97 protein-coding genes are annotated in these 109,027 nt (G+C 64.7%); 50 read left to right on the forward strand and 47 right to left on the reverse strand.

What is annotated here, in order from left to right; translation table 11 throughout:
• The 5 genes from GQB00_RS21190 to GQB00_RS21210 all read left to right on the forward strand — a co-directional run.
• Positions 1-803: type VI secretion system Vgr family protein (locus tag GQB00_RS21190; protein ID WP_416234175.1), on the forward strand; the 803-nt coding region annotated here is incomplete at its 5' end.
• Between the two features lie 13 nt (positions 804-816).
• A complete protein-coding gene (locus tag GQB00_RS21195; RefSeq protein WP_165857712.1) occupies positions 817-1,641 on the forward strand; it encodes a DUF4123 domain-containing protein in 825 nt (274 codons plus the stop codon).
• Positions 1,641-3,773 (forward strand): LysM peptidoglycan-binding domain-containing protein, encoded by a 2,133-nt coding sequence (locus GQB00_RS21200; protein ID WP_111498483.1) that lies wholly within the window; start codon positions 1,641-1,643, stop codon positions 3,771-3,773. The genes GQB00_RS21195 and GQB00_RS21200 overlap by 1 nt, the downstream gene beginning before the upstream one ends.
• A gap of 14 nt (positions 3,774-3,787) precedes the next feature.
• Positions 3,788-4,759: a formylglycine-generating enzyme family protein gene (locus GQB00_RS21205; protein WP_165857713.1), complete on the forward strand. Its 972-nt coding sequence runs from the start codon at positions 3,788-3,790 to the stop codon at positions 4,757-4,759.
• A gap of 190 nt (positions 4,760-4,949) precedes the next feature.
• Complete coding sequence (locus GQB00_RS21210; RefSeq protein ID WP_165857714.1) at positions 4,950-5,390, forward strand: DUF4087 domain-containing protein; 441 nt, start codon at positions 4,950-4,952, stop codon at positions 5,388-5,390.
• Positions 5,391-5,501: 111 nt separating this feature from the next.
• On the opposite strand, the gene GQB00_RS21215 is transcribed toward GQB00_RS21210, so the two are convergent.
• Positions 5,502-6,650, reverse strand: coding sequence for an alpha/beta fold hydrolase (locus GQB00_RS21215; protein ID WP_323127313.1), 1,149 nt, complete (start codon positions 6,648-6,650; stop codon positions 5,502-5,504).
• A 157-nt stretch (positions 6,651-6,807) separates the two neighbouring features.
• Here GQB00_RS21215 and GQB00_RS21220 point away from each other — a divergent pair, with 157 nt between their 5' ends.
• Positions 6,808-7,698 carry an acyltransferase gene (locus GQB00_RS21220; RefSeq protein ID WP_111498486.1) on the forward strand — a complete coding sequence of 297 codons (891 nt, stop codon included), beginning with the start codon at positions 6,808-6,810 and terminating at the stop codon, positions 7,696-7,698.
• A gap of 130 nt (positions 7,699-7,828) precedes the next feature.
• Here the strand turns inward: GQB00_RS21220 and GQB00_RS21225 are convergent, their stop codons facing one another.
• From GQB00_RS21225 to GQB00_RS21235, 3 genes are all read right to left on the reverse strand, one after another.
• Positions 7,829-9,241 (reverse strand): putative bifunctional diguanylate cyclase/phosphodiesterase, encoded by a 1,413-nt coding sequence (locus tag GQB00_RS21225; protein ID WP_165857715.1) that lies wholly within the window; start codon positions 9,239-9,241, stop codon positions 7,829-7,831.
• A 146-nt stretch (positions 9,242-9,387) separates the two neighbouring features.
• Positions 9,388-9,609, reverse strand: coding sequence for a hypothetical protein (locus GQB00_RS21230; RefSeq protein ID WP_165857716.1), 222 nt, complete (start codon positions 9,607-9,609; stop codon positions 9,388-9,390).
• 103 nt (positions 9,610-9,712) lie between these two features.
• Positions 9,713-11,686, reverse strand: coding sequence for a ribonuclease R family protein (locus GQB00_RS21235; RefSeq protein ID WP_165857717.1), 1,974 nt, complete (start codon positions 11,684-11,686; stop codon positions 9,713-9,715).
• 201 nt (positions 11,687-11,887) lie between these two features.
• Here GQB00_RS21235 and GQB00_RS21240 point away from each other — a divergent pair, with 201 nt between their 5' ends.
• Positions 11,888-12,250: an EF-hand domain-containing protein gene (locus GQB00_RS21240; RefSeq protein WP_165857718.1), complete on the forward strand. Its 363-nt coding sequence runs from the start codon at positions 11,888-11,890 to the stop codon at positions 12,248-12,250.
• A 12-nt stretch (positions 12,251-12,262) separates the two neighbouring features.
• On the opposite strand, the gene GQB00_RS21245 is transcribed toward GQB00_RS21240, so the two are convergent.
• The 7 genes from GQB00_RS21245 to GQB00_RS21275 form a co-directional block, all read right to left on the reverse strand.
• Positions 12,263-12,727, reverse strand: a complete 465-nt coding sequence (locus tag GQB00_RS21245) for a DUF411 domain-containing protein (RefSeq protein ID WP_165857719.1) — start codon at positions 12,725-12,727, stop codon at positions 12,263-12,265.
• 126 nt (positions 12,728-12,853) lie between these two features.
• The gene (locus GQB00_RS21250; protein ID WP_165857720.1) at positions 12,854-15,673 is read right to left on the reverse strand and encodes a heavy metal translocating P-type ATPase; all 2,820 of its coding nucleotides are present in this window, start codon (positions 15,671-15,673) and stop codon (positions 12,854-12,856) included.
• Positions 15,670-16,110, reverse strand: coding sequence for a MerR family transcriptional regulator (locus GQB00_RS21255; protein WP_165857721.1), 441 nt, complete (start codon positions 16,108-16,110; stop codon positions 15,670-15,672). The genes GQB00_RS21250 and GQB00_RS21255 overlap by 4 nt, the downstream gene beginning before the upstream one ends.
• 78 nt (positions 16,111-16,188) lie before the next feature.
• Positions 16,189-16,515, reverse strand: coding sequence for a hypothetical protein (locus GQB00_RS21260; RefSeq protein WP_165857722.1), 327 nt, complete (start codon positions 16,513-16,515; stop codon positions 16,189-16,191).
• Between the two features lie 67 nt (positions 16,516-16,582).
• The gene (locus GQB00_RS21265) at positions 16,583-18,847 is read right to left on the reverse strand and encodes a putative bifunctional diguanylate cyclase/phosphodiesterase (RefSeq protein ID WP_228276983.1); all 2,265 of its coding nucleotides are present in this window, start codon (positions 18,845-18,847) and stop codon (positions 16,583-16,585) included.
• Between the two features lie 185 nt (positions 18,848-19,032).
• Positions 19,033-20,022 carry an AEC family transporter gene (locus GQB00_RS21270; RefSeq protein ID WP_162628898.1) on the reverse strand — a complete coding sequence of 330 codons (990 nt, stop codon included), beginning with the start codon at positions 20,020-20,022 and terminating at the stop codon, positions 19,033-19,035.
• Between the two features lie 525 nt (positions 20,023-20,547).
• Complete coding sequence (locus GQB00_RS21275; protein ID WP_165857723.1) at positions 20,548-20,976, reverse strand: CoA-binding protein; 429 nt, start codon at positions 20,974-20,976, stop codon at positions 20,548-20,550.
• A 153-nt stretch (positions 20,977-21,129) separates the two neighbouring features.
• Between GQB00_RS21275 and GQB00_RS21280 the strand changes: the two genes are divergently transcribed.
• A complete protein-coding gene (locus GQB00_RS21280) occupies positions 21,130-21,858 on the forward strand; it encodes an MBL fold metallo-hydrolase (protein WP_165857724.1) in 729 nt (242 codons plus the stop codon).
• 70 nt (positions 21,859-21,928) lie between these two features.
• Positions 21,929-22,459 (forward strand): 2-amino-4-hydroxy-6-hydroxymethyldihydropteridine diphosphokinase, encoded by a 531-nt coding sequence (gene folK, locus GQB00_RS21285; protein ID WP_165857725.1) that lies wholly within the window; start codon positions 21,929-21,931, stop codon positions 22,457-22,459.
• Here the strand turns inward: folK and GQB00_RS21290 are convergent.
• Together GQB00_RS21290 and folE are read right to left on the reverse strand one after the other, a co-directional pair.
• A complete protein-coding gene (locus tag GQB00_RS21290; RefSeq protein ID WP_165857726.1) occupies positions 22,343-23,065 on the reverse strand; it encodes an SDR family NAD(P)-dependent oxidoreductase in 723 nt (240 codons plus the stop codon). The genes folK and GQB00_RS21290 overlap by 117 nt on opposite strands.
• A 4-nt stretch (positions 23,066-23,069) precedes the next feature.
• Positions 23,070-23,642 carry a GTP cyclohydrolase I FolE gene (gene folE, locus GQB00_RS21295; RefSeq protein WP_111498500.1) on the reverse strand — a complete coding sequence of 191 codons (573 nt, stop codon included), beginning with the start codon at positions 23,640-23,642 and terminating at the stop codon, positions 23,070-23,072.
• Between the two features lie 198 nt (positions 23,643-23,840).
• On the opposite strand from folE, the gene GQB00_RS21300 reads away from it, so the two are divergent.
• Both GQB00_RS21300 and GQB00_RS21305 read left to right on the forward strand, forming a co-directional pair.
• On the forward strand, positions 23,841-23,996 hold the full coding sequence (locus tag GQB00_RS21300) for a hypothetical protein (RefSeq protein WP_165857727.1): 156 nt from the start codon (positions 23,841-23,843) through the stop codon (positions 23,994-23,996).
• Positions 23,997-24,383: 387 nt separating this feature from the next.
• Positions 24,384-25,295 carry an alpha/beta fold hydrolase gene (locus tag GQB00_RS21305; RefSeq protein WP_165857728.1) on the forward strand — a complete coding sequence of 304 codons (912 nt, stop codon included), beginning with the start codon at positions 24,384-24,386 and terminating at the stop codon, positions 25,293-25,295.
• Between the two features lie 28 nt (positions 25,296-25,323).
• Here the strand turns inward: GQB00_RS21305 and GQB00_RS21310 are convergent, their stop codons facing one another.
• Positions 25,324-26,385 (reverse strand): GGDEF domain-containing protein, encoded by a 1,062-nt coding sequence (locus tag GQB00_RS21310; protein ID WP_165857729.1) that lies wholly within the window; start codon positions 26,383-26,385, stop codon positions 25,324-25,326.
• A 117-nt stretch (positions 26,386-26,502) separates the two neighbouring features.
• The gene (locus GQB00_RS21315; RefSeq protein ID WP_165857730.1) at positions 26,503-27,144 is read right to left on the reverse strand and encodes a TetR/AcrR family transcriptional regulator; all 642 of its coding nucleotides are present in this window, start codon (positions 27,142-27,144) and stop codon (positions 26,503-26,505) included.
• Positions 27,145-27,301: 157 nt separating this feature from the next.
• Between GQB00_RS21315 and GQB00_RS21320 the strand changes: the two genes are divergently transcribed.
• Positions 27,302-28,381, forward strand: a complete 1,080-nt coding sequence (locus tag GQB00_RS21320) for a patatin-like phospholipase family protein (RefSeq protein ID WP_111498505.1) — start codon at positions 27,302-27,304, stop codon at positions 28,379-28,381.
• A gap of 2 nt (positions 28,382-28,383) precedes the next feature.
• Here GQB00_RS21320 and arsJ read toward each other — a convergent pair whose 3' ends face one another.
• From arsJ to GQB00_RS21335, 3 genes are all read right to left on the reverse strand, one after another.
• Positions 28,384-29,598, reverse strand: coding sequence for an organoarsenical effux MFS transporter ArsJ (arsJ, locus tag GQB00_RS21325; protein ID WP_165857731.1), 1,215 nt, complete (start codon positions 29,596-29,598; stop codon positions 28,384-28,386).
• Positions 29,598-30,602: an ArsJ-associated glyceraldehyde-3-phosphate dehydrogenase gene (locus GQB00_RS21330; protein ID WP_165857732.1), complete on the reverse strand. Its 1,005-nt coding sequence runs from the start codon at positions 30,600-30,602 to the stop codon at positions 29,598-29,600. The genes arsJ and GQB00_RS21330 overlap by 1 nt, the downstream gene beginning before the upstream one ends.
• Before the next feature lie 100 nt (positions 30,603-30,702).
• Complete coding sequence (locus GQB00_RS21335) at positions 30,703-31,464, reverse strand: metalloregulator ArsR/SmtB family transcription factor (protein ID WP_165857733.1); 762 nt, start codon at positions 31,462-31,464, stop codon at positions 30,703-30,705.
• A 171-nt stretch (positions 31,465-31,635) separates the two neighbouring features.
• On the opposite strand from GQB00_RS21335, the gene GQB00_RS21340 reads away from it, so the two are divergent.
• Positions 31,636-31,884 carry a CDGSH iron-sulfur domain-containing protein gene (locus GQB00_RS21340; protein ID WP_165857734.1) on the forward strand — a complete coding sequence of 83 codons (249 nt, stop codon included), beginning with the start codon at positions 31,636-31,638 and terminating at the stop codon, positions 31,882-31,884.
• 25 nt (positions 31,885-31,909) lie between these two features.
• Here the strand turns inward: GQB00_RS21340 and GQB00_RS21345 are convergent, their stop codons facing one another.
• The 12 genes from GQB00_RS21345 to pilG form a co-directional block, all read right to left on the reverse strand.
• Positions 31,910-33,355 (reverse strand): PAS domain-containing protein, encoded by a 1,446-nt coding sequence (locus GQB00_RS21345; RefSeq protein WP_165857735.1) that lies wholly within the window; start codon positions 33,353-33,355, stop codon positions 31,910-31,912.
• A 208-nt stretch (positions 33,356-33,563) separates the two neighbouring features.
• Positions 33,564-34,379, reverse strand: a complete 816-nt coding sequence (gene znuB, locus GQB00_RS21350) for a zinc ABC transporter permease subunit ZnuB (protein ID WP_111498511.1) — start codon at positions 34,377-34,379, stop codon at positions 33,564-33,566.
• Positions 34,366-35,142 carry a zinc ABC transporter ATP-binding protein ZnuC gene (znuC, locus tag GQB00_RS21355; RefSeq protein ID WP_165857736.1) on the reverse strand — a complete coding sequence of 259 codons (777 nt, stop codon included), beginning with the start codon at positions 35,140-35,142 and terminating at the stop codon, positions 34,366-34,368. Before znuC ends, znuB begins: the two co-directional genes overlap by 14 nt.
• A complete protein-coding gene (locus GQB00_RS21360; protein ID WP_165857737.1) occupies positions 35,135-35,626 on the reverse strand; it encodes a Fur family transcriptional regulator in 492 nt (163 codons plus the stop codon). Before GQB00_RS21360 ends, znuC begins: the two co-directional genes overlap by 8 nt.
• A gap of 77 nt (positions 35,627-35,703) precedes the next feature.
• Complete coding sequence (locus GQB00_RS21365) at positions 35,704-36,168, reverse strand: chemotaxis protein CheW (protein ID WP_165857738.1); 465 nt, start codon at positions 36,166-36,168, stop codon at positions 35,704-35,706.
• A 10-nt stretch (positions 36,169-36,178) separates the two neighbouring features.
• Positions 36,179-37,228 (reverse strand): chemotaxis protein CheB, encoded by a 1,050-nt coding sequence (locus tag GQB00_RS21370; protein ID WP_165857739.1) that lies wholly within the window; start codon positions 37,226-37,228, stop codon positions 36,179-36,181.
• Entirely contained in the window at positions 37,228-45,339 is an 8,112-nt protein-coding gene (locus GQB00_RS21375) for an Hpt domain-containing protein (RefSeq protein ID WP_165857740.1), read from the reverse strand. Before GQB00_RS21375 ends, GQB00_RS21370 begins: the two co-directional genes overlap by 1 nt.
• Before the next feature lie 11 nt (positions 45,340-45,350).
• On the reverse strand, positions 45,351-46,244 hold the full coding sequence (locus tag GQB00_RS21380; RefSeq protein WP_416234176.1) for a CheR family methyltransferase: 894 nt from the start codon (positions 46,242-46,244) through the stop codon (positions 45,351-45,353).
• 46 nt (positions 46,245-46,290) lie between these two features.
• The gene (locus tag GQB00_RS21385; RefSeq protein ID WP_111498518.1) at positions 46,291-48,363 is read right to left on the reverse strand and encodes a methyl-accepting chemotaxis protein; all 2,073 of its coding nucleotides are present in this window, start codon (positions 48,361-48,363) and stop codon (positions 46,291-46,293) included.
• Positions 48,364-48,441: 78 nt separating this feature from the next.
• Positions 48,442-48,990, reverse strand: a complete 549-nt coding sequence (locus GQB00_RS21390; RefSeq protein WP_111498519.1) for a chemotaxis protein CheW — start codon at positions 48,988-48,990, stop codon at positions 48,442-48,444.
• A 19-nt stretch (positions 48,991-49,009) separates the two neighbouring features.
• Entirely contained in the window at positions 49,010-49,372 is a 363-nt protein-coding gene (gene pilH / locus GQB00_RS21395; protein ID WP_111498520.1) for a twitching motility response regulator PilH, read from the reverse strand.
• Positions 49,373-49,405: 33 nt separating this feature from the next.
• Positions 49,406-49,798: a twitching motility response regulator PilG gene (pilG, locus tag GQB00_RS21400; protein ID WP_111498521.1), complete on the reverse strand. Its 393-nt coding sequence runs from the start codon at positions 49,796-49,798 to the stop codon at positions 49,406-49,408.
• 460 nt (positions 49,799-50,258) lie between these two features.
• Between pilG and gshB the strand changes: the two genes are divergently transcribed.
• The 9 genes from gshB to GQB00_RS21445 all read left to right on the forward strand — a co-directional run bounded on the left by gshB (position 50,259) and on the right by GQB00_RS21445 (position 57,781).
• Complete coding sequence (gene gshB, locus GQB00_RS21405) at positions 50,259-51,206, forward strand: glutathione synthase (protein WP_111498522.1); 948 nt, start codon at positions 50,259-50,261, stop codon at positions 51,204-51,206.
• A 147-nt stretch (positions 51,207-51,353) separates the two neighbouring features.
• Positions 51,354-52,220 (forward strand): energy transducer TonB, encoded by an 867-nt coding sequence (locus GQB00_RS21410; RefSeq protein ID WP_111498523.1) that lies wholly within the window; start codon positions 51,354-51,356, stop codon positions 52,218-52,220.
• 84 nt (positions 52,221-52,304) lie between these two features.
• The gene (locus GQB00_RS21415; RefSeq protein ID WP_204355893.1) at positions 52,305-52,862 is read left to right on the forward strand and encodes a YqgE/AlgH family protein; all 558 of its coding nucleotides are present in this window, start codon (positions 52,305-52,307) and stop codon (positions 52,860-52,862) included.
• Positions 52,855-53,277, forward strand: coding sequence for a Holliday junction resolvase RuvX (ruvX, locus tag GQB00_RS21420; RefSeq protein WP_165857742.1), 423 nt, complete (start codon positions 52,855-52,857; stop codon positions 53,275-53,277). The genes GQB00_RS21415 and ruvX overlap by 8 nt, the downstream gene beginning before the upstream one ends.
• 60 nt (positions 53,278-53,337) lie before the next feature.
• Positions 53,338-53,874, forward strand: a complete 537-nt coding sequence (gene pyrR, locus GQB00_RS21425; protein WP_111498525.1) for a bifunctional pyr operon transcriptional regulator/uracil phosphoribosyltransferase PyrR — start codon at positions 53,338-53,340, stop codon at positions 53,872-53,874.
• Between the two features lie 4 nt (positions 53,875-53,878).
• Complete coding sequence (locus GQB00_RS21430; protein ID WP_111498526.1) at positions 53,879-54,886, forward strand: aspartate carbamoyltransferase catalytic subunit; 1,008 nt, start codon at positions 53,879-53,881, stop codon at positions 54,884-54,886.
• A complete protein-coding gene (locus tag GQB00_RS21435; RefSeq protein ID WP_165857743.1) occupies positions 54,883-56,190 on the forward strand; it encodes a dihydroorotase in 1,308 nt (435 codons plus the stop codon). The genes GQB00_RS21430 and GQB00_RS21435 overlap by 4 nt, the downstream gene beginning before the upstream one ends.
• A gap of 81 nt (positions 56,191-56,271) precedes the next feature.
• Positions 56,272-56,592 carry a hypothetical protein gene (locus GQB00_RS21440; protein ID WP_111498528.1) on the forward strand — a complete coding sequence of 107 codons (321 nt, stop codon included), beginning with the start codon at positions 56,272-56,274 and terminating at the stop codon, positions 56,590-56,592.
• A 217-nt stretch (positions 56,593-56,809) separates the two neighbouring features.
• Complete coding sequence (locus tag GQB00_RS21445) at positions 56,810-57,781, forward strand: putative solute-binding protein (protein WP_228276989.1); 972 nt, start codon at positions 56,810-56,812, stop codon at positions 57,779-57,781.
• A gap of 49 nt (positions 57,782-57,830) precedes the next feature.
• Here the strand turns inward: GQB00_RS21445 and GQB00_RS21450 are convergent, their stop codons facing one another.
• Entirely contained in the window at positions 57,831-58,106 is a 276-nt protein-coding gene (locus GQB00_RS21450) for an HU family DNA-binding protein (RefSeq protein ID WP_111498530.1), read from the reverse strand.
• Positions 58,107-58,421: 315 nt separating this feature from the next.
• Here GQB00_RS21450 and GQB00_RS21455 point away from each other — a divergent pair, with 315 nt between their 5' ends.
• Positions 58,422-59,477 (forward strand): hypothetical protein, encoded by a 1,056-nt coding sequence (locus GQB00_RS21455; protein ID WP_207950915.1) that lies wholly within the window; start codon positions 58,422-58,424, stop codon positions 59,475-59,477.
• A 49-nt stretch (positions 59,478-59,526) separates the two neighbouring features.
• Positions 59,527-61,605 carry a TRAP transporter large permease subunit gene (locus GQB00_RS21460; RefSeq protein ID WP_165857745.1) on the forward strand — a complete coding sequence of 693 codons (2,079 nt, stop codon included), beginning with the start codon at positions 59,527-59,529 and terminating at the stop codon, positions 61,603-61,605.
• Between the two features lie 330 nt (positions 61,606-61,935).
• Here the strand turns inward: GQB00_RS21460 and GQB00_RS21465 are convergent, their stop codons facing one another.
• The 6 genes from GQB00_RS21465 to mutM all read right to left on the reverse strand — a co-directional run bounded on the left by GQB00_RS21465 (position 61,936) and on the right by mutM (position 67,232).
• The gene (locus GQB00_RS21465; RefSeq protein WP_111498532.1) at positions 61,936-63,468 is read right to left on the reverse strand and encodes a phosphoenolpyruvate carboxykinase; all 1,533 of its coding nucleotides are present in this window, start codon (positions 63,466-63,468) and stop codon (positions 61,936-61,938) included.
• A 203-nt stretch (positions 63,469-63,671) separates the two neighbouring features.
• Positions 63,672-64,523, reverse strand: coding sequence for an Hsp33 family molecular chaperone HslO (gene hslO / locus GQB00_RS21470; RefSeq protein WP_165857746.1), 852 nt, complete (start codon positions 64,521-64,523; stop codon positions 63,672-63,674).
• Between the two features lie 73 nt (positions 64,524-64,596).
• Positions 64,597-65,001, reverse strand: a complete 405-nt coding sequence (hslR, locus tag GQB00_RS21475; protein ID WP_111498534.1) for a ribosome-associated heat shock protein Hsp15 — start codon at positions 64,999-65,001, stop codon at positions 64,597-64,599.
• A gap of 123 nt (positions 65,002-65,124) precedes the next feature.
• Positions 65,125-65,805: a GMP/IMP nucleotidase gene (gene yrfG / locus GQB00_RS21480; RefSeq protein ID WP_165857747.1), complete on the reverse strand. Its 681-nt coding sequence runs from the start codon at positions 65,803-65,805 to the stop codon at positions 65,125-65,127.
• 78 nt (positions 65,806-65,883) lie between these two features.
• Positions 65,884-66,213: a hypothetical protein gene (locus GQB00_RS21485; RefSeq protein ID WP_111498536.1), complete on the reverse strand. Its 330-nt coding sequence runs from the start codon at positions 66,211-66,213 to the stop codon at positions 65,884-65,886.
• Between the two features lie 203 nt (positions 66,214-66,416).
• Positions 66,417-67,232 carry a bifunctional DNA-formamidopyrimidine glycosylase/DNA-(apurinic or apyrimidinic site) lyase gene (gene mutM / locus GQB00_RS21490; RefSeq protein WP_165857748.1) on the reverse strand — a complete coding sequence of 272 codons (816 nt, stop codon included), beginning with the start codon at positions 67,230-67,232 and terminating at the stop codon, positions 66,417-66,419.
• Between the two features lie 323 nt (positions 67,233-67,555).
• On the opposite strand from mutM, the gene GQB00_RS21495 reads away from it, so the two are divergent.
• A complete protein-coding gene (locus GQB00_RS21495; protein ID WP_165857749.1) occupies positions 67,556-68,731 on the forward strand; it encodes a fatty acid desaturase in 1,176 nt (391 codons plus the stop codon).
• 79 nt (positions 68,732-68,810) lie between these two features.
• Here GQB00_RS21495 and rsmD read toward each other — a convergent pair whose 3' ends face one another.
• Positions 68,811-69,428, reverse strand: coding sequence for a 16S rRNA (guanine(966)-N(2))-methyltransferase RsmD (rsmD, locus tag GQB00_RS21500; protein WP_165857750.1), 618 nt, complete (start codon positions 69,426-69,428; stop codon positions 68,811-68,813).
• Between the two features lie 199 nt (positions 69,429-69,627).
• Between rsmD and ftsY the strand changes: the two genes are divergently transcribed.
• The 8 genes from ftsY to GQB00_RS21540 all read left to right on the forward strand — a co-directional run bounded on the left by ftsY (position 69,628) and on the right by GQB00_RS21540 (position 77,826).
• Positions 69,628-70,845 carry a signal recognition particle-docking protein FtsY gene (gene ftsY / locus GQB00_RS21505; RefSeq protein ID WP_165857751.1) on the forward strand — a complete coding sequence of 406 codons (1,218 nt, stop codon included), beginning with the start codon at positions 69,628-69,630 and terminating at the stop codon, positions 70,843-70,845.
• A gap of 38 nt (positions 70,846-70,883) precedes the next feature.
• On the forward strand, positions 70,884-71,576 hold the full coding sequence (gene ftsE / locus GQB00_RS21510) for a cell division ATP-binding protein FtsE (RefSeq protein WP_111498541.1): 693 nt from the start codon (positions 70,884-70,886) through the stop codon (positions 71,574-71,576).
• A complete protein-coding gene (ftsX, locus tag GQB00_RS21515; protein ID WP_165857752.1) occupies positions 71,566-72,558 on the forward strand; it encodes a permease-like cell division protein FtsX in 993 nt (330 codons plus the stop codon). The genes ftsE and ftsX overlap by 11 nt, the downstream gene beginning before the upstream one ends.
• A 254-nt stretch (positions 72,559-72,812) precedes the next feature.
• On the forward strand, positions 72,813-73,679 hold the full coding sequence (gene rpoH, locus GQB00_RS21520) for an RNA polymerase sigma factor RpoH (RefSeq protein WP_111498543.1): 867 nt from the start codon (positions 72,813-72,815) through the stop codon (positions 73,677-73,679).
• 156 nt (positions 73,680-73,835) lie between these two features.
• Complete coding sequence (locus GQB00_RS21525; protein ID WP_165857753.1) at positions 73,836-74,756, forward strand: NAD(P)-dependent oxidoreductase; 921 nt, start codon at positions 73,836-73,838, stop codon at positions 74,754-74,756.
• A gap of 4 nt (positions 74,757-74,760) precedes the next feature.
• On the forward strand, positions 74,761-75,540 hold the full coding sequence (gene hyi, locus GQB00_RS21530; RefSeq protein ID WP_165857754.1) for a hydroxypyruvate isomerase: 780 nt from the start codon (positions 74,761-74,763) through the stop codon (positions 75,538-75,540).
• A gap of 110 nt (positions 75,541-75,650) precedes the next feature.
• On the forward strand, positions 75,651-76,331 hold the full coding sequence (locus tag GQB00_RS21535) for a response regulator transcription factor (protein ID WP_111498546.1): 681 nt from the start codon (positions 75,651-75,653) through the stop codon (positions 76,329-76,331).
• Positions 76,318-77,826 carry a sensor histidine kinase gene (locus GQB00_RS21540; protein WP_228160730.1) on the forward strand — a complete coding sequence of 503 codons (1,509 nt, stop codon included), beginning with the start codon at positions 76,318-76,320 and terminating at the stop codon, positions 77,824-77,826. The genes GQB00_RS21535 and GQB00_RS21540 overlap by 14 nt, the downstream gene beginning before the upstream one ends.
• 38 nt (positions 77,827-77,864) lie before the next feature.
• Here the strand turns inward: GQB00_RS21540 and GQB00_RS21545 are convergent, their stop codons facing one another.
• The 7 genes from GQB00_RS21545 to GQB00_RS21575 all read right to left on the reverse strand — a co-directional run bounded on the left by GQB00_RS21545 (position 77,865) and on the right by GQB00_RS21575 (position 86,664).
• Positions 77,865-78,098 carry a hypothetical protein gene (locus GQB00_RS21545; protein WP_165857755.1) on the reverse strand — a complete coding sequence of 78 codons (234 nt, stop codon included), beginning with the start codon at positions 78,096-78,098 and terminating at the stop codon, positions 77,865-77,867.
• A gap of 392 nt (positions 78,099-78,490) precedes the next feature.
• Positions 78,491-78,973 carry a transcription elongation factor GreB gene (gene greB / locus GQB00_RS21550; protein ID WP_111498548.1) on the reverse strand — a complete coding sequence of 161 codons (483 nt, stop codon included), beginning with the start codon at positions 78,971-78,973 and terminating at the stop codon, positions 78,491-78,493.
• 62 nt (positions 78,974-79,035) lie between these two features.
• On the reverse strand, positions 79,036-80,325 hold the full coding sequence (locus GQB00_RS21555; protein WP_165857756.1) for a sensor histidine kinase: 1,290 nt from the start codon (positions 80,323-80,325) through the stop codon (positions 79,036-79,038).
• Positions 80,303-80,995 carry a response regulator transcription factor gene (locus GQB00_RS21560; RefSeq protein ID WP_165857757.1) on the reverse strand — a complete coding sequence of 231 codons (693 nt, stop codon included), beginning with the start codon at positions 80,993-80,995 and terminating at the stop codon, positions 80,303-80,305. Before GQB00_RS21560 ends, GQB00_RS21555 begins: the two co-directional genes overlap by 23 nt.
• Entirely contained in the window at positions 80,995-84,141 is a 3,147-nt protein-coding gene (locus tag GQB00_RS21565) for an efflux RND transporter permease subunit (protein ID WP_165857758.1), read from the reverse strand. Before GQB00_RS21565 ends, GQB00_RS21560 begins: the two co-directional genes overlap by 1 nt.
• Positions 84,134-85,306, reverse strand: coding sequence for an efflux RND transporter periplasmic adaptor subunit (locus tag GQB00_RS21570; protein ID WP_165857759.1), 1,173 nt, complete (start codon positions 85,304-85,306; stop codon positions 84,134-84,136). The genes GQB00_RS21565 and GQB00_RS21570 overlap by 8 nt, the downstream gene beginning before the upstream one ends.
• Entirely contained in the window at positions 85,303-86,664 is a 1,362-nt protein-coding gene (locus tag GQB00_RS21575; protein WP_323127314.1) for a TolC family protein, read from the reverse strand. Before GQB00_RS21575 ends, GQB00_RS21570 begins: the two co-directional genes overlap by 4 nt.
• Positions 86,665-86,925: 261 nt before the next feature.
• Here GQB00_RS21575 and GQB00_RS21580 point away from each other — a divergent pair, with 261 nt between their 5' ends.
• Positions 86,926-87,354, forward strand: coding sequence for a hypothetical protein (locus GQB00_RS21580; protein ID WP_111498553.1), 429 nt, complete (start codon positions 86,926-86,928; stop codon positions 87,352-87,354).
• Positions 87,355-87,359: 5 nt separating this feature from the next.
• On the opposite strand, the gene GQB00_RS21585 is transcribed toward GQB00_RS21580, so the two are convergent.
• Entirely contained in the window at positions 87,360-87,671 is a 312-nt protein-coding gene (locus GQB00_RS21585; protein ID WP_111498554.1) for a site-specific integrase, read from the reverse strand.
• 128 nt (positions 87,672-87,799) lie between these two features.
• A complete protein-coding gene (locus GQB00_RS21590; protein ID WP_111498555.1) occupies positions 87,800-88,066 on the reverse strand; it encodes an acyl-CoA-binding protein in 267 nt (88 codons plus the stop codon).
• A gap of 178 nt (positions 88,067-88,244) precedes the next feature.
• Here GQB00_RS21590 and GQB00_RS21595 point away from each other — a divergent pair, with 178 nt between their 5' ends.
• From GQB00_RS21595 to GQB00_RS21670, 16 genes are all read left to right on the forward strand, one after another.
• Positions 88,245-88,739: a DUF4442 domain-containing protein gene (locus GQB00_RS21595; protein WP_111498556.1), complete on the forward strand. Its 495-nt coding sequence runs from the start codon at positions 88,245-88,247 to the stop codon at positions 88,737-88,739.
• A gap of 234 nt (positions 88,740-88,973) precedes the next feature.
• Entirely contained in the window at positions 88,974-89,480 is a 507-nt protein-coding gene (gene tssB / locus GQB00_RS21600) for a type VI secretion system contractile sheath small subunit (protein ID WP_111498557.1), read from the forward strand.
• Between the two features lie 119 nt (positions 89,481-89,599).
• Positions 89,600-91,078: a type VI secretion system contractile sheath large subunit gene (gene tssC / locus GQB00_RS21605; protein ID WP_165857760.1), complete on the forward strand. Its 1,479-nt coding sequence runs from the start codon at positions 89,600-89,602 to the stop codon at positions 91,076-91,078.
• 3 nt (positions 91,079-91,081) lie between these two features.
• Positions 91,082-91,522, forward strand: coding sequence for a type VI secretion system baseplate subunit TssE (gene tssE / locus GQB00_RS21610; RefSeq protein WP_111498559.1), 441 nt, complete (start codon positions 91,082-91,084; stop codon positions 91,520-91,522).
• A gap of 2 nt (positions 91,523-91,524) precedes the next feature.
• Complete coding sequence (gene tssF, locus GQB00_RS21615) at positions 91,525-93,303, forward strand: type VI secretion system baseplate subunit TssF (RefSeq protein WP_111498560.1); 1,779 nt, start codon at positions 91,525-91,527, stop codon at positions 93,301-93,303.
• Positions 93,267-94,283, forward strand: coding sequence for a type VI secretion system baseplate subunit TssG (tssG, locus tag GQB00_RS21620; protein WP_111498561.1), 1,017 nt, complete (start codon positions 93,267-93,269; stop codon positions 94,281-94,283). The genes tssF and tssG overlap by 37 nt, the downstream gene beginning before the upstream one ends.
• A 3-nt stretch (positions 94,284-94,286) precedes the next feature.
• Positions 94,287-95,609 (forward strand): type VI secretion system-associated FHA domain protein TagH, encoded by a 1,323-nt coding sequence (gene tagH, locus GQB00_RS21625; RefSeq protein WP_165857761.1) that lies wholly within the window; start codon positions 94,287-94,289, stop codon positions 95,607-95,609.
• On the forward strand, positions 95,606-96,136 hold the full coding sequence (gene tssJ / locus GQB00_RS21630) for a type VI secretion system lipoprotein TssJ (protein ID WP_165857762.1): 531 nt from the start codon (positions 95,606-95,608) through the stop codon (positions 96,134-96,136). The genes tagH and tssJ overlap by 4 nt, the downstream gene beginning before the upstream one ends.
• Before the next feature lie 2 nt (positions 96,137-96,138).
• On the forward strand, positions 96,139-97,473 hold the full coding sequence (gene tssK, locus GQB00_RS21635) for a type VI secretion system baseplate subunit TssK (protein ID WP_111498564.1): 1,335 nt from the start codon (positions 96,139-96,141) through the stop codon (positions 97,471-97,473).
• A gap of 3 nt (positions 97,474-97,476) precedes the next feature.
• Complete coding sequence (gene icmH / locus GQB00_RS21640; RefSeq protein WP_165857763.1) at positions 97,477-98,271, forward strand: type IVB secretion system protein IcmH/DotU; 795 nt, start codon at positions 97,477-97,479, stop codon at positions 98,269-98,271.
• A 13-nt stretch (positions 98,272-98,284) separates the two neighbouring features.
• A complete protein-coding gene (gene tssH, locus GQB00_RS21645) occupies positions 98,285-100,942 on the forward strand; it encodes a type VI secretion system ATPase TssH (protein WP_165857764.1) in 2,658 nt (885 codons plus the stop codon).
• Between the two features lie 9 nt (positions 100,943-100,951).
• The gene (locus GQB00_RS21650) at positions 100,952-102,535 is read left to right on the forward strand and encodes a sigma-54-dependent Fis family transcriptional regulator (RefSeq protein ID WP_228276984.1); all 1,584 of its coding nucleotides are present in this window, start codon (positions 100,952-100,954) and stop codon (positions 102,533-102,535) included.
• Positions 102,532-103,206, forward strand: coding sequence for a type VI secretion system-associated protein VasI (gene vasI, locus GQB00_RS21655; RefSeq protein WP_165857765.1), 675 nt, complete (start codon positions 102,532-102,534; stop codon positions 103,204-103,206). The genes GQB00_RS21650 and vasI overlap by 4 nt, the downstream gene beginning before the upstream one ends.
• Before the next feature lie 31 nt (positions 103,207-103,237).
• Positions 103,238-104,671: a type VI secretion system protein TssA gene (gene tssA / locus GQB00_RS21660; RefSeq protein ID WP_165857766.1), complete on the forward strand. Its 1,434-nt coding sequence runs from the start codon at positions 103,238-103,240 to the stop codon at positions 104,669-104,671.
• 81 nt (positions 104,672-104,752) lie between these two features.
• A complete protein-coding gene (gene tssM / locus GQB00_RS21665) occupies positions 104,753-108,343 on the forward strand; it encodes a type VI secretion system membrane subunit TssM (protein WP_165857767.1) in 3,591 nt (1,196 codons plus the stop codon).
• Positions 108,344-108,497: 154 nt separating this feature from the next.
• Complete coding sequence (locus GQB00_RS21670; protein ID WP_111498571.1) at positions 108,498-108,785, forward strand: type VI secretion system PAAR protein; 288 nt, start codon at positions 108,498-108,500, stop codon at positions 108,783-108,785.
• Positions 108,786-109,027 lie beyond the last annotated feature (242 nt).

Below are 109,027 nucleotides of genomic sequence, written 5' to 3' on the forward strand. Positions count from 1 at the left end.
TCCTGGACGGGGACCCGGACCAGCCGATCATCACCGGGCGCACCTACCACGCCACCAACACGCCGCCCTACGCGCTGCCGGAACACAAGACAAGAACCACCCTGAAAACCCAGACCCACAAGGGCGAAGGTTCCAACGAACTGCGCTTCGAGGACGAAGCCGATAAAGAACAGATCTACGTCCACGCCCAGAAAGACCTGGACCTGCTGACCGAGAACGACCGCACCGAAGTGGTCCACAACAACAGCCACCTGACCGTCGACAAGGACCGCTACACCCAGATCCAGGCCAACGACCACAGCACAGTCACCGGCGAGAAGCGGGAGAAGGTCGGGGCCGATATGAGCCTGACCGTGGGTGGCAGCCACCATAGCAAGCAGGGCAAGTCCCAACTGGTGCAGGCCGGCACCGAGATCCACCACAAGGCGGGCATGAAAATCGTCGTCGAAGCCGGCGCCGAAATCACCCTCACCGCCGGCGGCAGCTTCGTCAAAGTCGACCCCAGCGGCGTGACCGTCTCGGGCCCGACGATCAAGATGAACTCCGGCGGGTCGCCGGGCAGCGGCACCGCCGTCGCCGCCCTCGCGCCCACCGCGCCGCAGTCGCTGGACAAGAACGTGCACAACGCGGTGGAGCCGGATGCGTTGGCGGAAAGCTCGACACGGGACACCTTCGAAGCGATGCCTAGTTCACCTCAAAAGCTCAAACGAGCAGCCCAGAATGACACGCTACTGAGCAAGCAATGCCATCGCCAGCCAAACGGGCAGTGTCCGCTTACGGACTGCCTGTGCGAAGAAAGCTAGGCCGGAAATAGCCATGATGGAACAGTCAAAATCCACAGAGCTTGATCGCGAAGCTATCCCCAACGAATTCCTGTTACTCGATGGCGCGATGATCGATGCCCTGATGATCACTTATAAGTACGATGATTCCCCGTGGGTGGAATGGCTTTATCGAAACACCCGCCATGAATCCGCGATTGAAGTGAGCCCTCTACTCGTCAAACCATCTGCGAAGTCACGCCTGTGGGAAAATCTGGGTGAATGGTCGAAGTATGGAATCGTTCTGAAAACAAAGGCGACAACTGACACGTTGCTTGGTCATTTGAGAAGTCTGATTAGTGTCCGACTTCCGTCAGGGCAGCTTAGCTACTGCCGCTTCTATTCCCAATCCCATTTACCCAATCTCCTGAACGCCATGAACGATGGCGAAAGAGCTACGTTTAGTGGCCCCGTCGAGACCTGGGAAAATCCGAGCCCAAATGCGGACTGGCATGCTATCCCGATAACGCCTACGGGCTCGATCAAGCAACCAGAGGACGAAGGCTGGTTTCAGCTTACCCGGAAGCATATTGACCAGATTAATGGGGCTAAGAAAGAGGGCTATCTCAAGAAACTTGCAGCCCACCTGAGAATGAAACCGGATGAGCGGTCATTCAGTACTCTGAACGCCATTGTTCAGCAGGCTGAAACACACGCTTTCTCGACCGAAAAAGATATCGCCCGCTACACAGAAATGGCGATACAGCATGGCGAAAGACTCAACGCCCCTGAGTGCCAGTCCCTTCTGGCTAATAACGAACTCACCAATATCGAAAAACTCTCCAGACTTGACCATCTACTGGCATACGGAGGTGCGTGATGGCATCAGCTTACATCGTTAAGTCGGGTGACACGCTGAGCCGTATCGCCCAGAAGAACAACTCGACGGTTTCCGGCCTGATGAGGCTCAATCCATCGATTGAAGATCCCAACCGCATCTATGCCGGACAAGAAATCACGCTGCCCGAATCCAACGGCCAGGCATTCACCTCCGCTCAGGCGACCGATATATCAGACACGGCGTCTTGTGAAGATGAGTACGTGGAGATTGTTCACGTCACAGGAACTGAAGAACTGTTCTTCCTGACAGAGGACGATTTAAACGACCTGATCGAAGAAGAAAACTTGGTTGGGGGAGCAATCGAAAAACTCTACCAGGACCTGGAAAGCAGCAACCCGACAGAAACGAGCTCCAATAGTTTACCCGCTGATGCCGAGGGTGCGCTGGCAACGCCCATCCAGGAAGAGAAGGAGGCCACAGTCAATGAGCTCGAAGAGCTCGATGTTGTCGGCACTTCAATGCAAACAACTCCAAAGCTGACGGAGATTAAACGCCTCAAGGGCAATAAGCACTACACCTACGTCCGATCTGACAAGATTGCCAACCATTGGCGCAGCTACAAGATGACAGCCAAGGACCGCGACAGAGCAAGCGGATGGCTCTCGCGAAGTGGCGTGAATACGGGGAAACTCCGCGAGGCGGTCGAAGCTGATTTCGGTTTTCGCCTCAAAAGCAGTTTCTGGCAGTTGGATCCGGAGAGCAATTTCAGCAAATCAATCAATCAGTTTCACGAAGAAGTCAGCTGGTCAATCTGGGGCGACGAGCAGGACCAAGAACGTCAGCGTAATGAAACAGGTTTCGATGCCTCTGCAGAAGCACAATTCATGCGGTTTGCGGCGGGGTCGGGGGCTTTTGCAGAGTTCAATCCGAGTGCAGGCAAATTGCACGTCCAAGCCAGGGCCGATGCACAGTTCAGTCTCGCACAGGGTAAAGCATCAATTGAGCAGGCGTATCCTGCAAACAATGATTCCGAAATCAGAATCTACTATCGCAAAGGCGGCTGGGGCGGAGAAAGACTCTATGAGACACTCGGCCATTTCCAGGCCAGATTGACGATCACTCTGAGTGGATATGCCGGAGCCTCCGCTTGCATCGCGGGCAATATTAAAGTCGATTGCAGCCAGGGAGTTCCAAGTCTCAAAGGGATAACTTCCAAGCCGAACGACGGACAGGGCCTGGACGCAGAGGCTAGTGCGTTTGCAGGCATTCGTGGCGGATGCGAACTCCTGGGTGGCCTGTATTGGACGGATACGCTGTCACAACAAAGCGACTGGAAAACGCTCTGCCAGGTTGGCCCCAAGGTAGAGGGGGCCGCGGGTATCGGCGCCGAGGCGTACCTGAAAATCATCTTCAGTCCACGGACAGGAAAGTTTATCGTCAACGCTCACGCCGGCTTGGTTGTCGGTCTCGGCGCCAGCGGAAGTTTCATTTTGCAGGTCAATGCCAACGATCTCGTCAGGATGGTGCACTTTGTCTATAACAGCTTGCTCAAGGTTGACTTCCGATACCTCGAAATCTTCGAGGAGCAGTCCGAGGCCTTCAAGCGTTATGTTCAGATCTCGTTGTTTGCACTATCAAAAGGCCTTGATTACGCAAATGCTGCGGCTGAACTGGCCAACTCCGGGATAGTCGCAGTCGAAAGCTGGGTCATGGAATTCATTAGTGAGCAGCAAGAAGGCCTGTCTCAGGAAAACGAGAGCGAAGAACTTGCCGAAAACATACTGAACGATATGGCACGCGGTGAGGACAGCGTTTTCCTTCATTCGCCCCCTGAAGTCAAAGGGCCAATTCTGAACAAACTGACATATGACTACTGGCTGACGCCGCAGCTATTCGATGGCACCCTAACCAAGGTTCGTGCGATCGCGGAGATCCTTAAGTCGTTCCAGGGCTGGCGCGATTTTGAGGAAGCGACAAAACGAATGAATCCGGATGGCGTTGCGATCCCCGAGAACGCTGAGAGTAATGCACAGAGGCTGTTCAGCTTTATTGGTAAGAACCGGCATGACTATCTGATGTTCAAGCAACTGCTTGAGGGCAAATCAGCCATTGCTGACGCCCCCGTCCAACTTGACCCGTTCAGTGCTTGCCGCAACTGCGGAATAGCCTAGTTTTTGGATGCGAAATGATGCTCAACCGTAAACGTCCGATCCTGCTTATCGCTCTTGCCGTCGCGATGGCCGGATGTTCAAGCGCTCGTTCAGACTCTGATGCGTCAGCGGAAAGTGTTGACAGCACCGTGAACAGGGCTGTCGATCATTTGGTATTCCTCGAGGGAGGGACGTTTCGCCTGGGGGATATTGGAGCTCCTGAGGACTCTCCTTACACCACACTAACGGACGACAATAAACCACCTGTCAGCGTCGCTTTGGATAGCTATTCTATTTCAAAGTATGAAACGACCTGGGAGGATTTCGTTGTTTTTCTCAAAGACGTCGGCCGACTGGAAAACTACACGGTGGACGCCGGGTTTGTCATGGCAAACAAGCTCCCCATTACAGCCAGCGACGATCCTTCTTCACCGAACTTTTACAAGAAACCCGCACGATCCCCAAATTACAGTGAGGCGGAGAGCTACTGCGCCTGGCTGGCGGACCAATCAGGACTGCCCTTTGCCTTGCCTACAGAAGCTCAATGGGAATATGCCGCACGCAGCCGGGGAGAAGATGTTGCCTACGCAACAAACGACGGCACCATGGAGAACGATACCTATCTTCAGCGGCCGGACGAGTACGTTGATCCGACGACACCCCCATCAGGCAATGCACTCAGCCATTCCTCACTAAAAACGGAAAGGCGTCCGGTCGGCAGTTATCCTCCAAACCCCGTCGGCTTGTATGACATGACAGGCAACGTCTCCGAGTGGACAAGCGACTGGTACGCCGAGAACGCCTATCACCACATGGCTGCCAAAAACCCACAAGGTCCCGACGCGCCGACCGATTCCGAGCATCCCCAGAAAGTGGTTCGTGACTGGGCTGGCTTGGGCGAACATGCCGGCGGTGGCGATACCGTATTCATGAGAGGTGGGCGGCCGGTGAACGATACCAACAATGGGTTTCGCTGCGTCGTAAACCGGGCTAGCCAAGTTAACTGAGCCTTCCGGACAAACCATCCCCTATCGATCCAGGCCTGGGTCCCGGGCACGGACATCCGCCATTCCTTGGGATGCCTGCCCCAGCCGACCAAAAGATGAGAATTGAATTACTTGCCCTAAATAGTAATGAGAAAGCGAAATTCGGCTCTTCAAAATCGAAACGAGGGCATGTATTTAAAGAGATTGACGAGTGCTTTCAGATTGTAGATTAAAACCTATCAGGTTCATCTCACGACATGCGTTTGAGCGAAAAGCTACACTTTTTGCACTTTTTCTCGCTACTTTCCCGATGACACCCTTTGCTCAGATAAAACGATGCGGTTGGATCGACAACCCATCACCCGCCAACCTTTGGCTGACTGATCGTGAAGGGCAATGGATTGTCTCAGAGCAAGGTGGACGGCGAGCCGTTGGCGCAGACTTCATCATGCCTTCTGACCGTACCGAGTTCGTGAGCATGAACAATGGGTACGGCTACTTCTGTGGGTGTCTGTCGGTCGATGCGCGATCCAATGAATCGGTTATCGCCACGGTCTTGTCCTTCACGCAGCTTTCTCTGAAGCGATGCAATACCGATCCGAGCCTGGAAAAGCGTGACCTTGGATTCAACCAGGATAGTTTCACTGAATAGAACGGCATCTCGAGAAACTGATTGCGGGTAGTCGTTTACTGAACATCAGTGGAAAGCCGCCCAGCCCTCAAAAAACGTCAGCTGAACCACTTTGGCTATACATACCCACCCTCAATCAGACCGCTCCCCCAACCAGTCCGCCAGTTCGATCCAGCTGGCTTCGGGCGCGCGGCTGCCGGCGAGGATGCCCATATGGCCGCCGGGGACCACGCGGAAGGTTTTGTCCGTGGAGCTGACGTGATCCAGCACCCGGGCGGCCGAGCGGGGTGTGGCCAGGGTGTCGTCGTCGCCGGCGATGGCCAGAAGATTGGCCTGTATGGTCTCCAGTCGGGCCAGGTCGTCGCCGATCTGGATGGTTCCTTCCGACAACTGGTTGTCGATCCACACCCGCACCACCGTGTCCTGGATGATGCCGCCGGGGTAGGCCACCATGCGGTTGAGGAACGCGGCGGTGGTGGCGTGGTTGGCGACGAATTCCCGATCGCCCAGATGCAGCAGCAGTTCCCAGTACCCCATCAGGCTGCCCACCGGGTTGGTCAGTTTGAAACCGATGGTGTTGGCCCAGCCCGGCGTGTGCAGCCAGTGGGGTTTGACGTTATGCAGGCGGAACGGCGTGTGGCGTCGCACCACGCCGGCCATGTCGCTGAAGCGGCGGTAGAGCCGGCCGATCAGGCCCGAGGCGTGGCTGTCGATGGGCGAGCCCACCACGATCGCGTTGCGGATGTGCGGGTCGCCGCTCAGCGCGGCGTAGAACAGGGTGAAGAGCCCGCCCATGCTCCAGCCGTGCAGGCTCAGGTCCTGTTCGCCGCTGTGGTGTCTCACCTTTTCCAGGTAACGGGGCAGCAGTTCGGCGACGTAGGTGTGCAGGTTGTAGTGACTGTGCTCGCGGGTGGGCATGCCCCAGTCGATCAGGTACACCTCGAAACCGCGGGCGCGCAGGTAACGCACCAGGCTGCGTTGGGGAAACAGGTCGTAGATCAGCATGTTCACCGCCAGCGGCGGCACGATCACTACGGGGACCCGGTGGACTCGGTCGGCTACCGGCACTGTCGCTTCGCCCAGGTCGACCGTCGTTTCCGTCAGCGGCGGATAATGGCGCAGGCTGACCAGCCCGTCGTCGGCCAGGACGTCGAACGGTGTCTGGCCGGCCAGCACCATGTCCGCCGAGCGGAACAGGCGATCGAAGGCGTTGCCGGTGTAGGCGCGGGCCTTCCGGCCCAGGCCGGAACTGTGCTTCAGGGTGGCTTGCAGGCGGCTCACGATGCCTCTCATTTGGGTTCCCATGGTGTGACCGAAGTGTAATGACCCGGCGCAAGGCGTCAGTGGCGAGTGTGGCATGGTGGCCGGGCATTTTGGCCAGTCGCTTGTTATCATGAGCGCCGGTTTTTTCGTTCGTGCCCAAGGGTGGACAACAACAATGCTGAGTTTTCTTCCGGCGCCGGTGCGCGGTGTCATCGCCGCGCTGCTGCTGGCGATCAATACCGTGTTCTGGTGTGTGCTGCTGTATATCCCGGCGCTGCTCAAGCTGATCCCGATCAAGCCCTGGCAGGCGCTGTGTACGCGGCTGATCATCGCCATCGCCGAGGCCTGGGTGGCCTGCAACAGCGGCTGGATGAAGCTGACCCAGTCGACCCGCTGGGACGTGCAGGGCGCCGACAAACTGCAGCGCCAGGGCTGGTACCTGGTGCTGAGCAACCACCAGAGCTGGGTGGACATCTTCGCCATGCAGCGGGTGTTCAACCGGCGCGCGCCGTTCCTCAAGTTCTTCCTCAAGCGCGAGCTGATCTGGGTGCCGGTGATCGGCCTGGCCTGGTGGGGCCTGGATTTCCCGTTCATGAAGCGCTACACCCGTGAGTATCTGATCAAGCACCCGGAGAAGCGCGGCCAGGACATGGTCTCCACTCGCAAGGCCTGTGAGAAGTTCCGGTTTGCGCCGGTGTCGGTGATGAACTTTGTCGAGGGCACCCGCTTCACGCCGGCCAAGCACGCCAAGCAGAAATCCCCCTACAAGCACCTGCTGCCGCCCAAGGCCGGTGGCGCCGGATTTGTGCTGGACGCCATGGGCGACGCCATCGAAACCCTGGTGGATGTGACCATTGCTTACCCCGCCGGCTCACCGTCGTTCTGGGACTTCCTCTGCGGCAAGGTGCCCGAGATCCGCATGCGCATCGATACGGTGCCTGTTCCGGCTCACCTGAAGGGGCGTGACTACAGCGAGGAAGCGACGTTCCGCAAGGAGATGAAGGCCTGGCTGGGCTCGATCTGGGCGGAGAAGGACGTGGCGCTGGAGAACCTCAAGGGAGACTGAAGCGCGACGCTGGCCGATCACCGAAGTCGTGAGGGCGCGCTTGCGGAGAGCGGCGCACCCTCTCGGTTTGCCATCGTGATTCCGGTACCACCGCGTCGAATACCCGTTCTCGTAGGGGACGGTGGTCCGCCTATCGCACCGATTCCCCCGCATCCGCCGACCGAAGCAGCCCCGTTGCGGGCAGTTGCTCCAGCAGATCCGCCACCGCCAGGGGTCGGCTGAACAGGAAGCCCTGGCCGTAGTGGGCGCCCATGCCCAGCAGGCAGCTCAGCTCCGCTTCGTTTTCGATGCCCTCGGCCACCACGTCCAGCTTCAGGCGTTCGCACAGGGTCAGGATCATCTCCAGAATGGCCCGTTTCTCGCTGTCGTAATCCACGCCCGACACCAGGCTGCGGTCAATCTTGAGCTGGTCCAGCGGCAGGTTGCGGATATAGGCCAGCGATGAGTAGCCGGACCCGAAATCGTCCAGGGCGATGGCCACGCCGTGCTTGCGCAGGCGATGGATCAGGTGGATGGCCACGTTGGGATCCGCCATGACCGCGGTTTCGGTCAGTTCGATCTTGAGCCGCGACGGATCGGCGTTTTCCCACTTGAGGATCTGCAGGATGTGGTCGGCCAGGTGAGGGTCGTGCAGTTGCGTGGGGGACAGGTTCACGCCCAGGCTGAAGCGCTCGCCGAAGTGCGCTTTGAGGCTTTCGTCCTCCAGCATGGGGATGGCCTGGCGCAGCATCTGCTCGCTCAGTGGCCGAATCAGACCGGTGCGCTCGGCGACCGGCACATAGACCGACGGCGAGATCACACCGCGCTCGGGATGGTGAATCCGGGACAGCACCTCGAAGCCGTCAATGGCGCCGGTCTGGAGATCCACCAGCGGCTGCAGGAAGGAGGCCTGCCAGCCCTGGCGCAGGGCGGTGCGGATGGTCTGCTCGATGTCCAGGCGACCGTGGCGCTGGGCGCGCATGGTGTCCTCGAACAGCACGAAACTGCCGGTGCCCTTCTGGCGGCTTTCCGCCAGGGCCGCCCGCGCCGACTGGATCAGGCGGTGGGTGGAGCCGGGACCGTCGGGCTGGCCCAGGGCCGCGGCGGCCACCGCCGACAGCCACACCTGGCGCTCGCCCAGGCTGAACGGATCTTCCAGCGCGTTCATGATGTGCTGGGCGCGCAGGCGCAGTTTGGGTTCGGTGACCTGGGAGACCATGAAGGCGAGGGTGCCGTCGGGCAGGGTGGCGGCCAGTTCGTCGTGGGCCAGGCTGCGCTGCAGGCGTTGGCGCAGGGCCATTTTCAGCTGGCGGGTCTCGCGCGCGTCGAGGGTCTCGAACACCAGCGTCCAGTTGGGAATGCCCAGCAGGATCAGCGACAGGTCCGGCGGTTCGGCGCTGTCCAGGCGGCGTTCCAGCTGCTCTTCCAGATAGTCGGCGTTGGCGAAGCCGGTGTCGGTATCGGTGTACTTCTGGTCGTGCAGGGCCTGGTCCATCAGCGCCAGCAGATCATTGACGGTGTCGAGCAGACCCTGCAGATCGGGATCGTCGGACTGAGCGGACATGAGGCCGCCTTCGCTCCGGAACAGGCGGTCGCGGAGCTGGCGGGTGACAGCTTGGATACCCTGCCGGAGCGGGTTGTCGTTATCCCTGGCTGTGCTTTCCCTGGACACTGATGTTCACCCGTGTGGGGCCGCTGGGGCGGCCGGTTTCAGGGGGATGGCTCGTCGTTGCTTTCCTCGTCCTGGTCGTCGTCCTCGACCTCATCCGGATGCGACTGTCGGTACTTTTCCCAGTCTTCCCAGTCGTGGGGGGTACCGGCGTGGGGACGTTTCAGATGCCGGGCATGTTCCATGGCCTGGCCGCGCAGGCTGTGATCCTTTTCGTCCTCTTCATCGAAGCCGTACTTCTTCAGGAACTCGTCGGGACGCATTGGTCACACCTCCCCGGGAAGCTTTCCCGTTGATCGGGGCGCCTGGTGACAGACTCCCCGTGAACCTGATTGGACTATGGCCCCCTGAAACGGCCATTTCAAGTCAGCCCTCCGGGTTGGCCCCGGATTCGGCGTCGGCCAGCTGGAACAGAATCTGGCGTTTTTCCTTGTCCACGCCGGTGAAGCGGATGTTCACCGCCTGGTCCAGCTGGAAGATACGGTTTTCCGGACCGGTCAGGCGCAGGGTGATCGGGTCGAAGCTGTACTTGCCCGTCATATCCCGGGTGCTGACGTAGCCCTCGATGCCGTTGTCGTCCAGACGCACGAAGAAGCCGGCCGAGGTGGTGCGGCTGATCACGCCGCTGTAGACGCCGTCACCAAGCTGCGGCGCGTACAGGCTCTTGAGCCACTGTTCCAGGTTGTTGGCGGCGCGGCGGGCGTTGATCTGGCCCTCCTGAAGCGCCTCCAGCTGGCTGGCATCCAGCGGTTTGGCCTGGCCGTTCCAGAGGGCGGCGCGCAGCAGGCGGTGCACCATGAAGTCGGTGTACTTGCGCAGCGGCGAGGTGAAGGTGGTGTAGGCGGCCAGCCCCATGCCCTGGTGCGGCGCGGCGTCGAACGACAGCTCGGCGCGGGCCAGTTGGCGGGTCAGGATCGACTTGACCGGCACCTCGGCGTCGAGGCCCTCGGTTTCGGTCATCAGGCGGCGGAAGCCGTCCGGGCTGGTGACGTCGATGTCCGCCAGCTCCGGCGCGTATTGGCTCAGCAGCGACTTGATGTTGTCGGTGCGGTCGTCGCGCAGGCCCGGGTGGGTGATGAACAGGCCGGCGTTGCCGCTGTTCTGCAGGGCGCTGGCGGCGCAGCGGTTGGCGGCCACCATGCACTCTTCCACCACACGGTGGGCCTCGTTCTGCGGCGACGGTTCAATCAGACGGATGTGGCGCTGATCGTCCAGGCGCAGACGGAACTCGGGGCGATCCGGGCTCAGCAGGGCGTTGCTGTCGCGCCAGCGACGCAGGGCGCTGGCGGCCTGGTGCAGCTGGTCCAGGCTGGCGCTGACCGCTTCCGGCAGGGCGTTGATGTCGTCGTCGCTGCGCCCGGCGATCACGCCGTCCACCAGGTCGTAACTGAGCTTGCCGTGGGAGCGGATGATCGCTTCGCTCAGTTTGAACTCGCCCAGCGAGCCGTCGTTGTTCACCTGGATGTCGCAGACGATGGCCAGGCGGCGGGCGTCCGGCACCAGCGAGCAGAGGCCGGTGCTGACCGCGTCGTGCAGCATCGGGCGGGGCTCGCCGGGGAAATAGATGGCGGTGGCGCGCTGGCGCGCTTCCCGTTCCACGGCGCCGTCCACCGGCAGCAGCGCGGTGGGGTCGGCGATGGCGACCGACAGAGTCCAGCCGGTGGCGTTGGGCACGGCGCACAGGGCGTCGTCCATGTCCTGGGTGCTGGGGCTGTCGATGGTGACAAACGGGTCGTCGCTGCGATCGCTGCGGCCTTCCGCCAGGGCGTCGATGCGGCTCTCGTCGACGGCCTCGAATTCCTTGCGGGCGGCGTCCGGCCAGTCTTCGCTCAGGTCGAACTGGGCCACGGTGACGGCCCGTTCGATGCCCACCTGGTCCGGCTTGCCCAGGCGCCGGATGACGCTGGCCTGGCCCTTGCCGTCCTTGACCGGGTGGCGGCCGATCTTGCAGTAAATGAAGTCGCCGGGCTCAGCGCCGGCGCGCTGCTTGGGCGGAATGAACAGCCAGTGATTGAGACCCGGGGTTTCCGGCGCCACGAAATGCCCCTTGCCGCGCACTTTGTAGCGGCCGACGAAGGTTTTCAGCGGCGATTCCAGCAGGCGGTCCACCTGGCCGTAGGTCTTGCCGTTGTCGCCTTCGTGCTCGGTGACTTCGATGCGGTCGCCGGGCAGGACCCGCTGCATCTGGTCCTGGGGCAGGTAAAGATCCCGACCGTCGTCCAGGGCGACGAACCCGAACCGGCCGTTGGTGGCTTTGACGGTGCCCGGGAAGACCACTTTATTGGCTTCGATATCGGTTTTCAGCTGGCGCAACTGCGTGAGGGCGTCGGCGTTTAGCATGCGATGGAACCTGACTGGCGGGATCTTTGAAAATGGACGGGCAGTATACCGGTTATGAGGACTGTCGTCAGATGCCCGACGGTGGCATTTCTGAAAAAAATGTAAGGATCGGTCCGCATCGCGTGGCCGTGTTGGCGGATTCGGCAGGGCTCGTCCAGACTTCGGGAATCGCCGACCATCCGCATCACGGAGTCCGTACCGATGAACATCCGCAACGCTCTGGCCATCGCCCTGGGGGCGGCCCTGCTCAGCGCCTGCAGTACCACCGATCCGCAACCGCCCGGCGGTGGTCGTCACCTGGCGGATGGCCCGCGTGGCCAGTTCGAGTGCGCCGACCGCAACAGCAACGATTACATCGACCGGGCCGAACTGGTGTACCTGCATCAGTGCGGTGTGGGCGAGGACCTGCGGTGCGGGCCGGTGCCCGCCAACGTCGAGGCGCAGGCCCCGCGCGCCGATTTCGAGGGCGGCCGGCGCATGCTGGAAGTCATCGACGCCGACGGTGACCAGCGCATCAGCAAGCTGGAATTCCGCGCCCACTGCACCAGCCAGCAGGCGCGGTAGATCACCGCCGGATCAGTCGTATTGGGCGAACGGCCGGGTCTGGCCGTTGTCGTTGAACAGCATGACGGTGTACGGATCCTGGTGATCGCCCATCTCCATTCCCGGCGAGCCAATGGGCATGCCGGGCACCGCCAGACCGCGGGCCTGCGGAGCCTCTTTCAACAGGCGCTTGATGTCCTGCGCCGGCACATGGCCTTCAATCACGTAACCGGTGTTCCGGTCCCCGCCGACGAAGGCGGTGTGGCAGCTGGCGAGGTTGCGGGTCAGCCCCGCCTCTACCTTGATCTGGTTGAGGGCGGTGGTGTCGTGGCTCTCCACCTCGAAGCCGTTGTCCTCCAGATGCTTGATCCAGTCGCTGCAGCAGCCGCACGTGGGGGATTTGTAGACGGTGATGGCCTCACCGGCGGCGGCCAGGGTGGTGCCCATCATGCCGCCGGCCAGCAGGGCCGCGCGCAGCAGGTGTCGTGTTGGCGTCATGCTCGTGTCCTCAATGGTGATGGTGGTGATCGTGTGATTCCGGTTGCGAGGGTCCGCTGAGCCAGAACCAGCCGATCACGAAGGCGGCCAGCAGCAGGCCGGCGCCGTTGATCAGGATCGATGCGATCATGCCTGGGCTCCTTTACGGGTAGAGGTGGTTGTACCGGGCGAGGTGCCTGGAACGTCACTATGAGCCGGCTTGAACAGGCGCAGCCGGTTGGCGTTGGTCACCACCGTGACCGACGACAGGGACATGGCAGCCCCGGCCAGGATCGGGCTCATCAGGACGCCCCACAGCGGGTACAGCACCCCGGCGGCGATGGGCACGCCGAGGCTGTTGTAAACGAAGGCGCCGAACAGGTTCTGGCGGATGTTGCGCACCGTGGCCCGGGAAATGGCGATGGCGTCGGTGACGCCGTCGAGGGAATCGCGCATCAGCGTGATGGCCGCGCTCTCGATGGCCACGTCGGTGCCGGCGCCGATGGCGAAGCCCACGTCGGACGCCGCCAGGGCCGGCGCGTCGTTGATGCCGTCGCCCACCATGGCGACCGTGCGGCCCTCGTCACGCAGGCGTTTGACGATGTCGGCCTTGTCCTCCGGCAGCACGTTGGCGTGCACCTCATCGATGCCGGCTTCCCGGGCAATGGCGCGGGCGCTGGCTTCCACGTCGCCGGTGAGCATCACCACGCGGATGCCCTGGTTGCGCATGCGATCGATGGCGGCGCGGGAGTCCGGCTTGATGCGGTCGGCCACGCCGATCACGCCCAGGGCGAGGTTGTCGCGGGCCAGGAACAGCGGCGTGCCGGCGGCCTCGGCAATGCGGTCGGCCGCGGTTTGCAGGGCGCTCAGATCCACACCCTCCGCCTCCAGCCAGCGCCGGTTGCCCAGGCGTAGTCGCCGGTTGTCGCTCTGGGCGCTGACGCCCTGGCCGTTGAGGGCCTCGAAGCGGTGCGTTTCGGCGCGCGTCACGCCGGCCTCGTCGGCGGCGGCCAGAACGGCCTGGGCCAGCGGGTGCTCGGAGTGCTGCTCCAGCCCGGCCGCCAGGCCCAGCAGCGTCTGCTCGTCCACGCCCTCGGCTGGGGCCAGCTCGGTGACCCGGGGCTTGCCCTCGGTGATGGTGCCGGTCTTGTCGAGCACCACGGTATCGATCTGCCCGGCCCGCTGCAGGGCCTCGCCCTGACGGATCAGCACGCCGTACTCGGCCGCCTTGCCCACGCCCACCATGACGGACATGGGCGTCGCCAGTCCCAGGGCGCAGGGGCAGGCGATGATCAGCACCGTGGTAGCCGCCACCAGCATATGGGCGGCGGCCGGCGCTGGTCCCAGGTTGTACCAGGCCAGTGCGGCGGCGATGGCCACCAGCAGGATGGCCGGCACGAAGATGGCGGAAATGCGGTCCGCCAGACGGCCGATGGGCGGTTTCTCGCCCTGGGCCTTCTTCACCAGCTGGATGATCTGGGCCAGGGCGGTTTCCGAGCCGACACGGGTCGCCTCGCACACCAGCGAGCCGCTGGTGTTGAGGGTGCCGGCAGACACCTCATCGCCGGCGCCCTTGGCCACGGGCATGGGCTCGCCGGTCAGCATGCTTTCATCGAGGCGGCTGTCGCCGTCGCGGACCACCGCGTCCACCGGGATCTTCTCGCCGGGACGCACGCGGAAGCGGTCACCCACCTGCACCTGTTCCACCGGGATGTCCTCCTCGGAGCCGTCGTCGCGGATGATGCGCGCGGTCTTGGCGCGCAGGTCGAGCAGGCGGCGGATGGCCTGGGAGGTGCGGCCGCGGGCGCGCAGCTCCAGCGCCTGGCCCAAATTGATCAGGCCAATGATCATGGCCGAGGCCTCGAAGTAGACGTGGCGCGCCGCCGCCGGCAGCAACTCGGGCACCAGCACCACCGCCATGGAGTAGAGCCAGGCGGTCCCGGTGCCCAGGGCGATCAGGGTGTCCATGTTGGCGTTATGGTGGCGGAACGCTTTCCAGGCGCCGGTGAAATAATGCCCGCCGGCGAGTACGAGAACGGCCAGGGTGGCGGCGCCGACCGCCAGCCACGCGGGCTGGTTGGCGTCGGTGACCGTCATGGTGCCACCGAACAGGCCCCAGGCCATCAGCGGTACCCCCAGGCCCAGGCCGACCACCATCTTGATCAGCAGAGTCCGGTATTCGCGGCGATCCGCGGCCTCTTTCTCTTCGTCGGCGCGGTCCGGGTCCTGGATTTCCGCGGCGCCGTAGCCAGCGCTGCTGATGGCCTGGACCAGCGCATCGGGTGAGGCCGAACCGTGGGCCGTGGCGGTCAGGTCGGCCAGGTTCATGCGGGCGTCGGTGACTCCAGGCACCCGCTGCATGGCGGTTTCGATGGAGCGCACGCAGGAGGCGCAGGTGGCGCCGGTGATGGACAGGTGCACGTCGCGTCCGGCCGCAGACGAGTGATCCGCGTGGCGGTCGGTCTTCGCCCCGGATTCGGGGGGCATCTCGCAGCTTGCGCCGGCGTCATCGCCCGGGTGTGGCGGGGGATCGGCGGCCAGGCGTTGTGCCGGGTAGCCCGCCTCGCTGACGTGGGCGGCGGCCTGATCCAGATCGATGCCGGCGGGCAGGGTGACGGTCTGCTGCTCCAGGTCGACGGTCACCGTATCGGGGTCGTCCACCAGCGGCGCCAGGGCGTCCCGGATCTTGTTGACGCAGCCCTGGCACGAGGCGCCCTGGATAGCCAGGATGGCCGGTGCCCCGGCGTCGATTGGCCGGGCCGGATAACCGGCGTCGCTGACCCGTTGGGCGGCGCTGTCGGGATCGGTGCCGGCGGGCAGCGTAACGCGCTGCTGTTCCAGATCGACGATCACCTGTTCCGGGTCCGGCAACAGGGCCTCCAGCGCCGCTTGGATCTTGCGCACGCAGCCTTGGCAGGAGGCGCCTTCGATGGCGAGTTGAACCGGTTGCGGGGTGGCGGTGTTCATGCGTGACCTCCCTTATTTGCAGGATGCGCGTCGGCGTCGTCCCAATGCTCGATCAGGCGGCAGATGGTGTGGCCGTCGGGGGTGCCGTCGGGCATGCTCTGCCAGGCGGACATGGCGTCGCGCATGCGATCGCGCAGGGCTTCGAGTTCGGCCAGTCGCGTTTCCACGTCGCGCAGCCGCTGCTCGAAGATGTCGCGCACCATGGGGCAGGGGGAGTGGTGCTCGTCCGCCTGGCCCAGGATCGACTGGATCTCGCCCAGGGCGAAGCCCAGCTGGCGCGCCTTGCGGGCAAAACGCAGCCGCTGCAGGTCGTCGCTAGAGTAGACGTGGTAGCCGTTGTCCGGATTGCGCGCCGGCTGCAGCAAGCCTTCACGGGTGTAGTAACGCACCGTGTCGGGATTCACGCCGGCGGCGCGGGCCACTTCGCTAACCTTCATCGGGATGACCCCTTCGTGAGTATCTGGACACAGTTTAGAACCTGTGAGCCACTCAAAGGTCAAGGAAAATCCGATGGGTCAGGGTGACTGGCGCGCCCGCAGGAAGGTCTGGCAATGGCGGCACTGGTCGGGCGCCTGCAACTTGGCCTGCCAGCCGATGCGTTCGCCGCAGGCGGGGCAGCTCAGGCGCAACTGCATCACGATGATCGGCGCAATAAACGCGGCCAGCAGCGGGCCCAGGGCGCCCCACTCATCGCCGCTGGATACACCGAGCTGGCTGCTGAACACCAGCAGCACGATCAGGGTGATGAAGGCAAAGATGAAGTAGCGACGGTTCCAGCGTTCCCAGCGGCGGATGCGCTGATCCTGTTCTGGTGTCAGGTAGGTCGGCGTCGGTGTATCCATGGGGCTCCGGCGAAAATCGGGTTTGGGCTCATTCTACCGTGGTTTACGAACCACTGCCCGGACCCGTTCACCGGTCGATCTGGGTGGCCATCCCGGTGCGGTCGGCCAGGAAACTCTCCAACTGCGTCGCCGGCATCGGGCGGCCGATGAAGTAGCCCTGCGCCAGGTCGCAGTGGTGCGAAGACAGAAACGCCAGCTGTTCCTGCGTCTCGATGCCTTCGGCTGCCACCTGAATGCCCAGGTTGTGGGCCAGGTTGATGACGGCGCGGGTGATGATGGCGTCGTCGTAGCGCTCGGTCACGCGGGTGATGAACGCGCGGTCGATCTTCAGCAGGTCCACCGGGAAATTCCGCAGGTAGGCCAGGGACGAATAGCCGGTGCCGAAATCGTCGATGGCCAGGTGGATGCCCAGCCCGCTGAGGCGCTTGAGCTGGTCCAGGTTGTGATCGAGATTCTCGATGAAGATTTCCTCGGTCAGCTCCACTTCCAGCCGTTCCGGGCGGATCTGGTACTGGCGCAGCATCCGCTCGATGTTTTCCACCAGGTGACTGTCCTCCAGCTCGCGACCGGACAGGTTGATGGCGATGCGCAGGTGCGACAGGGGGCCGTCGCGCCAGGCGGCAAGCTGCTGGCACGCGGCCATGGCCACCCAACGCCCGATATCGGCGATGCGTCCGCTTTCCTCGGCCAGCGGGATGAAGTCGGACGGTGGCAGCAGGCCGCGGGTGGGATGCTGCCAGCGCACCAGCGCCTCGACGCTGCCGACCTGCTGGGTGGACAGGTCCAGTTGGGGCTGGAAGTGGAGAACAAACTGGTTTTCGCTCAGGGCGCGGTTGAGGTCCTTGTCCAGCTCCAGCCGCTGCACCTCTTTGGCGTGCATGCCTTCGGTGTAGAACTGGTAGTGATTGCGCCCGCTGGCCTTGGCCTGGTACAGAGCCACATCGGCGTTGCGCAGCAGCAGATCGGCGTCCAGCCCGCTCTGTGGATAGATGGCCACGCCCATGGTGGCGGTAATGGCGTGGTCCTGGTTCTGGATCTCGAACGGCTCGACAAAACACTGTTTAACCTGCCCCAGCAGGGCGATGACGTCGTCGATGTCGTCGATCTGCTGCTGGCAGAGCATGAATTCGTCGCCGCTGGAGTAGGCCACCAGCACGCGCTCGCTGCTGAGGCGGTTGAGCCGGTCTGCCACGCGGATCAGCAACTCGTCACCGAACTGGTGGCCCAGGGTGTCGTTGAGCACCTGGAAGCGGTCCAGGTCCAGCAGGATCAGCGCCACCTGGCGGTACTGTCGGTCGGCGATGGCTAGCGTGTGGTCCAGGTCTTCCATGAAGAAGCGCCGGTTGGCCAGGCCGGTCAGGGCGTCGGTGGATTCGATGCGGGCCAGGTCCTGTTGCACCGACTCGCGCTCGCGGATTTCCTCGCGCAGGGCCTGTTGTGTGGATTCCAGCGTGGCATTACGACGCAACAGCATCTGGCTGAGCCACACCAGCAGGCTGATCAGGATGCCCAGCGCAGCGATGGCGATCAGCGCCAGCCAGGGCCAGCGCCCCTCGTGTCGCTCCACCCAGGCGTGGGTGGGGGAGACGCGCAGGCTCCAGTCGAGTCCCGGAATCGATAGCGGTACCCGACGGGCGATCGACGTATTGACGGCATCCTCGGGCAGCATGGGATAGCGGATAACACCGTGCTCTTCCACATCGACCCGGAAATGCTCGCGGATGCGCGGCGTGATCAGGGCCTCAAGCAGCCCATCCATACGGAACACGCCGGCGATAAAGCCCAGGTCGGTGCCGTCGGCGGTGACGATGGGCGCGTAGATCACCAGGCCGGTGCCGCCCTGGCGCAGTTCGATGATGCCGGAATAGTCGATGCGCCGCTGGCGGGTGGCGTCGAGCAGGCTTTGTCGCCGCTCTTCGTTGAAGGCGACGTTGAAGCCCACCACCTGCCTGTTCCCCGCCATGGGGGCGACCCAGCGGATGCGCCGGTCCGGTCCTATCCACTCGATGGCCTGGTAGTGTCCGAAGTCCCGCAGGTAGCGTTCCGCGTCGGCCCGCCAGATGGTTTCAGGCATGTCGGGGGTGGTGGCGCGGCGCCGGGCCATTCGATCCAGCGCCTGGACGTGGCTGCGGAAGTCCGCCTCCAGCTCGCGCACCAGCGCCTGGGCTTCGGCGTCCACGGTCAAGGCGACCTGGTTCTGGACCTGGCGCTCGCTGCCCTGCCAGATCACCACCGCCAGCACGCCGAAGATCGCCAGCAGAGCCAGGGCCAGGAAGGGGCTGCCGATCATCCGTCGGAAACGCCGGGCGCTGCGGTAAGACTGGTTGGGCATGGCGTTCCTATGGGGCCTGGGATGAATGGCGGGCCGTCCCGGGATGAATGGGGGGTACTTGTTGGATTGTCGGCAAGTCGCCGCGAGACTTCATTGGAATTTACAAGTATTTGCAATTGGTGCCAAAAAAACATGGCGCGCCGCTCACTTTTGCCGCGGCCGTCATGGGCGCGTTCAGGGACGGCCTAGATCAGGCCCAGGCTGCGCATCACGTAAATGCCGACGCTCAGGGAGACGGGGGCGAACAGGGTCGTCATGGCGATGATGCTGGCGGCCAGTTGATGGTTGCCGCCCAGGCTGCGGGCCATCACGTAGCTGACGGTGGCGGTGGGGGCCGCGAACATGGCGAACAGGGTGCCCAGCTCCAGCGGCGAGAAATCGAACTGGATGGCGCCGAGGGTGAGCAGCAGGGGAATGGCCACCAGTTTGATGGCGGTGGCGGTAAAAGCCAGGGCCGAGCCATGGCGCAGTGCATCGAGGCTGAGCGTGGCGCCCACGCATAACAGGGCCAGCGGCAGGGTCATCTGGCCGAAGTAGGCAGCGCTGGTCAGGATCAGGTCCGGTACGGGCACTTTCAATCCCGCCAGCAGCAGGCCGATCAGGATGCTGATGATCAGTGGGTTGCGCAGCATGCCCTTGACCAGGGCCGACATCGACAGCCGGCTGCTGCCAGAGGCGCTCAGGGCATAGACCGACAGGATGTTGTAGGTCAGCGTGATACCGGCCAGCAGCACGGAACCGATGGCCAGGCCGGTACTGCCGTAGAGACTGGCGCAGACGGCGACGCCGATGATGCCGAGGTTGCCGCGAAAGGCCCCCTGCACGAAGACGCCGCGATCGCGTCCCGGCCCGGGCCAGTAGGCACTGATCAGCCACAGCACCAGGAAGCTGGCGAGAGAGGCGACCACCCCATAGCCGACGTGGCGCGGATGCACCATTTCCCCCAGGTCCACCTTGACCAGGCTGGTAATGATCAGGGCCGGCAGGGCAAGGCTGTAGACCAGCCTGGAGCCGGTCTCGACAAAGTGGTCGTCGATCCAGCGCAGGCGGCGCAGCAGCCAGCCGGCGGCCATGACGAGGAATATCGGCGCGGTGACGGACAGCGAGAACAGCAGGTTATCGAAGTAGGTCACGGCGTTCCTTGGGTCGATGGGCGTGCCGGCGGGGGAATGCACTACGGTCCGGGGCGTTGGTTCCGGGTTGGGCAGGGCTGGCCGGCGGTGCGGTTGGGGCGGACAGCAGGGCGTCTCGCCACACGCCGATTTTTGCCGAGCGGCGGTGAGAATTCAAGCGGGGCCCGTGACCGCGGGTGGCGGGTCACGGGTCAGTCAGGCTGCGACGGAGGCTGCTAGAAACCCAGCCCCGGGCTGCCGGCGTACGCCGAAGCGAGGATGAACAGCGCCGTCACGGCGGCAATCTTTGCGAACGAAACCAGGTGATCGACCATCCTGCACCTCCCGGGGCGGCGCGCCGGGCGGTCACGGTGACCGGTTGCCGGCGTGCTGGCGTCTTGGTTCATGCGGTGGGCGTTTTACGCCCATGTCCTGTTCGGTACCTCTTATTTAATGTGGCGCAAGAAAAAGACCGTTTTGTGAAAACTCGTCAAAACGGGGTGGATTTGTCGGGCGAACTTGAGACATCGCCTTAAGACGCATTGGGACGGGTTGTAAAGAAACGCGACACCCGGCGCCGGCCGGCTATCAGGAGGTGGCCAGCGCCACGCCCAGGCGGGGAATCTCCTGCTTGGGGCAGCGATCCATCACCACTTCCAGGCCGGCGTCTTCGGCGCGTTGGGCGGCGTCCTCATCGATGACACCAATCTGCATCCAGATCACGCGCACGCCGGGTTTGCGCAGGGCTTCGTCCACCACCGCGCCGACCCGGTGACTGGCCAGGAACAGGTCCACCATGTCCACCGGCTCGGGGATGGCGCTGATGTTGGGGTAGACGGTCTCGCCCAGCAGGGTGCTGCCGGCCAGGCGCGGGTTGACCGGTATCACCCGGTAGCCGCGCCCCTGCAGGTAGGCCATGACCGCGTGACTGTCGCGGTGGGGTTTCTCCGAAGCACCCACCAGGGCGATGGTGCGCACACTTTCCAGGATCCGGCGGATCTGCTCGGGACGGGTCATAATGATTCCAGGCCATTCGGTTTCATGGATCGGGCCATGGCGCGGGCTGGCCGCACCCGGGCCGGACGGGTAAAGTTGGCTCTGGCCGATTCTGGACCAGATTCAGCGGCCCGGACAAGTCTTCCCCGAAACCGGCAGGAGCGAACAGACAGCATGGCCACCCTGACCATGACCGGCGTGGGCCACTCGGAAGCCATGGCCCACTGGAACAACAACGCCCTGGTGACGGTCGGCGAGCAGCGATTGCTGATCGATGCCGGCTACACCATCAAGTACGCGCTGCGGGACCTGTCCCTGGATTTCGGGGACATTGCCGGTGTTTTCATCACCCACGTCCACGCCGATCACTGCTTCGGGCTGGAGCGCATGGCCATCGAATGCCGCTTCCGCTACGGTTTCCGGCCGCGCCTGTTCCTGCCGCCAGGGGTCTACGACGAACTCTGGGAGCAGACCCTCAAGGGCGTGATGGGGACCGTCGGCGAAGGGCCGGCGACCCTGGACGACTATTTCGAGGTGGTGCACCTGGACGACGGCGGTTTCGAATTCGAGGGCGTGGCGCTGGAATATTTCCAGAACGCCCATACCCCCAACAAGCCGTCCTACGGTCTGTGCATCAACGACGGGCTGCTGTTCAGCGGCGACACCCGGCCGATTCCCTCGGAAGTGGCGCGGCGGGATCCGGCGGTGATCCTGCACGACTGCACCCTGGCGGACTGGAACCCGGTGCATGCCAGCCTCAGCGAACTGCGCGAAACCTATCCCGCCGAGGTGCGCCAGCGGATGTACCTGATGAGTTACGAGGACCATTTCGCCGACTTCGAAGCGGCGGTGGCCGGCGAATTTGCCGGCTTCGCGCGCCAGGGCCAGGTGTTCGAGCTGTGAGCGCGGCAATCGGCTCGGCCGCGGCGAGCGTATCAAGAGCCTTTAGCATGTTGAGAGGTGTGAGCTAGGTATGTGGTACCTGTGCGGTCTGGGAAGCAACATCGACCCGGTGAATAACCTGCCGCGGGCGCTGGACAGTCTGGTGCGGCGGTTGGGGCGGCTGCGGGTCAGCCCGGTCGTCGTCACTCGGCCCCAGGGCATCGATACCGAGCGGGATTTCTTCAATGCGCTGGTGGTACTGCAGTCGCCGCTGCCGGTCGCCGCGCTCAAGGCCTGGTTTAACCGCATCGAGGCGGAACTGGGGCGCGACCGCAGCGACCCCGATTCCAGCCGCAAGGACCGCCCCATCGACATCGATATTCTGGAGGTGTCCGAGCACGGCCCACTCACCGGCGACGCGGTGGAGGAGGATTATTTCCGCCGCCTGCTGGAAGGCCGGGTCAGGCCCGACGAGGTACGCCGGGTGGCGCTGGGGGATGGCCGGCTAGGCGAGGCGACGGCCACCGTCCACTGGGATCATGGCACCGGTCATGAAATCGTTGTCGATCAGCGCCAGGGCCTGCTTGACCACACTTTCGAAACCGCCTTCCCGGGCCAGTAGCGTTTCCGACATGACCGTGGCCTTCTCCGCGTCCGTATGTCGCGGCAGGAAGCGGATCGGCCCGGGCATGATGGCGTTGACCCGCACCTCCGGCGCCAGCGACTGGGCGTAGCTCAGGGTCAGGTTGGCCAGAGCCGCCTTGGTGGCGCAGTAGGCGGCGTACTGCGGGTTGGGTTTCTCGGCGAAAATGTCGGTGATGTTGATGATCACCGGCAGCCAGCCGTGTCCGCGGCCGGCCTTGGCCAGGGTGTCCGCCAGCCCCTCGATCAGCAGCATGGGGGCGATGGTGTTGGTGCGGAACAGGCGCTCGGACAGCTGCGCCAGGTCATAACGATCGTCCGGGTTGGGCTCGAATTCCGAGGCGTTGTTGATCAGCACTTTCAGGTGGCTGGTGCGCCGGATTCGGTCGATCGCCTGGGACAGGCTGTGGTTATCGGACAGGTCCACCTGGATCAGGGTGGCGCCCGCCTCACGCAGCTTTTCCAGCTCATCGGTGGCGGTGCGGTAAAGGGCGAAGACCTGGTAATCGCGGGCCAGCAGCGCCTTGCTCAGCTCGAAGCCGAGGCGGCGGCCGGCACCGGTGACGACGGCAGCGGGTAGAGTCATGGCGTTATCCGGAACGGTGGCTGATCAGTTGCAGGAATTCGGTCCGCGTGGCCTGGGACTTGCGGAAACTGCCCAGCATGACCGACGTTTTCATCACGGAATTCTGTTTCTCCACACCCCGCATCATCATGCACATATGCTGCGCCTCGATGACCACGCCGACGCCCTGGGCACCGGTGACCTGCTCGATGGCTTCGGCGATCTGGCGGGTCAGGTTTTCCTGGATCTGGAAGCGCCGCGCGTACATATCGACGATGCGCGCCAGCTTGGACAGCCCCAGCACACGGCCCTGGGGAATGTAGGCGATGTGGCACTTGCCGATGAACGGCAGCAGATGGTGTTCGCACAGGCTGTAGAGCTCGATGTCCTGGACCACCACCATCTCGTCCATATCGGATTCGAAGGTGGCGCCGTTGACCACGCTCTCCAGGTCCTGCTCGTAGCCCCGGGTGAGAAAGGCCATGGCCTTGGCGGCCCGCTCCGGGGTTTTCGCCAGCCCCTCGCGGCTGGTGTCCTCACCCAACTGCTCCATGATCTGCTGGTAGTGCTGGGCAATCGTCTCGGTCTTGTCGGTCATGCGGCTCGTCTCTGGGCGTGAACGTCTTCCTGCCCCGGACTCTACGTCCGCCGGCGCCGGGTGGATGAGACCCGACCGTGAGCGTGGCGCGCCCGGGGCGGTTTTTCCGAAGACTAAGGCATTTTCTGCCCAAAGCCCAAATCCCGGGCGGCCCGTCCGATGACCTGTGTCCGCTCAGCCCGACTCGGGATGCCGGCGATGAAGAGCGGTGCTGATGGCATCGGCTTCGGCGGCGAGCACCTGACACAGGAGACTGTCCCGTCGGTGGCCACCACCGGCGCGTCTGAGTTGCTGTTGTTTGAGATGGTACAGGCGGTTCAGTTTTTCACTGTCCCGTTCGTCTGGCTCGATTGATTCGGTGATACACATGGCAGGACCTCACACGACTTCTCAACGACCCTGTTTACACCCGATTCCCCTTGATTAATGACTGTGGGGGATCGTCCGTTTTTCAACCACTGTTTTCATTAATGGCAGGTTCCCGGAGTCTGGTCGGTCTCCAAAAGCCTCCCTGTCAGACGATGCAGGTTCCGTACCACGCGCCACTGTGGCGGACGCCGCTCACAAGCGGGACGTAACGACCTGACTTGCCGTGCCTTCCGGCGCCGGGATGGTCTAGGCTGGGGAATAACGGGCGCGGTCGCGGCACGTCGGATGCCCGGGTGTAAAGTTCGCTTTACAGATGCGACCGAAAACGTAAATTCTGGACAATAAACAGGCACTCTGGACGGAATGGGACATATGGAACGTGTGGTTTCCCTGGGCATGCCATCCGCCGGCAGGGCGGCGGGAATCCCCGTCAGGCGCTGGCAGCAGGGCGGCAAATGGTTTGCCTACGGTGAACATGCCATCTTCAGTCGCATGGAGGGTCAGGGCGAGACACTTTTGCTGCTGCATGGTTTTCCGACAGCCTCCTGGGACTGGAACCGGGTCTGGTCGCCCCTGTGCGCGTCACACCGGGTGCTGGTGGCGGATATGCTGGGGTTCGGCTTCTCCGACAAGCCCCCGGACTACCCTTACAGCATCGTCGATCAGGCGGACCTGCATGAGGGCTGGCTGGAGGCGCTGGGCGTCGACTCGGTTCACCTGCTGGCCCACGACTACGGCAACAGCGTCGCCCAGGAACTGCTGGCGCGGGACCAGGAAGGTGGCCTGCCGTTCCGTATTCGCAGCGCCTGTTTCCTCAACGGCGCACTGTTTCCGGAAGTGCACCAGCCGCTGCTCATCCAGAAGCTGCTGTGCGGCCGGATGGGCAGTCTGATCAGCCGGGGCCTGACGCGCCGTATGTTCGACTACAACTTCTCGCGGTTGTTCGGCCACCATACCCAGCCCACGCGTCGGGAGCTGGCCTGCTTCTGGCAGCTGCTGGAGTACAACAACGGTCGCGGCATCCTGCACCGGTTGATCCATTACATGGATGAGCGTCGTTGTCACCGCAACCGCTGGGTCAATGCGTTGCAGCAGGCGAAACAGCCGCTGCGGCTGATTTCAGGAACCGATGACCCGGTGTCGGGTCTGGCCATGGCGGACCGCTATCGCCAATTGGTGCCGCGGCCGGATGTCGTCGCCCTGGAAGGCGTCGGGCATTACCCCCACTTCGAGAATCCGGTACAGGTGTTCGAGGCGGTGCGGGACTTTCACGCCCGTCTGTAAGGGTGCTTTGGCTGCAGGGCGCTGTGGTTCAGTCGTTGCCGGCCAGCTGCGCCGAGTTTGCTCCGGCGCTACCTTCCCGCGGTGATCCGCGCAGGGTGATGCTCCGGTTGCGGCCCGCATCCTTGGCGCTGTAAAGCGCCTGGTCCGCCCGATTGAGCCAGGTGGACCAGGTTTCCCCCTGTATCACCTCGGTCACGCCGGCGCTGGCGGTGGTCTGGACGCTGTTGCCGAAAGGCGCGTAGCTGATCGTGGTCAGCAGCTGGCGGGCCAGCTCTTCCGCGGCTTTCTGACGGGTCTCCGGCAGCACGATCAGGAACTCCTCGCCGCCGATGCGGAACAGGTAATCGGTTTCCCGCAGACGCCGGCGCAGGCGCTCCGCTGCCTCCTTGAGCACCTGGTCGCCGACGGCGTGGCCCCAGCGGTCGTTAATGTGCTTGAAGTGGTCCAGATCGATCAGGATCAGGCTGGCCACCCGCTCGTACCGCTCCCGCATCTGGATCTGACCGTTCAGCATCTGCGCCATCTGGCTGCGGTTGAGGCAGCCGGTCAGTGGATCAGTGGTGGCCAGGCTGGTCAGTTCCAGCTGCATGCGGCCCACCAGCCAGGCGAAGACCGCCGTGAACGTGCCGGTCAGGGCCAGTGAGCAGGTGATGCGCCAGAACTCGGTGCTGGGGAACTGCTGCAGGGCGATGGCGGACAGGCTGGTGACGAACACGCACACCGTCAGCAGCGCATCGCGCATGGGCAGCAGGAAAAATATGGCGGCAATGGCCGGGTAGGCCCAGTAGAGTCCGTTGTGGTCGTTGATCAGCGTCGAGTAGATGCAGCAGGCCACCGCGAACACGGCGAACAGACGGCCGTGGAACAGGTAGCGGTCGCGCAGGCGCAGCAGCAGGATGACAATCACCAGACCCAGGCAGAACAGCCCCAGCATGACCGCCAGCAGGGGGTTGCCCGCTTCCCATTGCACCAGCGTCAGCGGCGCCAGGGCGACCAGGGACCAGAAATGCAGGTGGTAGATGATCTGGCGCCGGTAGCCGAGGATGGTGTCTGTCGGGTTGGTCTGGGTTACCCCGGTCAAGTACTGCATGCCCACTCTGCGCTCCTGCAGCCCGCGGATTCCGGCGCGGGTTGGATTCCATCGTGCACGACTCGTTAATGCCCAGTTATAGCACGGATCCGGTGGAGGGAAAGCCGCCGGATCCGTTCAGTGAGGTGCCGGGCGCGCGGCCAGGCCACCTTCGATGAAATCGACGAAATAGGTGAACAGGGTGTGGTCGTCGGGACGGATGTTGCCGAACGGCGTGTTCGACAGCAGGTCGATTTCCGCCGCCCCGTGAATCAGGCTGACCACCGTGAACGCCAGGCGGATGCGCAGCACGTCCCGGGGAACGTCCGGCAGGGAGCGGCACAGTTGGGCCTCGATGCGCTCAATGTCCGGCCGGAAGTGACGGTTCAGCAACTGGGCGATCTCCGGCGTGTTGTCGGCGTGCAGGTGGGCCATGAAACGCAGCGCGGCCGGGCCCCAGTCCGGGGTCAGGGTCAGCGCCAGGTAGGGAGCCGTCATGGCCTTGACCACGTCCCGCAGGGACGGCGCCGGGGCCGCTTCGATGGCCGTAAAACCGGTCTCGAACTGCGGCCGTGTATGATCGGTGATGTGCGTGACGACGGCTTCCAGCAGCCCCAGCCGGCTGCCGAAATGATAGTGCGCGGCCGCCGAATTGCGGGTGCCGGATTCCGCGCTGATGGTGCGCAGCGATACCCCGTCCAGCCCATGGCGGGCGTAGAGTGCCAGGGCGGTGGTGAGGATTTTGTTGCGGGTCGCTTCGCCGTGATTCGCGCGGGCCATGCCGGAGACCTGTGTCGGATTCCGCCGCAGTATAACCCAGGGGCGTCGCCGGATCAGGCCGCTGCCGGTGTTGCCCGTGGCCAATGACGGGCTGGTTGCCCGGGCGGATATTGCATACACTCGCGCTCACATCGTCTGTGCCGTACAGGAAACTGCCATGTCCACCGCCACTCCAGACTCTTCGCTTCTCACCATCCGCGCCGGTCGCCGTGCCTACGCCCGTATTCGCGAACAGGGCCTGAGCCCGGCGGACGTGCACGTGGTTCCGGGCGCGGCCGGTGGCCCGAAAGCCCTTGGGATCAGTGGCCTGGACAAGGCGGTGTTCGGCGAATGGCTGCCGCGGGCGCCGCAGGTGCGCTCGCTGATCGGGGCATCGATCGGCAGTTGGCGCTTTGCCGCCGTGGCTTCGGGCGATCCGGTGTCGCAACTGGCCCGGCTGGCGGAGCTGTACACCACCCAGCGCTTTCCCAAGGGCGTCAGCACCGCCGAAGTGACCCGGCGCTGCGTGGTTTTCCTGGAGGAGTTGCTGGCGGGTCGTGAGGACGCCATCCTCAATCACCCGGACTATCGCCTCAACATCGTCGTGGTCCGCAGCCGCGGGATGCTGGAACACAATACCCGCGGCCGCCTGGCGCTGGGGCTGATGACGGCTATCAGCGCCAACATGGTCAGCCGTCGCCATCTGGGCCGGTTCATGGAGCGGGGCATCCTGCACGACCCGCGTGAGCGGGCGCCGCTCGGCGACCTGATCGACTTCCAGAGCCACCAGGTCTCCCTCACCCGCGACAATCTGATGGCGGCGCTGCTGGCGTCGGCGTCGATTCCCATGGTGATGGACGGGGTGCCCGGCATCGCCGGCGCCCCGGACGGCGTCTACCGCGACGGCGGGCTGCTCGATTACCACCTGGACCTGCCCTACGAGCAGCCCGGTGTGGTGCTTTATCCCCACTTCACCGACCGCGTGGTGCCAGGCTGGTTCGACAAGTCGCTGCCCTGGCGCCGCGGCGACGGCACCCGTTTGCAGGATGTGGTGCTGGTGGCCCCGTCGAAGCCATACCTGGAGAGCCTGCCAGACGGCAAGCTGCCGGACCGCAAGGACTTCGAGCGCTACCTGGGCCGGGATGACGCCCGCGAGAAAGCCTGGCGCGGCGCCGTGGCCGAAAGCGACCGGCTGGGCGATGCCTTCCTGGACCTGGTGGACAGCGGCCGCATCGCCGAGGTGGTGCAGCCGCTCTGAGTCTATGACGCGTTGGCCGCAACCGGTTCCGGTTCGGGCAGGGCGCGGGTGAGCAAGGCGGCGGCCACCACCAGCGCGCAGGAGATCCACAGGCAGGCGACCAGGCCGTAACTCTGGAACACCCAGCCGGACAGCAGCGTGCCCAGCAGTCGTCCGGCGGCGTTGGACATGTAGTAGAACCCCACATCCAGCGACACCCCGTCGCTGCGGGCAAAACGCACGATCAGGTAGCTGTGCAGCGAGGAGTTCAGCGCGAACAGCACGCCGAACAGCAGCAGCCCACCGAGCAGGACCGGCCGTGCCGGCAGGCCCTGGTCGAGGCCGATGGCGATGGCCGCGGGCATCAGCGCCAGCACGCCGGCCCAGGCCATTGCGGCGGATCGACCGGGCGGCACCGCGCGGTCGCGCCCGGTCAGGCGCGGCGCCAGGGTCTGCACCACGCCGTAGCCGATCATCCATAGGGCCAGGAAGCCGCCCACTTTCCAGAAGTCCCAGCCAAACGCGGTGTGCAGGTACACCGGCAGGGCTACCACGAACCACACGTCGCGGGCGCCGAACAGGCACAGCCGCGCCGCCGACAGGGCGTTGATGGCCCGGCTCTTGGAGAGCATGTCGGTGAACTTCGGTTTCGCCTTGCTGCGCCCCAGGTCGCGGCCCAGCAGCACGAGGCTGGCCAGCCACACCAGCGCCAGCACCGACGCCATCAGGACCACCGCGCCGCGGAAGCCGGCCAGCATCAGCAGGGCACCGCCGAGAAAGAACCCGACGCCCTTGAGGGTGTTCTTGGAGCCGGTCAGCAGGGCCACCCAGCGATACAGCTTGCCTTGTTCGGTATCGGGGACCAGCAGCTTGATGCCGCTTTTGGCGGACATCTTGTTCAGGTCCTTGGCGATGCCGGACAGGGCCTGCGCCGCCATCACCCAGGGCACGCTGAGCATCGCCGCCGGCACCGCCAGCAGGCCCAGCGCCAGGATCTGCAGGAACAGGCCAATGTTCATGGTGCGGTTCAGGCCCAGGCGCGCGCCCAGGTAGCCGCCCACCAGGTTGGTCACCACGCCGAAGAACTCGTAGAACAGGAACAGCAGGGCGATCTCCAGCGGCGAGTAGCCCAACTCGTGGAAATGCAGCACCACCAGCATGCGCAGGGCGCCGTCGGTGAGGGTGAAGGCCCAGTAGTTGCCGGTGATGATCAGGTACTGGCGAATGGCCGGGGACACTAGGCCTCTCCCACCTTGCGCGCCAGTTCCATGGTGCGGTTGGCGTAACCCCATTCGTTGTCGTACCAGGCGTAGATCTTCACCTGGGTGCCATTGATCACCCGGGTCATGGGCGCGTCGACGATTGCCGAGCGAGGGTCGGTGCGGTAGTCGATGGACACCAGTGGTCGATCCTCATAGCCGAGGATGCCGTTCAGCTCGTCCCCGGCGGCCTCCCGCAGCATGGCGTTGACCGCGTCCGCGTCGGTGGCCTGTTCCACTTCGAACACGCAGTCAGTCAGTGAGGCGTTGGTCAGCGGCACCCTTACCGCGTGGCCGTCGAGCCGACCTTCCAGTTCCGGGAAAATCTCGATGATGGCGGTGGCCGAACCGGTGCTGGTGGGAATCAGCGAGCTGCCGCAGGCCCGGGCCCGGCGCAGGTCCTTGTGAGGTGCGTCGACAATGGTCTGGGTGTTGGTCAGGCTGTGGATGGTGGTGATCGAGCCGTGGCGGATGCCCAGCCGTTCGTGGATCACCTTGACCACCGGCGCCAGGCAGTTGGTGGTGCAGGACGCGGCAGTGACGATGCGGTCAGTGGCCGGGTCGAAGGTGTCGTCGTTGACGCCCATGACGATGTTGCGGGCGCCGGCTTCCTTCACCGGGGCGGTGACCACCACGCGTTTCACGCCCTGGTCCAGGAAGGCCTGCAGCCGGTCGACCTGGCGCATGCGGCCGCTGGCTTCGATCACCAGATCGCAGCCCGACCAGTCGCTGTCGGCGATGGCGGTATTGCCGCTGATGGCTATGCGGCGGCCGTCGATCAGCAGGGCGTCGCCATCGGCCTCGGCGTTGTGGTGCCACTGACCGTGCACGCTGTCGAAGTTGAGCAGGTGGGCGAGGGTGGCGGCGTCGGCGCCCGGGTCGTTGATGGCGACGCATTGCATGTCGGGCCAGTCGAAGGCGGCGCGCAGGGCCAGCCGGCCGATGCGTCCAAAACCGTTGATACCGAAGGTGACTGTGCTCATGGCTTTCTCGCTGATTGGCTTGTGACTTGTGACTTGTGACTTGTGACTTGTGACTTGTGGCTTGGGAGAGCGAGGCGTACGCCCAGGGGCCGGGGCGGCGTCAGGCGCAGTTTTCCGGCCGATTGGGCATGTTGCTCAGGCGCTCTTCCTCGGTGTCGAGCAGGGCCGGATTGGCGGCGTCGGCTTGCCCGAGGGCGGTGACCAGCCAGTCCGGCAGCGCCGGGTGCAGGCGGTAATACACCCACTGGCCGCGGCGTTCGTCCACCAGCAGGTGACGTTCCCGCAGCTGCCCCAGTTGGCGGCTGATGGTGGGCTGCGACGCATCCAGAGCCGCCACCAACTCGCAGACGCACAGCTCCCGGTGGCGCGCGATCAGCAGCATGATGGCCAGGCGCCCCTCGTCGCCGAGGGCCTTGAAAACCGGCGCCGGCGGGTAATGCTCCGAACTCCGGACTTCCTTCTGGTGCACCATCACGAACAGCTTGATGCGCTCGCGCAGGTCTTTCAGCACCAGGGCGAAGGTGGCGTGGCGGTTGGCGGGGACCGGGTCGGGAAAGTCCCAGGCGATGGTCTGGCCCACGGAGTCCAGCGGCAGCGGCTCACGGACGGCCTTGTCGCACAGGGTGATGATGTAGTCCCAGTGCTCGTTCTTGACCGAGTCGATGGACTTGCTGTGCAGGGCGCTGGTGGCCAGCTCCGCCTCTTCGAGGCACTGCAGGGCCAGCGGGTGGGGCGCTTCCGGGCTGGTGCCGGCACTGGCGACCTCGAACCTGTCCGGGGCGATATCCCGCAGAACCGCCTCGGCCATCAGGGAGCGGGCGCTGTTGGAGTTGCAGACGAAAAGCACGCGGCGCTGGCTCATCGGCGTCACCTTATGTGAATTAATGCATATAACAATATGTGAATATGATGGCGTATGCAATGAAGTGAAGAGTGACCGCACTCTATACTTGAAGGCAGGACGTAACCTTGGTCGGCTCATGCATCGACTGGGCTGGCCTGGAAAGCCGTCACATTGGTGTGGAGGTGCTTGATGTCAGCGTTGGACAAACCCCATGTTGCCCGGACCACGCCCTGCGCCGTGCTGGTGGAGAAGGGAAAGGACTACTTCTGGTGCCAGTGCGGGCTGAGCGGAAGCCAGCCGTTCTGCGACGGTTCACACAAGGGGACCGGGTTTCGACCGGTCCGCTTCCAGGCCGATCGCGAGGAGTGGATCTGGTTTTGCGGCTGCAAGCAGACGGGGGAGCCGCCGTTCTGCGACGGCTCCCATCGTCAATTATAGTGGGCGCCCCGGTGGTCGTGAGGGGTCAGTCGGCCGGTACGGTGGTGGCGCTGCGGGCCTGGAGCGACAAGCGGAAACCGCTGCAGCCGGTGAGCGTGTCCACCACCGGCTTGATGCGCAGGGTGGCGGGCACCGGTGACTGCTCATCCAGATGCAGGTTCAGGTCGATCCGCTCCACCCGTTTCTCGGTGCGTGCGGCGGCCAGGCACTGGTCATAGCGGGTGCGATCGTTGGCGGCGACCAGGTCGCGCAGCGACCGGTTATGAAGGCGCGCGGGCGGTACGCCCAGCAGGTCCACCACCTGGGCCGAGATGAAACCGATACGGCCCTGTTCGTCCAGTTCCGCCGTCGTGCTGCCGGCGATTTCCACCAGGTCGCGGCTGCGCTGCTCGCTGTCCTGCAGGGCGTTCTTGAGGGCGCTTTTTTCGATGCGGGCGTTTTCCAGCATCTGGTTTTCCGCGTCCAGCAGGCGCTGGGCGGTGGCGTGCGCGATCTGTTCCCGGTTCAGGCGCTGGGCCAGCAGCCAGATAACGATCGCCGCCAGGAGACTGGCCGCCAGACCCACCAGCCAGATGATCTGCCCGATGCGTTCGGCCGGCGCGCTCATGAAATGCTTGTCGGGAATGGTGGTGAGGATCCATTCCCGGTCCGCCAGGCTGATGGCCGAGCGCAACGCCCAGGCCATGCGCGGCTGTTCCAGCCTGTCCGTGGCGAACAGCGGGCTTTTCAGGTGTTGGTCCAGATCGAACACCGTCACCTGCAGTGCCGGGCTCATGCGCGCCGGCAGTGCTTCGCGCAGCAGCTGGTCGGGGGAGAAGGCCAGGCTCACCAGGGAGCCATCGTCGAGCGACCGGAACAGACGCACGGCGAATTCGCTGGTGCCATTGCGGCGGAGGTGGGTCTGGGCCGTGGCGGATACCTTGTCGTGGCTGAGCGCGGTATCGATGGGCTGGCGCCAGTGGGGGACCGACGGCGCCACCAGGCCCAGGCTAGCTGCGACGCCCTGGCGCTGGGCCGCCTGCATCACCACCCAGTACTGGTCCTGCCGGGCGGCGGTGCTGACAGAGCCGCTCTCCTGCCACTGCCCCAGCGTGATGAACTGCCCGGAACGCTGCGACAGCTGCTGTTCCACCAGTTCGCGCTGGGCGTCGGAAATCCGCACGATGCGGTCGACGTTGACGATGTCCGGCATCCGGCGCAGCAGACCGCTGGCCTGGCGCTGGAACACGTCATCGGGGTGATCGGCGCCCGCCAGTGTACGCGCCAGGACGTCCAGCGCCTGCAGACGCATGTTGATGCTCTGCTGTACCAGGTCGGTGAACTGGGCGTGGTGGGCGTCGATCAGCGCCCGGGTCTGCTTGTCCAGGCTCTTGCTGACCCAATGATCCACCGCGCCCGTACCCAGCAGCCCGATGAGCAGAACAATGACCGGAGGCCAGATTGAGCGGCTCCGGCCTGAAGGCCGATCCATAGGCTTTCTCCCTCGCCCGTTGGCATGGTTTCACGGCAACCGTCGCCGACACGTCCTTCCCTGACGTCGGCACGGCGGCAAAAGTTCCCGGCCGTCCCGGGGGACGGGCCGAAAGCGGAGACGCCGTGATTGTCGTCGACCTTTTAACTCTAGGCGGGAGACCCGGTGACCGTCCAGTGTCGCCGCCGCGCGCCCATCCGGCGCGGCGTCAACCGTGACGCTGTTCGCGCACCAGGCCGTAGACCAGCAGGAACAGCAGGAAGGCGGAAACCACCACCGAGGGCCCGGCGGGGCTGTCGAAGAACCAGGACAGTGACAGGCCGCCGGCGACCGCGATCATGCCCACGCCCACGGCCAGGAACACCATGCGTTCGGGGCTGCTGGCCAGGCGCCGGGCGGTGGCGGCGGGGATGATCAGCAGGGCGGTGATCAGCAGCACACCGACGATCTTCATGGCCACCGCGATCACCAGCGAGAACATCAGCATCAGGCCCAGGCGCAGCCATTCCACCGGCAGGCCTTCCACCTTGGCCAGCTCCTCGTGGATGGTACTCATCAGCAGACCGCGCCAGAGCCAGACCAGCAGGGCCAGCACCAGCGCGGCGCCGCCGTAGATCCAGGCCAGGTCGTTGCGGGTCATGGCCAGCAGGTCGCCGAACAGGTAGCCGGTCAGGTCCAGGCGCACATCGGGCATGAAGCTCAGGGTCACCAGGCCGATGGCCAGGGCGCTGTGGGCGAGGATGCCCAGCAGGGTATCGGTGGCCAGACTGCGGTTGCGCGAGAGCATCACCAGCAGCAGCGCCAGACCCACGCACACCACCGCGATGCTGAGGCTCAGCTGGATCTGGAACAGGGTGCCCAGGGCGACGCCCAGCAGGGCCGAGTGGGCCAGGGTGTCGCCGAAGTAGGCCATGCGGCGCCAGACCACGAAGCAGCCCAGCGGCCCGGCGACCAGAGCCACGCCCAGGCCACCGATCATGGCTCGCCAGAAGAAATCGTCGAGCAGGGAATCAATGAGCGGCATGGTCGTGCTGGCACTCCGAACTGTGGCCGGGATCGACCACGTCGCCGTGCAGGTCGTGGTCGTGATTGTGATGGTGGTGGTAGATGGCGACGCTGTCTGCCACGTGGCGGCCGAACAGCTCGACGAAGGCCGGATCGTTGGAAATCTGCTCCGGGTAACCGCTGCAGCACACATGCTGGTTCAGGCACAGCACCTTGTCGGTGGCCGCCATCACCAGGTGCAGGTCGTGGGAAATCATGATCACGCCGCAATCGAGGGTGTCGCGCAGCTGGCGGATCAGCTCGTACAGCTCCGCCTGGCCGTTGACGTCGACGCCTTGGGCGGGCTCGTCCAGCACCAGCAGGTCGGGTTCGCGCACCAGCGCCCGGGCGATCAGCAGACGCTGCATCTCGCCGCCGGACAGGTGATGGATGGAGGCATCGTACAGGTGCGCCACGTTGGTCCGGGCCAGGGCTTCGAGGCAGGCGCCGGGAGACGCGCCGGTCAGCGCCAGAAAGCGCTTGACGGTCAGCGGCAGGGTGGACTGGAACTGGATGTGCTGCGGTACGTAGCCGATGGTCAGTCCCGGGGCCCGGCGGATCGAGCCGCTGCTGAGCGGCTGCAGGCCCAGCACCGACTTGATCAGCGTGGTCTTGCCGGCGCCGTTGGGGCCGATCACCGTGATGATGTCGCCGCGGCTGACGGTCAGCTCCACGTTGTCCACGATGCTCCGCCCGCCCAGACTCACGCCGGCACCGGCAAGCTGCACCAGCGCTTCAGGCATTGTCAGCCCCCGACTGGCAGGCGGGGCACAGCCCGGCGATCTCAAGCGTGGTTTCCTCCACCTGGAAGCCTTCCTCGCGGCTGGCCTCTGAGACCGACTGGGCGATGGCCGGTGCGGACAGCTCCAGCACGTTGCGGCAGGCGCGGCAGATGAGGAAGAAACCGGTGTGATGATGGCCGGCGTGGGTGCAGCCGACAAACGCGTTGAGCGAGGCGATGCGGTGTACCAGGCCATGCTGCTGCAGAAAATCCAGCGCCCGGTAGACTGTGGGCGGTGCCGCGTTGTGTCCATCCTGCGCGAGGGCGCCGAGCAGGTCGTAGGCGCCCAGCGGCTTGTGGGATTGCCAGATCAGTTCCAGCACCCGTTGCCGGACCGGCGTTAGCCGGGCGTTGGCCGCGTCGCAGATGCGTTGGGCATCGCTCAGGGCCTGGTCCACGCAGGCATCGTGATTGTGCGGTCGATAGGGCAGCGGTGTCTGAGTCATGATCGGTCCAGCCAGTCAGTGGTTGTTATATTATAACGTCTCGACGGCTGGCTGGACAGGTCACCGGGTACGGCGGATCAGGCCGCTGACGATTGCAGGGCCAGGGATTCCAGGTATTCCAGGTTGGGAATGTAGGCGCTGTGGCCGTCCACATCGACTTTCATCAGGTCCGCCGGGCCGGTGTCTCCTTCGGTCTGCTGGATCTGGTGCGCGCCCAGCTTGGTCTGGCTGGGAATCCCCTGGGTCACCATGGCCAGGAAAGGCAGGGCGTCGTGGCTGTCGCTGATGGTGTTGAACACCGCAATGCGGCCGCGGCCACTTTCCTGGCGGGCGGCGGCCACGCCGTTGGCGGCATCGTAGGAAATCACCGGCAGGCGCAGGCCGCGCCAGCTCAGGTAGCCCACCAGCCAGTCCGGGCCGTCCTGTACGGTTTCCGGCTCGGCGTAGTCGACGATCTCGGCCAGTGACACGTTGGGCAGCAGCAGCTGTCGATCCGTGACCGGGATCAGTACGCAGGGAAGGACTTGGGAGTTGTCGGCCATGGTCTTGTCCTCAGGCGGAATCGCTGGATTGCCGGCCGCGTAGCAGGCAATCCTCTTCAATGGTTTGTGTCAGTTTGCGCGCCAGCTGGGCCGGATCCCCGACGAAGCTGGTGCAGCCGGTGGCCGCCACCGAGTCCGGCATGGAGCTATTGCCACAGCTGTCGCTGCTCTGCACCCAGATGCGGCTGCCGTAGGCCCGCAGCAGGGGGGCGGCGATGGCGCCGTCGTTGCCCATGCCGGAAAACAGGATAGCATGGCAGCGGGCGCGGTAATGGTCCGAGACGTTCAGCAGCACCTGGTCGATCGACGGGCCGTAGGGGCCGGGCCAGGGCGTGGCCTTTTCCTGCAGGCAGCCCCGCGCGTCCAGGTGCCATTCATTCTCCACCGGCAACAGCACCACATCGCCGTTGCGCACCCGATAGCCGGCCTCGGCCCGACGCAGGGTGTAGGAGGCGTGGCGCCCCAGCACCCGGGTCAGCACATCGGTGAAGTTGCCGTCGATGTGCTGGGCGTAGATAAAGCCGACCGGCAAATCCGACGGCAGGTGATCCAGGAAGGTTTTCACCGCGGCCGGTCCGCCCAGCGATGCGCCCAGGATCCACACCTCCTCGGCCACCTGGCCGGTCCGGTCGGCGGGAATCCACGCCGGCCGGCTTTGCGGTTCGGGCCGCTCCTGCGGCCGGGCCAGGGCTTCCAGCGTCCCCTGGCTGTCGGTCTGTTCCAGTGGACCGAGCTGCTTTTCCAGTTTGTCGATCAGGCGCCGTTCCCAGCGGAAGGCGTCGGTGCTTCCGGGCGTCGGCGCCGGATCCACCCCGAACAGGATGGGCGCGTCGGTGTTCTCCAGCAGGGCATCGAACAGCGCCGGGTGATCCGCTTCGTCCTCCAGGGTCACCAGCCAGAGCTGGACGTCCGGCAAGGCAGCCAGGCCCAGTACGCGCTCCGGATCGCCGCAGAACGGCGATTCCAGGCCGAACTTGCCCACCGCATCGAACAGTCGGCGACGCTGCAGCGGGCTATCGGAGACGATGGCCACGCGCGGCAGCGACCCCACCGCGTTCATCAACTGTTCCCGGTAAGCCGCTCAATCGTTTCGAGCAGCTGGGTTTCCTGGAACGGTTTACCCAGATATTCGTTGACGCCAATGGCCAGCGCCCGCTCGCGGTGCTTTTGGCCGGTCCGGGACGTGATCATGCAGATCGGCGTATCCCGCAGGTTGTCGTCGTGGCGGATAAAGCTGGCCACTTCGAAACCGTCCATCCGTGGCATCTCGATGTCCAGGAGAATGATGTCCGGCCGGTGATCCTGCAGCTGGGCGACGGCGTCCAGGCCGTCCTTCGCTGTCAGCACTTCCATGCCGTTCCGTTCCAGCAGGCGCGAGGTGACCTTACGCACCGTGACCGAGTCGTCCACCACCATGACCAGCGTTTCGCGGTCGTCGCGGCGGGCCTGTTCCTGGGCGGCTTCCAGATCCGCCAGACGCTGACGCTCGGACAGGATGTCGGAGCGGATCATCGCCGGCAGGTCGAGGATCACCACCACGTTACCGTCACCCAGGATGGTGGCACCGGACACCCCGCGCACCGAGGTGAACTGCGGACCGAGGGATTTGACCACGATCTCGCGGCTGCCCATGAGGCTGTCCACCTGCAGGGCCATAGGCTGTTCGGCGCCCCGCACCAGGATCACCGGCAGCGGCAGGGCCTGACCCTGCAGCTTGGGATGATGCTCGCTGTGCAGCAGGCTGCCCAGGTACTGCAGGCGGTACTCCTGGCCGGCGTACTCGTAGAGCGGCGCGTCCGGCTTGTAGTACTCCTCCAGCTCGTAGGTGCTGACCCGCACGATGCCTTCGATGGTGTTCAGCGGGATGGCGTAGAAGTCCTCGCCGGTGGACACCATCAGCGCGCGGTTGACCGAGACCGTGAACGGCAGGCGCACTGTGAAGGTCGTGCCCTGGCCCAGCACCGAGTCGATGTCCAGGCTGCCGCCGAGCTGCTTGATCTCGCTGGCAACCACGTCCATTCCGACGCCGCGGCCGGAAATCTGGGTCACCTGGGCGGCGGTGGAGAAGCCCGGCTGCAGGATGAACTGCAGGATTTCGCGGTCGGACAGATCCTCGTCGGCCCGCAGCATGCCCTGCTTGATGGCTTTCTCGCGGACTGCGGAGGTACGAATACCGGCGCCGTCGTCCATCATCCGCAGCACCACCTCGCCGCCTTCGCGGGTCAGGGACAGGGTGATTTCACCCGTTTCCGGCTTACCCGCCTGGCGCCGTTGCTCCGGCGTTTCGATGCCGTGGTCGACGGCGTTCCGCAGCATGTGCTCCAGCGGGGCCACCATCCGTTCCAGGATGTTGCGGTCCATTTCGCCTTCGGCGTTGCGCACATCGAATTCGACGTGCTTGCCCAGCTCGCCGCTGATCTGGCGAACGATCCGGCGCAGGCGCGGCACCATGGATGAGAACGGGTTCATCCGCGTTTTCATCAGGCCTTCCTGCAGCTCGGTGTTGATGCGCGACTGCTGCACCAGCAGGGTGTCCGTGTCGCGGGTCCGGTCGGTCATGGTCTCGCGCAGGTCCGCCAAATCCGAGGCCGACTCGCTCAGGGCCCGGGACAGCTGCTGGATGGAGGAATAGCGGTCCATCTCCAGCGGGTCGAAGTCCTCGCTGTAGTCGGGGCCCTGCTCTTTCTCGGTGCGGAACAGGATCTGGGCCTCGGTCTCGATGTCCATGCGCCGCAGCTGTTCGCGCAGACGTTCGATGGTGGCGGCCATTTCATCCAGCGTGTGGGTGAAATCGCTCGACTGCTGTTCCAGGCGACTGCGCGTGATACTGGTCTCGCCGGCCAGGTTGACCAGCTCGTCCAGCAGCGAGGCGTTGACGCGGATGGTCTCCTGGGCACTGCGTGCCGCATCGCGTTTGGGCTTGCGGGCCTTGTCCGCAGACTTGGCGCTGTCCGGCTTGGCGGCCGGTACGGGCGCCGAAGCCTGGGGCTGGGCCGGCTGCTCGAGATCGGCTGGCGCCTGAGTGGGCGCCTCCGGCGTCGGCTCATCGTCACTGGCGGGTGTCGCTTCGCCGGTATCTTCGGCGGCGGGCAGCGTCACCGGACCCGCGCCGGCTTCCTCGTAGCGCTTGCGGATCTCGCCCACCATGTCGGTGAGGCTGTCGTGATCCCGGGTAATGGCCGACCAGCTGTCGGGGCCGGGCTGGTTGCCGCCCAGGTCGATCAGTCGGGTCTCGAAGGCGTGAGCCTTGTCGCCGAGCTCCACCAGCTGCGCCAGACGCGCACCGCCCTTGAGCGTGTGCAGGGCTCGCTGCAGTTCCCGGTTGAAGTGGGTGTTGCCCGGTTCCTTGCGCCAGTCTTCCAGCAGGTTTTCGACCTGGTCGAGCAGCTCGCCGGCTTCCTCAAGGAAGATTTCCAGCACTTCCGGGTCGACGGATTCCGGCTGGCTTTCCTCCCGGGCCGGGGTCGGCTCCGGAGCCTCGATCGCGGATTTGGCGGTGAGGCTGGCCAGCAGCTCCACGTTGGCGGTCGGGGCGCGGTCGTCCTCGATCTCGCCCAGCATGCGGCCCAGTTCGGCCAGGGCCTGATCGCTCAGGCGCAGGGTTTCGGCCGTGTCGGCGGCGTCCGCCAGGGCGGACTCCAGGCGTTCGTTCCAGGCTTCGGCCAGATCCGCGACCGGGTCCAGATCCGCCAGTCGGGCGCCGCCTTTCAGGGTCTGCAGCTCCTGCTGCAGCGCGGTGACGCCGCTGAGGGATTCCGGTTCGTCACGCCACTGGGCCAGGCATTCCTTGATGGCCTCATGGATTTCCAGACCTTCATCGAGGAAGAAACCGATCAGGTCGGCGTCACGCTCCGGCGCGGTCTCTGCGCTGTCATCGACGGAAGCGGACGGTGCCTCCTCGACAGCCGGTTGCGCCGCCGGCTCGGGCGCCGCGGCTTCGGGCTCGCCGGCCTCGCCGGACAGGATCGCCTCGACCCGGGCGATCAGTTCCGCGGCGGGTTCGCAGGGCTTGTGCGCGGCCACCTGTTCGACCATCTGGGCCAGCCGGTCGTGGCAGGCAAACAGCAGATCGTTCATGGACTGGGTGGCGGCCAGGCGCCCTTCGGCAACCCGCTCAAACAGGCTTTCGAGCACATGGGTCAGATCGCCGATGGCGTCGACGCCGGCCATGCGGGCGCCGCCCTTGAGGGTGTGCACGTCGCGCTGCAGCTCGGCCGCCAGGGCCGTGTCGCTGGGGTCTTCGGTCCAGCTGTGCAGGGCGCTGGCGGTGGAGTTGATCAGGTCGTAGGCTTCCTCCAGGAAGATGCCCACCAGTTCCGGATCCATATCGCTGTCGGACGTTGCCGCGGTGTCGGCCGGAGACGTTTCTTCAGCCGTTGCTGCCGGTTCCTCGGGGCTTTCCTCAAGTTCGGGCAGCTCCAGCTCGATGGCGTCCTCTTCCGCCTCAACACGATCATCGACGTCGGACTCGGCATCGACTTCCGGCTCAGGTGTCGACTCCGGAGCCGGCGCTGCCGGTGTCTCGTCAAGCGCGGCGCGCAGGGCCTGCAGCACGCCTGGCGCTTCGGGGCACTGTCCGTCATCGGCGATGGCGTCGACCATGGCGGCCAGTTCGTCGTGGGCCTTCAGCGCCACACCGGTACGCTCGGCCGTGGCCGGCAGGCGACCTTCGACGATGCGTTCGAACAGGGTTTCCATCTCGTGCGCGATGTCGGCCACCGGCGCGATTTCCGCCATGCGGGCACCGCCCTTGAGGGTATGCAGTTCCCGCTGCAGTTCCTTGACCAGTTCCGGCTGATCCGGGTTGGCCTGCCACTGGTGCAGCTGTTCGGCGGTCGTGTCGATGATCTCGCCGGCTTCTTCCAGGAAGATTTCCGCCAGCTCGGGATCCAGCTGTTGCAGCGCGCCGGTCGGCTGGGCCTCGTCGGCCGCTTCCGGTGTGGGCTCGGGCTCGCCGGCGTCGGTGTCTTCGACGTCCAGCGTGGGTACGTCGTCAAAGCCGTAATCGGGTTCCGGTGTGCCGGCTGATCCGGCGTGCTCGCTGATGTAGCTCTGGATCTCGCGGATCAGGTCCGGCGCCGGGCGCGGCGGTTGGTTCTGGCTGATGGCATCGACCATGGCCGCGAGGCGGTCGTGGGCGCTCAACAGCAGGTCTTCCAGATCCCCGCTGCTGGCCAGGCGGTTGTCGGTCAGGCCTTCGAACAGGGTCTCCAGCTCATGGGCAAGATCGCCGATGGCGCTGATATCCGCCAGACGGGCGCCGCCCTTGAGGGTATGCAGGTCCCGTTGCAGGTGACGCAGCAACTCGACATCGCCCGGGTTGGCGGTCCACTGATGCAGTCGTTCGCCGGTGCCTTCAATCAGGTCGCTGGCTTCCTCCAGGAAGATATCCACCAGCTCCGGATCGAGATTGGCGCTGTCACCGGCGTGCTCGGGCTCGGCCGGTTGGGTGTCGTCGTCTTCCTCGAAGGCGATGTCCAGGGTGGGCAGCTCCAGATCCTCGTCGAAGCCGTTGTCGATATCTTCGAGGTTCTGGCTGAAAGCGTTGTCGGCCTGACTGCGGAACTGGTCCAGCTGGGTCTGGAGCTGAGCCATCAGGGCCTGGTCGGGCTTGGTGGCCAGACCGGCGGCAATCTGGTCCATCATGTTGATCAGCGCTTCGTGGCCGGCGCGGGCCACTTCGAAGAACGCGTCATCCGGTCGTGCGTCGGCATCGAAAATTGCGGCGTAGATGCGCTCCAGCCGATCGGCCAGTTCGGAAACGTCGCTCAGCCCGGCGACTTCGGCGCCCCGGGCCAGTTGCCGCAGCTCCTGGACCAGTTGATCGAGCTGCGTGCTTTCCGAAGGATCGGCGGCCCAGCGATCAAGGATGCCGTCGGCGTCGAGCAGGATGTCGAGACCTTCGTTGAGGAACAGCTGCACCAGCTGTGGATCGACGGCCTGCTCGTGTTCGGCTTCGGCGGCGCCCATCGGGCCCGACGACAGGGTGCGTCGGGCCAGCATGTCGAGCCGTTCCAGGAAGGCGTCGGTGCCGTCCAGCGGATCCTGCGGTGTGGTGCGGATCTGCTCCAGGCCGCGCTCGATAAAGCCGCAGGCGTCCGCCAGCAGCGCGAGGACTTCGCGGTCGGCCCGCTGGTTCTCCGAGCGGGCGGTCTTAACGAATTTCTCCAGCGGCGCAATGATCGTCGCCAGCGGCTCGATACCGGCGGTGTGGGCCGACCCTTTCAGGGTGTGCAGCGCTCGGGACAGACCGTCGGTGTAGGCCGTGGTGTCGCGGCCCTCGGCTTCGGACAGGAACTGCTTGAGCGCCTGCAGATGGGTCTCGGTCTCGCTCTCGAAGATGTCGAGCAGTACCGGGTCCACCAGTTGCTCTTCGGCCGTTGCGTCCAGGCCGGACAGGTCGTCGGCATCCGCGGTGGTGTCGGCGGCGCTTGCCGGCTCAATCGGGCTGGCGTCGTCCGGCATCGCGCTGGATTCCGGAATCTCGCCGTTGGCCAGGGCGGTGGCTCGGGCTTCAAGGGGGGCGGTATCCAGCGAAGCCGGACGGCGCGCCTCGAAATCCTTGACCAGGGTCGGGATGACGTCGACCACGTCCTGCAGCAGCTGGGCGATGTCGCCGTTCATGAACACGCTGGCGTCGATGACGCGGTTGAGCATGTTCTCGACGGCCCAGGCCAGCTCGCCCACCGCGTCGGCGCCGACCATGCGGCCGCTGCCCTTGAGCGTGTGGAAGGCCCGCCGGACTTCGGTCAGGGCGCTGCGGTCGTCGAACTGGCGCAGCAGCATCGGCAGGTATTCGTTGATGGTGTCGAGCACCTCGCCGGCTTCCTCGATGAAGATTTCGAGGATCTCGTCGTCGATCAGGTCGTCGCTGTCGAAGTCCGCAGCCGGTGTCGGTTCCGGTTCGGCCGGTGCTTCGGCTTCCGGGGTCTCGATATCGGCGTCGTCGCGGTTGGCCGGCTGGTCGGCGCCATCAGCCGGCGCGTCCTGCCCGGTCTTGCGGGTGGTGGCCAGGGCTTCGGCGCGGGCGATCAGCTCATTCACGTCGCCGGTGGCGTTGCCTTCGCGGAACTCGTTGATCAGTCCCGGCACGCGGGCGATCACGGTGTCCACCAGGGAGAAGAGCTCTTCGGTGGGTTTGATGCTCTGGTCGATGACCCGGTTGAGCAGGTTTTCCACCGACCACGCCAGCTCACCAATGCTGGTCGCACCCACCAGACGGCCGCTGCCCTTGAGGGTGTGGAACGCACGGCGGACTTCGGTCAGCGCCTCGCGGTCGTCGTGATTCTGGCGCAGGCGCGGGTAGAACTCTTCGATGGTGCTGAGGACTTCGCCGGCTTCCTCGATGAAGATTTCGAGGATCTCGTCGTCCACCAGGTCAGCGTCCGACGGCTTTCCGGCTTCCGGCACCGCTGGCGTTTCCGGCTGTGGTTCGGCGGCCGGGGCCGGCGCGGCGTCCTGGTCCCAGGTGGGTTCTTCGCCCACCGGGAAGCCCAGCGAGCGCAGGCTGTCTTCGGCGATCCGCAGCACGGAATCGTTGTCGTCCACGCCGTCGGCCAGGCGCTCCAGGTAGTATTCGATGCTGGTGACCATATCGGCCAGGGTGTCCAGCTGCTGCCAGTCCGGCACGCGCTTGCCTTGCAACAGGACATCGCTGACGTAGCGCTCGGCGGACGCCAGCATGTCGCCCACCCGGTCCAGCGGGATCAGCTGAAGGCCGCCGCGGATGCTGTGCAGCAGGCCGGGCACGTGCTCGATCTCGCGCGGGTCCCACTGGGCGGCGATGAAGTTGACGATGGCGGTCTTGACCTGCTCCAGGGAGTTGCGTGACTCGCGCAGCAGGGCGCTGTTGGCTTCGCTCAGTTCCTGGCCGCCGTACTGGATGTCCTCACCGGTGTCCTCGGACTGCGTGGTGCGCTCTTTCTCCAGGCCGGCCAGGGTGGCTTCGACGTAGAGCAGGGCGCCGGCGATGTCCATCAGCACGCCGTCTTCGGCGGGCAGGGCGTCGCGGCTCAGGCGTTCGACGATCTCGATCTGTTCGGTGATGACCCGGCGCGGAATGCCCAGGCCCAGGACTGCCAGGGTGTTGGCCACCTGTTGCAGGCCCGGCAGCAGTTCTTCCAGCTCCTCGTTCTGGCGGAACTCGGCGCGAACGAACAGGTCGAGCTGGTCTTTCAGGCGTGCCAGCTCTTCGTTGAGGGCGCTGACCACCGAATGGATGGCGTCCCGGCCGGGACCGGAGACGCGGCTGCGGGCGTCGTCCACCGACTCGTCGGAAGGCAGGGCGGCGGCCAGGTGGTAGCGCTCGCGCAGGTCGTTGACCCGCGGCGTGTCCAGTTCGGCATCGCGCGCCACGTAATACAGCAGGTGCTTGAACAGGGCTTCGGGCACCGGCTGCTGGAGGATGTCCACGTTCTCGTCGATCAGCCGCTTGAGTTCGGCGTCGAGCTGGCGCAGCAGCGATTTGACGGCGGAGTTGATCGGGTTGTGGCGACTCTTGAGGGTGTCGACAAAGGCGCCGGCGGCGAGCCACAGCTCTTCGCGCGGGCTTTTCTGGCACAGTTTGATGACCCGCTGGATCACCTTGTCCAGGTAGTCGAAATGGGAGTCCAGATCGGCCTCTCGGACCACGCCGGCCAGGGCAAACTGGAACATCTGGCGCAGCTTGCGCACGTGACCCATGACCTTGGGATCCTGCAGGCGCTGGGAGATGCCCGGCGCTGGCTGGAACTGAACCGCGCTCAGGTCCGGCTTGAACAGCGAGGTGTCCGACAACAGCGGTTCGCCCCGCGCGGCGCGCAGGTCGTTCAGCAGCGGCAGAAGGGCCAGCGGGAAGTCGTCGCGGCTGCTGTCCAGGTGCTCCAGGTACTGCGGCAGCTGCAGGATGGCTTGCATCAGGACTTCGATGGCCTCGTCGGCGTTGGCCGCGGTCTCATTGAGAACCGCCTGGGCCAGTTTTTCCATCTCCTCGGTCAGCAGGGCCGCGCCGTAAAGCTCGACCATCTGCAGGGTGCCGTGCACCTGGTGGAGGTAGTTCAGGCAAAAACGCAGGCGAGCGGTGTCGTCGCGGTTGTCGACGTACGCTTCCAGCGCCTGCTGACCCTGTTTCAGGGTGTCCTGAATTTCGCCCCTAACCCAATCCAGGGCGATGCTGTCATGGTGATTGCCCATAACCACTCCGGTTATTCTTCGTCAGTCTGGCGTTTGATCCACGCCAGAACGCTATCCGATGGCACCCGCTGCAGGGAGGGATGATGCCAGTCCGTCAATTCTCCCTGTCCCAGAACCAGTAGGCCGCCGGGGGCAAGCCGCTCGGTCAGGCGCTTTACGATCTCGCGACGCCGCCACTGGCGAAAGTAGATCAGGAGGTTCTGGCAGAAGATGATGTTCATGCCGTGCATCGGCGCCTGTTCCAGATCCAGCACATTGAGCTGCGTGAAACACACCCGCTGGCGCAGGGCCGGGTCGATTTCCCATTCGTTGCCACCCGAGGCCTGGAAATACTGGCCGCGAGTGTCGGCGTCGGTGCTGACCAGCTTGCGGGCGCCGTAGAGGCCTCGTTGGGCCTTTTCCAGCGCCGGCTTGCTGATGTCGGAGCCGGTGACGCCGAACAGGGATTTTAACTCCAGTTGCCGCATGCTCTGATCCAGCAGCATGGCCAGCGTGTAGGGTTCCTCGCCGGTGGAGCAGCCGACGCTCCAGGCCTCGATCGGCTGTCGGCTGAGCTGCTCCCGCGGCCGCGTCATAATGTAGTCGGACACCAACCGGTAGGCATCGGGATCACGAAAGAAGCGGGTTTCCTGGACCGTCAGCCGGTCCACCAGTGTGGCCCATTCGACGATCGCGCCGGGGCCGGAAACCACTTTCTCGTAATAGGCCTGATAGGTGTCGCAACCGATCTCGCGCATGCGGATCCCCAGATTGGTCTGCAGGAACGAGCGCCGCTCCGCTTTCAGGGTGATCCCGGTCCGGTCTTCCAGCAGCTCCTGCCACTGGCGGAACTGCGCCTCGTCCATCTCGGGAAGAGGACGCAGTGTCCAGATGCCGGACGTCCTGTCATTGCGCGTTTCGGTCATGATCATGAGTCAGCCGTACTCTGGCGTCATCAGCCGCTGACAGTTATCAGCTAACAACAGGAACGTCGCTGTCTTCTTCTTCCTCTTCCGGCATATCCTCTTCCGGCAGAGTGAAGCCGGCAACGGAGGAGCGCAGCTCACCGGCCATTTCCGCCAGGTTACCGATCGACTTCGCGGTGGCGTTGGTACCGGAGGAGGTCTGCGAGGTGATCTCCTGGATAACGTTCATCGTGTTGGAGATGTGAGCCGCGGACGACGCCTGCTGGCGGGCCGCGTTGGAGATGTTCTGGATCAGTTCCGCGAGGTTCATCGAGACGTTCTCGATTTCCTCGAGGGCGACACCCGCGTCCTGGGCCAGACGGGCACCACGGACCACCTCGGCGGTGGTGTGCTCCATGGAGATGACCGCCTCGTTGGTATCGGACTGGATCGTCTTAACCAGGGCTTCAATCTGCTTGGTCGCCGCGGAGGAACGTTCCGCCAGGCGCTGAACCTCGTCCGCAACCACTGCGAAGCCCCGGCCCGCATCACCGGCCATGGACGCCTGGATGGCGGCGTTCAGGGACAGGATGTTGGTCTGGTCGGCGATGTCGTTGATCAGCGATACGATGTCACCGATTTCCTGGGAAGACTCACCCAGACGCTTGATCCGCTTGGAGGTTTCCTGGATCTGCTCGCGGATGTTGTCCATGCCGCGGATGGTGTTCTGTACGACTTCGGCGCCTTTCTTGGCGATGGCAACCGAGCGCTCCGCAACCGCGGACGACTCGGCGGCGTTGGAGGAGACCTGGTCGATGGACACGGCCATCTCGTTCACCGCCGCGGAGGCACCGGCGATTTCCTGGGCCTGGTGCTCGGAAGCGTCGGCCAGGTGCATCGCAGTGGCCTGGGTTTCCTGGGCCGCTGAGGAGACTCGAACCGCGGTACCCCGGATGGACTGTACCAGTCCGCGCATCTGGTCGATCGCGTAGTTGATGGAGTCGGCGATGGCCCCGGTGAAGTCCTCGGTAACCGTGGCCTCGGTGGTCAGGTCACCGTCGGCCAGGTCGGCCAGTTCGTCCAGCAGTCGCAGGATCGCGTTCTGGTTCTGCTCGTTCTGCTCCTGGGTCTTGGACAGACGCTCCTGGGAGGAACGGTAGATGGTCAGGCCGATGATCACGACCACAGCGGCCATGGCGGCCAGCAGGATGTACGCCAGGTAGGAGCTGATGATGCGCGAGTCCGCCCGCTGACGGAACTGTTCCGCCAGTTGGGAGGTGCCGTTCAGCAGGGCCTGGGAGTTCTGGAAGATTTCGTTGGAAGCGCGACGCACGGTGAACAGGTCGGGCGAGGCTTCCAGGATGGCGTCAACGTTCTGGCTGACGAATTCGAACAGCTCGGACACGGCGTCGAGACCGTAGCGGGCGTCCTCGTCCTGGACCCGGGAGATGCCCATGGCCGAGTTGCCTTCGATCTGACCGCTCAGAACGCGGCCGAACAGTTTGGCGTCGCGGCCGAACCGGTCGGCGGCGATCACCGCGTCTTCGTCACCGGAGAGAACGTTATTGACCGAGCGCACGATCCGTTCCGCCAGCAGCGACTGACGCTGGGCCAGGGCCACGGTTTCGGCCGGTGCGTCGTTGTCCAGCAGGATCTGGACGATGTCATCGTACTCGACCTGCAGCTGCGGGATGTTCTCGTTCAGGGTCTGGGCAACCTGGTGCAGGCCCAGTACCGCTTCGCGGGTGGAGATGATGGTATCGGCCCGCTCACGGACTTCGTTCCAGTTCTCCTGTACACCGCTTTCGGCAGCCATCTCGCTGGCGGGAAGGCCGGTTTCCGGGTTCCCCTCGACAAGATAACCCCACAGACGCGCGAACTCGTCACGGGAGCGCTGCAGCTGGTCGAAGGCTTCCGGCGTACCGCCGGCCGCTTCCGAGGCGTTCTTCGCGATCTCCTGGGACAGTACCCGCAGCTCACTGGCGTGGGCGATGTATTCCTGGTCGTTGCTGCTGTCACGGTTGATGATGAACAGCACTGCGACGAGCAGGACGGTCAATACGATCAATGCACCGATCAGGGCGCCAACCAGCTTGTTGGCACCCTGACCCGCATTGAATCTTCCGGCTCTCTTTTTCATTTTCTGGCTCCCGGCCTAAACGTTGGCAAGTTGGTCCTTCGGGTCTGGAAAATCAGCGAACAGGCCCTGCCGTCCTGTTCACCACTGCGAAACATCCAGAAAGCGCTCGTCGTCCATCAGGGCGAAGGTCGAGAACACGTTCCAGGTTTCCTCGTTGCGTCGGTAGCCTCCCTGGACGAAAGGCTTGACGATGTCTGGGACTTCGGCGGCGACTTCCTCCGTGAAGCTCTCCGTGGCGAAATACTGCATGCCCGAAACGCTGTCGACGACGAGGCCGCTGAACAGGTCGTCCCGCTCGATGACCAGCACCCGGCGATCGCGATGACTGCGCGATGCACGGTTCATGTCAAAGAAATAGGCGAGATCGATCAGCGGCAGCAGGCGGCCGCGGACGTTGGCGGCGCCGAGCATAAACGAACGAACCCCCGGTACGTGGGTGTAGCGGGGGACGTGCAGTATCTCGACAACCTCACCCATGGGCGCGACGTAACGCTGGCCGGCCAGGGTAAAACCGATGCCGTTCCACAGTTCGATCGCTTCCTGCTGGGCTGGCAGTCCGGATGCACGGGACTTGCTACGCCGGGCGATATCCGTCAGTACGGCAAAAGGGGCAGCCTGGGCGGACATGCTTACTCCATACTGAGGTTCAGGCGATCAGACTGTCGATGGTCTTGATCAGTTCGTCTTCTTCGACCGGCTTGACCAGATAGCCCTTGGCGCCCTGACGGGTACCCCAGACGCGGTCGGTTTCCTGGTCCTTGGTGGTCACGATGACGACCGGGATGGACGCGGTTTCCGGCGAACGGGTCAGCTGGCGGGTGGCCTGGAAGCCGTTGAGCCCGGGCATGACCACGTCCATCAGGACCAGGTCCGGGTTCTCGGCGCGCGCCTTGGCAACGCCATCGGCGCCGTTATCGGCGGACAGCACTTCGTGCTGATGCTTTTCCAGGATGCTGGAGATTTTCTTAACCTCGGTCGGAGAGTCGTCGACAATCAGGATGCGGGCCATGATTTCCTCGATAAATTCGTTGCGCGAATCGGTTTACTGTTCCGGTGTGGGAACATACTGACGGATCGTGTTCAGCAGCTCGTCCTTGCTGAACGGCTTGGTCAGGTATTGATCCGAACCGACAATACGTCCCTTGGCCTTGTCGAAAAGGCCGTCCTTGCTGGACAGCATGATGACGGGAGTCTTTTTGAAGGCGGAGTTGTTCTTGATGAGAGCGCAGGTCTGATAGCCGTCGAGCCGCGGCATCATGATGTCTACGAACACGATGTCGGGTTGCGAGTCCGCGATCTTGGCGAGAGCATCGAATCCATCCGTTGCGGTGATGACTTCACAGCCAACCTTCTTGAGCAGGGTTTCGGCGGTGCGACGAATCGTCTTACTGTCGTCAATCACCATAATCTTCAGGTTTTCGAAGTTGTCATCCATTGTCCAACAGCCTTGCGCTCTACAGGATCGTTGTTGTTCAGCACCTGTCGGACCACAGCGGGTCCCGGTGAGGGACGGTCCAAAGGCGCTGGCCATGCTTCCAGCCCGGCACTTGACAGGCCCCGTCAGGCCGGTTTGCGAGACCAGCGGGAGACTTGACGGGCCTTTTTAACACACATTCAAGGGGCGTTCTATAAAGCCTGACTATTTATAGAATATAGGTCGCTTGAGAAAAAGCATAAGTTTGTGACCAAATGTACTCCCGTGCAGCCGTAGGCGGCTTTTGCGTACAGATGGAGGTGTCTTTGCGAGGGCATACTGACCCGATTCTGCGGAGCGCCCGACAGGCGCCGCCGGCCGGTTTCCGCTGTTGGACTCCCGGTGTTCCGGGCGTATCGTCGAACGGCTCCCCACACTATTGTTGAGGCTCCCCACACTATTGAGAGGTGTAACAAACACTATGACTGTCAGACTCGGTATCGTCATGGATCCCATCCAGGACATCCACTTCAAGAAGGACACCTCCCTGGCGATGCTCTGGGCCGCCCAGCAGCGCGGCTGGGAGCTGATCTACATGGAACAGCCGGATCTGTACCTGGACGGCGGAGAAGCCCGGGCGCGGGTGCAGGCCCTGACCGTGCGCATGGACCCGGACGACTGGTTTACCCTGGGCGACGACCGGGACATGGCGCTGGGCGAGCTGGACGTGATCCTGATGCGCAAGGATCCACCGGTGGACCGGGAATTCATGATGGCCACCTACATCCTGGACGCCGCGGCCGACCAGGGCGCGCTGGTGGTGAACCCGCCGGCGGCGCTGCGCGACTGCAACGAGAAGCTGTTCGCCACCCGCTTCATCGACTGCACGCCGCCGCTGGTGGTGACCCGCAACGCCGACCGCCTGCGCGAGTTCTACGCCCGCCACGGCGACGTTATCATGAAGCCGGTGGACGGCATGGGCGGTAAGTCGATCTTCCGGGTCAAGGAGAACGACGCCAACCTGGGGGTGATCATCGAGACCCTGACCCAGGACGGCAACCATCAGATCATGGCGCAGAAGTTCCTGCCCGAGATCAAGGACGGCGACAAGCGCATCCTGCTGATCGACGGTGAGCCGGTGCCCTACGCGCTGGCGCGGATTCCGTCCCAGGGTGAGAACCGCGGCAACCTGGCGGCCGGTGGTCGTGGCGAAGGGCGCGAGCTGACCGCGCGCGACCGGGAGATCTGCGAGCGCATCGCGCCGAGCCTGAAGGAGAAGGGGCTGATCTTCGTCGGCATCGATGTGATCGGCGACTACCTGACCGAGATCAACGTCACCAGTCCCACCTGCGTGCGCGAGCTGGATCGCGAATTCGGCATCGATATCTCCAGTCAGTTGCTCGATGCCATCGAGAAACGCCTGGCGTAAGCGCCGTGACATCCTGTGACGTTTTGTTCGCGGGATGGACAAGCGGCCCCGAAGTCCGCAAACTTGGGGCCGCAAAGGAATGTACTCCCATCGGATGATCCGGGCGCGACCCTGCGCCCCTCCCTGAGTTTGGTTGAAGTGGCGAGCATGGCTGTCCAGGTCAGTGATTTTGATCGGTTCTCTTTTACGCTGTTCATGGCGTTAGCGCTCCACGCGGTCATCGTGCTGGGCGTGTCGTTTGCGCCGGACGATCCGGTGCCCGCTGCCGAAACCCTGGAAATCACCCTGTCCCAGTTCGACGACCAGGAAGACCCGGACAAGGCCGACTTCCTCGCCGCCACCAGCCAGCAGGGCAGTGGCACCCAGGATGAAAAGCAGGAGCTGACCACCACCCACCAGGCGCCGCTGAACAACAGCCAGGTCAAGCAGGTCCAGCCTCAGCCCAAGGCCCAGCAGTCATCCGAGCCCCAGCCGCAGGAAGCCCGCGAGGTGGTGACCACCACCGCCAAGTCGCAGCCGGCGGCCCAGCAAAAGCCCAGGGAAAAGCCGGTCGAGGACGCGCCGGTCAAGAAAAAGCAGAGCCTGATGGAGCGCAGCCTGGAAATCGCCAGCCTCGAAGCACGGCTTGACCGGCAGCAGCGCGCCTACGCCAAGAAACCCCGTGTCCTGCGGGTGACCGCCGCCTCCACGCTCAAGTCCGCCAATGCCTGGTACGTGCAGAACTGGGTCAGCAAGGTCACCAAGGTGGGCAACCTCAACTATCCGCCCGAAGCGCGCAGCTCGGGCATCTACGGTTCCCTGCGCATGGTGGTGGTGCTGGAGAAGGATGGCAGCGTCAAGGACGTGGAAATCCTCAACTCTTCCGGCAGCAAGGTGCTGGACGACGCGGCCATCCGCATCGTGCGTCTGTCGGCGCCGTTCGCGCCCTTTCCGCCGGAAATGCGCGAGCAGGCCGACCAGTTGGAAATCATCCGCACCTGGTCGTTCCAGCGCCGTGGCCTGAGTTCCGGCTGACGGGCGCAGCGCCGTCCCGACCGCCGCCCACGCTTTACATTTCCAGGCTTGCCAAGGCTGGCCTTGCAACGAATACTATCGGCTATGACGATTCCCGAAGACTCACTGCGTAACCGCCTTCTGGTGGCTTCGCCCTACCTGCAGGATCCCGGCTTCCACGGGACTGTCATCTATATGTGTGAGCACACCAGCGACGGCGCCATGGGCCTGGTGATCAATCGCCCCCTGGAAATCTCGGTGGGCGAGGTGCTGGAGCAGCTCGACATGGACGGCGAGGAACTCGACGATCCGGTCTATGCCGGCGGCCCGGTCCAGCCCGAGCGCGGCTTCGTGCTGCATCGTCCGTTCGGTGAGTGGCAGAGCTCCATGGCCGTCACCGATCAGCTCACCATGACCACCTCCCGCGATATCCTGGAAGCCATTGGCGTTGGCGAAGGGCCGTCCGAATTCCTCATGGCGCTGGGCTATTCCGGCTGGTCGGAAGGCCAGTTGGAGAGCGAGCTGGCCGGCAGCAGCTGGCTGGTGTGTCCGGCCCACCACGACATCCTGTTCCGTACCGAGAGCGATCAGCGTTATGCCGCCGTGCTGCGCATGATGGGCATCGACCTCAACCAGCTGACCGATACGGTAGGCCATGCCTGACGTCGGCCAGCGCCGCGTCATGGGCTTCGATTTCGGCACCCGCCGGATCGGCGTCGCCGTGGGCCAGGAAATGCTGGGTACCGCCAAGCCGGTGGCCATGCTCAAGGCCCGTGACGGTCAGCCCAACTGGGACGAGATCGCCGCGCTGGTCGAGGAGTGGCGTCCCAACCTGTTCGTGGTCGGGCTGCCGCTGAACATGGACGGCACCGAGAGTGAGATGTGCCTGCGCGCCCGCAAGTTCGGCAAACGCCTGCACGGCCGCTTCCATCACGCGGTGGAGATGATCGACGAGCGCCTCAGCAGCTTCGAGGCCAAGGGCGAGGCCATGGCCCGGGGCGGTTCCCGGGATTTCGGCACCCATGGTGTCGACGACCTGGCCGCGGTCATCATCCTGGAGACCTGGTTCGCCCGCTGATTCTGCCTTCGTTCCCCGCCCCGTGATAGACTCATGTCGCTGTTCGGATGGGGGAAACCAATGACTGCATTGCTGAAAGTGGACGCCCTGCTCGACGACCTCGAGCAAGGCCTGCGCCGTATCCTGCAGGCGCGCAACATCGATGATCCGGTGCTGATCGGCATCCGCACCGGGGGCGTCTGGCTGGCGGATGTCCTGCACAAGCGCCTGGAGCTGACCGAACCTTTCGGCGAGCTCGACATTTCCTTCTATCGGGATGATTTCTCCCGCATCGGGCTCAACCCGAAGGTGCGTCCGTCCCACCTGCCATTCGAAACCGAAGGGCGCCACATAGTGCTGGTGGACGACGTTATCATGAGCGGACGCACCATCCGCGCGGCCATGAACGAGATTTTCGACTACGGTCGACCCGCCGGCATCATCCTGGCCACCCTGATCGACCTGGGCGCGCGCGAGCTGCCCATCCAGCCGGATGTGGTGGGTCAGTCGCTCAGCCTCAAGGCCAATGAGCGGGTCAAACTGAAGGGCCCGGACCCGTTGAGCGTGGAATTGCGCCAGGCCGACGCCCCGGCGTCTTCCACCGGACAAGGAGCCTGATTCGATGACCACGACGGACGCTTCCGCCCGTGCGCTGCAGCTGAACGACCAGGGCCAGCTGCGGCATTTCCTGACGATCGACGGCCTCGATCGCGACCTTCTGACCCAGATCCTCGACACCGCCGACTCCTTCATCGAAGTGGGCGAGCGGCGCATCAAGAAAGTCCCGCTGCTGCGCGGCTGTACGGTGGTGAACCTGTTCTTCGAGTCCAGCACCCGCACCCGCAGCACCTTCGAACTGGCGGCCAAACGCCTGTCCGCCGACGTCCTCAACCTGGACATCAGCACCTCGGCCACGTCCAAGGGCGAGTCCCTGTCCGACACCCTGCTCAACCTGGAGGCCATGGCCAGCGACATGTTCGTGGTGCGCCATTCCCGCAGCGGTGCGCCCCATTTCATTGCCGAGTCGGTGACCCCGGGCGTGGCCATCATCAACGCCGGCGACGGCCGCCACGCCCACCCCACCCAGGCGATGCTGGACATGCTCACCATCCGCCAGCACAAACAGCGCTTCGAGGGGCTCAAGGTGGCCATCGTGGGGGATATCCTGCACTCGCGGGTGGCCCGCTCACAGATCCAAGCGCTCAATATCCTGGGGGCCGACGAGGTGCGTCTGATCGCCCCCAGTACCCTGCTGCCCAGCGACGTGGAAAGCCTGGGCTGCCGGGTGGACCACAACATGCAGTCCGGCCTCAAGGACATCGACGTGATCATCATGCTGCGTCTGCAGCGGGAGCGGATGGAGGGCGCCTTGCTGCCCAGTGAGCGGGAGTTCTACAAAGTGTACGGCCTCAATACCGACAAGCTGGCCTACGCCAAGCCGGACGCCATCGTCATGCACCCGGGCCCGATCAACCGGGGCGTGGAGATCGAGTCCGCGGTCGCCGACGGGCCGCGCTCGGTGATCCTCAACCAGGTCACCAACGGCATCGCCATCCGCATGGCGGTGATGTCCATGGCCATGGGAGGGCAGCGTGCCCAGAAAGGACAGGACGCGGAGGTGCGCTCATGAGTCAGTCTGAATCCCTGCGCATCGAGAACGGCCGCCTGCTGGACCCGCTGAGCGGGCAGGACAGCCGCCAGTCCCTGCTGATCCGCGACGACCGCATCGCCGCCATCGGCGCCGAGGCCGACGCAGCCCCGGCCGATCGCGTGCTGGACGCCGCCGGGGGCCTGATTACCCCGGGCTTCATTGATCTTTACTGCAACCTGCGCGAGCCGGGCAACGGCCAGAAGGGCTCCATCGCCAGCGAAACCCGTGCAGCGGCCCGGGGAGGGTACACCACCGTCTGCGCCGCACCGGATTCCTCGCCGGTCAACGACTCCAGCGCCATCGCCCACCTGATCCGTGACGTGGCGGAGCGCGATGCGCCCATCCGCGTGCTGCCGCTGGGGGCGGCCACCAAGGGGCTCAACGGCGAGCTGCTCAGCGACATGGTGGGTCTGACCCAGGCCGGCTGCGTGGCCCTGAGCAACGGCCCGGCGCCGCTGGCCAACGCGCGCATCCTGCGCCGCTGCATGGCCTACGCCCAGACTTTCGGCATCACCCTGATGCTGCAGCCCCAGAACGAGATGCTGGCGGCCGACGGCTTTGCCCACGACGGCCTGATCACCGCCCAGCTGGGGCTTCTGGGTATTCCCGAGGTGGCTGAAACCACGGCGGTGATGGAAATGATCCTGCTGGCGGAGGAAACCGGGGTGCGGCTGCACCTGAGCCAGCTGTCCGCCGCGCGCAGCGTCGACATGGTGGCCCAGGCGCGCCAGCGCGGAGTGCCGGTGACCGCCGACGTGGCCATGCATCACCTGGTCTTCACCGAACAGGCCCTGGCCGGCTTCGACAGCCGCTACCACGTGCAGCCGCCGCTGCGCTCGGAAGAGGACCGCCAGGGGCTGATCGAGGGCGTGCGCAGCGGCGCCATCAGCGCCATTGTCAGCCAGCACCAACCGCAGGACCCGGCCGCCAAGAACGCGCCGCTGGGGGACACGGAGCCTGGCCTGTCCAGCATCGAGAGCGTCCTGTCGCTGGGCCTGATGCTGGTGGAGCGCGGTGAGCTGGAGCTGCAGTCGCTGATCCGCGCGCTGACCAGTGGTCCGGCCCAGGTGCTGGGTCGTCCGGCGCCGTCCCTGGCCAGCGGCGAACTGGCGGACCTGTGCTGGATCGATCCGGATGCCCGCTGGACGGCCACGCCGGAAACGCTGCGGTCGGTGGGCAAGCACGCGCCGCTGATGGACACGCCGCTACCGGGCCGGGTCAACCGTGTCTGGGTGGCGGGTCGGGAGGCCTACAGCCGCGAGCCGGGCTTTGGCGCCGGCTAACGCGAGCGCCTGCTAAACTGATAACCGACAACAAAGGCCGGCGTTGGGCCGGCCGCACAATGTGACTGCCTGGAGATCGCTATGGGATTCCTGTCTTTCCTGCTGTTGCTGGCCATCGTCTGGTTGCTGTGGACCATTTCCCGCAACTCCACCGACGCCCTGGACAAGCAAACGGCGATGCAGCATCAGTTGATCGCGCTGGAAAAGCGGATCGAAAGCCTGGTCGAGCAGCTGGCGGACGACAAGAAAGCGAAAAGCACGTCGCCCAACCGTCGCAGCACGGCCACCAAGACCTCGACCGGAAAGAGCGGTACCGCGAAGAAAAGCGGAACCGGTTCAAAAAACAGCGCAAAAGCGGAAGCGGCCGACAAGCCGGCGGACAATTCGTCCCCCCAGTCCTGAACCGCCTTCCTGCGCCATCGGGGCGGCTATGGCCCGTCACCGTCCTGCTTGTGTGGCAGCAGTGCCCGTCATTCCCGGTCGCTGCTGCCAACGCCTCCCTCCGGATGCCCTCCTAGCCTGTTGATCAGCGATCAATCACAACAACAAGCTGGAGTGTGCCTGCATGTCCCGTCGACCCTGGTTGCGATGCCGCATGGGCGGTATCGCTCTGTTCCTGATGTTCCTGTTCGCCCGCGGTGTCCTGGCCGCCGACGGCGAGATAATCCAGCGCAGTTTCTGCGTGTTCGATCCGGTCGGCGCCAACGGCCCGCTGTTCGCGATCACCCAGACTTTCAAGCCGGTGGCCCTGCGCGAAGGGGTGGCGCTGGACCTGCGCGCCTATACCGATGAGAAGGTCGCCGCTGAGGACTTCAAGGCCGGGCAGTGCGACGCGGTGTTGCTGACCGGTACGCGCGCGCGGGAATTCAACAAGTTCACCGGCAGTCTGGAGGCGATGGGCGCGATTCCCGGCGAAGAGGAAATGCGCCTGCTGTTCAACACGTTGAGCCAGCCCAAGGCCAAGCCCCTGCTGACCAACGAGCGCTACGAAGTGGCTGGCATCTTCCCCGGCGGGGCGGTCTACCTGTTCACCCGCGATCGCCGCATCGACACCGTGGAAGAGCTGCAGGGCAAGAAAGTGGCAACCCTCGACTACGATACCGCGTCGCTCACCATGGTGCGCCACGTGGGCGCGTCGGTGGTGGGCGCCAACTCCGCCAGCTTCGCGGGCAAATTCAATAACGGCTCTGTGGACATCGCCTACGCGCCGGCGGTGGCCTACACGCCGCTGGAACTTTACAAAGGTGTCCAGCCGGATGGCGGCGTGTTCCGGTACGCCGTGGCCTACATGAATTTCCAGGTCATCCTGCATCGTGACCGCTTCCCGGAAGACGCCGGCCAGATGGTGCGTGATGAGGCGGTCAAGCGGATCAACGAGGCCTACCAGATCATTGCCCAGGCGGAGGCGGAAATCCCCGAGGACGCCTGGATGAACCCGCCGCAGGAGGACGTGGCCGAGTACGACGAAATGTTGCGCCAGGTGCGGCTGTCGCTGCTGGAGCAGGGGGTATACGACGAGCGGGCCATTCGCCTGATGAAAGCGATTCGCTGCCGGGTGGATGGGGCGCGGGCGGAATGCGCGTCGAGCTGAAGGGTGAATAGGGGAGCCGACCGGCGGCCCGGGCCGCCGGCCGCGGTGATTACTTGGACACGGCCTCTTTCAGGGCCTTGCCGGCTTTGAAACCGACGGTCTTGCTGGCGGCGATCTTCATGGTGGCGCCGGTTTGCGGGTTGCGGCCGGTGCGGGCCTCGCGCTTGCGCACGTTGAAGGTGCCAAAGCCAATCAGGGACACGTCGTCGCCCTTGGCGGTGGCGGCGGAAATCTGGTCGGTAAAGGCGGTGATGACTTCGCTGGCTTTTTCCTTGGTCAGGCCGGTCTGTTCGGCGATGGCACTGGCAAGTTCGGGTTTACGCATGAATCTCTCCTTTCGTGGTGGACTGGTGACACCGTCTTGTCGCGGTTTCACCGACTGCGGCCGGGGTTCCACCCGACCATAGGTTACAGGTATAGCGTGTCGCCGATGGCTGTCAATGACTGTCGGCGGGCCGGCAAGACCCGGGGTCATCGCTTTGAGGGCTTTGTCTCACTAATCCAGGGGCCACTCACGGATAATTCATCGCTGTAAACAAATGTTACAGGCCGTGCCGTGGTCCGACGGATCAAGTCACAGATGAACCCAACAATAACAAAGGCGCTCCAGGCGCCGCAGGACTGAAGGTGACAGGCAGATATGACAACCACAACACCATCCCGTTCCCGATTCTTCGAGGTTTTCAGGGCTATCCTGGCGACCGGCGGACTGATCGTGTCGCTGGCGGGCTGTGGCACCATGAACAACATGCTCTATTCCACCACCGGCGATGTGATGCAGGGCTTTTCCAGGGAACACACCATGCCCTACCTGCTGCACTCCGGCGACCTGGACATGGCCTGCTCCATGAGCGAATCGGTCCAGCCGCTGCTGATGTCGTTCGGGCGGGTCACCGACGATCCCGATCAACTGGCGGTGATGCTCAACCTGCAGGCGGCGGGCTGCGCCGAGGACCGCGCCCGATCCGCCGAACTGGCCAGCATTGGCGCCCTGCGAGCGCGTCAGCCGGACCAGGCACAGGATGCCCAGATCCAGCAGAAGCGTTACTACGCCCTGGCGGCGGAACGCTATTTCCAGGGCTGGAAGCACTTCAAGGCGCACTACGGCGAGCCGGGGACCGGCGAGTGTCCGGATTTCGACGAGGACCTGGACGAGTTCATCTACCTGGCGGGTCTGCTGTCCGGCCTGCAGGCGCTGAATGCGGAAATCCAGTCCACCGTGCCCGTGGGTGTGCCGCGTAACGTCGGATCCGTGGTGGCGCGGGCGTCCGGCTGCCTGGACAACGACAAGTGGTGGGGCGCGCCCATGGCCCTGCGGGCCACGGTCTGGGCGATGATTCCGGGCACCGAACCCCAGGGCGAGAACGCCTTTGAGCGGCTGGCGGCCTCCGACGCCATCGGCGAGGCGGATGCCGTGCGCATCAGCCACGTCTTCCACGCCATCGCCGCCTGGAACCAGGGCGACATGGCCCAGGTGAGGGCGGTCATCAGGCGCCACGCGGAAGCGATCAGCAGCCAGCCGGCGGATCCCGAGTGGGTGCTGGTGGACCGCATCGCCACCCGCAACATCCTGGCGCTGTCGGACAAGCTGTGGATGGAGAACACCGGCCACCGCACGCCCGTCGGCGGTCTGGGCACCTTCTGGAACGATCCGGCGCCGACTGGCGAGGTGATGGAGCTGGACTCGCTGCTGTGAACGCGGCGGTCGCCCGCCAGCCACTCATGCCTCACAGGGACGATCCGCCATGCCGGTAACCGTGCTCAGCCAATCCGTGCCCTCGCGCAGTGGGCTGGAGTGGTTCTCCTCGCTGCCCGCCTGCCTCCTGCTCCTGCTGGTGGTGCTGTTTTCCACCAGCAGCGATATTCACAACCAGATGCTGCGCTTCGGCGAGCAGACCTGGAACGGCTATTACAAGCTGCGCACCGATCCGGTCGCCCCGCAGTGCAACCCGGCCCAGGACGTCGAGGCGGCGGTGGCGCGCAAGCTGGCGGAATCGCGCCAGGCCCAGGATGACCCGCTGATGGGCCTGCTCGGCGAGCAGGCGGCGGATCCGGCGGATGTCCGCGCGGCGGTGGAGAATGCCGTGGCCCTGTGCCGGGAGAAACACACCGAGTTCGCGAGCCTCCAGGGCCAGCTCACACCGGCCCTGGAAGCATACCGGGCCGTGGAGCGGGCGGTGGCCGACCTGATTGCCCTGGGTCTCACCTCCCAGCGATACATCCTGGTGGTGCTGGTGATGCTCTGTGCGGCTACGGCCACGTTGACCCGTCACCACATCGCCATGCGCGCCATCGAGACGCGGCGGGACTACCGCGTCTCCTACGGCCTGCAAACCCTCGCCAACCTGATGCTGCTGGGTTCCAGCCTGCTGTTCCGCCAGACCTCCCACGACGCCGCGGCCATCAGCCTGGAGCGGGAGATCCTGCACGATCTGTGGATTGTCGGCTTCGCCGCGCTCAGTCTGGCCAGCGCCTATCGGCTGTGGCGCGTGCCGGATGATCTGGCACCGCGCGGCGACTGGTTCAAGGCCGGGCTGGCGGTGCCGTTGTACACCGGCATGTGCCTGGTCTCGGGCACCTACTTTGCGCTGCAGGGCCACGCCGCCGGTATTGGCGTCTACCTGGACAAGATGATGGAGCTGGCCGACATGTTCCTCAACGTGGCGCTCTACGTCTGGGTCGGCATGATGCTCAAGCAGACGCGGCTGGCGACCCTGGTTTTCAACGTGTTCCGGCCCTGGCGGCTGCCGCCGGAAATGCTGGCGGTGGTTGCGGTGATCGTGGCGGCGGTGCCGACGGCCTACACCGGCGCGTCGGGGATCTTCGTGATCGCGGCAGGCGCGGTCATCTACTCCGAGCTGCGCGCGGCCGGCGCCCGTCGGCACCTGGCGCTGGCGGCGACGGCCATGTCCGGTTCCATGGGGGTGGTGCTGCGGCCCTGCCTGCTGGTGGTGGTGATCGCTTACCTGAACCGGGAAGTGACCACCGATGACCTGTTTGGCTGGGGTGTCTGGGTGTTCATGCTCACCGCGGTACTCTTCCTTGTCGTGTCGCTGAGCGTGAATCGCCAGAGTCGTTTCCAACTGGCGCCTGTTTCGGAAGCCGGGCCGGCCATGATGCGGGCGCTGGTTCCCCTGGCCCCCTACGCATTGGTGACGGCCGCGGTGGTCCTGGGCTACCGCTGGCTGCTGGATGTGGACATGGATGAGTTTTCCGCCCCCCGTATCCTGCCGGTGATTATGCTGGCGCTCCTGGTCTACGAACACCTGTCACCGGGGCGCTCGGAAAAGCGCGACGGAAGGCGTCTCAACCGGCCGGGGATCGAGCGCTGCGTGCGCGGCGCTACCAACGACACCACCTCGGAAATTGGCGCGCTGTTGCTGTTGCTGGGATTGTCGGTGAGCATCGGCGGGGTGATCGAGCGGGCGGAAATCATGCAGATGCTGCCCCAGGCGTTTGCCTCGCCCTGGACCGCGATGGTGTTGATGGTGGTGGTGCTGGTGATTCTGGGCATGATCATGGACGCCTTTGGCGCGGTCATCCTGGTCAGCGCCACGGTGGCGACCATGGCCTACGCCAGCGGCATCGATCCGATCCACTTCTGGATGACCACGCTGGTGGCCTTCGAGCTGGGTTACCTGAGCCCGCCGGTGGCGCTGAACCATCTGCTGACGCGCCAGGTGGTGGGCAAAGCGGAAGTCTCGGCGGCTATGGCCCAGACCGGCACCTTCTACCAGCGCCATGAGCGGATCATCATGCCGTTGATTGTCATGGGCATTGCGTTGCTGTTGGTGGCATTTGTGCCGTTGGCTTTTTATGCGTGATGAGATTCTTTGCGAAGGGTGAATCTCAGATAGCCCCACTTTCAGAGTGTGCTCTACAGGTTGCGGTTAAAAGCCTCTCCCGCCAGGGGAGAGGGAGCTGGCCTGTGCAAACCGGCAACATAGGTAACACCTCAAACCGGGGGCGTGGGTGATACGCTTCCTAGGTTGGCGCTGACGCAGGAAGCCCAACAGGGCGCGTCAATAGGCTGATACCCCATTCTCGCCTGATCGTTTGCTGGGCTTCCTGCGTTAGCCCAACCTACCTGTTTTCTATCATCCGGGCACAAAAAAGGCGCCCATCGGGCGCCTTTCTCAAACAACCGTTCCGGATCAGGCTTTGGGGCCTGCCGCCACGATGGCGTCGGAAACGTCGAACTTGGTAAAGTTGTCGACGAACTGGTTGATCAGTTCCTGGGCCTTGGCGTCGTACTCGGCCGGATCGCTCCAGGTGTTGCGCGGGTTCAGCAGCTTGCTGTCCACGCCCGGAACGTTGGTCGGTACGTCCAGGTTCAGCTTGTCCAGGTGTTCCACCTCGGCACCTTCCAGGTCGCCGTTCTGGATGGCGCTGATGATGCCGCGGGTGGTGGGGATGCTGAAACGCTCGCCGACACCGTAGGGGCCGCCGGTCCAGCCGGTGTTGACCAGGTAGACCTTGCTGCCGAACTCTTCCATCCGCTTCATCAGCAGCTCGGCGTAGACGCCGGCCGGGCGCGGGAAGAACGGTGCGCCGAAGCAGGTGGAGAAGGTGGATTTCAGCTTGGAGGACGAGCCCATCTCGGTGGAGCCCACCAGCGCGGTGTAGCCGCTCAGGAAGTGGTAGGCCGCCGCTTCCTTGTTGAGCAGGGACACGGGCGGCAGGACGCCGGTCATGTCGCAGGTCAGGAAGACGATGGACGATGGCTCGCCGGCGCGGTTCTCGAGGACGCGCTTCTCAACGTGCTCCAGCGGGTAGGCGCAGCGAGAATTCTCGGTCAGGGAAACGTCGGTGTAGTCCGGCTCGCGGGTCTCGTCGTCGATCACCACGTTTTCGACGATGGCGCCGAAGCGGATGGCGTCCCAGATGATCGGCTCGTTCTTCTGGCTCAGGTCGATGCACTTGGCGTAGCAGCCGCCTTCGATGTTGAAGACCGTGCCCGGGCCCCAGCCGTGCTCGTCGTCACCGATCAGGAAGCGATCCGGATCGGCGGACAGGGTAGTCTTGCCGGTGCCGGACAGGCCGAAGAACAGGCAGGTTTCGCCGTCTTCGCCAACGTTGGCGGAGCAGTGCATCGGCAGCACGTCTTTTTCCGGCAGCAGGAAGTTCTGCACGGAGAACATGGCCTTCTTCATCTCACCGGCGTAGTGCATGCCGGCGATCAGCACCTTGCGCTTGGCAAAGTTGATCATCACCGTGCCGTCGCTGTTGGTGCCGTCGCGCTCGGGATCGCACTGGAATCCGGCGGCGTTGAGAATCTGCCACTCCTGCTTGTCCGCCGGGTTGAAGCTGTCCGGGCGGATGAACAGGGTGCGGCCGAACAGGTTCTGCCAGGCGGTTTCGGTGGTCATCTTGACCGGCAGGTAGTGCTCCGGATCGGAACCGACGTGGACGTGAGATACGAACTGGGTCTTGTCCGCCAGGTAGGCTTCAACCCGGTCCCACAGGGCGTCGAACTTGTCCCCGTCGATGGGGCGGTTGATCGGGCCCCAGTGGATCGCGTCGGAGGTGCTGGGCTCCTCGACGATGAACCGGTCCATCGGTGAACGGCCGGTCCGCTTGCCGGTTTTGACAACCAGTGACCCGTTGGCAGCCAGACGGCCTTCTTTGCGCTCCAGCGCCAGTTCGACCAGTCGTGCTGTACTCAAATCAGTGTAAGTGTTACTCACTTCTCGACCTCGCCCTCGAGTAGTTTCGGCATTGTTCGATCCGGCGCAGGAGGCGGGCTAACCCACCCGAATCTGGCGGTTTTATGAACAATCGGATTCGCACAGGCGCGCTATTATGCCAGAGAGCTGTTCAAAAAACGACTGCCCGCAAAGCCCGTGGTTGACGGCTTTGCGGGCATTTCGAACGGCTCCCGGCAGCGTGCTCAGTGCAGTGGGTGTCCGTGGAACAGTTGATCGATCTCGTTCCGGTCAAACCGGTACTGCGTATGGCAGAACTGGCAATCCATCTCGATGGAGCCCTGCTCATCGAGAATGCTGTAGCACTCGTCCTTGCCGACGGATTCCAGCGCGGCCAGGGTACGCTCCCGGGAGCAGCTGCACTGGAAACGCACCGTTTCCGGATCGAACAGACGCAGCGTTTCTTCGTGGAACAGGCGATGCAGCACGGTTTCGCTGTCCAGACCCAGCAGCTCCTCCGCCTTGATGGTACTGGCCAGGTGGCCGACCCGTTGCCATAGATCGTCGTCGGCGCTGGTGGCGCCCGGCAGGCGCTGCAGCATCAGGCCGGCGGCCTGCTCGCCGTCGGCGAACAGGAACAGGCGCGTGGCAATCTGCTCGGACCGTTCGAAATAGTCTTCCAGGCACTCCGACAGGCTGTCGTGCTCGCGCGGCACCACGCCCTGGTAGCGCTGGCCGCGATCCGGAGTGATGGTGATCGCCATGCGCCCCTCGCCGAGCAGCTCGTCCAGGCTTTCGCCGTCGGGTGCCGTCTCGTAGCGGGCGATACCGCGTACCGCCCGGTCGTGGCTGCACTCGGCCAGCAGCATGCGAACCGGCCCTTCGCCCTGGGCCTGGATGGACAGCGAGCCCTCGAACTTGAGGGTGCCGGACAGCAGCACACTGGCGCTCAGGGTTTCGCCCAGCAGATGCTGGATGCGGTCGGGGTAGGCGGCCTGGGACAGGATTTCGCGATAGCTGTCGGACAGGCGCACCCACTCGCCCCGGACCTGGCTGTCTTCAAAAAGGAATCGCTGGAACTGATCGTCCAAAGCCATGTACGGACCTCTTGCGGAATACGCGGATAATTCGGTTTCGGTTGTGCAGGCGACTGTGCGGGCCGTGCCGGACCTACAGTCCCTGCTGCTCACGGAAGCGTTGCAGGTCGCGGCGGTCCTTCTTGGTCGGCCGGCGGGCGGGGGGCAGCTGGGCGGCCTGCATGGTCTTGCGCTGCCAGGCCATTTCCTCGCGCCGCTTCTCGCTTTCCTGTGTCTCGTGGTAGAGCTTCTGGGCCTCGGGTGCGCCGCGGCGGCGGTCGCTGATGTCGTCGATGACGACTTCCTTCTCCTGGTGGCCCAGTCTCAGGCGCAGCCGAGCGCCCACTTCCACGGCCTTGCCGGGCTTGGTGCGCTGGCTGTTGTAGTGGACCTTGCCGCCTTCGATGGCTTCCTTGGCAATGGTCCGGGTCTTGTAGAAACGTGCGGCCCAAAGCCATTTGTCGAGCCGCACACGGTCACTCGTGTCCGTTGAACTCATGATGCTCCGGTTCTAGTCGGTCGATACCTGCTGTCGCCATGACGTCGTTACCCGTCAGTATAACGTGATCAGCCCGGCGATGGGACGATAGGAATGCTCGAAGACCCTGATCGGAAAATCCTCTTACCGGGCAATGGGCTCGCCGCTGACCGGATGCAGGAGTTCATCGAAGTGCGCGATCGACGCCAGCCCGTCGTGGGCCGGTCGCACCGGCTCGCGGCTGTCCGGTGCCAGAATCGCCAGCAGGTGCCCGATGCCGGCGCGACGGGCGCTGTCCAGTACCGGCAGGCTGTCGTCCACCATCAGGGTGCGTTCCGGGCGATAGGGCTCGGTGTCGGCCAGGTCGGCCCAGAACTGGAGGTCTTCCTTGGGGCGCCCGAAGTCGTGGGTCGACAGGACCCGGTCAACATGCTGATCCAGGCCGGTTTTCTCCAGCTTCAGGGCCAGCGGTTTGGGGTGGCAGTTGGTGACGATCACACAGCGCCGGCCGCTGGCGCGAATCGCCGACATGAAGGCCCGGGCGTGCGGACGGTAGGCAATGCGGTCGCCGACTTCGCGCTTGAGGGCGGTGATGTCGACGTCCAGGCGATCGCTCCAGTAGTCCACGCAGTACCACTGCAGGGAGCCTTTTTCCGACTCGATCCGGGGAATGATGTGGGCCCGGGCATCCTCGTGGCTGATGGCCTTGAGTTCGGCGTAGCGACGGGGCAGGTGTTCGAGCCAGAAATGGCTGTCGAAGTGCAGGTCCAGCAGTGTTCCATCCATATCCAGGAACACGGTATCGAGCGCTGGCCAGTCGATCATGGCGGCAGTCCCGCGGTTAAAGAATGTGCCGCCAGACTGCCGCAATCCCGGTGAGGGGGCAATAGGGCCTTGCCGTGACTAGTCCGCGGCGCCAACCGTATCCTGCTTGCGGCCGGAATGGATGCAGCCCAGGCAACGCACGAAGGTGGAGCGGGCCGGGCCCAGCACCAGTTTTTCACCGGCATCGGCGGCGTTGCCGCCCAGCAGGGAGAAGGGCAGGGAAACGATGTAGACGGCGGTGCCGACCACGGTCGTGGCCAGCAGCAGCGGGCGCGCGATCACCGCATCGGCCGCCATCTCGGCCGCGTTTGGCTCATTGTCCATGGACTGGGCGTGGCTGATTGAGGAAAAGGCCATCAGGGTCATGGCCAGGGTCATGGTACATACACGGACAAGCTTGGTGATCATCGTTCTGCTCCTGGAATCGGTACACCTGGGCGAGGGCATTCCCCCGCCAACCGTGCGGGATGGGTCCTTCCTGACGGATGCCTCGAACGTTTCCAGAGCCCGAATCCGGGCACAGAAAAATCGTCCGCGAAGAGCCCCCTGCGGTCCCTTAACTATGTACCAAATCCCTGTAATTTCAAACGTCGGGATCAGCAATCGGTCGGTCAGCGCTGGCAGCGGGGGCAGTAGACCGTGGAACGCTGGCCGAGGCGGATTTCCTTCAACGGCGTGTCGCAGTGGCGGCAGGGCTCGCCGCCGCGCCCGTAGACGTTGAGAGACTGGGCAAAGTAGCCCGGTTTGCCGTCGCTGTTGATGAAGTCGCGCAGGGTGGTGCCGCCCATGAGGATGGCGGCGGTGAGGATCTCCCGGATGGCTTCCACCAGGCGCATCATGCGCGCCTTGCCCACCTTGCCGGCGGGGCGCTTGGGGTGGATGCCGGCCATGTATAGGGCTTCGTTGGCGTAGATGTTGCCCACGCCGACGACGATTCGGCTGTCCATGATGAAGGTCTTGATCGCCGTGCTGCGGCCGCGGGACTGGCGGTAGAGCTGATGGCCGGTAAAGGCCACCGGGTCCAGCGGCTCCGGGCCCAGATGGCTGATCAGCGGGTGGGCGTCCGGGTCGTCGCTCCACAACCAGGCGCCGAAGCGCCGCGGGTCGTTGTACAGCAGCCGGTGATTGTCGCCCAGGTCCAGCTCCACGTGGTCGTGGGTCAGTCGCGGGCTGCCGTCGGTGACGATGCGCAGGCTGCCGGACATGCCCAGGTGGATCATCAGCGTGCCACTGTCGAAGCGCACCAGCAGGTATTTGGCGCGGCGGTCGACTTCCCGCGCCAACTGGCCGGTGAGGTGCTGCGCCAGGTCGTCGGGGATCGGCCAGCGCAGGCGCGGTTCGTGCACCTGGACCGAGCGGATGGTGCGCTGCTCCAGGAACGGGGCGATGCCGCGACGGGTGGTTTCGACTTCGGGGAGTTCGGGCACGGGAATATCCTTGCGGGACCGGTCAGCTGAGGGCGGATTGTCGCCCACCCGGCGCCAATGTCAATGCGGCGCATCCGCCACAATTCGTTACCGGGGCACACAATCGGCAATCGCCGGCAACGCGCCGGTGCAGGCGGTCACAGAAGCAATCTGTTTCCTATTCGACCCTTGTTGTAGCTTACAGGTGTCAGCTAGACTGCGAACAGTTCAGGGGCTCATCCAATCAACGACAATGACCGGAAGCCACTGAGAACGTCAGGTTCCCAAGGCGGGGAGATAAGGATCGTCTTTTCGCGCTCGCTATTTCTCTGAGGACATTACCTATGTGGTACAACGGTCTCCTGGACCTTTCGGCCTGGCAGCTGGTGCTGGTCGTTCTGGCCATGACCCACGTGACCATTGTCAGCGTCACCCTGTATCTGCACCGCCATTCCGCGCACAACTCGCTGGATCTGCACCCCGTGCTGTCGCATTTTTTCCGTTTCTGGCTGTGGTTGACCACCGCCCAGAATACCAAGGAATGGACTGCCATCCATCGCAAGCACCACGCCACCTGCGAGACCGAAGAGGATCCGCACAGTCCGGTGGTCAAAGGCCTGAAGAAGGTGTTGTCCGAGGGCGCCGAGCTCTACCGGGATGCGGCCACGCCGGAGACCCTGGAGCGTTACGGTCAGCGCACGCCGGAAGACTGGATCGAGCGTAACGTCTACTCGCGCCACCGCATGGCGGGCATTGCCCTGATGGCCGTGCTCAATCTGGTGCTGTTCGGCGTGAATGGCATCTGGATCTGGGCGGTCCAGATGATGTGGATCCCGTTCTGGGCGGCCGGCGTGATCAACGGCATCGGTCACTATTTCGGCTACCGCAATTTCGAGTGTGCGGACAACGCCCGCAACATCAGCCCCTGGGGCCTGATCGTCGGCGGCGAGGAGCTGCACAACAACCACCACACCTATCCCAATTCCGCCAAGCTGTCGCGGCGCTGGTACGAAGTGGACATCGGCTGGGGATACATCCGCCTGTTCCAGTTCTTCAAGCTGGCCAAGCCCAAGGGCTACCGACCCATCGCGCACCGGGTGCCGGGCAAGCTGGATATGGATGTGGAAACCGTCCAGGCGATCGCCAACAACCGGTTCGACATCATGCGCCAGTACCGCAAGCGCGTGCTGGAGCCGGTGCTGCGTCAGCAGAAGACGGTGATGGAAGAGGACATCAAGCCGCTGTATCGGCGGGCGCGCAAACTGCTGTCACGGGAAGTGACCCTGATCCAGCCGCGCGACCAGAAACAGCTGGATTCCCTGCTGGAGCGCAACGCGGTACTGCGCCAGATCTACGACAAGAGCCACGAGCTGCAGGCCCTGTGGCGTCGCCGCGGCGTCAAGCCGCAGGACAAGCTGCACGCCCTGGCTCAATGGTGTCGTGAGGCGGAGGAGAGCGGCATCCGTTATCTCGAGGATTTCGCCGCGCACCTCAAGTCCTACGCCCTGCGTCCGGCCTAAGTCCGGGCGCGAGCACCCGGCGCGGGATCCCTGTGCCGGGCGTCACTTTCGCTTCACGGCACGCTTTCCATTCGGCTTTCTATTCGATGCGATACAGCCGGCAGCACACCTGACCGGCGGTTTTCTCGCGGTGCAGCGACCAGTGGGCCGGCACGCCCACGCCCGCCAGTTCCTTCTCGTGCTCCAGGTAGATCCAACTGCCCGGGCCCACCCAGTCGTTCTCATCAATCAGGGGCAGCAGGCGGCTGAGCCAGTCCTGGCGGAAGGGGGCATCCATCATCAGGATGTCCATCGGCGCCTCGGGGGCGCGCGCCAGGAACGCCGCCACATCCTCGCAGGCCACCTGGCCGGAGCGGCTTTTCAGCACGCCCAGGTTGTTGCGCAGGGCGTCTGTCAGGGCGCGGGTATGATCGACGAAGGTGACGTCGGCGGCGCCCCGCGACAGGGCCTCCAACCCCAGCACGCCGCTGCCGGCGAACAGGTCCAGGCAGCGGGCCCCGGGCACCACCGGCATCAACCAGTTGAACAGGGTTTCGCGCACCCGGGACGGAGTCGGACGCACCCCACCCACGGCGGGAAACGTCAGTCGCCGGCTGCGCCATTCGCCACCGATGATGCGGAGTTCGCCGGTCTCGACCGGTGCAGAGCGGCCGCCGCGGCGGGCAGAGCCGGATTTTTGGGACGTTTTGCGAGGCATGGATTGGCCCGGTTAGCGATGTCTTGAATGACGCGGGCCGTCGCCCGGCGCGGCCCGAATGAAGCGCAGTGTACCCAAAAGCGGCGCCGGTTTGGACGATCCTTGGCCAGGTCGCTAGAATACGCCGTTCTGATGGCGTGCGCCGCCCATCGGCGCCGCCCCTTCGATGTCTCACCTTCTTGACCGACGGAACTGCAATATGATGGCAGAGTGGATTATGACGGGCCTGCTGGCCCTGCTGGTTCTTGTGTTTGTGGCGGAGCTTGTGGGCAAGCGTCGGAACCTCCCGCGCCCCAAGGCCGTTCCCCAGCGCAAACCGGAAGCCCAGCCCGGTGCCGAGCCTGTCGAGGCGGAGCCATCGCAGGACGCCAAAGCCCCGGTTGAGACCGAAGAGCCGCCCGTCGCCGAATCCCCGGCAGCGGCGGAACCTGAACCGGAGGTCGAAGCCAGGCCCGAAGCGGCGCCCGAGCCCGTCGAGGAACCCGAGCCGGAAACCTCCGCCAGTGTGTTTCAGCGCATCAAGCAGGGCCTGGGTAAGACCCGCGCCAATCTGGGGTCCGGCCTGGCGGACCTGTTCTCGGCGGGCAAATCGGTGGACGAGGATCTGCTGGAAGAGATCGAGACCACCCTGCTGACCGCCGACGTGGGCATCACCGCCACCACCGAGATCATCGATTCGCTGACCGAGAAGCTCGAGCGCAAGCAGCTCAAGGACGGCGACGCGGTGCGCAAGGCGCTGAAGGACGAGCTGCGCGGCCTGCTGGCGGACAGCACCCAGCCGCTGACCATCGACGGCAGCAAGAAGCCCTACGTGATCCTCGTTGTCGGCGTCAACGGCGTGGGCAAGACCACCACCATCGGCAAGATGGCGCGCAAGTTCAAGGCTGAGGGCAAGTCGGTCATGCTGGCTGCCGGCGACACCTTCCGGGCGGCTGCAGTGGAACAGCTGCAGGTCTGGGGCGAACGTAACGATGTACCGGTCGTCGCCCAGCACACCGGGGCCGACAGCGCGTCGGTGATCTTCGACGCCGTGCAGTCGGCCCAGTCCCGCGGCACCGACGTGGTGATCGCCGACACCGCCGGGCGCCTGCAGAACAAGGACAACCTCATGAGCGAGCTGGAGAAGGTGGTTCGCGTCATGAAGAAGCTGGACGTCGAGACCCCGCACGAGGTGATGCTGGTACTGGATGCCGGAACCGGTCAGAATGCCCTCAGTCAGGCGCAGGTCTTCCAGCAGGCAGTCGGCGTGACCGGCGTGACCCTGACCAAGCTGGATGGTACGGCCAAGGGCGGCATCATCTTTGCGGTGGCCCGTCAGCTCAAGCTGCCGATCCGTTATATCGGCGTCGGCGAGCAGGCCGAGGATCTGCGTCCGTTTGAAGCCGAAGCCTTCGTCGAAGCCCTGTTCGACGAATAGGGCCCGCGCGGGAATTTGCCAGACAGGACGGACAGCCGTTGATCCAGTTTGAGAAAGTCAGCAAGCGCTACGAAGGGGGCCACACGGCCCTGCAAGGCGTCAGCTTTGAGATGGCCCGGGGCGAACTGGCGTTTCTCACCGGCCACTCCGGCGCCGGCAAGAGTACCCTGCTCAAGCTCATCACCCTGATGGAGCGGCCCAGCGCCGGCCACGTGATCGTCGGTGGCCAGCGTCTGAACGAACTGCCGCGCCGTCAGGTGCCCTTCGTGCGTCGCCATATCGGCGTTGTTTTCCAGAATCACCAGCTCCTGTTCGACCGGTCCGTGTTCGACAACGTCGCCATGCCGCTGGAAGTCACCGGCGTGCCGCACCGGGAGATCGGTCGTCGCGTGCGTGCGGCGCTGGACAAGGTGGGCCTGCTCAACAAGGAAAAGATGAACCCGATCCAGCTCTCCGGCGGGGAACAGCAGCGCGTGGGCATCGCCCGGGCCGTGGTCAACAAGCCGCCGCTGCTGCTGGCGGACGAGCCCACCGGTAACCTGGACCCGGAGCTGTCGGCGGACATCATGCACCTGTTCGAGCAGTTCAGTCAGGTGGGCGTCACCGTGCTGATCGCCAGTCACGACATTGCCCTGATTCGCCATATGGGGCGCCGCGTGCTGACCCTGCGTCAGGGGGAGCTGAACGTCGGCGACCGCATGCCGTCCGAAGAGGTGCTGTATGGCGTCTGAACGTCGCAACCGCGGTGCCGCCGCCAGCCGGTCGCCCTGGCGTGAGCTGCTGGAAAGCTACCTCCTGCACCATCGCAAGACCGCCCGCGACAGCGCCCAGCGCCTGGTCCAGTCCCCCGTGGCCAGCGCGATGACCTGGCTGGTCATGGGCATTGCCCTGGCCCTGCCGGTGGGGCTCCTGCTGTTGCTGAGCAGCCTGCAGGGCGTCAGCGCGGGCTGGGAAAGCACCGCGCGGGTAACGGTCTATCTCGAGCAGTCCGCCACGCTGGAAGACCTGGACCGGCTGCGCGTCCGCGTGGCCAGCCGGGCGGACGTCACCGACGTCAGTGAAATCACCCGGGACGACGCCCTGGCGGAATTCCGCGCCTCGTCCGGGCTGGCCGACGCCCTGGATTACCTGGACGAGAACCCCCTGCCGCACACCCTGCTGCTCACGCCCAGCGAAGGCATTCGCAACGAGGCCGGCATGGAACAGTTGATGGCGGCGCTCCAGAAGCTGGATAACGTCGCCCGGGTTCAGGTGGATCTGGGCTGGCTGCAGCGGCTCAATACGCTGACCGACCTGCTGGGGCGGGGCGTCTGGGCGCTGGGGCTGCTGCTCGCCGCGGCAGTGATCCTGGTGATCGGCAATACCATTCGTCTGGCCATCGAGAACCGCCGGGACGAGATTCTGGTGGCCAAGCTGGTCGGTGGCACCGACGCCTTTGTGCGTCGCCCCTTTCTCTATACGGGGATCTGGTATGGCCTGGGCGGCGGCATCATCGCTTTCATCCTGCTGCAGCTGACCCTTTGGTGGCTCAGCGGCCCGGTCCAGCGCCTGGCTAGCCTCTACCGCAGCGAATTTGAACTGTCCGGCCTGTCGTGGGACGGTACCCTGACGCTGCTGGTGGTGTCGGTCCTGCTGGGGTGGCTGGGGGCCTGGCTGGCGGTGAAGCGTCATCTGGATGCCATAGAACCCAGTCAGATTGAAGCAAGTCGTTGAGGCGTCGGTCAGAGGGGTGCCGGTGATCCATCCGTTTCGGGTTCACCGTATGGCGTCTTCACCGTTCAATGGTAGACATTAGAGAGAAGGGAAGCCGTCAAACGCGCTTTTATTTTGTAACCGACAGCGTTTGATTTTGGGCTAACCTACTGAATTCAAAAGTTTCATCATGCGTTGATTGGAACTTTGCGGCGGCTTGGCGATCAAAACATTGATTGCTATATTAATGGGTCGCCACGTTGCGGAGGAAAAGCATGGGTACAAGCTTACAGCTGACAGATCGAATGGTTCCGGGTGCCAATCTTGAGGCCTACATTCAGGCCGCAGGCCGCATCCCGATGCTGTCCGCCGCAGAGGAAAAGGAACTGGCCGAGCGCCTGCACCAGGAAAACGACCTGGAAGCGGCCCGTCGCCTGGTCATGTCTCATCTGCGCTTTGTGGTTCACATTGCCCGCAGTTATTCCGGTTACGGGCTGGCCCAGTCCGACCTGATCCAGGAAGGCAACGTTGGCCTGATGAAAGCGGTCAAGCGCTTCAACCCGGAGTATGGCGTTCGCCTGGTGTCTTTTGCCGTGCACTGGATCAAGGCCGAGATTCACGAGTTCATCCTGCGCAACTGGCGCATCGTGAAAGTGGCCACCACCAAGGCGCAACGCAAGCTGTTCTTCAATCTGCGTAGCCAGAAGAAGCGTCTGGCGTGGTTGAATCAGGACGAACTCAAGGCGGTGGCCGCCGATCTGGGCGTGGAGCCCAAGGTGGTTCGCGAGATGGAAGGTCGTCTGGCCTCCCAGGACACGGCGTTCGACGGTCCGATGGACGATGACGACGACCACGCCTACCAGGCACCGGCCTATTATCTGGAGGATCGCCGCGGTGATCCGGCCCAGCAGCTGGAGCAGTCCGACTGGACTGAGGACTCCAACACGCGCCTGATGAACGCGCTGACCGGTCTGGACGAGCGCAGCCAGGATATCCTGCGCGAACGCTGGCTGACCGAGAGCAAGTCCACGCTACACGAGCTGGCGGACAAATACGGCGTATCGGCTGAGCGGATTCGCCAGCTCGAAAAGAACGCCATGAAGAAGATCCGCATGCAGATGGGCGAGCCCGAGCCCGCCTGATCCGGCATTCCTGTCCGCGGTTAATCGAAACGCCACTGCCCGAAAGGTCAGTGGCGTTTTTGTTTTCCGGCTCCGGCAGGGGCGGCCGACTCCACAGCATGGTCCGGAATCCGCTATGATCCCGGTTATCCATTCGATCCGTGACGGCAAGATGTTATGAATCAACCGCATATCGCCTTCCTGGGGGTTGGCCTGATGGGGGCTCCGATGGTGGAGAACCTGCTCCAGGCCGGCTTCCCCATGACCCTGTGGAACCGCACCGCGAGCAAGTGCGAGCCGTTTGCCGCGCGCGCCGAGGTGGCGTCGACAGCGGCGAGCGCCGTGGCCGATGCCGACGTGGTGATCACCATGCTGGAGAGCGGCCCGGCGGTGGACGCCGTGCTGGTGGAGCAGGGCGTGATCGACGCGCTGCGGCCGGATGCGGTCGTGATCGATATGAGCTCCGTACCGCCCTCACTGGCCCGCGAGCACGCGGCCCGTTGCGCCGCTGCCGGCGCCGGATACCTGGATGCTCCCGTCTCCGGTGGCACCGTCGGGGCCGAATCCGCCACGCTCAGCATCATGGCGGGGGGCGAAGGCGCCGTGCTCGATCGCGTCCGTGCGGTACTGGAGAGCCTGGGCAAGGTGACCCACATCGGCCCGGCCGGCAGCGGCCAACTGGCCAAGCTTGCCAACCAGGCCATCGTCGGCATCACCATCGGCGCCGTGTCCGAGGCCCTGCTTCTGGCGGCCCGGGGCGGCGCCGACCCTGCAGCCGTGCGCGAGGCGCTGATGGGCGGATTTGCCGGCAGCCGCATCCTGGAGCTGCATGGCCAGCGCATGATCGATCGCCGGTTCGAACCCGGTGCGCCGTCCCGGATCCAGCTCAAGGACATGCGCATGATCCTCGATGAGGCCCGCGCCGAGGGGCTGACGCTGCCCCTGGCCCAGCGTACCCACGACGAGTACCAGGCGCTTCTGGCCAACGGCCAGGGAGAAGCGGACCACAGCGGCCTGCTGCTGGCCCTGGAACACCTCAACGGCGTCCGGATGACCGCCGCCGACCTGCCGCCGCGGGCCCAGGCCAACCGGGAGTAACATCATGCCGCGCTTTGCCGCCAACCTGACCCTGCTGTACCCCGAGTACCCGTTCCTGGATCGTTTCGCCGCGGCTGCGGCGAATGGCTTCACGGGCGTTGAATACCTGTTTCCCTATCCCTGGCCGGCCGCCGAATTGCGCCAGCGACTCGACGACCACCGCCTGACCCAGGTGCTGTTCAACCTGCCGCCCGGGGACTGGGATGGCGGCGAACGCGGCATCGCCTGCCTGCCGGACCGGATCAACGAATTCCGCGAGGGTGTGGACCAGGCCCTTGAGTACGCCCGGGCCCTGGAGTGCCAACAGCTCAATTGCCTCGCGGGCATCCGACCCGACGGCCTGGCCGACGACAAAGCCCGCCAGACGCTTGTGGACAACCTGCGCTGGGCGGCGCAACGGCTGGCTCCGGACGGCATCACGCTGTTGGCGGAGGCGATCAACTCGACCGTAGACATGCCGGGATTCTTCCTCGACACGGCCAGGAAAACCCTGGCGGTGCTGGCGGAAACCGGCGAGCCCAACGTCGCTTTGCAGTATGATCTGTATCATATGCAGATCATGTCCGGGGATCTGGTGCGCTCCCTGCGTCAGTATTTACCGCAGGTGGGCCACGTCCAGTTCGCTGACAATCCCGGACGCCACGAACCGGGCACCGGGGAAATCAACTTTGATTTTATTTTCAAAGCATTGGACGAAATGGGGTACAGTGGCTGGGTGAGCGCCGAATACCACCCCAGCCGGGACACCCCGGACACCTTGGGGTGGCTGAGAGCGTCGCCATGAGCTGACCGTCGCCAATTGCGACACCCTCTTACAAGATGTTAACTGGCTGTTTAATGTAGCGGTTCGTACTCTGTAGCCAATCCATTCACGCATAGCGGGAGGCCTGACCGGTGAGAGCGCTGGTAATTGAAGACGATCACGATGTAGCAACCTATCTGGTCAAGGGACTCAAGGAGTCCGACTTCGTTGTCGATCACGCCGCCGATGGCAAGGATGGACTCATGCTGGCGGCCAGCGAAGATTACGACATCATGATCGTCGATCGCATGCTGCCGGGAATGGACGGTCTGAACATCATCAAGACCGTGCGGGCCACCGGAAACAGCGTGCCGGTGCTGATCCTCAGCGCCCTGGGCGACGTGGACGACCGCGTGGAAGGTCTGCGCGGCGGCGGCGACGATTACCTGACCAAGCCGTTCTCGTTCACCGAACTGCTGGCCCGGATCGACGCCCTGGTGCGTCGTAACCGCCAGTCGCCGGAAGCCGAGACGGTGCTGCGCGTGGCGGACCTGGAAATGGATCTGCTGGCGCGAACGGTCAAACGCTCCGGCCAGAACATCGACGTGCAGCCGCGGGAATTCCGGCTACTGGAGTACCTGATGCGTAATGCGGGGCAGGTCGTCACCCGGACGATGCTGCTGGAGAAGGTGTGGGACTACCACTTCGATCCACAGACCAACGTGATCGATGTGCACATCAGCCGCCTGCGCGCAAAGATCGACAAGGAATTCGATACGCCGCTGCTGCAGACGGTTCGGGGCGCGGGATACATGTTGCGTGAAGATACTTAGTCAGCTTAAAACCTCCACGTTTCAGCTGGCACTGCTCTACATGGTGGTTTTTGCCACCTCGGTTTTCCTGTTGCTGGCGTTTATCTACTGGCGAACCGCCGGTTTCATGACCGAACAGACGGATGAAACCATCGAGGCGGAAATCGCCGGTCTCGCCGAGCAGTACCGGGGGCGTGGCATCAACGGCCTGATTACCATCATTCGCGAGCGGGTCTCCCGGGACCCGAACGCCAAGTCCCTCTATCTGCTGGCCACCGACGACTACCTCAAGCTGGCCGGCAACCTCAGTCACTGGCCGGAAGAAGCCCAGATCCAGAACGGCTGGATCAACTTCACGCTCGACGATGCCGTCGGCTGGGAAGGCTCCGAGCGCCTGGCCCGGGCGCGGGTGTTCGAGGTCCAGGGCGGCCTGCGCCTGCTGGTGGGCCGCGACGTCCAGGAGCTGACCACCCTCAAGCGCCTGATCGAACGCGCCATCAACTGGGGCATGGGCATCACCCTGGCGCTGGCCCTGCTGGGCGGCTTCATGATGAGCCGCAGCACCACCAAGCGCATTGAAGTCATCAACGCCATTTCCCGGCGCATCATGAACGGCCATCTGTCCCTGCGGATCCCCACCCGCGGCACCAGCGACGATTTCGACCAACTGGCCGAGAACCTCAACCAGATGCTCGACCGCATCGTCTACCTGATGGAAGGCATCCGCCACGTCTCCGACAGCATCGCCCACGATCTGCGCACGCCCCTGACGCGCCTGCGCAACCAGCTGGAGACCACGCTGCTGGCGGTGGACAACGACGAGGCCCGTGACCAGGCGGCCAAGGCCGTGACCGAGGCAGATCAGCTGCTCGCGACCTTCAACGCCCTGCTGCGCATTGCCCGTCTGGAAACCCGGGGTAACGCGGCCGACAAGACGGTGATCACTCTTGGTGAACTGGTGGCGGACGCCTGCGAGCTCTATGAAGCGGTGGCGGAAGACAAGGAGCAGACCTTCGAGCAGGCGATCCGCGAGGACGTGAAGATCGAGGGCGATCGCGACCTGCTGTTCCAGATGGTCTCCAACCTGATCGACAACGCCATCAAGTACACGCCGGAATCCGGGGACATCCGGGTGGCGGTGGATATTCAGGACGGCGATGCGGTGCTGGAAGTGGCGGACAGCGGTATCGGCATCCCCGACAGCGAGAAAGACAACGTCTTCCAGCGCTTTTACCGGGTCGGCAAGAGCCGATCATTACCGGGCAACGGTTTGGGGCTGAGCCTGGTCAGTGCGGTTACCGAGATCCATCAGGGCCGTATCGAACTGAAGGACCGGCGCCCGGACGAGGAGGAATTTCCCGGCCTGTCCGTGAACGTTTTCCTGCCGCTGTATCGCCCCATCAAGCGCAAGGCGCTGCGGGCCCAGGAGCAGGCCGTGACGTCGGCGGACAGCGAGGAGAAAGAGCCGGAAGCCGCGTCGGCGCAGGACGACGACGCGCACCTGCGCCAGACGTAAGGAGCCTCTGATTGGTTCCTGTTTACGCCTGAATGTTATCAGGCCTGCGCCCGACCACGGACCCGGTTGATCAGGTGCTCGACGCGCCGGAACTGTGAGCCGTAGCGGGCCTGCAGGCTGTCCCATTCCCCTTCCAGATGCTTCTGCTCGGCCATGGCCAGGGCAATCAGGGTGTGGCGGTTCACCTTGCTGGTGACGCCGAAACGGTCGAGTTGGTAGCCCACCGCATCAAGTCCGTTCAGGGCTGTGTCCAAAAGCTTCTTGCTGTTCATTCAATACACCTCGTGTTCCCGTATGGGCTGAAAGCTGAGAATCCCATTATGTCGCAGGACTCTATGTTGGCCTACTAGAGTGCTCAACCTAAAACGCGCAAAAGTTCCCGAACGGCGCTTAACAAAGCGTAATTGCCCGGCCACTTGGGTGTAACCCCGGCTGTGTAAACTAGAAACTGTCGAGTAAGCAATACCGGACGCGGAACGCTCCGCTGACGGTATTGTTCCCTCCAGCACAGCGCTAGCCTTAACCCCGCCTTTTGCGGGGTTTTTTTATGTCCAGGGAAAAGGTTTGACGAGGTCGTTGCAGGCGGAGGCGCCATGCAGCCTGGCGGCAGCTCAAAAGCTGGTATTGCCAGAGATGGGAAGCCTTGCGATGTAAGGCCTTTCAGTCACTCCGTATCCTGCACATACTCTATCGCCGTAATCACCCAGTAGGCCGTGCCGTTGGGCGTGTGCACTTCGGCCTCGTCGTCCACTTCCTTCTTGAGCAGGGCGCGGGCCATGGGCGTGTCGATGGAGATGTAGTCCTTGCGGTCGAAAATCTCGTCGTAGCCGACGATGCGGAAGCGGCGGGTGTCGCCATCCTCGCTTTCGACCGTAACCCAGGCGCCGAAGAACACGCGGCCTTCCTGTTCCGGGGCGTAGTCCACCACTTTCAGGTCCGACAGGGCCCGGCGCAGGTAGCGCACGCGCCGGTCGATCTCGCGCAGCAGTTTCTTGTTGTACTGGTAGTCGGCGTTCTCGCTGCGATCCCCCAGGCTGGCGGCCCACTGCACCTTGCGGGTGATCTCCGGGCGGTGTTCCCGCCACAGGTAGTCCAGTTCCTTCTGCAGGGCGTTGAAGCCCTCGCGGGTGATCAGTTTTGCGCGCATACCCTTTCGTATCCCGAGCGTTGTCGACCGGAGCCGTTGAAAACAGGCTCCAGTCTACCAGATCAGGCGCGGGCGCTTCCGGCGTCGGTGACCTCCAGGATCACCCGGTGGCCGCCGGGAGCCGGGTCGTTGCGATAGGTCCAGCCCAGGCGTTCGGTGAGCTGAGCGGTCAGTTGCAGCCCCAGACCGAAGCCCAGGTCGTCGTTGGCCTCCTCGTCACTGGCCTGGTGGTTGTCGATGTGCACGGTGTGCCCGTGCTGGCGGATGCTGACCTCGCCCGCCCAGGTGTGCTGGAAGGCGTTGCGGATCAGGTTGCCGATGACCACCCGGGCCGCCACGTCCGGCAGCGCCACCGTGGCCGGATCGGTCTGCACGTCCAGGGTCACGTCCTTGTCCCGCAGCAGGTAACGGTGCTCGCTGACCAGCTCCTGGATCAGGTGATCCAGGGCGACGCTGCGTGTCGGCAGGTTGTCCGGCTCCTCCCGGCTCAGCCACAGCAGGGTCTCGGTCAAATGCTTCATGGTCAGGCTGGCGCGGTCCACCCGGTCGATGATGGACGCCAGGATGCTGTCCGCCGCCGCGGCCTGCTCCGGTGGCAGCGAGCGAATCAGCTCGACGTTGTTGCGGATCACGCTGATCGGCGTGCGCAGCTCGTGGCTGGTGTGGCGCAGGAAACGATGCTCCCGCTCCAGGCTGTTTTCCAGGGATGACAGGCTGGAGCGGACCAGTCCCGCCAGCTCGTTGAGTTCGGGATAGCGGAAGTCGGGCAGGGGATCGCGCAGGTTGCCGGTCTCAAGGCCGTGGGCCCATTCGCCCAGCCGCGCCACCGGTTTGGCGACCCGGCGCATGACCAGCCAGATCACCGCGGCCAGCGCCAGCGCGGAGCCGATGCTGATGATCAACAGTGCGTTGAGATTGTTGTGGATGGTGTCTTCCACCAGATCCGAGACCTGCTTGCGGGAAATCGCGTGGCTGATAAACAGGTCGCCTCCGTCCGACTGGAAACGCATGGCGAAATAGAGCCGGCCACGATGACCGTCCTGGCCCTCGGTATGCTGTTTGGCCAGGGTGGCGGGCCCATGGGGCGGCTGGGGTAGCGCACGGCGTACCGCTTCCGGTTGTTCCTGCCAGGACGAGGTCACCGTAAACGGGCCCACGTCCGGCTGGACCGTGCCGCCGGCCCGCTGGTCTTCGTAGCGTTCTACCGCGCGCTCCAGGGCGCCGACCATAGTGCTGTCCATGCCCAGCATGAAGTAATGGGCCGCTAGCAGGGAGTAGCCGCCCACCAGCAGGGCACCCAGGCCCAGGAAAATGGCGGCGAGCTGCCACTTAAGCCGGATCTGCCGAATCATCGCCGTCCTCCTTCAGAACGAAACCACGGCCGGGGACGGTGTGGATCAGTGGACGCCCGAAGCCCTGATCGACGATCTTGCGCAGGTGATGCATATGGACCTTGAGGCTGTTGCTGTCCGGCGGCTCGTCGCCCCAGACGGCCTCCTCCAGCGCCCGACGGCTGACAATCGCCGGCGAGGCGCGCAGCAGGGTTTCCAGCAGGCGCCAGCCGGTGGGGGAGAGCTTCAGCGACTGCCCGTCGCGAGTGGCACTCTGGGCGGACAGGTCCATGTCCAGCCCGGCGCAGCCCAACCGCTGGACCTGGCCACTGCGGCGGTGGGCCAGGGCGCGGATGCGCACCAGCATCTCCTGCAGTTCGAACGGTTTGACCAGGTAGTCGTCGGTGCCGGACTCGAAGCCCTCGACCTTGTCCGCCAGCTGGTCCCGGGCGGTAAGCATGAGGATGCTGGTGTCGTCGCCGGCCCGGCGCACTTCCCGGCACACGCTCAGGCCGTCCAGGCGCGGCAGGTTCAGGTCCAGCAGGATCACGTCGTAGCGGTTGTCACGGATCAACTGCAGGCCGCTGGCGCCATTGCTGGCGTGGTCGCAGCGGATCTGCTGGATGTCCAGGTACTGGACAATGGTCATCGCCAGGTCCCGGTCGTCCTCTACCAGTAGCACGTTCAGCATCAGGTCGTGGCCTCGTCGGTGTGCGGCTGGATCCGGAACCAGCGCTTGAAGCGTTCTTCAAGGTCGGTCTGGATGCGCAGCAGCACCGGGATCAGGATCAGGGTGATCACGGTTGCGAACAGGATACCGTATGCCAGCGAGACTGCAGCCGGAATCAGGAACTGGGCCTGGTGCGAGGTCTCGCCGAGCAGCGGATAGAGGCCGGCGAAGGTGGTGGCGGACGTCAGGATGACCGCGCGCATCCGGCTGGTGGCCGACTCCACGATCGCCTGCTTGCGGTCCATGCCGCCCCGGCGCAGATCATTGTAACGCGAGACCAGCAGCAGGCTGTCGTTCACCACCACCCCGCTGAGGGCGATGATGCCGTTGAGCGACAGGATGCCCAGGGACAGGTCGTTGAGCCAGTGGCCCAGCAGGGCGCCGACGATGCCGAAGGGAATCGCCGTCATGATCAGCAGCGGCTGCACGTACGACTTCAGCGGAATGGCCAGCAGCATGTAGATCACCAGCATGGCGATCAGGAACACCTGCGTCATGGAGGACTGGGTTTCCTGCTGCTGCTCCGCCTCGCCGGCGAAATGCACATCGACTCCCGGGAAGGCGCTCTGCACCTCGGGCACCACGTCCCGCTGCAGCAGGGAGACCAGCTCGGTGGAGGACATGGCGTCCTTGTTCACATCGCTGGAAATGTAGACCGCGCGCTTGTTGTCGATGCGGGTGATGGTGTCGCGGGTATAGCCCAGACTTGCCGTGGCCACCGAGGACAGGGCCAGCACCGTGCCGTCCGGTGCCCGGACATTGGACTGCATCACGTCCACGATGGACTGACGGTCGGCCTCGGGGAAGCGCACCTTCACCTCGATCTCGTCGTTGTTGCGCTGATAGCGCTGCACCACCTGGCCGTTGAAACCCTGCATGACCTGCTCGGCCAGGTCGTCGGTGGTCATGCCCAGCGCTTCCCCTTGGGGCGTGAGGGCCAGGTGCAGCTGGGGCTGGCCCGGCTGCAGGTTGTCTTCGATGCCGCTCACCGCGGGAATGGCTTCCAGCTTGCTGCGGAACAGTTCGCCGGCGCCGGTCAGCAGGCTGTCGTCGTTGGCGCGCAGCTCCACACGCAGGGCGTCGACGCCTTCGCGACGACTCTGGATGCTCAGGGTGCGGGTGCCCTCCGGATTGCCCGCCAGCGTGGTCCATTCCCGCACGAATTGATCGAGGTTGAAGGGGGAATCGTCCACCAGCTTCACGGTAACCGTGCCTGACTGGTCGGCCGACGAGGTCACCTGCAGGTGCTCGATGGCGCTGTCGCCCTCGTTGTGGCGCAGGTCGCGGTCGGCCTGGCGTGCGCTATCCTCCAGGTGCGTCAGGGCTTTGTGGGTCAGGCCGTAGCTGGCATCGTTCTGCAGTGTGATGTTGGCGCGCGCGGTATCGCCGGCGATGTCCGGGAAGAAGCTCATGCGGATGGTGCCGTCAAAGGGCATGGCCAGCACCAGGATCAGTACCGCCATGAACAGCACCACCACGGTGTAGCGGAAGTTCAGCGCCAGTCTGATCAGCGGGCGATAGGCCCGTTCGGTGAACGTTTCCATCGCGCCGGAGGCCAGGCCCTGGATACGGCCCCAGAGCTGGCCGACGGGGTTGCGGGACGCCGTCGTACGGGTCTTCAGGTGAGCCAGGTGCGCCGGCAGGATCAGCTTGGATTCGATGATCGACAGCACCAGGCACAGGCTGACCACGGCGGCAAACTGGGCGTAGAGCTTGCCCAGGCCACCCTCGATCTGGGACAGGGCGAAGAAAGCCACCACCGTGGTAAAGACGCCGAACAGGGTGGGGACGGCCACCCGCATGGTGCCGCGTACGGTGTTGCGCAGGGTGTCGCCCTCGGCCCGGCGCACGGCGTAGACGCTTTCCCCGACCACCACGGCGTCGTCCACCACGATCCCCAGCGCCATGATGAAGCCGAACGTGGTGAATTCGTTGAGCGTCAGCCCCAGGAAGGGTTCGCCCATGAAGTAGAGGGTGCCGAAGAACACGAAGGGCAGACCCATGGCCACCCAGAACGCCACCCGCAGGTTCAGGAACAGCGCCAGCAGGGCAAACACCAGCAGGATGCCGAACAGGGCGTTGTCGATCAGCAGTTGCAGGCGCTCGTTGATGGAGGTGCTGCGGTCGTACCAGGTCGCCAGTTGAACGGTTTCCGGCAGCTTGCCGTCGTCACGCCATTGCTGGACCACTTCCCGGGCGCCGTTGACCGAGTCGGAAATATCGTCGGTACCGGTGGTGACGATCTGCAGCGCGATGCTGTCCTTGCCGTCGAAGCGCGACAGGGTGGAGGTGGTGTCGTCGAAGGTGTCGCGGATCTGCGCCACGTCGCCAAGCCGGATGCGATCGCCGCTGGCGGTGGTGATCAGCGGAATATTGGCAAAGTCTTCCTTCAGGTAGGCCTGTTCCGAGGCCTTGAGCTGCAGGTACAGGTTCTCGTCCCGCAGGACCGCGGTCATGGCGCTGCTGGAGCCGGCGTTGACCGCGTCTTCCACGTCCGACAGGGTCAGGCCGTAGGCTTGCAGCCGGCCTTCGTCGATCTCGATGGCCATCATCGGGTCCAGCCAGCCGGAAATGGACACGCGACTGACGTTGTCGTGGGCCAGCAGGTCGGTTTTCAGGTTGTCCGCCAGCTGCTGCAGGGTGCGTCGGCCGGCGTCGCCGTAGAGCTGGATCCACAGCGAGTGTTCTTCACGCTCGCCTTTGCTGATCACCGGGTTATCGGCGTCGGCCGGGAAGTTGGAGATGGCGTCCACCTGGGTTTTGACGTCCCGCAGCAGGGTGTCCAGATCGTAGTCGGAGGTTTTCTCCACGGTGACGGTGGTGCCGCTGGTGGTGGAGGAGCTGGTGATCGAGTCGATGCCGGTCACGCCCTCGAGGGCGTCCTCGATCTTGATGGCGAGACCCTCTTCCGACTGCTTGGCCGAGCCGCTGTCGTAGGTCACCGAAATGGTGAGACTGTCCGGCTCCATGCTGGGAAAGGCTTCCTTCTGCAGCGAACCCAGGGCAATGGCGCCCAGGGCAATCACCAGCACCATCAGCAGGTTGGCGGCGACCGGGTTGCGTGCAAACCAGGGGATGATCCCCCGCTCCAGGGACGGTTCAGACATTGCCCTGCTCCTCGACCGGCTGCACGGCCATGCCTTCCATATAACTGCTCAGCGGCTGGCGCACCACCTGCTCGGCCTTGCCGTCCAGTTCCGCCGGGGGCGCGATGTAGATCGAGCCGTCGCTGGCGAACACCGGGTCGGCGGCGAAGCGGGCCAGGGTGTTGTCGGCGGTGACGTACCAGATCTCGCCGCTCTGGCTGAGGGCGGTCGAGGGCAGTTTCCACAGGCCGTCCACGTCCCTGCCGGCCAGGGACGCCTGCACGAAGGTGCCCGGCAACAGGGCGGGGGACTGGTCGAAGGGCGCGTCCACGGCGATCACCAGGGAGCGCTGGCGGCTGGTGCTGTCCAGGTGCTGGCGGGCGCGGATGACGTGGCCGGTCCAGTGCTGGCCGCTTTCGGTGTGGGTCAGGGTGACCGGCCAGTGGCCGCTGGTGAGGACAGACAGTTCGGGGAGTTGCGACCATTCCTCGGCGGACAGGCTGACGCTGATCTCCAGCCGGTCGGTGCTGACCAGGGTGGCCAGCTCGGTACCGGATTGCACGTAGCTGCCCGGCGCCACACTGCGGGCGGTGATCAGGGCGTCGAACGGCGCTTTGATGTGGGTCTGGTCCAGGTTGTAGCGGGCGGCATCCACCGCCGCCTGGGCTTCGGTAACGGCGGCGCGGGCGGACGTCAGCTGGGGCGCCCGCAGCACCAGCGGGGAATCCGGCTCGCCGGACAGGCCCGACGACTGCCATTCCATCTTCGCCTGTTCCCCCTGACGTTCTTCCTCCAGCAGGCTGACCCTGGCGCTGGCCAGGGTGTTCTGTGCGGTGGCCAGCGATTCGCGATAGCTGCTGTCCTCCACGCTCGCCAGCAGATCGCCCTGGGCCACGCGGTTGCCGGCTTCGAAGCCGTCGGTCAGGGTGACGATCTGTCCGGACACCTGGGCACTGAGCGTCAGCTCGTAGTGGGCGGCAGCTTCGCCGTAGGCGTCAACGCGCGCGGCGTAGGTGCCGGTCTGCGCGGTGACCACCGACACGGTCGTGCGCTGGACCGGTGTTTCCGGCTTGGTGAAGGGGCGCTGGTTGAAAGCCTGGGCCTGTTCCTGGATATAGAACACCACCGCGACCACCAGCACGATGGCGCCGGTCAGGGGCAGGCTGCGGATCAGTTTTCGTTTCATGACTTCACTCCCAGTCCAAGTGCCAGTCCCAGATCAATCCGGTTGGCCAGGCGTTGATAAATCAGGTCGTCGAGCTGTTCTTTGAGGTCGTAGGTTTCCTGCTGCACCGACAGCAGGTCGAGGATGTCCACCAGGCCCGAGCGGTAGCTCGCCTGGTATTGCTCCAGCGTGCTCTGCTGCCGCGCCAGGGCTTCGGCAATGTGTGTCTGGCGGATGCTCAGGGATCGCTCCAGGCCGAGGGCGTCTTCCACTTCACCGACGGCGTCCAGCAGGGTTTCGCGGTAGGCCTGGTAGGTCTGCGCCGTTTCCAGTTCGGCGGCGTCGGCGGCGGCGCGCAGCTCACCGCCCTGGAACAGCGGTGCGGTCAACTGGCCCAGCAGGCTCCAGGCAGGGTCGGTCAGCAGTGCCTGGGAAGGCGAGTCGGCTACGTCTTCCAGGGCGGCCTGCAGGTTGATGCTGGGCAGCAGGTCCTTGTAGGCGGCGCTGGTGCGGTAGTCGGCCGCTTCGATGGCGCGGTAGGCGGCCACCAGGTCCGGCCGGCGTTGCAGCGTCTGGGCCGGCAGGTCCGCCAGGGGCGTGAGCACCGCCGGGTAGTCGCCGGGCACGTTGCTGCCAGTGGCGGGGACCTCGCCCAGCAGGGTTTTCAGGGCGCGCTCCTGTTGGGCCAGGGTTTCGCGGTCGCTTTCCAGGGTGGCGCGGGCGCTGGCGGTGGAGCTGCGCGCGCTGTCGAGATCCTCCAGGGTGCCCAGCCCGTTGCGGTAGCGCTGCAGGATCAGCGTTTCGTTGCTTTCCAGGGTCGTCAGGCGCTCCTGCTGGATGGCGATGGCGTGGTGCTGGGCGATCAGCTCCAGCCAGCTGCTCATCACGTCCGCGGCGAGCGTGTCCCGGGCCGAGCGGTAGAGTTCCGCCTGCTGCTCCACATCCTTGCCGGCCGCGGCGGTGCGGTCGGCGATCTTCTGCCAGAGGTCGGCTTCCCAACTGACGGATACGGAGCCGGTATAGCTGTCGTCGCTGTCTTCGGCGTCACTGGCAGAAAAGCCGGCCTCCACATCGGGGAAGCGGTCGGCGCCGGTCTGGCGCAGTTCCGCCTCGCGGATACGCAGGGTCAGCAGGGTCTGCTGCAGGCCGGGGTTGGCGTCGATGGCTTGCTGGATCAGTTGATCGAGTGCGTCGGACCGGATCAGGTCATTGAGCGCGGTGACCGGTTCGCCGTCGACCTCGGTGGACCAGTCCGGCACCTGCCCGACCAGGGTCTGGGTCTGCTCCGGGTAGTCGGGTTGGTCGCCGGTCATGGCGCAACCGGTCAGCGTCAGCACAAGCGCGCCGGCAAGCAGGGAGTGGAAGTGGGCCCGAACCACGATGGCTGTTCTCCTCAATGACTGGCGTGTGTGGATAACACGCTCTGACGGCATGGGTTTGTCGACGACCTGCACTCTATCGAAGGCGAGGTTAAGGCGGGGTTAAGGCCGTTCGGGCCCCGTGTAGTTGAATACCGTCACAATTCTGCGGGTTGGTTAAACAGGCTGCTTTAAGTGGCGATAAACTGAACAGGTCGGGTCGTGTTAGGGCGCTGCATCGGGCGCCGAGGCGGCCATCGCAATTCGTCCAGGGAACAGGCTATGAAGGGCCAGTGGAGGCAATACAGCAAGAGCGTCGGGGCGATGGCCGGGCTGCTGGCCGCTGCGTTGGGAGCGCACGCGCAGGACACCCCGCTGGATACCAACGCGCGCACCACGATGCAGACCATTCCGTTCGAGTCGCTGGACGCCGCCGGTCTGGCCGATACGGCCATCGAGGGCGGGCTTGCGGCGCCGGCGGCCGGGCCGTCAAGCGCGTCCGCGTCGCCGGAGGACGACTACTACCTGGACCCGCTGGCGTTACAGCCCCGGGATGAGCGCACGGATCTGGGGCGCTACGAAATCCCGGCTGAGATCCGCTTCAGCACCCCCAAGGAGATTCCGGGGCAGACCCGGGGCAGCAACTACGTGATCCGTCCGCCGCAGAACCGCAGCTACGACGCCCTCAACACCCGCGTCCAGGGGCGCTGAGCCCTTCAGGCGCCGGACGGGAGACTGGCGTCGCTCTGGCCGATCACTTCCTCGTAGAAAAACTTCAGGGCCTGACGGGCCTGATTGAGTCGGGCGCGGGACAGGCGCAGCTTATCCTGCAGGTGCCCCAGAAACGCCTGGCGTTCGCTGTCGCCCAGGTCGGCCGGGTCGCGCAGGTCGTGGAACATGACATAGCGGCTGATCCAGTGCAGGTAGGTCTGCCCGGTGCGCTGGTTCAACTGATGGTTCTGGATGGCGCGATGAACGCGCGAAAACAGGCCGGACTGACTCTGGTCCAGCGCTTCGGTCATACTCATGGGAACTCGGTATCCGTCGATCTTGTTGTTGTTAGGGTGCGGGCATTCTATGACAAAGAGTTGAAAGAGGCACGTGTCGGTTCGGGTAAAAATCGAAGCGCGCCCGAGGGCAGGGCGCGCGGCAGGCGTCAGTCATTGCGCATGGCGTTGACCCGGTCGATATACTTCTGCATCGCGTCCTCCTGGGACAGGCCCTTGAGCTCGGCCCAGGCGTTGTACTTGGCCCGTCCCACCACGTCGAGCATGCCCGGCTTCTTGCCGGAGACGTCGCCCTGGGTGGCCTGTTTATAGAGCGCGTAGAACTCCAGTTTCAGTTCATTGGAGGGATTGGCGTTGCCTTCGCCCGTCTGGACGTAGTTCACCGCTTCCTCGAAGGTCGCTTTCAGGTCACTCATGGTCTTCCTTTCCTCCGTGACGGATCACTGCCGTCGTGGGTGTCTTCACCGGCTGAGTATAGCCTTGCCGTATACGCGCGTCACAGTCCGCACGGGCCGGCCGTTTCCAGCGCCGCCGGGATCGGCTACGCTTGCCCGGCGCGCCCGGAGAGGCGCATTCAGACACCGGAGAAAAATTATGAAAGCAAATAACAAACTGCACGGCATCGTCAGCCGCATCAATCGTCTGCCGGACTTTGCCCGTCCCCGGGCCCTGTCGCTTTTCTTTGGCAAGGCGGTTCCCTTCACCGGCACCACCGGTATCCGCATCGAGACGCTGGACGACAGCCGTTGCGTGATCAGCCTGGCCAACAAGCGCCGGGTGCAGAATCACATCGGCGGCGTGCACGCCGTGGCCTCCCTGCTGCTGGCGGAATCCGCCACCGGCTTCCTGGTCGGTCTCAACGTGCCGGACGACAAGGTGCCCGTCATCAAGACCGTGCGCGCCGAGTACACCAAGCGCGCCAGCGGCGATATGCGTGTCGAAGCCCGGATCACGCCGGAGCAGCAACAGCGGATGAAGACGGAGGAGAAAGGCGAGGCACCGATCCAGGTGACCCTGCACGATGCCGAGGGCAAGGAACCGATCGAGATTGAGATGATCTGGGCCTGGACGCCAAAAAAACGCCGTTAGCGTAAGACTTTGTGGTCATACGGTAACTACGTATACATTGCCAAAACCTTGATTTCTTGTAATTTTAGGCAGCCTCCGCTGGCAATAAGTTGCCCGTCGTACACAATTCGTACAAAAAGTGGCGATTTTTTGCTTGCGGGGGAAACGTGACGATGTGTAGAGTCTCGTCCGTACAGCGTGCCTGGAAGGCGCGCTTAAAGGAGAGTACCACGCCAACGGAGTTAGGGAGTCGTTATGGCTAAGGAAGGTTCCGTCGCGCCTAAAGAGCGCATTAACATTAAGTATATCCCCGCCACCGGTGATCAGCAGGCAGAAATGGAATTGCCGCTGAAGATGTTCGTCGTCGGTGACTTCAAGGGACACCCCGAAGAATCCTCGCTCGAAGAACGCAAGAGCATTTCTGTCGACAAGAACAACTTCCAGTCAGTGATGAAAGAAGCTGGCCTGAAGCTGTCCACGTCGGTATCCAACCGCCTCGACGATGAGGCCGACGACCTGCCGGTCAACCTCGAAATCGGCAGTCTTTCTGACTTTTCTCCCGATAGCATCGCCCGCCAGGTGCCTGAGCTGCGCAAGCTGATCGAGCTGCGTGAGGCGCTGATGGCCCTCAAGGGTCCGCTGGGCAATGTGCCGTCTTTCCGCACCAAGCTGCAGGAACTGCTCGACAGCGACGAAGCGCGCGAGAAGCTGCTGGCCGAGCTGGAGCTGGCGACCGGCGAAGAAGAGCCCGAGAAAGGCTGAACCAAGCAACCGTCCATTGAACCGGCGACCGGGCTGAATCCTCCAATCGCTGACCGCAGGATGCGGACAGGCCGGACCGCCTATGTTTGAAGACCCAAAACGTACTGAAGGGATGTGGTATGTCTGACACAGCTGTACAGCAGTCCGCTACGACCGAATCCGCCGAGGGGTCGCTCCTCGATCAGGTAATGGCCAACAGTCGTATGGCCCCGGCCGACGAAGGTTACGACGTTGCCCGTCGCGGCGTGGCGACCTTTATTGCCAACCTGCTGAAAAGCGATGAAAAAGGCCAGCCGGTCAACAAGGCCCTGGTTGACCAGATGGTGGTCGAGCTCGACCGCAAGATCAGCGCCCAGATGGACGAAGTCCTGCACGCTCCCGAGCTGCAGGAGCTGGAATCCTCCTGGCGCGGCCTGAAACTGATGGTCGACCGCACCGATTTCCGCGAGAACATCAAGGTCGATATCCTGCACGCCACCAAAGCGGAACTGCTGGAAGACTTCGAGTTCGCGCCGGACGTTACCCAGACCGGTTTCTACAAGCACATCTACGCCACCGGCTACGGCCAGTTCGGCGGCGAGCCGGTTGGCGCCATCGTCGGCAACTACGCCTTCACGCCGTCCTCGCCGGACATGAAACTGCTGCAGTTCGTGTCCTCCGTCGGTGCCATGGCCCACGCGCCGTTCCTGTCCTCCGTCGCGCCGACCTTCTTTGGTGTCGACAGCTTCCAGGAATTGCCGGCCATCAAGGAACTGGCCGACGTGTTCGAAGGCCCGCGCTACGCCAAGTGGCGTTCGCTGCGTGAGTCCGAAGACGCCCGCTACCTGGGCCTGACCGCGCCGCGCTTCCTGCTGCGTACGCCGTACGACCCGGAAGAAAACCCGATCCGCAGCTTCAACTACACCGAGGACGTCAGCGGCGACCACGAGCACTACCTGTGGGGCAACACCGCCTACCTGATGGCCACCCGCCTGACCGACAGCTTCGCCAAGTACCGCTGGTGCCCGAACATCATCGGTCCGCAGAGCGGCGGTGCCGTGGAAGACCTGCCGGTGCACCTGTACGAGTCCTTCGGTCAGCTGGAAGCCAAGATCCCGACCGAAGTGCTGGTCACCGACCGTCGTGAATACGAGCTGGCGGACCAGGGATTCATCGCCCTGACCATGCGCAAGGGCAGCGACAACGCCGCCTTCTTCTCGGCCAACTCCGTGCAGAAGCCCAAGGTGTTCCCGAACACCAAGGAAGGCAAGGAAGCCGAGACCAACTACAAGTTGGGCACCCAGCTGCCGTACATGATGATCGTCAACCGCCTGGCCCACTACATCAAGGTGCTGCAGCGCGAGCAGATCGGTTCCTGGAAGGAGCGTCAGGATCTGGAACGCGAACTGAACACCTGGATCAAGCAGTACGTGGCCGACCAGGAAAACCCGCCGGCGGAAGTTCGCAGCCGCCGTCCGCTGCGCGCCGCCCAGGTGACCGTGGCCGACGTCGAAGGCGATCCGGGCTGGTACCAGGTTTCCCTGGCTGTGCGTCCGCACTTCAAGTACATGGGTGCCAACTTCGAGCTGTCTCTGGTCGGACGCCTCGACAAGGAGTAAGTCGTGAGCTGGGACACCGGTGACCACGGTGTTCAGGCCACAGGGGGCAGCCTGTTCGAGCGACTCGACCAGGCTGCCCAGCCCGCAGGGAACGCAATGGGCGAAACCACCGGTGTGGTGGACTCCATCAAACGGCATCTTGTCAGGCTGCTCAACGCCCATCCGGGCAACAGCGCCAGTGCACCGGCCCTCGGGCTGGTGGACTTCAACGATGCCACCCTCGGCACCCAGGACCTGAACATCCGGATTCGTAGCGCCATTCGGCAGTGCATCGAGCACTACGAGCCGCGCGTAAAGCGCGTCGACGTGAAGACGCTGCCCGATGACTCCGATCCCCTGCAGCTGCGCTTCCAGGTTACCGTCCACCTGCGCGTGGACGATGTCGAAGAGCGAGCCACGATCGACCTTCTGTTGGACGACAAACGCTTTTACCGCGTGGTGTAGTCGTGAAGTTAAACAGATTCTATCGAGACGAACTGAATTTCCTGCGCCTGCAGGGACGCGAGTTTGCCGAGGCCCATCCTCAGCTGACCCGCTTCCTGTCGGAACAGAGTACCGATCCGGACGTCGAGCGCCTGCTGGAAGGCTTCGCGTTCCTGACCGGTAAACTGCGGGAAAAGGTGGAGGACGAGTTCCCGGAGCTGACGCACTCGATGCTCAACATGCTCTGGCCGAACTACCTGCGTCCCGTACCCAGCGCCACCATCATGCGCTTCGATCCGCTGTTGCACGCCATCAGCGAGCGCCAGATCATCCCCAGCCACACCGAAGTGCGCAGTGGTCTGGTGGGGGATCGCCGTGGCCAGACCCAGTGCCGGTTCCGCACCTGTCGCGACATCGCCATGTACCCGATGACGCTGGCTGATGCCCACGCCGAACTGTCGCGGGAAGTGTCCGCCGTGGAACTGACCATGGCGATGCACACCGACCAGCCGCTGTCGGAACTGGGCATGGACAGCCTGCGCTTCCATCTGGGTGGCGACACCTTCACCGCGCAGACCCTGTACCTGTGGCTGAACCACTGCCTGCAGGGCATCGAGCTGGAAATCGACGGCAAGGTGCTGCACCTGCCGAAGGACAGCCTGCGCCAGGTGGGTTTTGCCGCCGAAGACGCGATGCTGCCGTACCCCAAGAACGCCTATCCCGGGTACCGCATCATCCAGGAATACCTGAGTTTCCCCGAGTCGTTCCACTTCATGGACCTGACCGGACTGGACAAGCACCTGCCGGGCATCCAGGTGGACGAGTTCAAGCTGCGCTTCCGATTCAACCGGACGCTGCCGCCGGACGCCAAGGTGCGTTCCGAGAACTTCCAGCTGTACTGCACCCCGGCGATCAACCTGTTCAGCCACGAAGCCGAGCCCATCGACCTCAACGGCCGGCAGACCGAATACCGCATGCAGCCGTCGAGCCGCTTCGCCTCCCACTACGAGATTTTCAGCGTGGACCAAGTGGAAGGCTGGCTCGACAACCCGGTGGGCCGGGAGCGGGGCGAGCCCCGTCTGTATAGCGCGTTCGAGAGTTTTCAGCACCAGATCGAGCGCGATCGCAACCGCACGGCCCTGTATTACCGGGTCCGGGTGCGCGAGAGCGTGCGCGGCGACGGCTTCGATCACTACATTTCGTTCGTCCGCGGCGACGAGGAGCTGTGCCTGAACCAGCACGAGGCCATCTCCCTCACCGTCACCTGCACCAACCGGCAGCTGCCGGCGCAACTGGCGGTGGGCGACATCTGCGAGGCGACCCAGAGCACGCCGGCGTTCGCGTCGTTCCGCAACATCACCCGGCCCACGCCGACGTTGCGGCCGACCCTGGACGGCAGCCTGCTGTGGACCCTGGTGTCCAACCTGTCGCTGAACTACCTGTCGCTGCTGGATGTGGACGCCCTGCGCTCGGTGCTGCGGGTCTACGACTTCCGCGCCCTGGTGGACCGCCAGGCGGAGCGGGTGTCGCAGCAGCGGCTGGCGGGCATCCAGAACATCGAAACCCAGCCGGTGGATCGCATGTATCGCGGCCTGCCGGTACGGGGCATCCAGTCGACGCTGACGCTGGATCAGCAGTCGTTTGCCTCGGAAGGGGACCTGTACCTGTTCGGCACGGTCCTCAGTCACTTTTTTGCCCTCTACGCGAGTATTAACGCCTTTCACCTGCTGGACGTGGTGAATTCGGAGAACCAGGAGCGGTACACATGGACGTTGCGGACCGGGCAGCAGCCCCTGATGTAGCCGGCCTGCAGCCCGTTCTCGGGAACGCGCGCCGCTACAATTTCTTCCAGCTGGTGGACCTGATCCACCGCCTGCACGGGGACGACCTGGAGCGGGCCACCGACGATGCGCCGCAGCACGAGCGCATCCGTTTCTCGTCGTCGGCGGGCCTGGGTTTTCCGGGCAGCGACGTGCTGTCCGCCGGCCTGCCGGAGCACGAGTACGCGCCTTATCAGATGGAAGTCAGCTTCCTCGGGCTGCACGGCTCCCAGTCGCCGCTGCCGGGCTATTACCTGGAGGATCTGGCCTGGGAATACGGCCAGCAGTCGGGCATCCGGCGCTACTTCCTGGATTTCTTCAACCACCGGCTGGTGACCCTGTTCCACCGGGTCTGGCGCAAGTACCGCTATTACGTGCGCTTCCAGCCGGGCGCCAGCGATGCCTTCTCCGAACACGTCTTTTCCCTGGTGGGCCTGGGAGACAGCGACCTGCGCGGGGACACCCCGATCAACTGGTCGAAGATGCTGTCCTACGCCGGGCTCATGGCCGGGCGCAGCCGCTCACCGGATGTGGTCAGCGGCATCGTGGCCCACTGCTTCGATCTGCCGGAAGTGGAGATCGAGCCCTGGGTGCTGCGCAAGGTCAGCATTCCCGCCGACCAACAGACCCAGCTGGGTCGCGCCAACGGCCGCCTGGGTGAGGAAACCCTGGTGGGCGACAGCATCCGCGACCGCAGCGGCAAGTTCATCCTGCGCCTCAAGGAACTCAGCCGCGAACGCTTTATGGACTTCCTGCCCATCGGCCAGGACCACCAGAGTCTGGTCAAGCTGGTGGAATTCACCATGCGCGAGCAACTGGCCTTTGATCTCGAGCTGGAGATCCGCTCCGACGACGTCGAGCCCATGCAACTGGGCAACGACGCCCGCCTGGGCTGGACCACTTTCGTTAACCCGACACCGGGCGAGCCGCAGCAGGCCGTCCGCATTCAAATCCGGCGGTGATTTATGGAAACAGCAACCAAGACACGTCTCAGGCTGAGCATCTCCAATCCGGCGGACGTGGGCGTCAGCTCCGACCTCGGCTGCGACTTCGGCGAACGCGGCGGCTCCATCGGCTCGGCGGACAGTGACACCTGGCGCCTGTCGCCACACCGCACCGGCGTCCTGCCCGGGCATACCGAGATCCGCATGATCGACGGCCACTACTGCGTCATCGACCGCTCCGGGCGCACCTACGTCAACAGCGGCAGCATGCCGGTGGGTCGCGGCCGCCGCGCGCGCCTGATGGACGGCGACCGGCTGCGGGTGGGCAACTACATGCTGCAGGTGGACCTGATCGAAGGCGACGGCCCGCACGACATTCCGCTCGACGAAGCGCCGGACGACCCCATGCTGGTCAACGCCGAGGAGCGCGAGCTGGAAAAGGTCGATTTCGACGCGGAGAAGCCCGAGCAGCTCAACCCGCTGGACCACCTGGATCCGGCCCCCACCGAGCGCCAACAGCGCGACCCGATGGACGGCTTTGGTGAGCTGGAGCAGCAGGCGCGGGAGCGGCGCCAGACCGAAGAACTGCTCGACGACAACCCGGACTGGTACGGCAACCAGGCGGAGTCGAGCGATCCCTACATGGACGAACGGGAACGGGCCCTGCGCCTGCCCGTGATCAACGGAGGAAAGCGGCGCATGGAAGACGACCGCAGCGATCTCAGCCGTGGCGAGGCCACGGAACAGAGCCGCAAGCACATCAGTGGCGCGCCGCTGATGCGTGGGCTCGACAGCGATATGCGTTTTGACAGCAGCGACGCCATGCAGGGCTTCCTGGAAGAAGCCGGTCGCACCATCAAGGCCACCATCGAAGGCCTGCTGGACCTGCATCAACGCGAAGACAGCCGCCACCAGGCGCTGCGCACACGCCTGCAGCCGATCGAGGACAACCCGCTGCGCCTGGGCCAGGGCTACGACGACGTCATGCAGACCCTGTTTGCCGCCGAGCGCAGCCCGGTGCACCTGTCGGCGCCGTCCGCGGTAACCGAGAGCCTGACCGGCCTGCGCCATCACCAGCAGGCGACCCAGGCAGCGATCAGCGAGGCGCTCGACGCCATCCTGCACGCCTTCTCGCCGGAGAACCTGCTCAACCGGTTCCACGGCTACCGCCGTTCGCTGCAGCCGGGCGAGAACGAAGCGGCCTGGGCCTGGGACATGTACACCCACTATTACCAGGAGCTGCGCTCCAGTCGTCAGCGTGGTTTCGAGCGTCTGTTCGAGGAAGTCTTCGAGCAGGCCTACGATCACCACCTGCGCAAGCTGCAGCGGGAGTCCGTGCTGTGAGAATCGGTCAGTGGATCCTGTTGTGCGCGGTGCTCGGCCTGGCCGGCTGCTCCGGGCCCTTCAAGGCCATTTCCAAGTCGGCCCAGGTGATGTGGGATCCGGACACCCCGGTCGGCACGCCGGATGAGCAGCCGACCACCGTCGACCTGACCATGCTGGCGGAGCCGGACGTGAACCCCAACGACGCCATGCGGCCGGCGCCGATCATGTTCAAGATCATCGAGATGGAAGACAGCTCGATGATGCTGGCGGCGGATTTCGACCAGATCTCCGAAGACCTGGAAGACGCGCTCGGCGCCAATTACATCGACCACAGCGATTACGCCATGGTGCCGGGCCAGTTCAAGTACATCGAATCGTTCGAGGTCGACTCGGACACCCGTTACCTGGGCGTGGTCGCGTTCTACGCGTTTCCCAACGAATCCCAGTGGAAGAAGGTGGTCAAGGTCGACCCCATGGGCGGGCGCTATCACATCCTGGTGAACCTGCGCGAACGCGAAGTCATGATGCAGAAGGCGGATCAATAAGTATGTCGGCACATAACCGGGTGGTGTGGAGCGATGGCCTGTTCATCAAACCGCAGCACTTTCAGCAACAGCAACGATACCTTGAGCAGCAGATCACCGACCGTGCCTTTGCCGTGTCCGACTACCTGTACGGCTTCGGCGACCTGCAGCTCAACGACGAATACCTGAGCTTCGGGCGCATCGGCCTGGTGCGGGCCAACGGCCTGTTCCCGGACGGCACCGGCTTCAATCTGCCGATGGAAGACGTCATGCCCGAGCCGCTGGAGATCACCGATTCCTCGGTGGCCAACCAGGTGGTCTTCCTGGCCCTGCCGCTGACCTCGGACAGCCTGCCGGAAGTGGAATGGCCCGAGTCCGGCGTCTCCGCGCGTTTCCGCTCGGAGACCCTGGACATCCGCGACCTGCATTCCATCGACGGCGACCGTCACGCCATCGACCTGGCCAAGGTCAAACCGCGCCTGATGCTCGAGCGCGAGGACCTCAGTGCCTACGCCGCGCTGGCCATCGGCCGCATCCTGGAGAAGCGTCCGGACGGCAGCCTGGTGATGGACCCCAGCTTCATGCCGACCATGCTGAGCGTGCGCGCAGCGCCCAAGCTGCAGCGCTTCGTCGGCGAAATGGCGGGACTGATGCGCGAACGCGCAAAGAACATCGCCGAACGGGTCGGGTCGCCCAATCAGGGCGGCGTCGCCGACGTGTCCGACTTCATGCTGCTGCAGATGCTCAACCGGGCCCATCCGCGCTTCATGCACCTGGCGCGGGTGCGTCAGCTGCATCCGGAGCGTCTCTATGAGGCCCTGCTGGAACTGTGCGGCGAACTGGTGACCTTCACCGACGAGAACCGGCTGCCCAGCGAGTACCCGGGCTACGACCACGACCTGCCGGAAGCGTCCTTTTCGCCGCTGATGCAGGTGTTGCGTCAGTCCCTGAGCACGGTGCTGGAGCCGCGCGCCGTGGCGATCCAGCTGCAGCAGCGCCAGTACGGCCTGACGGTCGCGCCGATCCAGGACAACCAGCTCATGGGCCAGGCCGAGTTCATCCTGGCGGTGCGCGCGGACATGCCCACCGACGACCTGCGCAAGCAGTTCACCCAGCAGTGCAAGGTGGGTTCGGTGGAGAAAATCCGCGACCTCATCAGCCTGCAGCTGCCGGGCGTGCCGCTGGTACCGCTGCCGGTGGCACCGCGCCAGCTGCCGTACCACGCCGGATTTACCTACTTCCAGCTCGACGCCCGCAGTCAGGCGTGGCAGATGCTGGACAACGCCAGCGGTTTCGCCTTCCACGTGGCGGGCGATTTCCCGGGCATCGAGATGCAGTTCTGGGCCATCAGGAGCTAGATCATGGACGATTCCAGCGTAATGTCAGCCCCGCAGGAAGACGCTTTCGGCAAGATGCTGTTTGAAGAGAACGGCCACAGCGAAACCACCGCCGATGAAACCTTCCGCCTGCGCGGTTTCGAACACAACCGCCTGGTGGACGCGGCTCTGCCGCTGCTGGGACTGGTGATCCGGGCGCGCCGGCTGGCGGATTTCAGCCGCGTGCCGCAGCTCTACCAGCAGGTGGTGGACGAAGTCACCGACATCGACCGCGAGCTGATCGAGCAGGGCTACGAGCGCCCCACGGTGGTGGCCTACCGCTACGTGCTCTGCGCCTTCATCGACGAGGCGGTGCTGGGTACCGACTGGGGCGCTCACAGCGTCTGGTCCCAGCAGTCGCTGCTGTCGCGCTTCCACAACGAGACCTGGGGCGGCGAGAAGGTGTTCGCCATCCTGTCGCGCATGGAACAGGAGCCGGATCGTTACCGCGACATGCTCGAGTTCATCTATCTGGCGCTGTGCCTGGGTTTCGAAGGCCGTTACAAGGTGATGGAAAACGGACGCGACGAATACGAGCGCGTGATCGCCGGCCTGCACCGCCAGATTTCCGACCTGCGCGACGAGGAAGTGCCCGAGTCCCTGGGCAATGCCCTGGAGCACGTGACCCCGTCGCGCAACCGCTTCCGCACCGGCCTGCCGCTGTGGAGCATTTTCGGCGTCTTCATCGCCGCCATGGTCACCGTTTACAGCCTTTACGACACCGCACTGGATAAGCGCATCACGGACGTGCTCGCTGTGCTGGCACAACTCCCGAATTAGGAAAGGAGAACACATGCTTCGGGTTGAATTACCGGCGCTCATCGGGCGCCTCAACGACATTTCCCGGGAGGCGCTGGAAGCCTCCGCCGCCCTGTGCATCGCCCGCCAGGGTGCGGAAATCACGCCGGCACACCTGCTGTTCAAGCTGCTGGAGACGCCGTATTCCGACATCCGCCTGATGCTGGACCAGGCGGGCCTCGACCACATGAGCCTGCAGCCGCTGGTGGGTGAGAGCCTGGAAGGCGGGCCGCAGGTGGCTGACGCCTATCCGTCCTTCTCGCCGCTGCTGATCGAGCTGATCCAGGACGCCTGGCTGCTGGCTTCCACCGAGCTGGAACACGGCCAACTGCGCTCCGGCCCCATTTTCCTGGCGCTGCTGATGAACGCCGACCGCTACCTGATGCCGCGCCTGGCGCGGGAACTGGACGGCTTCAACCGCGAGCACCTCAAGCGCCAGTTCGCCACGGTGACCCGCGGTTCCATCGAAGAGCCGGTGGCGGACGCCGAGGGCGGCCCGGCGGCGCCCCGGGCGACGGACGAGTCCATGCTCAGCCGCTACGCCTCGGATTTCACCCAGCGTGCCCGCAACGACGAGCTGGACCCGGTGCTGTGCCGGGACGCCGAGATCGACCAGATGATCGACATTCTCTGCCGTCGCCGCAAGAACAACCCGATCGTGGTGGGCGATGCCGGCGTCGGCAAAAGCGCCGTGGTGGAAGGCCTGGCCCTGCGCATTGTCGCCGGGGAAGTGCCGGACCGCCTCAAGGACGTGGCCCTGTGGGCCCTGGACCTGGGCGCCATGCAGGCCGGCGCCTCGGTGAAAGGCGAGTTCGAGAAGCGCCTGAAGGGCGTGATCGAGGCGGTCAAGGAATCGCCGACGCCGATCATCCTGTTCATCGACGAAGCCCACACCCTGATCGGGGCGGGCAACAACGAGGGCGGATCCGACGCCGCCAACCTGCTCAAGCCGGCGCTGGCCCGCGGCGAACTCTGCACCGTCGCCGCCACCACCTGGCGCGAGTACAAGAAGTACTTCGAGAAGGATCCGGCCCTGAGCCGGCGCTTCCAGCCGGTGGCCCTGGGCGAGCCCACCACCGATCAGGCGGTGCACATCCTGCGCGGCCTGCGCCCGGTGTATGAGAAATCCCATCAGGTGCTGATCGACGATTCCGCCCTGACCGCCGCCGCGTCCCTGTCCGCCCGTTACCTGGCCGGTCGCCAGCTGCCGGACAAGGCCATCGACGTGCTCGATACCGCCGCCGCGCGGGTCAGCCTCAACCTGAGCACCCCGCCGCGCCGGCTCAGCCACGTGCGCAGCGAGCTGCACCAGCTGCGGATGGAGCAGGAACTGCTGGAGCGCCAGAGCCACCTGGGCCAGGACACCGACCGCGAACGTCACGACGGCGTGGCCACCGAGGTGGCGGCGCTGGAATCGGAAGCGGCCGAGCTGCAGGAACGCTGGGAAAGCCAGCGCGAGCTCGTGGCCAAGCTGGTCGACGTACGTGAGCGTTTGCTGACCCCGGAATCGTCGGAAGAGAAGGGTGAAGGCGGCGAAGACAGCGAAACGGCAGAGGCCCCGCTGGACGCCGATACCCTGCGCCAGGAAGCCGCCGCCCTGCAGCAGGAGCTGGATCAGCTCCAGGCCGACGAGCCGCTGGTGCACGCCCTGGTCGACACGCGGCAGGTGGCGGAAGTCATCGCCGACTGGACCGGCATCCCGGTCAACCGCATGACCGCCGACGAGCTGCAGAAGATCACCCATCTGCCCGATCACCTGGAAGCCCACATCAAGGGCCAGGACCCGGCCATCGCCGCGCTGCACCAGCACCTGCTGACCGCCCGCGCCGACCTGCGCCGCCCGGGCCGCCCGATGGGCGCCTTCCTGCTGGTGGGGCCGTCCGGCGTGGGCAAGACCGAAACCGTGGTGCAACTGGCCGATCTGCTGTACGGCGGCCGCCAGTTCCTGACCACCATCAACATGTCCGAATACCAGGAGAAGCACACCGTTTCGCGCCTGATCGGTTCGCCGCCGGGCTACGTCGGCTTCGGCGAGGGCGGCATCCTGACCGAGGCGATCCGCCAGAAACCCTATTCGGTGGTGCTGCTGGATGAAGTGGAAAAAGCCCACCCGGAAGTGCTCAACCTGTTCTATCAGGCGTTCGACAAGGGCGAGCTGGCGGACGGCGAAGGCCGTCTGATCAACTGCCAGAACGTGGTGTTCTTCCTCACCTCCAACCTGGGCTACGAAACCATCGTCCAGCACGCCGAACGTGACGGCGAGTTCGACGCTTCGGCCCTGGATGACGACCTCTACCCGGTACTGGCCGACTTCTTCAAGCCGGCGCTGCTGGCGCGGATGGAAGTGGTGCCGTACCTGCCACTGGGCGAGGGCACCCTGGATCGGATCGTGGGCGACAAGCTGGAACGTCTGGCGGATCAGATCCGCGATCGCTACCGCACCGAGGTGGTGCTGGAAGACGGCCTGGTGGCGGCGGTGCGCAGCCGTGCCACCCGCAGCGAGAACGGCGCGCGCATGCTCGAGTCCATCATCGAGGGCGAGCTGCTGCCGCCGGTGTCCCTGGCGCTGCTGGAAAAACTGGCCGCACGGGAGACCGTCAGCGAGGTGCGTCTGGGCATCGCCGACGGCCGCTTCACCGGGACGGTCAGCTAAGGACACGTTATGGGACGGATGCAGATGGAACTGCACACCGGGATTGACCTGGCCGTGGAGCTGGTGGGGCAGCGCGACCGCGCGACCCTGTTGGCCTGCGCCACGGCGCAACTGGAGCGGGTGTTCGGCCTGAGCCGCTGCTGGGTGCTGGAGCTGGACGCCAGCGGCCGGACCCTGCTCTGCCCGGCGCTGGACGCCGAGCTGGCGTTCGAATGCGACGACTTCTCGCACCCGTTCGCCCACGTGTTGCGCGAGGGCAAGGCCCGGGCGCTGTCGTCGGCGGCCTGCGCGCGGCTGGATCACGCCGGCCTGAGCCGACTGTTCCAGGCCAGCCGCGGTGCCGATTCCCTCTGGATACAGCCGCTGCGCTCGGCGGATCAACGCACGCTGGGCATTCTCGTGCTGTGCGGCGTCGACCCGGTGTGGGACGCGCTGGTCGCCCAGCCCCTGTTCGACGGTCTGCTGTCGCTGATCACCCTGCAGTGGGTGGCGCACCGGGATCGGGACGACCGCCTCTGGCAACAGCGCCTGCTCAGCCGCTCGCTCAGTTCCCTGCGCGACAACGAGACCGAGCGCCAGAAGAGCGACCAGTTGGCCCGCTCCCTGGTGGGGCAGTCCCGCGCCATGGCTGATCTGCGCGGGCAGGTGATCCGCGCGGCGGGCAGCCAGCTGTCGGTGCTGGTGCAGGGGGAAACCGGTTGCGGCAAGGATCTGGTAGCACGCGGCCTGCACGATTTCTCCGAGCGCAGCGACGGGCCCTTCGTGGTGGTCAACTGCGCGGCGATTCCCGATAGCCTGCTGGAAAACGAGCTGTTCGGTCACGCCAAGGGCGCGTTTTCCGGCGCGGATGCCGCCAAGCAGGGCCTGCTGGCCCAGGCCGATGGCGGCACCCTGTTCCTCGACGAAATCGGCGACATGCCCATGGCGTTGCAGTCCAAGCTGCTGCGGGTGCTGGAAACCCGCCAGTTCCGGCCGCTGGGCGCGCGCGACGAAGTGCATTCCGATTTCCGCCTGGTGGCGGCGACCCACCAGCCGCTGCAGGAACGGATCGGCGACGGCGCCTTCCGTCGCGATCTGTTTTACCGTCTCAGCCAGTTCCCGCTGCGGGTCAAGCCGCTGCGCGAGCGCCCCGAGGACCTGGAACAGCTGTGCCGCCACTTTGTGCGGATCTACCGCGAGCGCGAGGGACGTGGCCCGCTGGGGATCAGCAGCCACGCCCTGGAGCACCTCAAGCAGTACGCCTTCCCGGGCAACGTGCGCGAGTTGCGCAACGTGATCGAGTTTGCCTGTGTGCAAACCCCGGCGCAGGAAGACATCCAGGCCGAAGATCTGCGTCTCGACGCCCTGGCCGCGTCGGAGGAAACGGACGGCGAGCTGGACCTCGATGACGCGCCCGTGCCCCAGCCGGGTGTACCGGCCCTGCACGACATTGACGACCTGCGCGCCGCCGCGCAGGCATTCGAAGCCGCCGTGATCAGCGCACGTCTGCGCCAGTACGGCGGCAATCGGGCCCAGGCGGCGGAAAGCCTGGGGCTGCCCAAACGCACGCTGGCCCACAAGTGCCAGAAGTTCAACGTATCGGAGGCCGGATGACCACGCGTCCGCGTTTATTGATGTTTGCCGCGGCCCTGGCTGCCGTATCCGGAATCACCCACGCCGCTGGCTCAGATCACGCCAAGGCCAGCGGAGGCGACACCCTGACAGCGGCTCAGGCCTGCACCGCCAAGGTCGCGCGCCTGGAGCGCCTGGCCTGTTTCGACGACGTGTTCGACACGCCGGTGCGCACCCTGGAAGAGCAGCAGGCCGCGCTGCCGGCGAAGAAGCCCGCAGTATGGGTGGCCGCCTACGCCCAGGAACAGGCCCGCACGCCAGAAGACAACGCCCTGCAGCACGACGGTGACGCCGGCAAGCTGGTCACCGTGCCGGCGCTGGGTGCCGTGCCGCCGCGCCCGCTGCTGACGGTGCGCTGCCACAACGACATTACCCGCTTCGCGCTGATGCTGCCCAAGGCCAGCTCGGCGGAGCGGGTGCCCCTGGAGCTGGACGCCGACGGCCGCATGCAGGCACAGACCTGGCGCGTGCGCGATGACGGCTACGTGATCAGCGGCGGGCGCGGGTTGCCGGCGATCCGCACCGTACGCCAACTGGTCAATGCGCAGCGGCTGACGCTGCACAGCGATGAATCCGCCCTGGACGGACTCATGTTCGACCTCAGTGGCTTCCGTCAGGCCCTGGCGCCGCTGCGCGCCGAGTGCGGCTGGTAAACCGACCCGAACGAACAGGACGTTGGCAACGATGCAGGCAGTAGAACAACATCCCTATGTCGAACCGGTGCTCTCGCCGCTGGCAGGGGAGTCGCCCCAGGGCCAGTTGCTGGAAGAAGACCCGACGCTGGAATTCCTCGACGGCGAGATCATGAAAATGGGCTCCCTGTCCCACGGCGAGATCGAGTGGGACAAAGTGGAGCAGGAAGCGCTGCGGCTGCTGTCGGACATCTCCAAGGACCTCAAGGTGCTGGGCTTCCTGCTGCTGGCGCTGCAGCGCGGCGGCAGCGGAGAACGCTTCGCCCTGTCCATCCACCTGCTGTGCGAGGTGATGCAGGGCTGGTGGACCGACGCCTGGCCCTATCCCGGCGCCAAGGGCGCGCGCCCGCGCAAGATGATGTTCGCCCAGATGATGCAGCGCGCCGGCGCGGAAGTGGGGCGCCTGAGTTTCGACAGCGCCGTGGGCGACGGCCGCCAGTACTGCCTGGACCGGCTGGACCGCCTCAAGGCGCTGGCGGAGGCCGAATCACTGGCCACCGACGGCATCGATGACCTGCGCCACGCCATCACCAACCTGCCGGAAGTGGGGCAGGTGGCCGAAGCACCGGCGGCGCCCGCGAGCACCCAGGAAACGCCGGCCCGACGCGGCGGTGCGGCGACCACGTCCTCCGGTGCGTCCGGCAGCCTGGGCAGCGTGACCCTCGACCCCAAGGACGAGCGCGCCACCCGTCAGAGCCTGCTGCGCGTCGCGGACCTGCTGACGGACCTGGAACCGGGCTCGCCGCTGGGCTACCAGATGCGCCGTTTCGCCATCTGGTACAACATCACCGCCACCCCGCCGGCGCGCAAGGGCGGCCGCAGCGACCTCGCGGCGGTCAGCTCGGACCGGGTGTCGGAATACCGCGAGAGCCTGGGGCGCGGCGTGGACATGAACCTCTGGGGCCGCATCGAGCAGAGCCTGTCGGTCAGCCCGTTCTGGCTGGAAGGGCATTACCTCAGCGCCCAGGCCGCCGAGCAGACCGGCCACCCCAAGTGCGCCGAGGCCATCCGCAACGCCCTCAAGGGCTTCATCGACCGCCTGCCCGCGCTGGCGGACATGACCTTCTCCGACGGCTCGCCGTTCCTGCCCAAACCGGTGCGTGAGTGGTTGCTGACCAGTTCGCCCGGCGGCGCCGGCAAGCAGGGGCGCGGTGCCGACTGGCACAAGGCCTACGAAAAGGCCCAGGACGTGCTTAAGCAGGACGGTCTGGCGCCGGCCATGAAACTGCTGGAAGACGGGCTCAGCAAGGCCAAGGAACCGCGCGCCCAGTTCTACTGGCGTCTGATGAGCGCCGAGCTGTTGCGCGACAGCGGCATGAAGGCGCTGGCCAAGCAGCAGTTCGGCGACCTGAAGCAGCAGGCGTCCGGCCGCACACTGGAAGACTGGGAGCCGTCGCTGGTGGCGCATCTGGAGCGACTCACCTGATGACACCGACACGCACATGGACAACCGTTTCAACCGGGGGCGCCACCGCGTCGCCGCACAGGGAAAGCAGGAAGTAAAGGCATGGATATCCGTAGCACGTTAGTCAAGATCGGCAAGAAGCTCTGGCCGTTCATCCGTACCGGCGGCCCGATTGTGCTGGCTCTGGGCTTCGGCCTGCTGGTGGCCGCCATCTGGTGGCTGGGGCCAACCTGGGAGTGGCGCGAACAGACGCCGCTGGCCAGTTGGCAGACCCGCGCCCTGGCAACCCTGGGGCTGGTGCTGATCGTCGCCGTCCTGTGGGGATGGATCCTGTCGCGTCGCCTGAAGAAGGTGGACCAGGCCCAGTCCGAGGCCCGCGAGGAGGAAGAGGACCCGATCCTGGTGTACGAGCGCCGCCAGACCCGGCTGCTCAACCGCAACCTGGCGTCCCTGCGCGACAACATCCGCGGCCGCAACCGCATCTACCGTCTGCCGTGGTACCTGGCGATGGGCCTGGAGGACGCCGGCAAGACCAGCCTGATCCAGCGGTCCGGCCAGACCTTCACCCTGACCAACGTGACCCGCAACCGCCAGACCGAGCGCAACCCGCTCGGCTTCGAGTGGTGGATCAGCGACGACGCCGTGGTGATCGACCCTGACGGTGAGCTGATGAGCCAGGACGGCGGTTCCGCCAACGGCGGCAGCATCCAGCAACGTCTCTGGAAGCACTTTATCGCCTGGCTGGAAGAGAGCCGCCCGCGCCGGCCGCTCAACGGCGTGATCCTGACCATCGACCTGGCGTACCTGAGCTCCCTGGGCGAGGCCGAGCGCCGCACCCAGGCGGTGGTCCTGCGTACCCGCCTGCGCGAACTGATGGAGCAGATCGGCTCGCGCCTGCCGGTCTACGTCAGCTTCACCAAGCTGGACATGTTGCACGGCTTCACCGCCTTTTTCCGCAAGCTCAACAAAGCCGAGCGCGAGCAGCCGCTGGGCTTCACCTTCGAGCTGGAATCCCTGCAGGATCCGGATCAGTGGCTGGATCAGTTCGAGGCGGCGTTCCACAAGCTGGTGGACCAGGTCAACGCCCGCGTGCCGCAGTTGATGTCCGAGAGCCGCGAGCCGGAAGAGCGCGCCGCGATCTACTCCTTCAGCCGCCAGATCTCCGGCCTGATGCCCATCGTCCAGCAGTTCCTGACCGAAATGCTGGCGGCGGACGCCTTCTCCACCCCGGCGCTGGTGCGCGGCGTCTACTTCACCTCCGTCTACCAGGAAGGGGTGCCCGAGGACGCCTTCATCTCAGCCACCGCGCGCCACTATGGTCTGGCCGATGCCATCCAGCCGGCCCAGCGCAGCGGCCAGTCGATGACCTATTTCAGCGAGAAGCTGTTCCCGGAAATCATCTACCCCGAGGCGGGTCTGGCCGGTGACAACGTGCGCGTCACCAAGCAGCGTCGCCGCAACCTGGTGACCGTGGCCGTGGCGGCCGTAGTGGCGGGCCTGGGCCTGAGCGCCGGCTGGCAGCACTACTTCGTCAAGAACGCCGACGCCGCCCAGATGGTGGTGGACCGGGTGCACGGCTTCCTCGACAACTACCAGCCCGCCGGCCAGGAGCGCGACACCACCGGCCGCAACCTGCTGGAACCGCTGGACCAGCTGCGCGCCGCCACCCTGGCGTTCGGCGACTACCGCAACCAGTGGCCGCTGGTCGCCGACATGGGCCTTTACCAGGGCGACGTGGTTGGCCCGGAAGTCGATAAGTCCTATCTCGACATGCTCAGCTACCAGTTCCTGCCGGCGCTGATGTCGGGCGTGATGCACGAGATGAACCAGTTGCCCGAGGGCAGCGCCGACCGTCTGGCGCACCTGCGCGTGCTGCGCATGCTGTACGACGCCAGCGGCCGTCGCAACGACATCGTCGACGACTACATGGCGCGCTACTGGCAGACTAAGTTCCCGGGGCAGCGTTCGGTGCAGGACCGCCTGAACAACCACCTGGAATACGCCATGAACTACACCGACCTGGCGGATCGCCAGGCTCACGGTGACGTGGCCGCCGACACCGCCCTGGCGCCGTTCCAGAACAGCGTCAAATGGGCCCAGGACGAGCTGGGCCAGATGGCCACGCCGGATCGGGTCTACGATCAACTGCGCCATCGCGGCCGCCTCGACCTGTCCGCGCCGCTGGATCTGCGGGCCCTGGGCGGGCCGGCGTTCCAACTGGTGTTCTCGGAAGTGCAGGACGGCCCGCAGGCCACTGACAGCGCCATGGACGTGGACAGCGATCCGCTGCGCATCCCGCGTATGCTCACCGGCGACGGCATGAAGAACTACTTCGTGCGCGAATCCGAGGAGATCACCGAGCTGGCCCTGGTGGACGCCTGGGTACTGGGCCGTCGCGCCGATGTCGATTTCAGCAAGGCCGACGAGCAGCAACTGCAGGGTGAGCTTCGCAAACACTACGCGGAGGATTACGCCCAGTCCTGGCGCGGAGCACTCAACCACGTAGCCATCCGCGACTTCGAGGATCTCAACGATGGCGTGCGCGTGCTGGAGAACCTGACCGGTACCCGCCAGCCGATGGTGGAGCTGCTGTCGGAAGTGAACGCCAACACCCAGATCTACCCGCCGCAGACCCAACTGCCGGAAGAGCAGCGCGAGGCGTTGGTGAACTCGCCGGCGTACCGCATGGCGCAGAACATCGAGCAGCAGTTTGAAGGCCTGCACGGCCTGTTCCTGAAGGACGGCGACGCGCCGACCCAGATGGAGGAAGTGCAGAAGGTGCTGGGTTCATTGCACGACTACCTGCGCTCCATCCAGGAGTCGCCGGACAGTGGCAAGGCCGCCCTGGCCGCGGCCCGCGACCGCCTGACCCTGGAAGGCGCGGACCCGATCTTCACCCTGCAGCGCATGGCGCGTGGCATGCCGGCGCCGGTCGACCGCATGCTCGACAAGGTCGCCGCGGAAAGCTGGCGCGTGGTGTTGGACCAGGCCATCGCCCAGTTGGAGCGCCAGTGGTACGACGAGGTCTACCAGCCGTTCCAGCAGAACCTGGCGCGCAACTACCCGTTCAGCAGCAACGCCGGACGTGACGCCGCGCTGCAGGACTTCGAGCGCTTCTTTGCGCCGGACGGCACCCTGGATACCTTCTACAAGGACAAGCTGAAGCTGTTCCTGGAAGACCATCCTGAGCACGTCAGCCTCGGCAAGCGCGCGACGCTGATCCGCCGCGATGTCATGGCCGCCATCGACCAGGCCGAGCGCATCCGTCAGGCGTTCTTCACCCGCAAGGGCAGCCTGGATGTGGAGTTCGCGCTGGAGCCGGTCAACCTGTCGTCCAACAAGCGTCGCAGTGTGATGAACGTCGACGGCCAGCTGGTTGAATTCAGTCACGGCCCACGGCAGAGTATTCCGCTCATCTGGCCGAATACGCTGCGCGACAGCGTCGAGAGTGAAGTCACCCTGGTGCCGGTGGAAGTGAACCGTTCGCCGCGCAGCCAGATCGCGCGCGGTCCCTGGGCGTTCTTCCGCCTGCTGGACAAGGCCGACATCACCGGTGTCAGCGCCAGCGCCGTGGACGTGAAGTTCAACCTGGACGGCGGCAGCGTCCAGTACCGGCTGCACGCCGCCGGTGGCGTCAACCCGTTCACGCAGCAGATGCTGGCGGGCTACGAAGTGCCGCGCAGCCTCTATTGAGGACGTCGCAATGGATCACTTCGTGACATAGCAGCGAAGATCCGTAAACGGTCGTATTGTGGTCCCGGCTCTGCCGGGCCACACTGTCGATCCATGTTTGGGAAGGAACCCGGCACTGTCCTGACGGGCAGTGCGAGGAGTAGGGAGAGCAGTCATGGCTAAGAACGTCGTACTTCTGGGCGATATCGGCACCGATCACGAAGGTTATCCGCCCACCCCCGTCATTGCCGCCAGCAGCACTGTCCTGATGGACGGCAAGCCCGTCGCCCGCCAGGGCGATCCGCTGGCACCGCACACCAAACCCCATCATCCGCTCCACCCGCGCAAGATTGCCGGCGGCAACGGCACCGTGCTCGTGGAAGGCAAGCCCATTGCCCTGACCGGCCACGCCGTCGATTGCGGTGGTGTGGTGATCGGCAGCGGCTCCGGCGTCAGCCGCTAAACGCGGCTCGCTGGCCGAATCGATAAAGCGCCCGGAGCCGGAACGCGCCGGGCGGCTGGATACCTGGATTCTTTAACCCGGATCATTCAAGGACGACACCATGCCCCAAGCCACCGGCCTGCAGTTCACGGCCCGCCTCGGCAGCCTGCCGGACGACACCTTCGCGGTGGTCGAGTTCGAGCTGACCGAGCGCCTGTCCCAGCCCTTTGTCCTGACCCTGAAGCTGGCCAGCTCGTTTGCCG

It is taken from the genome of Marinobacter sp. JSM 1782161 (assembly GCF_011421605.1).
In the GTDB taxonomy this organism is placed as follows: Bacteria; Pseudomonadota; Gammaproteobacteria; order Pseudomonadales; family Oleiphilaceae; genus Marinobacter_A; species Marinobacter_A bohaiensis.

Bases quoted from the DNA above. Each gene is read 5' to 3' on its own strand.
- tssM (WP_165857767.1), top strand. From the start codon at position 104,753: ATGGATATCCGTAGCACGTTAGTCAAGATCGGCAAGAAGCTCTGGCCG.
- GQB00_RS21495 (WP_165857749.1), top strand. From the start codon at position 67,556: ATGTGGTACAACGGTCTCCTGGACCTTTCGGCCTGGCAGCTGGTGCTG.
- GQB00_RS21315 (WP_165857730.1), bottom strand. From the start codon at position 27,144: ATGGCCCGCGCGAATCACGGCGAAGCGACCCGCAACAAAATCCTCACC.
- yrfG (WP_165857747.1), bottom strand. From the start codon at position 65,805: ATGATCGACTGGCCAGCGCTCGATACCGTGTTCCTGGATATGGATGGA.
- ruvX (WP_165857742.1), top strand. From the start codon at position 52,855: ATGCCTGACGTCGGCCAGCGCCGCGTCATGGGCTTCGATTTCGGCACC.
- hyi (WP_165857754.1), top strand. From the start codon at position 74,761: ATGCCGCGCTTTGCCGCCAACCTGACCCTGCTGTACCCCGAGTACCCG.
- pilH (WP_111498520.1), bottom strand. From the start codon at position 49,372: ATGGCCCGCATCCTGATTGTCGACGACTCTCCGACCGAGGTTAAGAAA.
- GQB00_RS21435 (WP_165857743.1), top strand. From the start codon at position 54,883: ATGAGTCAGTCTGAATCCCTGCGCATCGAGAACGGCCGCCTGCTGGAC.
- GQB00_RS21570 (WP_165857759.1), bottom strand. From the start codon at position 85,306: ATGAAACGAAAACTGATCCGCAGCCTGCCCCTGACCGGCGCCATCGTG.
- GQB00_RS21305 (WP_165857728.1), top strand. From the start codon at position 24,384: ATGGAACGTGTGGTTTCCCTGGGCATGCCATCCGCCGGCAGGGCGGCG.
- tssG (WP_111498561.1), top strand. From the start codon at position 93,267: ATGGACGTTGCGGACCGGGCAGCAGCCCCTGATGTAGCCGGCCTGCAG.
- tssA (WP_165857766.1), top strand. From the start codon at position 103,238: ATGCAGGCAGTAGAACAACATCCCTATGTCGAACCGGTGCTCTCGCCG.
- GQB00_RS21560 (WP_165857757.1), bottom strand. From the start codon at position 80,995: ATGCTGAACGTGCTACTGGTAGAGGACGACCGGGACCTGGCGATGACC.
- pyrR (WP_111498525.1), top strand. From the start codon at position 53,338: ATGACTGCATTGCTGAAAGTGGACGCCCTGCTCGACGACCTCGAGCAA.
- ftsX (WP_165857752.1), top strand. From the start codon at position 71,566: ATGGCGTCTGAACGTCGCAACCGCGGTGCCGCCGCCAGCCGGTCGCCC.
- GQB00_RS21445 (WP_228276989.1), top strand. From the start codon at position 56,810: ATGTTCCTGTTCGCCCGCGGTGTCCTGGCCGCCGACGGCGAGATAATC.
- GQB00_RS21455 (WP_207950915.1), top strand. From the start codon at position 58,422: ATGACAACCACAACACCATCCCGTTCCCGATTCTTCGAGGTTTTCAGG.
- GQB00_RS21545 (WP_165857755.1), bottom strand. From the start codon at position 78,098: ATGAACAGCAAGAAGCTTTTGGACACAGCCCTGAACGGACTTGATGCG.
- GQB00_RS21390 (WP_111498519.1), bottom strand. From the start codon at position 48,990: ATGTCCGCCCAGGCTGCCCCTTTTGCCGTACTGACGGATATCGCCCGG.
- GQB00_RS21250 (WP_165857720.1), bottom strand. From the start codon at position 15,673: ATGAACACCGCCACCCCGCAACCGGTTCAACTCGCCATCGAAGGCGCC.
- GQB00_RS21300 (WP_165857727.1), top strand. From the start codon at position 23,841: ATGAAGAGCGGTGCTGATGGCATCGGCTTCGGCGGCGAGCACCTGACA.
- GQB00_RS21220 (WP_111498486.1), top strand. From the start codon at position 6,808: ATGCTGAGTTTTCTTCCGGCGCCGGTGCGCGGTGTCATCGCCGCGCTG.
- GQB00_RS21585 (WP_111498554.1), bottom strand. From the start codon at position 87,671: ATGAGTATGACCGAAGCGCTGGACCAGAGTCAGTCCGGCCTGTTTTCG.
- tssC (WP_165857760.1), top strand. From the start codon at position 89,600: ATGTCTGACACAGCTGTACAGCAGTCCGCTACGACCGAATCCGCCGAG.
- GQB00_RS21230 (WP_165857716.1), bottom strand. From the start codon at position 9,609: ATGCGTCCCGACGAGTTCCTGAAGAAGTACGGCTTCGATGAAGAGGAC.
- tssH (WP_165857764.1), top strand. From the start codon at position 98,285: ATGCTTCGGGTTGAATTACCGGCGCTCATCGGGCGCCTCAACGACATT.
- GQB00_RS21485 (WP_111498536.1), bottom strand. From the start codon at position 66,213: ATGATCACCAAGCTTGTCCGTGTATGTACCATGACCCTGGCCATGACC.
- icmH (WP_165857763.1), top strand. From the start codon at position 97,477: ATGGACGATTCCAGCGTAATGTCAGCCCCGCAGGAAGACGCTTTCGGC.
- GQB00_RS21195 (WP_165857712.1), top strand. From the start codon at position 817: ATGATGGAACAGTCAAAATCCACAGAGCTTGATCGCGAAGCTATCCCC.
- GQB00_RS21670 (WP_111498571.1), top strand. From the start codon at position 108,498: ATGGCTAAGAACGTCGTACTTCTGGGCGATATCGGCACCGATCACGAA.
- GQB00_RS21580 (WP_111498553.1), top strand. From the start codon at position 86,926: ATGAAGGGCCAGTGGAGGCAATACAGCAAGAGCGTCGGGGCGATGGCC.
- GQB00_RS21385 (WP_111498518.1), bottom strand. From the start codon at position 48,363: ATGAAAAAGAGAGCCGGAAGATTCAATGCGGGTCAGGGTGCCAACAAG.
- folE (WP_111498500.1), bottom strand. From the start codon at position 23,642: ATGACCGACAAGACCGAGACGATTGCCCAGCACTACCAGCAGATCATG.
- GQB00_RS21245 (WP_165857719.1), bottom strand. From the start codon at position 12,727: ATGACGCCAACACGACACCTGCTGCGCGCGGCCCTGCTGGCCGGCGGC.
- GQB00_RS21555 (WP_165857756.1), bottom strand. From the start codon at position 80,325: ATGATTCGGCAGATCCGGCTTAAGTGGCAGCTCGCCGCCATTTTCCTG.
- GQB00_RS21310 (WP_165857729.1), bottom strand. From the start codon at position 26,385: ATGCAGTACTTGACCGGGGTAACCCAGACCAACCCGACAGACACCATC.
- gshB (WP_111498522.1), top strand. From the start codon at position 50,259: ATGACTGTCAGACTCGGTATCGTCATGGATCCCATCCAGGACATCCAC.
- GQB00_RS21410 (WP_111498523.1), top strand. From the start codon at position 51,354: ATGGCTGTCCAGGTCAGTGATTTTGATCGGTTCTCTTTTACGCTGTTC.
- GQB00_RS21340 (WP_165857734.1), top strand. From the start codon at position 31,636: ATGTCAGCGTTGGACAAACCCCATGTTGCCCGGACCACGCCCTGCGCC.
- rsmD (WP_165857750.1), bottom strand. From the start codon at position 69,428: ATGCCTCGCAAAACGTCCCAAAAATCCGGCTCTGCCCGCCGCGGCGGC.
- folK (WP_165857725.1), top strand. From the start codon at position 21,929: ATGTGGTACCTGTGCGGTCTGGGAAGCAACATCGACCCGGTGAATAAC.
- GQB00_RS21565 (WP_165857758.1), bottom strand. From the start codon at position 84,141: ATGTCTGAACCGTCCCTGGAGCGGGGGATCATCCCCTGGTTTGCACGC.
- hslO (WP_165857746.1), bottom strand. From the start codon at position 64,523: ATGGCTTTGGACGATCAGTTCCAGCGATTCCTTTTTGAAGACAGCCAG.
- GQB00_RS21335 (WP_165857733.1), bottom strand. From the start codon at position 31,464: ATGAGCCAGCGCCGCGTGCTTTTCGTCTGCAACTCCAACAGCGCCCGC.
- tssK (WP_111498564.1), top strand. From the start codon at position 96,139: ATGTCGGCACATAACCGGGTGGTGTGGAGCGATGGCCTGTTCATCAAA.
- GQB00_RS21275 (WP_165857723.1), bottom strand. From the start codon at position 20,976: ATGACCCGTCCCGAGCAGATCCGCCGGATCCTGGAAAGTGTGCGCACC.
- GQB00_RS21460 (WP_165857745.1), top strand. From the start codon at position 59,527: ATGCCGGTAACCGTGCTCAGCCAATCCGTGCCCTCGCGCAGTGGGCTG.
- GQB00_RS21320 (WP_111498505.1), top strand. From the start codon at position 27,302: ATGTCCACCGCCACTCCAGACTCTTCGCTTCTCACCATCCGCGCCGGT.
- GQB00_RS21370 (WP_165857739.1), bottom strand. From the start codon at position 37,228: ATGAACGCGGTGGGGTCGCTGCCGCGCGTGGCCATCGTCTCCGATAGC.
- GQB00_RS21360 (WP_165857737.1), bottom strand. From the start codon at position 35,626: ATGACTCAGACACCGCTGCCCTATCGACCGCACAATCACGATGCCTGC.
- GQB00_RS21525 (WP_165857753.1), top strand. From the start codon at position 73,836: ATGAATCAACCGCATATCGCCTTCCTGGGGGTTGGCCTGATGGGGGCT.
- GQB00_RS21255 (WP_165857721.1), bottom strand. From the start codon at position 16,110: ATGAAGGTTAGCGAAGTGGCCCGCGCCGCCGGCGTGAATCCCGACACG.
- GQB00_RS21595 (WP_111498556.1), top strand. From the start codon at position 88,245: ATGAAAGCAAATAACAAACTGCACGGCATCGTCAGCCGCATCAATCGT.
- GQB00_RS21345 (WP_165857735.1), bottom strand. From the start codon at position 33,355: ATGGATCGGCCTTCAGGCCGGAGCCGCTCAATCTGGCCTCCGGTCATT.
- GQB00_RS21375 (WP_165857740.1), bottom strand. From the start codon at position 45,339: ATGGGCAATCACCATGACAGCATCGCCCTGGATTGGGTTAGGGGCGAA.
- tssB (WP_111498557.1), top strand. From the start codon at position 88,974: ATGGCTAAGGAAGGTTCCGTCGCGCCTAAAGAGCGCATTAACATTAAG.
- GQB00_RS21280 (WP_165857724.1), top strand. From the start codon at position 21,130: ATGGCCACCCTGACCATGACCGGCGTGGGCCACTCGGAAGCCATGGCC.
- GQB00_RS21330 (WP_165857732.1), bottom strand. From the start codon at position 30,602: ATGAGCACAGTCACCTTCGGTATCAACGGTTTTGGACGCATCGGCCGG.
- hslR (WP_111498534.1), bottom strand. From the start codon at position 65,001: ATGAGTTCAACGGACACGAGTGACCGTGTGCGGCTCGACAAATGGCTT.
- GQB00_RS21265 (WP_228276983.1), bottom strand. From the start codon at position 18,847: ATGCCCAACCAGTCTTACCGCAGCGCCCGGCGTTTCCGACGGATGATC.
- GQB00_RS21650 (WP_228276984.1), top strand. From the start codon at position 100,952: ATGGGACGGATGCAGATGGAACTGCACACCGGGATTGACCTGGCCGTG.
- greB (WP_111498548.1), bottom strand. From the start codon at position 78,973: ATGCGCGCAAAACTGATCACCCGCGAGGGCTTCAACGCCCTGCAGAAG.
- GQB00_RS21440 (WP_111498528.1), top strand. From the start codon at position 56,272: ATGGGATTCCTGTCTTTCCTGCTGTTGCTGGCCATCGTCTGGTTGCTG.
- GQB00_RS21235 (WP_165857717.1), bottom strand. From the start codon at position 11,686: ATGCTAAACGCCGACGCCCTCACGCAGTTGCGCCAGCTGAAAACCGAT.
- GQB00_RS21430 (WP_111498526.1), top strand. From the start codon at position 53,879: ATGACCACGACGGACGCTTCCGCCCGTGCGCTGCAGCTGAACGACCAG.
- pilG (WP_111498521.1), bottom strand. From the start codon at position 49,798: ATGGATGACAACTTCGAAAACCTGAAGATTATGGTGATTGACGACAGT.
- GQB00_RS21380 (WP_416234176.1), bottom strand. From the start codon at position 46,244: ATGACCGAAACGCGCAATGACAGGACGTCCGGCATCTGGACACTGCGT.
- GQB00_RS21365 (WP_165857738.1), bottom strand. From the start codon at position 36,168: ATGGCCGACAACTCCCAAGTCCTTCCCTGCGTACTGATCCCGGTCACG.
- GQB00_RS21240 (WP_165857718.1), top strand. From the start codon at position 11,888: ATGAACATCCGCAACGCTCTGGCCATCGCCCTGGGGGCGGCCCTGCTC.
- GQB00_RS21590 (WP_111498555.1), bottom strand. From the start codon at position 88,066: ATGAGTGACCTGAAAGCGACCTTCGAGGAAGCGGTGAACTACGTCCAG.
- GQB00_RS21225 (WP_165857715.1), bottom strand. From the start codon at position 9,241: ATGTCCGCTCAGTCCGACGATCCCGATCTGCAGGGTCTGCTCGACACC.
- GQB00_RS21290 (WP_165857726.1), bottom strand. From the start codon at position 23,065: ATGACTCTACCCGCTGCCGTCGTCACCGGTGCCGGCCGCCGCCTCGGC.
- znuB (WP_111498511.1), bottom strand. From the start codon at position 34,379: ATGCCGCTCATTGATTCCCTGCTCGACGATTTCTTCTGGCGAGCCATG.
- ftsY (WP_165857751.1), top strand. From the start codon at position 69,628: ATGATGGCAGAGTGGATTATGACGGGCCTGCTGGCCCTGCTGGTTCTT.
- rpoH (WP_111498543.1), top strand. From the start codon at position 72,813: ATGGGTACAAGCTTACAGCTGACAGATCGAATGGTTCCGGGTGCCAAT.
- GQB00_RS21260 (WP_165857722.1), bottom strand. From the start codon at position 16,515: ATGGATACACCGACGCCGACCTACCTGACACCAGAACAGGATCAGCGC.
- GQB00_RS21200 (WP_111498483.1), top strand. From the start codon at position 1,641: ATGGCATCAGCTTACATCGTTAAGTCGGGTGACACGCTGAGCCGTATC.
- GQB00_RS21450 (WP_111498530.1), bottom strand. From the start codon at position 58,106: ATGCGTAAACCCGAACTTGCCAGTGCCATCGCCGAACAGACCGGCCTG.
- vasI (WP_165857765.1), top strand. From the start codon at position 102,532: ATGACCACGCGTCCGCGTTTATTGATGTTTGCCGCGGCCCTGGCTGCC.
- tagH (WP_165857761.1), top strand. From the start codon at position 94,287: ATGGAAACAGCAACCAAGACACGTCTCAGGCTGAGCATCTCCAATCCG.
- GQB00_RS21415 (WP_204355893.1), top strand. From the start codon at position 52,305: ATGACGATTCCCGAAGACTCACTGCGTAACCGCCTTCTGGTGGCTTCG.
- znuC (WP_165857736.1), bottom strand. From the start codon at position 35,142: ATGCCTGAAGCGCTGGTGCAGCTTGCCGGTGCCGGCGTGAGTCTGGGC.
- GQB00_RS21205 (WP_165857713.1), top strand. From the start codon at position 3,788: ATGATGCTCAACCGTAAACGTCCGATCCTGCTTATCGCTCTTGCCGTC.